At 59.1% G+C, this 111,215-nt stretch carries 110 protein-coding genes and 4 tRNA genes (2 of these 114 only partly in view); 54 read left to right on the top strand and 60 right to left on the bottom strand.

Translation table 11 applies throughout. The annotated features are described in order from the left end of the window. Both AB3Y40_RS10010 and AB3Y40_RS10005 read right to left on the bottom strand, forming a co-directional pair. Window positions 1-3: the 5' portion of an FAD-binding domain-containing protein gene (locus AB3Y40_RS10010; RefSeq protein WP_369438643.1), read on the bottom strand. It extends 1,107 nt beyond the left edge of the window; the window shows 3 of its 1,110 coding nt (coding positions 1-3); it begins with the start codon at window positions 1-3; its stop codon lies beyond the left edge, outside the window. Window positions 4-57: 54 nt separating this feature from the next. After that, window positions 58-786 carry a FadR/GntR family transcriptional regulator gene (locus AB3Y40_RS10005; RefSeq protein ID WP_369438642.1) on the bottom strand — a complete coding sequence of 243 codons (729 nt, stop codon included), beginning with the start codon at window positions 784-786 and terminating at the stop codon, window positions 58-60. A gap of 67 nt (window positions 787-853) precedes the next feature. Here AB3Y40_RS10005 and AB3Y40_RS10000 point away from each other — a divergent pair, with 67 nt between their 5' ends. The 5 genes from AB3Y40_RS10000 to acuI all read left to right on the top strand — a co-directional run bounded on the left by AB3Y40_RS10000 (window position 854) and on the right by acuI (window position 5,025). Continuing rightward, on the top strand, window positions 854-1,630 hold the full coding sequence (locus AB3Y40_RS10000; protein WP_369438641.1) for a DUF2182 domain-containing protein: 777 nt from the start codon (window positions 854-856) through the stop codon (window positions 1,628-1,630). Between the two features lie 13 nt (window positions 1,631-1,643). Beyond that, complete coding sequence (locus AB3Y40_RS09995; protein ID WP_369438640.1) at window positions 1,644-2,351, top strand: DUF1326 domain-containing protein; 708 nt, start codon at window positions 1,644-1,646, stop codon at window positions 2,349-2,351. Continuing rightward, a complete protein-coding gene (locus tag AB3Y40_RS09990) occupies window positions 2,348-2,851 on the top strand; it encodes a DinB family protein (RefSeq protein WP_369438639.1) in 504 nt (167 codons plus the stop codon). The genes AB3Y40_RS09995 and AB3Y40_RS09990 overlap by 4 nt, the downstream gene beginning before the upstream one ends. Before the next feature lie 3 nt (window positions 2,852-2,854). After that, window positions 2,855-3,955, top strand: coding sequence for a dimethylsulfoniopropionate demethylase (locus tag AB3Y40_RS09985; protein ID WP_369438638.1), 1,101 nt, complete (start codon window positions 2,855-2,857; stop codon window positions 3,953-3,955). 86 nt (window positions 3,956-4,041) lie between these two features. Then, the gene (gene acuI, locus AB3Y40_RS09980; RefSeq protein WP_369439635.1) at window positions 4,042-5,025 is read left to right on the top strand and encodes an acryloyl-CoA reductase; all 984 of its coding nucleotides are present in this window, start codon (window positions 4,042-4,044) and stop codon (window positions 5,023-5,025) included. Window positions 5,026-5,030: 5 nt separating this feature from the next. Here the strand turns inward: acuI and AB3Y40_RS09975 are convergent, their stop codons facing one another. After that, window positions 5,031-5,261: a hypothetical protein gene (locus tag AB3Y40_RS09975; RefSeq protein ID WP_369438637.1), complete on the bottom strand. Its 231-nt coding sequence runs from the start codon at window positions 5,259-5,261 to the stop codon at window positions 5,031-5,033. Between the two features lie 185 nt (window positions 5,262-5,446). On the opposite strand from AB3Y40_RS09975, the gene AB3Y40_RS09970 reads away from it, so the two are divergent. The 4 genes from AB3Y40_RS09970 to AB3Y40_RS09955 all read left to right on the top strand — a co-directional run bounded on the left by AB3Y40_RS09970 (window position 5,447) and on the right by AB3Y40_RS09955 (window position 10,381). Next, a complete protein-coding gene (locus AB3Y40_RS09970) occupies window positions 5,447-7,123 on the top strand; it encodes a BCCT family transporter (RefSeq protein WP_369438636.1) in 1,677 nt (558 codons plus the stop codon). Between the two features lie 67 nt (window positions 7,124-7,190). Beyond that, complete coding sequence (locus tag AB3Y40_RS09965) at window positions 7,191-8,408, top strand: aminotransferase class V-fold PLP-dependent enzyme (protein ID WP_369438635.1); 1,218 nt, start codon at window positions 7,191-7,193, stop codon at window positions 8,406-8,408. A 42-nt stretch (window positions 8,409-8,450) separates the two neighbouring features. Continuing rightward, window positions 8,451-8,888: an SRPBCC family protein gene (locus tag AB3Y40_RS09960; protein ID WP_369438634.1), complete on the top strand. Its 438-nt coding sequence runs from the start codon at window positions 8,451-8,453 to the stop codon at window positions 8,886-8,888. 71 nt (window positions 8,889-8,959) lie between these two features. Further along, the gene (locus AB3Y40_RS09955) at window positions 8,960-10,381 is read left to right on the top strand and encodes a cryptochrome/photolyase family protein (RefSeq protein WP_369438633.1); all 1,422 of its coding nucleotides are present in this window, start codon (window positions 8,960-8,962) and stop codon (window positions 10,379-10,381) included. Here the strand turns inward: AB3Y40_RS09955 and AB3Y40_RS09950 are convergent. Continuing rightward, complete coding sequence (locus AB3Y40_RS09950; RefSeq protein ID WP_369438632.1) at window positions 10,378-10,791, bottom strand: hypothetical protein; 414 nt, start codon at window positions 10,789-10,791, stop codon at window positions 10,378-10,380. The genes AB3Y40_RS09955 and AB3Y40_RS09950 overlap by 4 nt on opposite strands. A 217-nt stretch (window positions 10,792-11,008) precedes the next feature. Between AB3Y40_RS09950 and AB3Y40_RS09945 the strand changes: the two genes are divergently transcribed. The 7 genes from AB3Y40_RS09945 to AB3Y40_RS09915 are packed head-to-tail and all read left to right on the top strand — an operon-like array spanning window position 11,009 to window position 18,326. Continuing rightward, window positions 11,009-12,217 carry a class I SAM-dependent methyltransferase gene (locus tag AB3Y40_RS09945; protein ID WP_369438631.1) on the top strand — a complete coding sequence of 403 codons (1,209 nt, stop codon included), beginning with the start codon at window positions 11,009-11,011 and terminating at the stop codon, window positions 12,215-12,217. 38 nt (window positions 12,218-12,255) lie between these two features. Further along, window positions 12,256-12,696, top strand: a complete 441-nt coding sequence (locus tag AB3Y40_RS09940; protein WP_369438630.1) for a TrgA family protein — start codon at window positions 12,256-12,258, stop codon at window positions 12,694-12,696. Continuing rightward, the gene (locus AB3Y40_RS09935; protein ID WP_369438629.1) at window positions 12,693-13,817 is read left to right on the top strand and encodes a gamma-glutamylcyclotransferase; all 1,125 of its coding nucleotides are present in this window, start codon (window positions 12,693-12,695) and stop codon (window positions 13,815-13,817) included. The genes AB3Y40_RS09940 and AB3Y40_RS09935 overlap by 4 nt, the downstream gene beginning before the upstream one ends. A gap of 51 nt (window positions 13,818-13,868) precedes the next feature. Next, window positions 13,869-14,900 (top strand): cysteine synthase A, encoded by a 1,032-nt coding sequence (locus AB3Y40_RS09930; RefSeq protein ID WP_369439634.1) that lies wholly within the window; start codon window positions 13,869-13,871, stop codon window positions 14,898-14,900. 29 nt (window positions 14,901-14,929) lie between these two features. Next, window positions 14,930-17,245 carry a DUF3772 domain-containing protein gene (locus AB3Y40_RS09925; RefSeq protein ID WP_369438628.1) on the top strand — a complete coding sequence of 772 codons (2,316 nt, stop codon included), beginning with the start codon at window positions 14,930-14,932 and terminating at the stop codon, window positions 17,243-17,245. Beyond that, complete coding sequence (locus tag AB3Y40_RS09920) at window positions 17,242-17,964, top strand: alanyl-tRNA editing protein (RefSeq protein WP_369438627.1); 723 nt, start codon at window positions 17,242-17,244, stop codon at window positions 17,962-17,964. Before AB3Y40_RS09925 ends, AB3Y40_RS09920 begins: the two co-directional genes overlap by 4 nt. Further along, window positions 17,961-18,326, top strand: a complete 366-nt coding sequence (locus AB3Y40_RS09915) for a hypothetical protein (protein WP_369438626.1) — start codon at window positions 17,961-17,963, stop codon at window positions 18,324-18,326. The genes AB3Y40_RS09920 and AB3Y40_RS09915 overlap by 4 nt, the downstream gene beginning before the upstream one ends. Here AB3Y40_RS09915 and AB3Y40_RS09910 read toward each other — a convergent pair. Continuing rightward, window positions 18,323-19,462: an AI-2E family transporter gene (locus tag AB3Y40_RS09910; RefSeq protein WP_369438625.1), complete on the bottom strand. Its 1,140-nt coding sequence runs from the start codon at window positions 19,460-19,462 to the stop codon at window positions 18,323-18,325. The genes AB3Y40_RS09915 and AB3Y40_RS09910 overlap by 4 nt on opposite strands. A gap of 126 nt (window positions 19,463-19,588) precedes the next feature. On the opposite strand from AB3Y40_RS09910, the gene AB3Y40_RS09905 reads away from it, so the two are divergent. After that, window positions 19,589-19,678, top strand: a tRNA-Ser gene (locus AB3Y40_RS09905). A 27-nt stretch (window positions 19,679-19,705) separates the two neighbouring features. On the opposite strand, the gene AB3Y40_RS09900 is transcribed toward AB3Y40_RS09905, so the two are convergent. From AB3Y40_RS09900 to AB3Y40_RS09885, 4 genes are read right to left on the bottom strand one after another with little or no spacing between them, the layout of a single operon-like run. After that, a complete protein-coding gene (locus tag AB3Y40_RS09900; protein ID WP_369438624.1) occupies window positions 19,706-21,373 on the bottom strand; it encodes a dipeptide ABC transporter ATP-binding protein in 1,668 nt (555 codons plus the stop codon). After that, the gene (locus tag AB3Y40_RS09895) at window positions 21,373-22,278 is read right to left on the bottom strand and encodes an ABC transporter permease (protein WP_369438623.1); all 906 of its coding nucleotides are present in this window, start codon (window positions 22,276-22,278) and stop codon (window positions 21,373-21,375) included. Before AB3Y40_RS09895 ends, AB3Y40_RS09900 begins: the two co-directional genes overlap by 1 nt. Beyond that, entirely contained in the window at window positions 22,275-23,249 is a 975-nt protein-coding gene (locus AB3Y40_RS09890; RefSeq protein WP_369438622.1) for an ABC transporter permease, read from the bottom strand. The genes AB3Y40_RS09895 and AB3Y40_RS09890 overlap by 4 nt, the downstream gene beginning before the upstream one ends. A 20-nt stretch (window positions 23,250-23,269) precedes the next feature. Further along, window positions 23,270-24,844 (bottom strand): ABC transporter substrate-binding protein, encoded by a 1,575-nt coding sequence (locus AB3Y40_RS09885; protein WP_369438621.1) that lies wholly within the window; start codon window positions 24,842-24,844, stop codon window positions 23,270-23,272. A gap of 132 nt (window positions 24,845-24,976) precedes the next feature. Here AB3Y40_RS09885 and AB3Y40_RS09880 point away from each other — a divergent pair, with 132 nt between their 5' ends. Both AB3Y40_RS09880 and AB3Y40_RS09875 read left to right on the top strand, forming a co-directional pair. Next, window positions 24,977-25,531: a thioredoxin family protein gene (locus tag AB3Y40_RS09880; protein WP_369438620.1), complete on the top strand. Its 555-nt coding sequence runs from the start codon at window positions 24,977-24,979 to the stop codon at window positions 25,529-25,531. 90 nt (window positions 25,532-25,621) lie between these two features. Then, a tRNA-Asn gene (locus tag AB3Y40_RS09875) sits at window positions 25,622-25,696 on the top strand. Window positions 25,697-25,788: 92 nt separating this feature from the next. Here the strand turns inward: AB3Y40_RS09875 and AB3Y40_RS09870 are convergent. Together AB3Y40_RS09870 and AB3Y40_RS09865 are read right to left on the bottom strand one after the other, a co-directional pair. Next, window positions 25,789-26,205, bottom strand: a complete 417-nt coding sequence (locus AB3Y40_RS09870; RefSeq protein ID WP_369438619.1) for a VOC family protein — start codon at window positions 26,203-26,205, stop codon at window positions 25,789-25,791. Between the two features lie 142 nt (window positions 26,206-26,347). After that, window positions 26,348-27,232 carry an MBL fold metallo-hydrolase gene (locus tag AB3Y40_RS09865; RefSeq protein WP_369438618.1) on the bottom strand — a complete coding sequence of 295 codons (885 nt, stop codon included), beginning with the start codon at window positions 27,230-27,232 and terminating at the stop codon, window positions 26,348-26,350. 42 nt (window positions 27,233-27,274) lie between these two features. Between AB3Y40_RS09865 and AB3Y40_RS09860 the strand changes: the two genes are divergently transcribed. Beyond that, window positions 27,275-28,594, top strand: coding sequence for an ATP-binding protein (locus tag AB3Y40_RS09860; RefSeq protein ID WP_369438617.1), 1,320 nt, complete (start codon window positions 27,275-27,277; stop codon window positions 28,592-28,594). 236 nt (window positions 28,595-28,830) lie between these two features. Then, complete coding sequence (locus AB3Y40_RS09855; protein WP_369438616.1) at window positions 28,831-29,688, top strand: AraC family transcriptional regulator; 858 nt, start codon at window positions 28,831-28,833, stop codon at window positions 29,686-29,688. Window positions 29,689-29,693: 5 nt separating this feature from the next. Here the strand turns inward: AB3Y40_RS09855 and AB3Y40_RS09850 are convergent, their stop codons facing one another. The 7 genes from AB3Y40_RS09850 to AB3Y40_RS09820 all read right to left on the bottom strand — a co-directional run bounded on the left by AB3Y40_RS09850 (window position 29,694) and on the right by AB3Y40_RS09820 (window position 34,530). Then, window positions 29,694-30,443 carry a hypothetical protein gene (locus AB3Y40_RS09850; RefSeq protein ID WP_369438615.1) on the bottom strand — a complete coding sequence of 250 codons (750 nt, stop codon included), beginning with the start codon at window positions 30,441-30,443 and terminating at the stop codon, window positions 29,694-29,696. A gap of 39 nt (window positions 30,444-30,482) precedes the next feature. Beyond that, window positions 30,483-30,911, bottom strand: a complete 429-nt coding sequence (locus AB3Y40_RS09845) for a hypothetical protein (protein WP_369438614.1) — start codon at window positions 30,909-30,911, stop codon at window positions 30,483-30,485. A gap of 6 nt (window positions 30,912-30,917) precedes the next feature. After that, a complete protein-coding gene (locus AB3Y40_RS09840; RefSeq protein ID WP_369438613.1) occupies window positions 30,918-31,580 on the bottom strand; it encodes a hypothetical protein in 663 nt (220 codons plus the stop codon). Beyond that, complete coding sequence (locus AB3Y40_RS09835; protein WP_369438612.1) at window positions 31,574-31,924, bottom strand: hypothetical protein; 351 nt, start codon at window positions 31,922-31,924, stop codon at window positions 31,574-31,576. Before AB3Y40_RS09835 ends, AB3Y40_RS09840 begins: the two co-directional genes overlap by 7 nt. Window positions 31,925-32,139: 215 nt before the next feature. Continuing rightward, window positions 32,140-33,477 (bottom strand): TrkH family potassium uptake protein, encoded by a 1,338-nt coding sequence (locus AB3Y40_RS09830; RefSeq protein ID WP_369438611.1) that lies wholly within the window; start codon window positions 33,475-33,477, stop codon window positions 32,140-32,142. Between the two features lie 8 nt (window positions 33,478-33,485). Beyond that, window positions 33,486-34,148, bottom strand: a complete 663-nt coding sequence (locus AB3Y40_RS09825) for a potassium channel family protein (protein WP_369439633.1) — start codon at window positions 34,146-34,148, stop codon at window positions 33,486-33,488. A gap of 292 nt (window positions 34,149-34,440) precedes the next feature. Further along, window positions 34,441-34,530: transfer RNA gene (locus AB3Y40_RS09820), tRNA-Ser, on the bottom strand. A 148-nt stretch (window positions 34,531-34,678) separates the two neighbouring features. Here AB3Y40_RS09820 and AB3Y40_RS09815 point away from each other — a divergent pair. Continuing rightward, window positions 34,679-35,512: a hypothetical protein gene (locus tag AB3Y40_RS09815; RefSeq protein WP_369438610.1), complete on the top strand. Its 834-nt coding sequence runs from the start codon at window positions 34,679-34,681 to the stop codon at window positions 35,510-35,512. Between the two features lie 12 nt (window positions 35,513-35,524). Here the strand turns inward: AB3Y40_RS09815 and AB3Y40_RS09810 are convergent, their stop codons facing one another. Further along, on the bottom strand, window positions 35,525-35,968 hold the full coding sequence (locus AB3Y40_RS09810; RefSeq protein ID WP_369438609.1) for an SRPBCC domain-containing protein: 444 nt from the start codon (window positions 35,966-35,968) through the stop codon (window positions 35,525-35,527). Continuing rightward, entirely contained in the window at window positions 35,965-36,300 is a 336-nt protein-coding gene (locus AB3Y40_RS09805) for an ArsR/SmtB family transcription factor (protein WP_369438608.1), read from the bottom strand. Before AB3Y40_RS09805 ends, AB3Y40_RS09810 begins: the two co-directional genes overlap by 4 nt. 159 nt (window positions 36,301-36,459) lie before the next feature. Between AB3Y40_RS09805 and AB3Y40_RS09800 the strand changes: the two genes are divergently transcribed. The 7 genes from AB3Y40_RS09800 (at window position 36,460) to AB3Y40_RS09770 (ending at window position 40,906) form a co-directional block, all read left to right on the top strand. Next, window positions 36,460-37,080: an ATP-dependent Clp protease proteolytic subunit gene (locus tag AB3Y40_RS09800; RefSeq protein ID WP_369438607.1), complete on the top strand. Its 621-nt coding sequence runs from the start codon at window positions 36,460-36,462 to the stop codon at window positions 37,078-37,080. Window positions 37,081-37,206: 126 nt separating this feature from the next. Further along, a complete protein-coding gene (gene clpX / locus AB3Y40_RS09795; RefSeq protein WP_369438606.1) occupies window positions 37,207-38,469 on the top strand; it encodes an ATP-dependent Clp protease ATP-binding subunit ClpX in 1,263 nt (420 codons plus the stop codon). Between the two features lies 1 nt (window position 38,470). Then, window positions 38,471-38,854, top strand: coding sequence for a glyoxalase superfamily protein (locus AB3Y40_RS09790; RefSeq protein ID WP_369438605.1), 384 nt, complete (start codon window positions 38,471-38,473; stop codon window positions 38,852-38,854). After that, complete coding sequence (locus AB3Y40_RS09785) at window positions 38,854-39,231, top strand: RidA family protein (RefSeq protein WP_369438604.1); 378 nt, start codon at window positions 38,854-38,856, stop codon at window positions 39,229-39,231. The genes AB3Y40_RS09790 and AB3Y40_RS09785 overlap by 1 nt, the downstream gene beginning before the upstream one ends. Window positions 39,232-39,396: 165 nt before the next feature. Continuing rightward, entirely contained in the window at window positions 39,397-40,053 is a 657-nt protein-coding gene (locus AB3Y40_RS09780) for a VPLPA-CTERM sorting domain-containing protein (protein WP_369438603.1), read from the top strand. Window positions 40,054-40,166: 113 nt separating this feature from the next. Further along, the gene (locus AB3Y40_RS09775; RefSeq protein ID WP_369438602.1) at window positions 40,167-40,550 is read left to right on the top strand and encodes an NADH:ubiquinone oxidoreductase subunit NDUFA12; all 384 of its coding nucleotides are present in this window, start codon (window positions 40,167-40,169) and stop codon (window positions 40,548-40,550) included. Next, window positions 40,550-40,906, top strand: a complete 357-nt coding sequence (locus AB3Y40_RS09770; RefSeq protein WP_369438601.1) for a DUF2155 domain-containing protein — start codon at window positions 40,550-40,552, stop codon at window positions 40,904-40,906. The genes AB3Y40_RS09775 and AB3Y40_RS09770 overlap by 1 nt, the downstream gene beginning before the upstream one ends. On the opposite strand, the gene aat is transcribed toward AB3Y40_RS09770, so the two are convergent. The 9 genes from aat to AB3Y40_RS09725 all read right to left on the bottom strand — a co-directional run bounded on the left by aat (window position 40,903) and on the right by AB3Y40_RS09725 (window position 49,275). Continuing rightward, window positions 40,903-41,517, bottom strand: coding sequence for a leucyl/phenylalanyl-tRNA--protein transferase (gene aat, locus AB3Y40_RS09765; protein ID WP_369438600.1), 615 nt, complete (start codon window positions 41,515-41,517; stop codon window positions 40,903-40,905). The genes AB3Y40_RS09770 and aat overlap by 4 nt on opposite strands. Before the next feature lie 2 nt (window positions 41,518-41,519). Further along, window positions 41,520-42,863 (bottom strand): acetyl-CoA carboxylase biotin carboxylase subunit, encoded by a 1,344-nt coding sequence (accC, locus tag AB3Y40_RS09760; protein WP_369438599.1) that lies wholly within the window; start codon window positions 42,861-42,863, stop codon window positions 41,520-41,522. Window positions 42,864-42,874: 11 nt separating this feature from the next. Continuing rightward, window positions 42,875-43,372 (bottom strand): acetyl-CoA carboxylase biotin carboxyl carrier protein, encoded by a 498-nt coding sequence (accB, locus tag AB3Y40_RS09755; protein WP_369438598.1) that lies wholly within the window; start codon window positions 43,370-43,372, stop codon window positions 42,875-42,877. A gap of 102 nt (window positions 43,373-43,474) precedes the next feature. Continuing rightward, window positions 43,475-43,834 (bottom strand): hypothetical protein, encoded by a 360-nt coding sequence (locus AB3Y40_RS09750; protein WP_369438597.1) that lies wholly within the window; start codon window positions 43,832-43,834, stop codon window positions 43,475-43,477. A gap of 120 nt (window positions 43,835-43,954) precedes the next feature. Next, the gene (locus AB3Y40_RS09745; RefSeq protein ID WP_369438596.1) at window positions 43,955-44,704 is read right to left on the bottom strand and encodes an ABC transporter ATP-binding protein; all 750 of its coding nucleotides are present in this window, start codon (window positions 44,702-44,704) and stop codon (window positions 43,955-43,957) included. 91 nt (window positions 44,705-44,795) lie between these two features. Continuing rightward, on the bottom strand, window positions 44,796-45,554 hold the full coding sequence (locus tag AB3Y40_RS09740; RefSeq protein ID WP_369438595.1) for an ABC transporter ATP-binding protein: 759 nt from the start codon (window positions 45,552-45,554) through the stop codon (window positions 44,796-44,798). Window positions 45,555-45,565: 11 nt separating this feature from the next. Further along, on the bottom strand, window positions 45,566-46,777 hold the full coding sequence (locus AB3Y40_RS09735; protein ID WP_369438594.1) for a branched-chain amino acid ABC transporter permease: 1,212 nt from the start codon (window positions 46,775-46,777) through the stop codon (window positions 45,566-45,568). Between the two features lie 4 nt (window positions 46,778-46,781). Next, window positions 46,782-47,813: a branched-chain amino acid ABC transporter permease gene (locus AB3Y40_RS09730; RefSeq protein WP_369438593.1), complete on the bottom strand. Its 1,032-nt coding sequence runs from the start codon at window positions 47,811-47,813 to the stop codon at window positions 46,782-46,784. Window positions 47,814-47,925: 112 nt separating this feature from the next. Beyond that, entirely contained in the window at window positions 47,926-49,275 is a 1,350-nt protein-coding gene (locus tag AB3Y40_RS09725; protein WP_369438592.1) for a substrate-binding protein, read from the bottom strand. A 202-nt stretch (window positions 49,276-49,477) separates the two neighbouring features. Between AB3Y40_RS09725 and AB3Y40_RS09720 the strand changes: the two genes are divergently transcribed. From AB3Y40_RS09720 to AB3Y40_RS09700, 5 genes are all read left to right on the top strand, one after another. Continuing rightward, window positions 49,478-50,791 (top strand): helix-turn-helix domain-containing protein, encoded by a 1,314-nt coding sequence (locus tag AB3Y40_RS09720; protein WP_369438591.1) that lies wholly within the window; start codon window positions 49,478-49,480, stop codon window positions 50,789-50,791. A gap of 78 nt (window positions 50,792-50,869) precedes the next feature. After that, window positions 50,870-51,238: a response regulator transcription factor gene (locus tag AB3Y40_RS09715; RefSeq protein ID WP_369438590.1), complete on the top strand. Its 369-nt coding sequence runs from the start codon at window positions 50,870-50,872 to the stop codon at window positions 51,236-51,238. After that, entirely contained in the window at window positions 51,235-51,495 is a 261-nt protein-coding gene (locus tag AB3Y40_RS09710) for a DUF6611 family protein (RefSeq protein ID WP_369438589.1), read from the top strand. Before AB3Y40_RS09715 ends, AB3Y40_RS09710 begins: the two co-directional genes overlap by 4 nt. Beyond that, a complete protein-coding gene (locus AB3Y40_RS09705; RefSeq protein WP_369438588.1) occupies window positions 51,495-54,179 on the top strand; it encodes an ATP-binding protein in 2,685 nt (894 codons plus the stop codon). Before AB3Y40_RS09710 ends, AB3Y40_RS09705 begins: the two co-directional genes overlap by 1 nt. 72 nt (window positions 54,180-54,251) lie before the next feature. After that, the gene (locus AB3Y40_RS09700; protein ID WP_369438587.1) at window positions 54,252-55,214 is read left to right on the top strand and encodes a flagellar motor switch protein FliM; all 963 of its coding nucleotides are present in this window, start codon (window positions 54,252-54,254) and stop codon (window positions 55,212-55,214) included. Window positions 55,215-55,311: 97 nt separating this feature from the next. Here AB3Y40_RS09700 and AB3Y40_RS09695 read toward each other — a convergent pair whose 3' ends face one another. Genes AB3Y40_RS09695 through AB3Y40_RS09680 form a run of 4 tightly spaced genes read right to left on the bottom strand, consistent with a single transcriptional unit; the run spans window position 55,312 to window position 57,468 of the window. After that, a complete protein-coding gene (locus tag AB3Y40_RS09695; protein WP_369438586.1) occupies window positions 55,312-55,731 on the bottom strand; it encodes a protein tyrosine phosphatase family protein in 420 nt (139 codons plus the stop codon). A gap of 8 nt (window positions 55,732-55,739) precedes the next feature. Next, window positions 55,740-56,171, bottom strand: a complete 432-nt coding sequence (locus AB3Y40_RS09690) for a DUF6691 family protein (protein ID WP_369438585.1) — start codon at window positions 56,169-56,171, stop codon at window positions 55,740-55,742. Beyond that, window positions 56,171-56,596: a YeeE/YedE family protein gene (locus AB3Y40_RS09685; protein ID WP_369438584.1), complete on the bottom strand. Its 426-nt coding sequence runs from the start codon at window positions 56,594-56,596 to the stop codon at window positions 56,171-56,173. Before AB3Y40_RS09685 ends, AB3Y40_RS09690 begins: the two co-directional genes overlap by 1 nt. Window positions 56,597-56,604: 8 nt before the next feature. Next, window positions 56,605-57,468, bottom strand: coding sequence for an MBL fold metallo-hydrolase (locus tag AB3Y40_RS09680; RefSeq protein ID WP_369438583.1), 864 nt, complete (start codon window positions 57,466-57,468; stop codon window positions 56,605-56,607). 91 nt (window positions 57,469-57,559) lie between these two features. On the opposite strand from AB3Y40_RS09680, the gene AB3Y40_RS09675 reads away from it, so the two are divergent. Beyond that, window positions 57,560-57,877, top strand: coding sequence for an ArsR/SmtB family transcription factor (locus tag AB3Y40_RS09675; protein ID WP_369438582.1), 318 nt, complete (start codon window positions 57,560-57,562; stop codon window positions 57,875-57,877). On the opposite strand, the gene AB3Y40_RS09670 is transcribed toward AB3Y40_RS09675, so the two are convergent. After that, window positions 57,874-58,089 carry a hypothetical protein gene (locus AB3Y40_RS09670; protein WP_369438581.1) on the bottom strand — a complete coding sequence of 72 codons (216 nt, stop codon included), beginning with the start codon at window positions 58,087-58,089 and terminating at the stop codon, window positions 57,874-57,876. The genes AB3Y40_RS09675 and AB3Y40_RS09670 overlap by 4 nt on opposite strands. Window positions 58,090-58,198: 109 nt before the next feature. Here AB3Y40_RS09670 and AB3Y40_RS09665 point away from each other — a divergent pair, with 109 nt between their 5' ends. Next, on the top strand, window positions 58,199-58,468 hold the full coding sequence (locus AB3Y40_RS09665) for a DUF2312 domain-containing protein (protein ID WP_369438580.1): 270 nt from the start codon (window positions 58,199-58,201) through the stop codon (window positions 58,466-58,468). Window positions 58,469-58,496: 28 nt separating this feature from the next. Here the strand turns inward: AB3Y40_RS09665 and AB3Y40_RS09660 are convergent, their stop codons facing one another. Beyond that, window positions 58,497-59,372, bottom strand: coding sequence for a hypothetical protein (locus tag AB3Y40_RS09660; protein WP_369438579.1), 876 nt, complete (start codon window positions 59,370-59,372; stop codon window positions 58,497-58,499). A 215-nt stretch (window positions 59,373-59,587) separates the two neighbouring features. Between AB3Y40_RS09660 and AB3Y40_RS09655 the strand changes: the two genes are divergently transcribed. Further along, a tRNA-Thr gene (locus tag AB3Y40_RS09655) sits at window positions 59,588-59,663 on the top strand. A gap of 172 nt (window positions 59,664-59,835) precedes the next feature. On the opposite strand, the gene AB3Y40_RS09650 is transcribed toward AB3Y40_RS09655, so the two are convergent. From AB3Y40_RS09650 to AB3Y40_RS09635, 4 genes are all read right to left on the bottom strand, one after another. Then, window positions 59,836-64,080: an ExeM/NucH family extracellular endonuclease gene (locus AB3Y40_RS09650; protein WP_369438578.1), complete on the bottom strand. Its 4,245-nt coding sequence runs from the start codon at window positions 64,078-64,080 to the stop codon at window positions 59,836-59,838. 119 nt (window positions 64,081-64,199) lie between these two features. Further along, on the bottom strand, window positions 64,200-67,496 hold the full coding sequence (locus AB3Y40_RS09645) for an error-prone DNA polymerase (protein ID WP_369438577.1): 3,297 nt from the start codon (window positions 67,494-67,496) through the stop codon (window positions 64,200-64,202). 153 nt (window positions 67,497-67,649) lie between these two features. Next, the gene (locus AB3Y40_RS09640; RefSeq protein ID WP_369438576.1) at window positions 67,650-69,464 is read right to left on the bottom strand and encodes a Y-family DNA polymerase; all 1,815 of its coding nucleotides are present in this window, start codon (window positions 69,462-69,464) and stop codon (window positions 67,650-67,652) included. An 84-nt stretch (window positions 69,465-69,548) separates the two neighbouring features. Next, window positions 69,549-70,205, bottom strand: a complete 657-nt coding sequence (locus tag AB3Y40_RS09635) for an ImuA family protein (protein ID WP_369438575.1) — start codon at window positions 70,203-70,205, stop codon at window positions 69,549-69,551. A gap of 123 nt (window positions 70,206-70,328) precedes the next feature. Here AB3Y40_RS09635 and AB3Y40_RS09630 point away from each other — a divergent pair, with 123 nt between their 5' ends. Then, entirely contained in the window at window positions 70,329-71,645 is a 1,317-nt protein-coding gene (locus AB3Y40_RS09630) for a cytochrome-c peroxidase (RefSeq protein WP_369438574.1), read from the top strand. 10 nt (window positions 71,646-71,655) lie between these two features. On the opposite strand, the gene AB3Y40_RS09625 is transcribed toward AB3Y40_RS09630, so the two are convergent. Next, window positions 71,656-73,146 carry a CRTAC1 family protein gene (locus tag AB3Y40_RS09625; RefSeq protein ID WP_459553991.1) on the bottom strand — a complete coding sequence of 497 codons (1,491 nt, stop codon included), beginning with the start codon at window positions 73,144-73,146 and terminating at the stop codon, window positions 71,656-71,658. Between the two features lie 35 nt (window positions 73,147-73,181). Further along, window positions 73,182-74,441 carry an ROK family transcriptional regulator gene (locus tag AB3Y40_RS09620; RefSeq protein WP_369438573.1) on the bottom strand — a complete coding sequence of 420 codons (1,260 nt, stop codon included), beginning with the start codon at window positions 74,439-74,441 and terminating at the stop codon, window positions 73,182-73,184. Window positions 74,442-74,656: 215 nt separating this feature from the next. Here AB3Y40_RS09620 and AB3Y40_RS09615 point away from each other — a divergent pair, with 215 nt between their 5' ends. The 5 genes from AB3Y40_RS09615 (at window position 74,657) to AB3Y40_RS09595 (ending at window position 80,505) form a co-directional block, all read left to right on the top strand. Beyond that, a complete protein-coding gene (locus AB3Y40_RS09615; protein WP_369438572.1) occupies window positions 74,657-75,682 on the top strand; it encodes a substrate-binding domain-containing protein in 1,026 nt (341 codons plus the stop codon). A gap of 100 nt (window positions 75,683-75,782) precedes the next feature. Next, the gene (locus tag AB3Y40_RS09610) at window positions 75,783-77,093 is read left to right on the top strand and encodes a sugar ABC transporter permease (RefSeq protein WP_459553977.1); all 1,311 of its coding nucleotides are present in this window, start codon (window positions 75,783-75,785) and stop codon (window positions 77,091-77,093) included. Between the two features lie 11 nt (window positions 77,094-77,104). Next, window positions 77,105-77,866 (top strand): ATP-binding cassette domain-containing protein, encoded by a 762-nt coding sequence (locus AB3Y40_RS09605; protein ID WP_369438571.1) that lies wholly within the window; start codon window positions 77,105-77,107, stop codon window positions 77,864-77,866. Further along, complete coding sequence (gene xylB, locus AB3Y40_RS09600) at window positions 77,866-79,302, top strand: xylulokinase (protein WP_369438570.1); 1,437 nt, start codon at window positions 77,866-77,868, stop codon at window positions 79,300-79,302. Before AB3Y40_RS09605 ends, xylB begins: the two co-directional genes overlap by 1 nt. A 27-nt stretch (window positions 79,303-79,329) precedes the next feature. Next, window positions 79,330-80,505 carry a glycerate kinase type-2 family protein gene (locus tag AB3Y40_RS09595; RefSeq protein WP_369438569.1) on the top strand — a complete coding sequence of 392 codons (1,176 nt, stop codon included), beginning with the start codon at window positions 79,330-79,332 and terminating at the stop codon, window positions 80,503-80,505. A 76-nt stretch (window positions 80,506-80,581) separates the two neighbouring features. Here the strand turns inward: AB3Y40_RS09595 and AB3Y40_RS09590 are convergent, their stop codons facing one another. Next, complete coding sequence (locus AB3Y40_RS09590; protein WP_369439630.1) at window positions 80,582-81,805, bottom strand: cytochrome-c peroxidase; 1,224 nt, start codon at window positions 81,803-81,805, stop codon at window positions 80,582-80,584. 36 nt (window positions 81,806-81,841) lie between these two features. On the opposite strand from AB3Y40_RS09590, the gene AB3Y40_RS09585 reads away from it, so the two are divergent. Both AB3Y40_RS09585 and AB3Y40_RS09580 read left to right on the top strand, forming a co-directional pair. Continuing rightward, window positions 81,842-82,312 (top strand): tetratricopeptide repeat protein, encoded by a 471-nt coding sequence (locus AB3Y40_RS09585; protein WP_369438568.1) that lies wholly within the window; start codon window positions 81,842-81,844, stop codon window positions 82,310-82,312. Between the two features lie 195 nt (window positions 82,313-82,507). Beyond that, the gene (locus AB3Y40_RS09580) at window positions 82,508-83,473 is read left to right on the top strand and encodes a hypothetical protein (RefSeq protein WP_369438567.1); all 966 of its coding nucleotides are present in this window, start codon (window positions 82,508-82,510) and stop codon (window positions 83,471-83,473) included. Here the strand turns inward: AB3Y40_RS09580 and AB3Y40_RS09575 are convergent. Both AB3Y40_RS09575 and AB3Y40_RS09570 read right to left on the bottom strand, forming a co-directional pair. Beyond that, complete coding sequence (locus tag AB3Y40_RS09575; RefSeq protein WP_369438566.1) at window positions 83,470-84,111, bottom strand: response regulator transcription factor; 642 nt, start codon at window positions 84,109-84,111, stop codon at window positions 83,470-83,472. The genes AB3Y40_RS09580 and AB3Y40_RS09575 overlap by 4 nt on opposite strands. Then, window positions 84,108-85,529, bottom strand: coding sequence for a cache domain-containing protein (locus AB3Y40_RS09570; RefSeq protein WP_369438565.1), 1,422 nt, complete (start codon window positions 85,527-85,529; stop codon window positions 84,108-84,110). Before AB3Y40_RS09570 ends, AB3Y40_RS09575 begins: the two co-directional genes overlap by 4 nt. Before the next feature lie 235 nt (window positions 85,530-85,764). Between AB3Y40_RS09570 and AB3Y40_RS09565 the strand changes: the two genes are divergently transcribed. The 3 genes from AB3Y40_RS09565 to AB3Y40_RS09555 all read left to right on the top strand — a co-directional run bounded on the left by AB3Y40_RS09565 (window position 85,765) and on the right by AB3Y40_RS09555 (window position 90,318). Further along, a complete protein-coding gene (locus AB3Y40_RS09565) occupies window positions 85,765-86,847 on the top strand; it encodes a TRAP transporter substrate-binding protein (protein WP_369438564.1) in 1,083 nt (360 codons plus the stop codon). 141 nt (window positions 86,848-86,988) lie between these two features. Next, entirely contained in the window at window positions 86,989-87,951 is a 963-nt protein-coding gene (locus tag AB3Y40_RS09560) for a TRAP transporter small permease subunit (RefSeq protein WP_369439629.1), read from the top strand. Between the two features lie 12 nt (window positions 87,952-87,963). Beyond that, the gene (locus AB3Y40_RS09555) at window positions 87,964-90,318 is read left to right on the top strand and encodes a TRAP transporter large permease (protein WP_369438563.1); all 2,355 of its coding nucleotides are present in this window, start codon (window positions 87,964-87,966) and stop codon (window positions 90,316-90,318) included. Window positions 90,319-90,393: 75 nt separating this feature from the next. On the opposite strand, the gene AB3Y40_RS09550 is transcribed toward AB3Y40_RS09555, so the two are convergent. Then, complete coding sequence (locus tag AB3Y40_RS09550; RefSeq protein ID WP_369438562.1) at window positions 90,394-90,708, bottom strand: hypothetical protein; 315 nt, start codon at window positions 90,706-90,708, stop codon at window positions 90,394-90,396. Window positions 90,709-90,797: 89 nt separating this feature from the next. Next, window positions 90,798-93,221 (bottom strand): GcvT family protein, encoded by a 2,424-nt coding sequence (locus AB3Y40_RS09545; protein WP_369438561.1) that lies wholly within the window; start codon window positions 93,219-93,221, stop codon window positions 90,798-90,800. A 171-nt stretch (window positions 93,222-93,392) separates the two neighbouring features. Here AB3Y40_RS09545 and AB3Y40_RS09540 point away from each other — a divergent pair, with 171 nt between their 5' ends. Beyond that, window positions 93,393-94,919 carry a trimethylamine methyltransferase family protein gene (locus tag AB3Y40_RS09540; RefSeq protein WP_369438560.1) on the top strand — a complete coding sequence of 509 codons (1,527 nt, stop codon included), beginning with the start codon at window positions 93,393-93,395 and terminating at the stop codon, window positions 94,917-94,919. Here AB3Y40_RS09540 and AB3Y40_RS09535 read toward each other — a convergent pair. From AB3Y40_RS09535 to AB3Y40_RS09515, 5 genes are all read right to left on the bottom strand, one after another. Beyond that, window positions 94,916-95,878: a LysR family transcriptional regulator gene (locus AB3Y40_RS09535; protein ID WP_369438559.1), complete on the bottom strand. Its 963-nt coding sequence runs from the start codon at window positions 95,876-95,878 to the stop codon at window positions 94,916-94,918. The two genes, AB3Y40_RS09540 and AB3Y40_RS09535, sit on opposite strands and share 4 nt — an antisense overlap. Window positions 95,879-95,958: 80 nt before the next feature. Further along, complete coding sequence (locus tag AB3Y40_RS09530) at window positions 95,959-96,786, bottom strand: arginyltransferase (protein ID WP_369438558.1); 828 nt, start codon at window positions 96,784-96,786, stop codon at window positions 95,959-95,961. Window positions 96,787-96,862: 76 nt separating this feature from the next. Continuing rightward, window positions 96,863-97,294: an RDD family protein gene (locus tag AB3Y40_RS09525; RefSeq protein ID WP_369438557.1), complete on the bottom strand. Its 432-nt coding sequence runs from the start codon at window positions 97,292-97,294 to the stop codon at window positions 96,863-96,865. Window positions 97,295-97,371: 77 nt separating this feature from the next. Beyond that, the gene (locus AB3Y40_RS09520; protein ID WP_369438556.1) at window positions 97,372-97,833 is read right to left on the bottom strand and encodes a DUF2852 domain-containing protein; all 462 of its coding nucleotides are present in this window, start codon (window positions 97,831-97,833) and stop codon (window positions 97,372-97,374) included. Between the two features lie 184 nt (window positions 97,834-98,017). Beyond that, window positions 98,018-98,488 carry a YbaK/EbsC family protein gene (locus AB3Y40_RS09515; RefSeq protein WP_369438555.1) on the bottom strand — a complete coding sequence of 157 codons (471 nt, stop codon included), beginning with the start codon at window positions 98,486-98,488 and terminating at the stop codon, window positions 98,018-98,020. A 26-nt stretch (window positions 98,489-98,514) separates the two neighbouring features. On the opposite strand from AB3Y40_RS09515, the gene AB3Y40_RS09510 reads away from it, so the two are divergent. Genes AB3Y40_RS09510 through AB3Y40_RS09500 form a run of 3 tightly spaced genes read left to right on the top strand, consistent with a single transcriptional unit; the run spans window position 98,515 to window position 101,904 of the window. After that, the gene (locus AB3Y40_RS09510; protein ID WP_369438554.1) at window positions 98,515-98,898 is read left to right on the top strand and encodes a nuclear transport factor 2 family protein; all 384 of its coding nucleotides are present in this window, start codon (window positions 98,515-98,517) and stop codon (window positions 98,896-98,898) included. Beyond that, entirely contained in the window at window positions 98,885-101,641 is a 2,757-nt protein-coding gene (locus tag AB3Y40_RS09505) for a [protein-PII] uridylyltransferase family protein (RefSeq protein WP_369438553.1), read from the top strand. Before AB3Y40_RS09510 ends, AB3Y40_RS09505 begins: the two co-directional genes overlap by 14 nt. Then, window positions 101,638-101,904, top strand: coding sequence for a hypothetical protein (locus tag AB3Y40_RS09500; protein ID WP_369438552.1), 267 nt, complete (start codon window positions 101,638-101,640; stop codon window positions 101,902-101,904). The genes AB3Y40_RS09505 and AB3Y40_RS09500 overlap by 4 nt, the downstream gene beginning before the upstream one ends. Here AB3Y40_RS09500 and eda read toward each other — a convergent pair. Together eda and edd are read right to left on the bottom strand one after the other, a co-directional pair. Beyond that, complete coding sequence (gene eda, locus AB3Y40_RS09495) at window positions 101,901-102,542, bottom strand: bifunctional 4-hydroxy-2-oxoglutarate aldolase/2-dehydro-3-deoxy-phosphogluconate aldolase (protein WP_369438551.1); 642 nt, start codon at window positions 102,540-102,542, stop codon at window positions 101,901-101,903. The genes AB3Y40_RS09500 and eda overlap by 4 nt on opposite strands. 82 nt (window positions 102,543-102,624) lie before the next feature. Next, a complete protein-coding gene (gene edd, locus AB3Y40_RS09490) occupies window positions 102,625-104,430 on the bottom strand; it encodes a phosphogluconate dehydratase (protein WP_369438550.1) in 1,806 nt (601 codons plus the stop codon). Between the two features lie 131 nt (window positions 104,431-104,561). On the opposite strand from edd, the gene AB3Y40_RS09485 reads away from it, so the two are divergent. Together AB3Y40_RS09485 and AB3Y40_RS09480 are read left to right on the top strand one after the other, a co-directional pair. Beyond that, the gene (locus AB3Y40_RS09485) at window positions 104,562-105,758 is read left to right on the top strand and encodes an RSP_2647 family RNA methyltransferase (RefSeq protein WP_369438549.1); all 1,197 of its coding nucleotides are present in this window, start codon (window positions 104,562-104,564) and stop codon (window positions 105,756-105,758) included. Next, window positions 105,755-106,300, top strand: coding sequence for an RSP_2648 family PIN domain-containing protein (locus AB3Y40_RS09480; protein ID WP_369438548.1), 546 nt, complete (start codon window positions 105,755-105,757; stop codon window positions 106,298-106,300). Before AB3Y40_RS09485 ends, AB3Y40_RS09480 begins: the two co-directional genes overlap by 4 nt. 10 nt (window positions 106,301-106,310) lie before the next feature. Here the strand turns inward: AB3Y40_RS09480 and AB3Y40_RS09475 are convergent, their stop codons facing one another. The 7 genes in view from AB3Y40_RS09475 to AB3Y40_RS09445 are tightly spaced (at most 37 nt apart) and all read right to left on the bottom strand, a layout consistent with a single transcriptional unit that may run on beyond the window. Continuing rightward, window positions 106,311-106,787: a GNAT family N-acetyltransferase gene (locus AB3Y40_RS09475; RefSeq protein ID WP_369438547.1), complete on the bottom strand. Its 477-nt coding sequence runs from the start codon at window positions 106,785-106,787 to the stop codon at window positions 106,311-106,313. A 37-nt stretch (window positions 106,788-106,824) separates the two neighbouring features. After that, window positions 106,825-107,508, bottom strand: a complete 684-nt coding sequence (locus AB3Y40_RS09470; protein WP_369438546.1) for a M48 family metallopeptidase — start codon at window positions 107,506-107,508, stop codon at window positions 106,825-106,827. Between the two features lie 30 nt (window positions 107,509-107,538). After that, window positions 107,539-108,684, bottom strand: coding sequence for a M24 family metallopeptidase (locus AB3Y40_RS09465; protein WP_369438545.1), 1,146 nt, complete (start codon window positions 108,682-108,684; stop codon window positions 107,539-107,541). Between the two features lie 31 nt (window positions 108,685-108,715). Next, window positions 108,716-109,357: an MOSC domain-containing protein gene (locus tag AB3Y40_RS09460; RefSeq protein ID WP_369438544.1), complete on the bottom strand. Its 642-nt coding sequence runs from the start codon at window positions 109,355-109,357 to the stop codon at window positions 108,716-108,718. Further along, on the bottom strand, window positions 109,357-110,541 hold the full coding sequence (locus AB3Y40_RS09455; protein WP_369438543.1) for a vWA domain-containing protein: 1,185 nt from the start codon (window positions 110,539-110,541) through the stop codon (window positions 109,357-109,359). Before AB3Y40_RS09455 ends, AB3Y40_RS09460 begins: the two co-directional genes overlap by 1 nt. A 1-nt stretch (window position 110,542) precedes the next feature. Then, window positions 110,543-110,713 (bottom strand): hypothetical protein, encoded by a 171-nt coding sequence (locus AB3Y40_RS09450; RefSeq protein WP_369438542.1) that lies wholly within the window; start codon window positions 110,711-110,713, stop codon window positions 110,543-110,545. A gap of 12 nt (window positions 110,714-110,725) precedes the next feature. Next, window positions 110,726-111,215, bottom strand: partial view of a DUF2927 domain-containing protein gene (locus AB3Y40_RS09445; RefSeq protein WP_369438541.1) — the 3' end only. 857 nt of this gene lie beyond the right edge of the window; only the last 490 of its 1,347 coding nucleotides appear in the window; the start codon falls outside the window, past its right edge — the gene reads right to left on this strand; the stop codon is at window positions 110,726-110,728.

Below are 111,215 nucleotides of genomic sequence, written 5' to 3'. Positions count from 1 at the left end.
CATGACGCGACAGCTATGGCGTTTGGGGACCGGGTCAAGGCACAGGGACGGTGGCTGTCAGGTCTTTTGACGGGCGGCAAAAACGCTTTGCGCCAGATCGTTGGTATAGCTCGCCAGCTCCGCCAGTTTGACGTCGGTCAACGCAGCGTCCTGCGCCTCGATCGCATCGGCGATGGCGCTGTGCAAGGCGACGATGGTTTCGCGGGACCGGGCGCTGAAGGTGATCATGTTCATCAGGGGTTCAATCGCCTCGACCGCGCCAGCCAATTGGTAGGACAGCACGGGGTTTGCCGCGGCATCGACAAGGGCGCGGTGAAAGGCCACGTCGCTAGCGCAAAACGCCTCGTCCGTCAGGCCCGGTTGTGCCTGACGATGTGCTTCGGCCCGCATGGTGGCAAGATGATCTGCGGTGCGGCGCTGGGCTGAAAGGGGCGCGCAGGCGCGTTCAAGCGCATAACGCGCCTCGCAGGCTGTGGCAAAGCTGACCGCGTTCATCGACAGCAGTAACGTCGAGGTCGTGATTTGCTGGCCGTAAGCGTCGGGGTAGGTCAGCTTGTTGACAAAGGCCCCGCCGGTCGCGCCGCGTTGCGTGCGGATCAGGCTTTGCGCGCCTAAACGTTTGAGCGCCTCGCGCACGGTGGAACGGCTGACCGCGAATTGCTCGGACAATTCTGCCTCTGACGGCAGGCGGTCATCAACGCGCAAATCACCCGACACAATCGCGTCGCGGATTGATTTGGCGATCTGTGCGGACAGATCAGCGGGGTTGTCTGGATCAATTTTCATTTGTCAGACATTTAAAAGTCTGACATTTGATTTAGCAAGTCCTGAGTCGCTTTGGGAGGCGCGTCTTATGCATCATGTCATGCGGTCCACGTTGTGGCTTGCGTTTTTCAGCGCAATCCTTGTGGCGTGGTGGATGATGTATGTGATGGCGATTGATATGGATCTGGACCTGTTGGGGCGGCCGGGATCCGCAGGGCAGGCGATGGCCGCAATGGACCCCCGAATGCCGATGGACATGCCGATGGCGCGGTTTGGGCCGGTTTTCCTGATGTGGGCGATCATGATGGCAGCGATGATGCTGCCGACGATGGTGCCAACCCTGACCACCTATGAGCGATTGATGGTCAGTGCCGATGGCACGCGGGCCGGATGGCTGGGTGTGTTGCTGGGATATTTCGTGATGTGGGTGGTCGCCGCCGCAGTGATTTCCGGCGCTCAGATCGTGCTGTTGTTTGGCGGCGTGGTGGACATGCTGGGCCGTGCGCAATCGGTCTGGTTGCAGGCCGGTTTGCTGATTGCGGTCGGTGCGTTCCAGTTCACCCGCACCAAAGAGGTTTGCCATGGCGTATGCCATGCACCGATGAGCTATTTTCTTGGCCACTGGCGCACCGGATTTGCCGGTGGCCTGCGTATGGGGCTGGGGCTGGGCGCGTTTTGTGTCGTGTGCTGCTGGGGCTTCATGGCTCTGGGTTTTGTAGGCGGGGTGATGAACCTTGCTTGGATGGGGCTGGCGACACTGTTCATGGTTCTCGAAAAACTGCCGCAGATCGGGCACCGCGTGACGCGCCCGATGGGGTATCTCTTGATTGCATCTGGTGTGGCGCTGGCCGCAACATCACTTTAGGAAAGGCTGATAAATGGCTGATAAGAAACGCGCACCAAGTGATCGCATCGCGATTTCGCAACGCATCGACCAGCGCATGGACAACCCCAAGCGCCGCAAGCTGCAACCAACTGATTGGGCAATCAAGGGAGAGCTTTTCCTGAATTGTTCCTGCACGGTGTTCTGCCCCTGTGTGGTGTCGCTGGGCGCACATCCTCCGACCGAGGGGCATTGTCACGCCTGGATGGCGATTGCGATTGATGAAGGCCATTTCGAGGGCGAGGATCTTTCGGGTCTGAACGTCGGTCTGCTGGTCGACATTCCGGGCCGCATGGCCGAAGGCAATTGGAAGGTTGCGGCTTATGTCGATGAGCGGTCCAGCCAGAAAGCCTATAACGGTATCCTGAAAATCTTTTCCGGGCAGGCGGGCGGCACCACGGGGCTGTTCACCATGCTGGTGTCCGAGATCATCGGGGCAGAGCGTGAAAAGGTCGAAATCGTGCGCGAGGGCACGAAGCGCGGCATCTATATCGGACGCAAGATCCAAGGCGAGATCGAGATGATGAAGGGCGCGGACCCGGATCATCCGGTGATGGTCAGCAATTCCAAGTATTGGATGGGCCCCGACATCATTGCCGCCGCTGGTACGAAATCCAGAGTGCGCGACTACGGCCGGGTTTGGGATTTTGGCGGTAAATCGGCAGAGATCTGCCCGATTGACTGGAAAGGCCCCAAACCGTGATCACGCCGGAGTATTGCCGCGTGATGGCGCGATATAATGCGTGGCAAAACAATGCGATATGGAAGATTGTCGAGGCGATGAAGGCGACCGATCTAGATCAGGATCGGGGTGCTTTCTTTGGGTCGATCCGGGCCACGCTGAACCATCTGTTGTGGGCCGATCAACTGTGGATCGGCCGGTTTGATGGTGGCGAAAGCCCCGCAACGTCGATTAAGCAAAGTGTCGATCACACCGCCACAATTGGCGATTGGTGGGCGGCGCGTTTTCGCACGGATGGCAGGATCAAGCAGTGGGCCGCGGAGCTTTCGGCGCTTGATCTGGTTGGTGAGCTGTCTTGGTTTTCGGGGGCTATGAACCGCGAAGTTCACAAGCCAGTAGGCCATTGTGTAACACATTTTTTCAATCACCAGACCCATCATCGGGGGCAGGTCCACGCCATGTTGACGGCGGCGGGGGCCAAACCTGATGACACGGATCTGGTCTTCATGCCAGAGGACTGACGGATGGCAGGGCTATCAACTTCGCGGCGCGTGCGCGCCACACCCTTTACCCCCGGCGTCGAGGCGGCAGGGGTCAAGTCATTTACGGTCTATAACCGCATGCGGTTGGCGACAGTGTTTCGGTCGGTGGTCGAGGATTACCACCATTTGAAGAACGCGGTGCAGGTCTGGGATGTCGCGGTTGAGCGTCAGATCGAACTGCGTGGCCCGGATGCCGCAAAGTTGATGCAGATGCTGACGCCGCGTGACCTGCGCGGGATGTTGCCGGGGCAATGTTTCTATGTGCCTATCGTCGATGAGACAGGTGGCATGCTGAACGATCCGGTGGCGCTGAAACTGGCAGAGGACCGCTGGTGGATTTCCATTGCAGACAGCGATTTGCTGCTTTGGGTCAAAGGTTTGGCATACGGCTTTCGGTTGGATGTGCTGGTCGATGAGCCTGATGTCTCGCCCCTTGCGGTGCAAGGGCCGCTTGCCGACGAACTGATGGCGCGGGTCTTCGGCGAGGCGGTGCGCAGCACGAAGTTCTTCCGCTTTGGCTGGTTTGATTTCCAAGGCACATCGATGGCGGTGGCGCGTTCGGGGTACTCCAAACAGGGCGGGTTCGAGATTTATTGCGATGGCACTGCCAATGGGATGCCGTTGTGGAATGCGCTGTTTGAGGCGGGCAAGGATCTGGATGTGCATGCCGGATGCCCCAACCTGATTGAACGGATCGAGGGGGGGCTGTTGTCCTACGGCAATGATATGACGCGCCATAACACACCGCACGAGGCCGGGCTGGGGCGGTTCTGTTCGACACAGACGGCGATTGGGTGTGTGGGCCGCGATGCGCTGTTGCGGGTTGCCAAGGAAGGTCCGATTCAACAGGTGCGTCCGATCAGCATTGCCGGTGACATTCCACCGTGTGATGACGTCTGGCCGCTGTTGGCAGGTGGCAAGCGCGTGGGTCAGGTGACCTCTGCCGCGGCATCACCCGACTTTGAAACAGGTGTTGCAATTGGCATGGTGCGGATGACCCATTGGGACGCAGGCACCACGTTGCAGGTGGAGACACCGGACGGGCTGCGGGATGCAGTCGTGCAAGAGAAGTTTTGGATTTAGCGCTGTCGGCCTTGTCGGAGCCTCCGGCGGGGATATTTTTGGCCAGAAGAAGCAGGGGGCAGCGCCCCCGGATGAAGGGAAAAGACATGTTCAACGCATTGGTTGTGACCAAGAACGATGAAGGCAAGACCGCTGCGGCTGTGCAGCAGATCACCGAGGACCAACTGCCCGAGGGGGATGTGACGGTTGCGGTCGATTTTTCGACGGTGAACTACAAGGACGGTCTGTGCATTGGGCCGGGTGGCGGCTTGGTGCGGAATTATCCGCATGTGCCGGGCATTGATTTTGCGGGCACGGTCGAGGCGTCGGACGACGCGCGCTACAAGCCCGGCGACGCCGTTGTGCTGACAGGTTGGCGCGTGGGCGAGGCGCATTGGGGCGGATATGCCCAGAAAGCGCGGGTGAAAGGTGATTGGTTGGTGCCACTTCCCGACGGCATCACAGCGCGGCAGGCGATGGCCGTGGGGACGGCGGGTTTCACTGCGATGCTCGCGGTGATGGCGCTGGAAGATCACGGGATCAAGGATGGGCCGGTTCTGGTCACCGGTGCCGCGGGCGGTGTCGGGTCGGTTGCGACAGCGATCCTTGCCAATCTGGGGCATCAGGTGGCTGCTGTCACCGGGCGGCCCGAGACGGCGGATTATCTGACCGGGCTGGGTGCCACGCAGATCGTGCCCCGCACAGAATTGAATGAAACCACAAAGCGCCCGCTGGAAGCAGAGACATGGGGCGGCTGCGTCGACGCTGTTGGTGGTGAGATGCTGGCACGTGTGCTGGGGCAGATGAAATATGGGGCGAGCGTGTCTGCGGTTGGGCTTGCCGGTGGTGCAGGTTTGCCTGCGACGGTCATTCCGTTCCTGCTGCGTGGGGTCAACCTTTTGGGCATCGACAGTGTGATGCAGCCCTATGACAATCGGGTGCGGGCCTGGGCGCGGATCGCCAAGGACCTGCCGATGGACAAGCTGGAAGCGATGGTGCAACCGGCTGTGTTGTCTGATCTGCCAGCCCTTGGGCGTGACATTCTGAAAGGTCAGGTGAAGGGCCGGGTCGTGGTCGATGTGAACGGCTGATCCACTCAAATTCCGGGTGAAAAAGGGCGTCCCTGAGGGGGCGCCTTTTGTTTTTTTGGACGCGCGGCTACGCGCCGGTTTTTGTCGAGCCGTGCGATCCTGTTGTTCTTGAAAACCATCGCCGAGGTCTGGCCGTTGCCCTTGTGAAATCCCGGCGAAGCCTTCGCGTTTTCTAGATATTCAAATGTCATTTTGGGATTGCTTTCCAAGGCACCGCTTCGTGTCGATTTTTGCATTCAACGTTGATTTTTCCTTTTTTGCCTGTCTTGACCGGCCATGTGTCGAAAGAAGCACGAAATAAGGTCTCTGAAGCACCAAAAATTGCCAAAAAAGCGATAAAAAATTGGAGTTAACACTTCTTTTTGAAATGCGGTCGTCGTAGGCTTGTTGCACAAAAAAATAGCCAATAGGGAACACCACAATGTCAATCAAACCACCTCTATCGGATTTGCCGATCAAGACGGCGGAGGCCGGGTTTTACCGTGGCTTCAGCGTCAATGTGACGGTGATAAGTAAAATCATTATCAGTGTGCTTGTCGTCTGGTGTATCTTCTGGCCTGTGCAGGCTGGGAACGTGCTGGGCACCTGGAACTCGGCCATTCTGGCCAGTTTTGCGGCTTGGTACATCTGGGTCGTGGCCGCGTTTGTGATTGTGTGTATCGGGCTTGCGATCTGGCCCGCCGCGGGACGATTGAACCTTGGGGCGGACGGAGAAAAGCCTGAGTTTTCAAACTTTTCCTGGTTCTCGATGATGTTTGGTGCCGGTATCGGTGTCGGCATGTTGACTTGGGCGGTGGCGGAACCCGTCGCGCATTTCAAGAACAACCCATCGGTCATTCAGGGGATCACCACGGCGTTGGATGCGGATAACGTCCGCACGGCTTATGTCTGGTCCTACCTGCACTGGGGTTTGGGCGCCTGGGCCTGTTATGCGATTGCTGGTCTGTCTCTGGCATTCTTTAGCTATCGCCGCGGCTTGCCGCTGACCATCCGGTCATCGCTGACACCACTTTTTGGCAAATCCCTGTCCGGGATGCCGGGTCATATCATTGATATTGTCGCTGTGGTCGCCACCATTCTTGGTGTGGCGCAGACGCTTGGCTTTGGGGTGGAACAGTTTGTCGCCGGTCTGACACGGATTGGGATCGGCGGACTGGCGATGGAAGACGGTACCGCGACCACAACGGGGATCGTTGTTGCCCTGCTGGTCATCATGGGCGCGTCGACCTTGTCTGCGCTGTCTGGTGTCGGCAAGGGCATCAAGTGGCTGTCAAACATCAACATGGTGTTGTCGATCTTCTTGCTGAGCTTCTTCATCATCTTTGGCGCGACATTCTTTGGTGCATCGGCCTTCTTCATTGGCATCTACGACTATCTGGTCGCGTTGCCTGGGCTGAGCTTCAACGTCTATACCTCTGACGGTGTTGAAGGGTCTGAATCCTTCCTGCTGACGCAATGGCAGGGCTGGTGGCCGGTCTTCTACTGGGCCTGGTGGATCGCATTTGCACCATTCGTGGGATTGTTCCTGGCGCGTATTTCGCGCGGTCGGTCGATCCGCGAGTTTGTGCTGGGTGCGATGATCGTGCCGTCGCTGATGTGCTTTGTCTGGTTTGCGTGGGCCGGTGGTACAGCCATCGATCTGGAGCTGAACGGTGGTGCAAATGGCGTCATTCTGGACGCGGCAAACGGTGACAAGATCTTTGCGATGACAGAGTTCATGTTGTCCCCGATTGCCGACGCGTTGGCCTGGGGCATGGCGGTTGTGATCGTGGTCTTGCTGATGACGTTCCTTGTGACATCTGCCGACTCGGCCGTGTTGATCGTGAACACCATCAACGCCGCTGGCGACGAAGGTCCAAAAGCACGTCCGCACATCCTGTTCTGGGGTGCCGCACTTGCACTGGTGGTTGGCGGATTGCTGATCTCTGGCGGAACCGGGGCCATTCAGACCGCTATGGTGATCGGGGCGCTTCCGTTCTCGATCGTGATGGCGCTGATGTGTCTGGCGCTGATCAAGGCGATCTTTAACGACAGCCGCAGAGAAGCGGCAGGCGTCGACTCTGTGACCGTTGATCCGGTGACAACACCCGCTGAATAAAGCGTAAACCTGAAAATCAAGAGGCCCCGGTGCTTGCGCGCCGGGGCCTTTTTCGTAAGGTCGGCGCATGACACTTGATACCGCATGGGTGCGCGCCCAATTTCCCGCCTTCGCCGAGCCGTCCTTGCAAGGGCAGGCCTTTTTTGAAAACGCAGGCGGGTCCTATACCTGCGGGCAGGTCATTGACCGGCTGACGCGCTATTACACGCAGCGCAAGGTGCAGCCTTATGCGCCCTATCCGGCCTCAGAATTGGCGGGGGCCGAGATGGATGAGGCCCGCAGCCGCTTGGCCGCGATGCTGGGTGTGGACACCGACGAGCTGTCGTTTGGGCCGTCGACCACGCAGAACACTTACGTGCTGGCGCAGGCGGTGCGAGGTTGGTTGATGCCAGGTGATGCCATCGTGGTGACCAATCAGGATCACGAGGCCAATTCCGGGCCGTGGCGCAGGTTGGCGGACGCAGGGATCACGGTGCGCGAGTGGCAGGTGGACCCCGAAACCGGAGAGTTGGACCTCGCAGATTTGCCTGCGCTGCTGGATGGGGCCAAGCTGTTGTGTTTTCCGCATTGTTCCAACGTGGTGGGGGCGATCAATGATGTGGCTGCGATTTGCGCCGTGGCCCGCGACCACGGCGTGCGGACTTGCGTGGACGGGGTTTCATACGCACCACATGGGTTTGAAGATGTGGGCGCGCTGGGGTGTGATGTGTATCTGTTCAGCGCTTACAAGACCTATGGTCCACATCAGGGGCTGATGGTGATCCGCCGGGCGTTCGGAACTGCACTGCCCAATCAGGGGCATTTCTTTAATGGCGGGACCTTGTATCAGCGGTTCACGCCTGCGGGTCCGGACCACGCGCAGATCGCGGCAAGTGCGGGGATGGCGGATTATTTTGAGGCGCTGAGCGCACATCACGGCGGGCCCGCCAGCGGGGCCGGTGCAGCGCGGCATGCGCATAGGCTTATGCGGGATGCCGAGGTTGCCTTGCTGCAGCCCTTGCTGGATTACGTTGCCGCCAAGAACTCGGTGCGGGTGATCGGCCCTGTGGAGGCAGCCCGACGCGCGCCAACCGTGGCCTTGGCCGCGCAGGGCAATGCAGAGGCGCTGGCCCGCGAATTGGCACCACATGGGGTCATGGCGGGAGGCGGGGATTTCTATGCCATACGCCCGCTGACCGCGATGGGGGTGGACCCTGAAAACGGCGTGCTGCGGGTATCGTTTACGCATTACACCAGCCGTGCTGAGGTGGATCAGTTGATCACGGCGCTGGATCAGGTGCTTTGATCCGCCCCGTCTAATCAGGTAGGATCAGGCGGGGGAGATGCCATGCAATACCAATGCACGATCGACATCAATGGCCCGCGCGACCGGGTCACGGCGCTGTTTGATGATCCTGACAACCTGATGCAGTGGCAGGACGGCTTGCAGAGCTTTGAGCACTTTGAGGGTGAATTTGGCGCGGTCGGGTCGAGGTCCCGCATCCGCTACAAGATGGGCAAGCGCGAGATCGAGATGATCGAGACGCTGGAAGAACATGCCATGCCTGACCGGATGGTGGCGGTGTACGAGACCAAAGGCGTGTGGAACCGGAATGTGAACACATTCACGGATCTGGGCGAGGCAACCCGCTGGAACATGGATTGCGATTTTCGCTGTAGTGGGTTTCTGAAGGTCATGGCGTTTGTGGCCCCCGGCATGTTCCGCAAACAGACCGAGAAGATGATGCAGGACTTCAAGCGTTTTGCCGAGGCTGAGATGGGCTGAGAGCGCCAAAGGCATCCCTTGACGCGGTGGCCCGCGCGCTAGGTTGCGGGGTTCACATGCAAGGGGCGTTCATGTCTGACACAACACCAATTATTCTGTGGTTTCGGCGCGATCTGCGGCTGGCGGATCATCCGGCACTTTGTGCCGCCGCGGCGACGGGACGGCCGGTGATCCCGGTCTTCATTCATGATGAAGTCGTTGAGACGCACGGTGCCGCACCAAAGTTTCGTCTGGGTTTGTCGGTGGCCGATTTGGCGTCAAGACTGGCAGAGATTGGCAGCCGCCTGATCCTGCGGCGCGGGCCAGCGTTGGCGGTCTTGCAGGCCTTGATTGCCGAGACCGGGGCGGGGGCGGTCTATTGGTCGCGGCTTTATGATCCGGCGTCCAAGGCGCGCGATACCAGTGTGAAAGCAGCGTTGAAAGATGCGGGTGTCATCGCCGAGAGCTTTCCGGGCCATGTCTTGTTTGAGCCCTGGACAGTGCAGACCAAGACAGGTGGCTTCTACCGGGTGTTCACACCGATGTGGAAGGCTGTGCGCGGGGCTGAGATTGCCAGCGCCTTGCCCGCGCCAGCCGCCTTGCCTGCGCCGGGCAGTTGGCCCCAGAGCGATGCGTTGGACAGCTGGCATATGGGGGCCGCAATGCAGCGCGGGGCAGATGTGCTGCGGCCGCATTGCACGGTGGGCGAAGTCGCGGCAGAGGCCCGACTGGCGACTTTCATCGACGACAAGGTGGCCCACTATCAGGCCAACCGTGATTTGCCGGGGGTCGACGGCACCTCTCGCCTGTCGGAAAACCTGACCTATGGTGAAATCAGCCCGCGCACCTGCTGGCATGCAGGCTGGGCTGCGCTGCACGCGGGAAAGGCGGATGCAGAAGTGTTCCTGAAGGAGTTGGTTTGGCGCGAATTTGCATATCACCTGACCCACCACACGCCGCATATCACATCCGGCAATTGGAAGCCGGAGTGGGATGCCTTCCCTTGGAACCGCGATGAAACCGCAGAGGTGACGGCCTGGAAACGCGGGCGCACGGGTGTGCGGTTTGTCGATGCGGCGATGCGCGAGATGTATGTGACGGGCACAATGCACAACCGGGGTCGGATGATTGTGGCGTCCTATCTGACCAAGCATCTGATGAGCCATTGGAAGATCGGGCTAGATTGGTTTGCAGATTGCCTGATCGACTGGGACCCGTGTTCCAACGCGATGGGCTGGCAATGGTCGGCAGGCTCTGGTCCCGATGCCACGCCCTATTTCCGGGTGTTCAACCCGGTCACGCAGCTGGACAAATTCGACAAGGATCGCACCTATGTCGGCCGCTGGATCGCCGAAGAGTATCGTAATCCCGCTGACGAGGCGCTGGCCTATTTCGACGCAATCCCCAAAAGCTGGGCCATGTCACCCGGCGACAGCTACCCCAGCCCGATTGTCACGCCCGAAGCAGGGCGCGCGCGGGCGTTGGAGGCTTATAGCAATCGCGAAAAGGCTTAGCTGGCGGGTGCGGGGGCCATGTTATCCATGAAGACCCAGCCACGGCGCAGAGGCTCGCCAAAGGCGACAGAGCACATGTTGACCTCGACCGCGCAGGCATCAATGCCGCCGCCGTTGCCGGGGGACAGGCGGGCCACCACATCCTGACCGTCGGGGCCGGAATAAACCGGCAGGGCCAGAACGCCGGTGTTCACATAAGCGACGTTGGGTTGGAACCGGTTGGTCCAATTGAGGTCAAGGGCAGGGCCGGTGGCGATGGCTTGTGGCAGCATCTGCGGTGTCACACCGGTGATCGAAGTGGGCGCCTGCACCGTGGGAGTGTCAACGGCGATTTGATCGGCAGGCGCATTGGCCACCGCGATCCCGTCACATCCCGCCACTGTCAGCAGCGCCAGTCCAGCGCCGATCATCCGCATCATACCCATCTTTTGTATTCCCCAGTTCAAAGCCCCGCGCATCCGGGGTGTTGCGATGTCTACACCACGCGATGCGCCATAAATCCAGTCCCGACCCACATTTACGAAACTAAACGCATCCGGAACCGTGACTTTGACGTAACAAAGGTTAATGATAACGGGCAGGGGGAATAACCCCCGCGTCTGACCACTTAAGACGACAGGGAACACGATGATACTGACTTCGACCGAGGGGCAAAAGAGCCTCCCGCGTTACTTTTCAGCTGTATTCAACAGGCTGGGTGGGCTGAAACGCGGGCGGTTGGACATCAAGCTGCAAGACGGGCGCATCTTTCGGTTGGAAGGGCCCGCACCGGGCCATGTTGCCGAAATTGAAGTGCATAACCCGGATCTGTTCACCCGGACGATCCGCGAAGGCGATCTGGGGTTTTCCGATGCCTACCTGGACGGCTGGTGGAGCACACCGGATTTGCAGGCCTTTATGGATCTCGTTCATGACGAGGCCGAAGAGATGTATGACGGCTTTCCCGGGCAGGGATTGGTGCGTTTGTGGGAAAAGTTGCGGTTCTGGCTGCAGTCAAATTCCAAGCGGCAAGCCAAAAAGAACATCAGCTATCATTACGATTTGGGTAATGATTTCTATGGGTTGTGGCTTGATGATACGATGACCTATTCATCAGCCAAGTTCGAGACAGGGCAGGAAAGTCTGGAAAAGGCGCAGACCCAGAAATACGCCAGCATGGTGGATCAGATGGGCGCACAACCGGGCGATCACGTGCTGGAAATCGGCTGCGGGTGGGGTGGTTTTGCAGAATATGCCGCTAAAGAGCGTGGATTAAAGGTAACCTGCCTGACGATCAGCAGGGAGCAGTTTAACTACGCCGTGGAGCGTATTGAAAAGGCTGGTCTTTCCGATCAGGTGACGTTCAAGCTACAGGACTATCGTGATGAGACCGGCACCTATGATGGGATCGCGAGCATCGAGATGTTCGAGGCGGTGGGTGAAAAGTACTGGCCGGTCTATTTTGACACCGTGCGGGACCGTTTGAAGCCGGGCAAGAATGCAACGTTGCAGATTATCACCGTCGCGGACCACCGCTGGGATGTCTATCAACGCGGCCCGGATTTCATCCAAAAGTACATCTTTCCCGGTGGCATGCTGCCCAGCCCCACAAAGCTGCGTGAAGCGGTTGAGACGGCAGGGTTGAAGGTTGCAAAGTCGGTCGAATTCGGACCGTCCTACGATATCACCTTGCGGCGCTGGCACGAGGTTTTCAACGCCAAGTGGGACCAAATCGCCGGTATGGGATTTGATGACCGGTTCCGCAAAATGTGGAACTTTTACCTCACCTCTTGCGCGAGCACCTTTAAAAGCGGAAACTGCGATGTAACGCAGATTACCGTCACAAGGGCCCACTGAACGCGGCCCTCGGGCGGATTGCACGAGGGAGCAGACCCATGCCGACAGCCGGACGTTTGACCGCCGCCTTGGCCCTTGCCCTGTTGGGGGGCTATCTGGCTTATCTGACATCGCCACTTTTCGAAGAGGGGTCTTTGCCCGGTTTCTGGTGGCCTTTATGTATCCTGGCCGGTGTCTGGGCCGGTTGGGTGGTGATGGGCAAGCGCGCCGGTCGCGGCTATTCGGCGGCGGTGGGCAACGGATTTACCGGTGTGGCGGCGCAAGTGTTCTGGATCCTGTTTCTGACGGCGGGTGCAGATATGCTGCAGAAATCCATGCGCCGCAGCTATGACGGTCCGATCGAGGCGGTGATTGATGTGTTCCAACTGATGTGGGAATACGCGCAGGATCTGGGCACGCAAGAGGTGGGCGTGGCCCTGGTCGTTGGCGCGATTTGTGCGGCCTTCTTTTCGGAATTCTACGCGAAACGCTTTCCTTGAACCTGTTTGTTTACGGCACGTTACGCGCCTTTCCGCTGATGGAGGCCGTCGGCGGAGATAGATTTCGCCACGCGCCTGCGACACTCGATCATTACCAGGTCACAGGTGTTGTGGGCGACGTTGTGCCGACGATCTTTGCCGAGATTGACGGTCAGGCAGAGGGGCTGTTGTTGCGGAACGTGACGCCTGCCGCGATGGCGCGGTTTGATCTGTTTGAGATGGCTTGGGACTACACGCGCCATACCGTCACAGTGCAGACAGCGGACGGACCGAAAGAGGCAGAGGTTTATTTGCCGCCTGAGGGGCAGAGTTCGAACGGCTGGGCGTGGTCTTTTCAGGATTGGGAGGCGCAAAATTGCGCAGCCGTGACCGATGCCGCAAAAGAGATGTTTGCCCGCGATCCGCTGCCCGATGAGGCGGGGTTTGCGTCGCGCTGGCCGATGGCCTTGTCCCGCGCGTGGGCGCGGACCCGCGCGCGCACGCGGCGTGCCCCCACCTCCCTGCGCAGTGATCACAACCGATTTGAGGACGGAAGCGTTGCGGCGATACGGGCCATGTCGCCACCACAGGGCAGCTTTTTCGCGCTGCAGTCGTTTGAGGTCAGCCATCAGCGCTTTGACGGACAGGGCAGCGGGGTCTTACCGCGCGAAGTTTTTCTGGGTGTCGATGCCGCACTTGTGCTGCCTTATGACCCGGTCAGTGAAAGGGTGCTTTTGGTGGAACAAATCCGCATGGGGCCACTGCGGCTGGGAGAGCCGAACCCTTGGGTTCTGGAACCGGTGGCGGGCATCGTGGATGCAGGTGAGACGCCAGAGGCCGCCGCACTGCGTGAAGCCGCGGAAGAGGCGGGGCTGGAAGACATGGTGCTGGAACCCATCAACAGCTTTTATCCAAGCCCCGGTGCTTCCACAGACTTTTTCTATTGTTATCTGGGGCTGACAACGCTTGCTGATCGGGATGCCTATTCCGGCGGGCTGGCGGCCGAGCACGAAGACCTGCGGCTGCATACGATCCCCTTTGCGCGCGCGATGGATTTGGCCCGGACCGGAGAGATTGGCGCAGGTCCTTTGCTGGCGATGCTCTATTGGCTGGCATTGAACCGGGACCGCTTGCGCGCTTGAGTTCGGCGGTGTCGCCGCCTAGACATGAACCAACAGGACAAAGGCCCCAAGATGCACATCAAATCCGACCTAGCCGCCGCCGTTGGCAACACCCCATTGATCAAGCTGCGCGCCGCGTCAGAGGCGACGGGCTGCACCATTTTGGGCAAGGCAGAATTTCTGAACCCAGGCCAGTCAGTCAAGGACCGTGCGGCGCTTTTCATGATCCGCGACGCGGTGGCGCGCGGTGATTTGCGACCCGGTGGCACCATCGTGGAGGGCACAGCGGGCAACACCGGGATCGGTTTGTCGTTGGTGGGGGCCTCGATGGGGTTCAGATCCGTCATTGTGATGCCCGAAACCCAATCAGACGAAAAGAAAGAAATGATCCGTTTGACCGGGGCGGAATTGGTGCTGGTGCCTGCGGTGCCCTATGCCAATCCAAACAATTACGTGAAGTATTCACAGAGGTTGGCCGCCGCCTTGGCCAAGACAGAACCAAATGGCGCAGTTTGGGCCAACCAGTTTGACAACATTGCCAACCGGCAGGCCCACGTGGAAACCACCGGGCCAGAGCTGTGGGAACAGACGGGCGGCAAGCTGGATGGGTTTACCTGCGCCTGCGGGTCGGGCGGTACGTTGGCCGGTGTCGCCGAGGTCTTGCAGCCCAAGGGCGTGAAGATCGCGTTGTCGGACCCCGATGGATCAGGGCTTTACAAGCTATTCACCGGAGAGACGCCCGCGTCTGGCGATAGTATTTCTGAAGGGATCGGGCAGGGGCGGATTACGGCCAACCTGGAAGGGTTCAAGCCAGACTTTGCCTATAAGATCCCCGATGCCGAAGCGCTTCCGTTGATCTATGATTTGCTGGCTGACGAGGGGTTGTGCATGGGTGGGTCGACGGCAATCAATATCGCAGGGGCCATCCGGTTAGCACGCGACCTTGGGCCAGGGCACACGATTGCAACGATGCTGTGTGACTATGGCACGCGATATCAGTCCAAGGTTTGGAACCCTGCGTTTCTGAAATCAAAAGGGCTGCCAGTGCCGGCGTGGTTGGATCGTGCGCCTGCCGACATACCATCTGTGGCCGAGGACGTGTAACCTTGGGCGCGATCCTGCGCCTGTGTTGCTTGCTGCTGGTCGTTTCGATCGGCACCGCTGCTGTGGCGCAAACCGCAGAACCTGAACTTGCAGATGATCAGGACGCAATGACGCCGCTTGCTGCGATGTTTCAGGACATTGCGGAGTGGGAGAATGTTGCGCAGCGGGCCGAGGAAAGTCTTGGTACAGGCGTGACGACGACATTTGCCCTGAACCGATTGCGGGATGAGTTGTTCCTTTGGCGCGAGACGTTTGCAGACAAACTGGCCGATAATCAGGCGCGGATCACCACGGTGGACAGCCAGTTGGAGGCGTTAGGCGCGCCCCCTGAAAGCGGGGAAGAGGACCCGCAGATCGCCGCCCGCCGTGCAGAGTTAGACGCGCTGCGCCAAAGCCTTGCGACCCCCGATAGCTTGGTGGCAGAGGCGCACGCGCGTGCCAATGGGCTGTTGGCCGAAATTGATACGCAGGCGCGGGCGCAATTTGCCAGCCGGTTGCTGGTGCGCGATGCCTCGCCCCTTAATCCCACCCATTGGGGGGCGGCGATCGCGGCCTTTGGTGCGAGTTTGCAACTGATGTGGTCGGATATGGCGGCCGGGATCAGGACCAAGGTGGGCAACGGGACAATCTGGTCTGTCGCACCGCTTGCGCTGATAGGGATCGTTGCGGGTCTAGTCATGATGCTGCGCGCGCGGGGCTGGGTGCGGGGCATGCGCGACGGGCTGGGCAACAGATCACCACAGGCCCGGGCGCTGTGGTCGTTCATCCTGTCGCTGGGGCAGATGGTGCTGCCGCTGATCGGGCTGACGCTGTTTACCGAGTCTTTGCAAAGCCTAGATGTGCTGTCATCACGGGCAGACAAGATGTTCGGAGCCCTCTTTTCCGCGGTCTTCGTCATCATCGTTGCCCGCTGGTTGAACGACAAACTGTTCCCACCGGGCCCCGCCTTTGGCCCGCTAAGCTTTGCGCCCGAAAGCAATGACCGCATTCGGCGCGCGGGGATCACGCTAAGCTATGGTTTGGCGGCGATTGTGTTCGTTGCCGCGATGATGGAGCTGGTTGATGCGGCACGCATCTCTGTCGCGGTGATGCTGTTTCCGTTGCTGCTGTTTTTGGCGTTCACGCTGTATCAGCTGGGCAATGCGCTGCGCAGCCCGCCGGTGGATGATCCGAACTATAGCGGCACCGGGGGCCGGGTGCGGAGCGTGATCGGGCGGCTGACGATGGGGGTTGCCCTTGCAGCACCGGTTTTTGCAGCGCTTGGCTATGTCAACGCAGCTATTGGCCTGTTCCGCCCGGTGGTGCTGACGCTTGCGATCCTTGGCGTCGTGGTCGTGCTGCAACGGTTGGTGTCGGATATCTACGATTCAGGTGACGCGGACGAGGCTGATGCCGCAGGGCCGTTGATGCCGGTGCTGATCGGGCTGGGCGTGGGCATTCTTGCCTTGCCGTTCCTGGCCTTGGCCTGGGGCGCGCGGGTGACGGATTTGTTTGAAATCTGGGCCCGAATCTCTGCCGGGTTTGCGGTCGGAGATACCCGGATTTCGCCGTCCGATTTCATGACCTTCCTGCTGGTCTTTGCCATCGGCTATGTGCTGACGCGATTTGTGCAGGCGACGCTGCGCAATTCGGTTCTACCACGTACAAAGCTGGATCTGGGAGGGCAGAATGCGGTGCGATCCGGTGTTGGCTACGTCGGCATTTTTCTGGCGGGGCTGTTTGCGATCACCAGCGCAGGGATTGATCTGACTTCGCTTGCCTTTGTGGCGGGTGCGCTGTCGCTGGGTATCGGCTTTGGCTTGCAGAACATTGTGCAGAACTTTGTCTCTGGCATCATCCTGCTGATCGAACGCCCGATTGCCGAGGGCGACATGATCGAGGTCAACGGCCAGATGGGGTTTGTGCGCGATATTTCGGTCAGGTCGACGCGGATCGAGACCTTTGACCGGACCGATGTGATCATTCCCAATGCGGATCTGGTCAGCGGGCAGGTGATCAACTGGACCCAAGGCAACCCGGTGGGGCGTCTGATCGTGCCGGTTGGTGTGGCCTATGGGACGGATGTGGAAAAGGTGCGCGGCATACTGGCCGAGATCGCGGAAAAGCACCCGATGTCGCTGATGGACCCGCCGCCGCAGGTGTTTTTCATGGGGTTCGGTGCATCCTCGCTGGATTTTGAAATCCGCGTGCATTTGCGCGATGTGAACTGGAAGGTCGTGACCCTGTCCGAGATGAATTATGAGATTAACGCGCGATTTGCCGAAGCCGGGATTGAAGTTCCGTTCCCGCAACAGGACTTGTGGCTGCGCAATCCAGAGACCCTGAACCGTCCGGAGGAGACATGACCAAACCGCTATTTCGGGATGATGCCTATGCACGTGATGCGGTGGGCCGCGTGGTCGAGATAACAGCCGAGGGTGGAATCGTTTTGGATCAGACGAATTTCTATCCCACATCGGGCGGGCAGCCCGGCGATGCCGGGCGGCTGACATGGCAGGGCGGTGCGATTGAGGTTGCCACAACGGTCAAGGGGCCCGGAGATGCGATTGTTCTGGTTCCCGCAGAGCCTGCGGCCTTGCCAGAGCCGGGCACGCAGGTTCAGCAGACCTTGGCCTGGGACCGGCGGCACAAGTTGATGCGGATGCATACAGCACTTCATTTGCTGTCGGTTGTAATCCCTTTGCCGGTGACGGGCGGGTCCATTGGGACGGACAAGTCGCGGCTGGATTTTGACATGGAAGATGCGCCAGCCGACAAGGCTGCATTGGACGCCACACTCAACAAGCTGATCGATTGCCATTTCGCGGTGTCGGACGAATGGATCACAGAGGCCGAACTGGACGAGAACCCCAGCCTTGTCAAAACGCTGTCGGTGCAGCCGCCGCGCGGGGCAGGGCAGATCCGGTTGGTGCGTATTGGGGTTGGTGAAAACACAGCCGATCTGCAGCCCTGTGGTGGCACGCATGTGGCCAACACTGATGAGATTGGCCGTGTTCGGATCGGCAATATCGAGAAGAAAGGGCGCCAGAACCGGCGGGTCTATCTGCATCTGGAGGAAGGGTGATCTTTCGCTTTGCTGCCATCGCCACGGCCATTGTCTGTGCCGTTCTCTTTGTGACTTTCCTGCTGTTTCCGGGCAGCTACGCAGGCACTTACAGTGTGCCGACAAACGCCAGTGCGGAATTCATCACGCGCCGCTCGTCGGGGGTGTTTCTGGGTCTGGCAGTCATGTTGTGGATGGGGCGCAATGCGCCGGACAGCCCATTGCGCCGCGCGGTATGTTATGGGCTGTTTGCCATATTTGCGGGGATCGCGGCGACGGGGTGTTATGAATACGCGCGCGGCTTTGCCAGCGTATCCATTCTGGTCGCAGCCTTGGGTGAATTGGTGCTGGCGGGGCTGTTCTTGCGCGCGGCAAGACCCTAGTCGCGGCGCTGATCAAAAAGATCGCGTTCGGCGGTTTGCTGCAGGGTTTGTTCGCTTTCGGGCAGACCTTCGCGGGACAGCAGGATCGCCAAAGGGCGCAGGGCCGGGACGTGGCTGCAGACGACCAGCAGCATCACCATGATGGGCACTGACAGGAACATGCCCGGAATGCCCCAGACGGCCCCCCAGAACGCAAGGCTGATGATGATCCCAAATGATGACAACCGTAGCGCGCGGCCCATCAGCATCGGGTCGATGATGGATCCGGCAACAAACTGCACCATGCCTGCAAGGACAAAGACCGCCGTGGTCAGGGCCGCATCGCCAAACTGCACGTGCATCGCGAGCGCGATCAGGCCGGTCGCGACAATTGATCCGATGTTGGGGATGAAGTTCAGTACAAATGTGACCACGCCAATGGCCACCGCGACCTCTAGCCCGAAAATGCTGGCGATGCCAAAGACGACAAAGCCGGTGATCGCCGAGATGAAGGTTTTGACCAGCAGGTAATAGTTCACCCGGTGGATGATCGAGGCGATGATCTGGCCGACGCGCTGCGCCTGTGCCGCATCGCCCACGAAATTGTGCAGTTTGGTGGAAAACCAGATGCGTTCGGCAAAGAGAAAGCCCACGAACAGGATGACGAGGACTGTGCCTTGGGTCAGGTTGCTGGCAGACCCTGCCGCTTGTCGCAGGTAGCTGGAAAAATCGACGGATCGCACGGAGTTGAAAACAGCGGCCTCTGTATCCTCACCCAGCCACCCAAAGAGCGATGCGACAGCGGCGGGCACTCGTTCAGCATAAGACAATGTCGTCACCAACACTGTGTTGATCTGTGCCAGCAGAATGGACGTGAGCGTCAGCAGAGCGCCCGCGATCAGGAAAACGGCCGCCAGACTGGCGATCCAGTTGGGGATGCGGACCGGCCCAACCCGAAGGCGTGCGATAAAGTTGATCACGTCGCTGGTCAGTGAAAACAGGATGATCGCCGTTGCGAGGCTGATCAGCATAAAACGGGCCTGCACCAGCAGAAACAGCACCACCGCAAAGGCGATGATGATCAAAGCACCGGTTTGCACGCGCGCCAGTTCAAAACGCGCGTCCTTGGGCGGTGTGGCTGGGGGATCATGCTTCATCGCGGACCCGGGCAATCGTTCAACATGACGAGTATGTGCCGAAGCCTGCCGGGTTACAACGCGATTACAGTCACATGGTTGTTGGGACTTGCATGGGGTTTCAGGCCTTGCTAAATGCCCCTTCACGGACAGGTGGCCGAGTGGTCGAAGGCGCACGCCTGGAAAGTGTGTAGGCGGGAGACCGTCTCCAGGGTTCGAATCCCTGTCTGTCCGCCACTTCCCTTTTCTTGCAGAATGCGACGACTAAAGTGTTGGTGTCAGCGCCAGCAGTTCCTTGGTGTAGGCGGCCTGTGGGGCGGCGAAGAGGGTTTCGGATGCGCCGATTTCTTCGATCACGCCGTTGCGCAGGACGATGGCGTCGTTGGCCATTTGGCGCACGACGGCAAGGTTGTGGCTGATGAACAGGATTGAAAGATCAAAAGTAGATTGCAGGTCTTTGAGAAGGTTCAGGATTTCGGCCTGAATTGACACGTCAAGTGCCGAAGTTGGTTCATCACAGATCAGGAACCGCGGGCGGGCAAGTAGGGCGCGGGCCACAGCGATGCGTTGGCGCTGGCCGCCTGAAAACTGATGCGGGTATTTGTCAATGGCGCCGGGTGCCATGCCGACCAGATCAAGCATTGCTGCGGCGAGCGCATGGCGTTCGTCTGCATCCTCGACCAGACCATAAAGCCACAACGGCTCTGTCAGGATTTTGCCGATGCGGTGACGTGAATTGAGGCTGGAGTAGGGATCCTGAAACACCATCTGGATTAGCTGCCGGGACGGGTGGTCGCGCGGGCGGGCCTTGCCAGCGGGCAGGGGGGCATCACCCAACAGCATGGTGCCGCTTTGCACCGGGATCAGCCCGGTGATGGCCTTGGCGAGTGTCGATTTGCCAGAGCCGCTTTCGCCCACAAGCCCCATGATCCGGCCCGGTTGCACGGTAAAGCTGATGTCATGCAGGGCAACATACGGGTCGGGGCGCGAAAAGAGCGAGGTGCGTACACCGGGAAAAGTGACGCGTAGGTTTTGCACGGTCAGGCCTGTCGCCTCTTGCCGGAGCCCATCAAGCAGCCAGTCCTTGGCGCGGTTGCCAAGGTCACCGGGTGCCGTGTCTTCGCTTGCAATGACGGCGAAGCGTTCAAGCTTGCGATCAAGGGGCGGTACGGCGGCGATCAGACCTTTGGTATAGGTTTCCTGAGGGTCGCGTAGAATCTGCGCGGTTGAGCCGGTTTCGACCACGCGCCCGTTGCGCATGACGGTGACGTTATCGGTGATCTGGGCGATCACCCCGATGTCATGGGTGATCAGGATGACGGCGATCTGGCGGGTGTCGACAAGGCGGCGCAAGAGGTCGAGCACCTGGCTTTGCACCGCAACATCAAGGGCAGTGGTTGGCTCATCTGCGATGATCACGTCGGGGTTTGTGCAAAGTGCAAGAGCGATGACCACGCGCTGGCGCATCCCGCCCGAGAATTGGTGCGGGTATGATTTGATACGCTGTGCGGCGTTGGAGATCCCGATCTCTTCCAGCAGGTCCACGGCGCGGTCGTGTGCAGCCTGATGCGAGATATCCTCGTGCGCGAGGATGGTTTCGACCAGCTGATCCTCGATCGTCATCAGCGGGTTGAGGCTGGTTTGCGGGTCTTGAAAGATCATCGAGATGCGGCTGCCACGCAGGGCATGGGCTGCATCGCGGTCGAGTGTGCGTAGGTCGATGTCGTCAAGCGTCAGCTTGCCGTTTGCGATGTAGCCCGGCGACTGCAGAAGGCCGATGACGGCGGCACCAACGGTGGATTTGCCTGCGCCGCTTTCGCCCACGAGACCGTGGATTTCGCCGGGTTTTATGGTCATGTCCACGTCCGCAATGGCGGTGATGTCGCCAAAGCGAGAGGGGAAATTGACGGCGAGGTCCTGGATCGTCAGCATCAGCGCAGCCTTGTGTTGAAGACGTCCCGCAGGAAGTCTCCGAGGATGTTGATGGACACCACAAGGGCCACAAGAAAGAGCGTTGGTATCCAGAGGATCCACCACTCGCCCGAAAGTAGGAACTGCATACCGATCCGGATCAGGGTGCCCAGCGAGGGGCTGTCAGCGGGCAGGCCAATGCCAAGAAATGACAGCGTCGCCTCGAGCAGGATGGCGGAGGCCAGATCGACGGTCATGATCACCAGCAGAGGGCCAAGGATATTCGGCAGGATATGTACAAACATGACGCGGGCAGGGCGCTGACCCATCATGATGGCGGCTTGCACGTATTCTTTTTGCATTTGCACAAAGGTCGAGGCGCGGGCGGTGCGGGCGAAGTTGACCCAAAGTGACAGGGCAATGGCAAGGGTCAGCACGGCCACGCGCGGGTTTTGCTGCGCATCAGGTGGGAGAACGCCACGCGCGATGCCATCGATCAGCAGGGCGGTCAGGATTGCCGGAAGGGCGAGTTGCACGTCTGCGATCCGCATGACGATGGTATCAAGCCAGCCGCCGTAATATCCCGCAGCCAGTCCGAGGCCCACGCCAAGCACCGTGGCAATGGTCATTGCCGCAAGTCCGATCAGCAACGACAGGCGCGCGCCGTAAAGGATGGATGAGATCATGTCGCGCCCCTGATCATCCGTGCCAAGCAGGAACTTGGGATTGCCGCCCTCTTGCCAGACCGGCGGTAAGAGGCCGTCAAAAAGGCTGAAGGAGGCCAGATCATAGGGATTTATGAGCGAGAGCCAGGGCGCAAAGAGTGCGCCGAGAAAGATCAGCACCGCCACCAGGGCCGCAAGCATGGCGGCGGGCGAGTGGACAAAGAGCCAGAGCCCTTCGCGGCGTTTGAGAAAGTCGATCATGTGCTGTCCCGGACGCGTAATCGCGGGTCGATGGCGATGTAGAGCAGGTCAACGATCAGGTTCACCAGCACGAAGAAGAAGGCGATGACGACGAGGTAGACGCTCATCACCGGAATATCGACGAAGCGGATAGATTCGAGGAACAAGAGCCCCATGCCGGGCCATTCAAAGACGCTTTCGGTGACGATGGAAAAGGCGATGACGCCGCCGAATTGCAGACCGATGATGGTGATCACGGGCACCAGCGTGTTCGAGAGGGCATGGCGGTAGTAGATGGCGCGCATCGGCACGCCGCGGGCAAAGGCAAAGCGGATGTAGTCGGTGCGCATCACCTCCATCATCTCGGCGCGCACAAGCCGCATGGTGAGCGTGAGCTGGTAGATACCAAGAGTGATTGCGGGCAAGAGGATCGCGCGCCAGCCGTCGATGGTGAAGAACGAGCTTTCCCAGCCGCCGATCTGCACGGTGCCGCCACGCCCGAATGTTGGCAGCCAGCCCAGTTGCACACCAAAAAGGAAGATCAGCATGATCCCGATCACGAATGTCGGGATGGAGACACCGATCAGCGTCAGGATCAGGATGGATTGCGTGGCGATGCCGCGCGGTCTGAGCGCCGTATAGACACCGGTGGGGATGCCAACCACAAGCGATATCAAAAGGGCGACGACCCCAAGTTCGAGCGTGGCGGGGATGCGCACCGCAATCATTTCTGCGACCGGCTGGCGCGTGCGGAACGAGAATCCGAAATCACCACGCAGCATGTCGCTCGTAAAGCGCATGAATTGTGAGATGAAGGGATCGTTGAGGCCCAATTCTTCGCGCAGGCGTTCCTGATCCTGAACGGAGGTTTCGACACCGGTCATCTGGGTGATCGGGTCACCCACGAACCGAAATAGCGAAAAGGCGAGGAAGGCGACGGCAAGCATCACCAGAACGGACTGTACCAGCCGTTTGAAGATAAAATATGCCATCGCCTTGTTTGCCGCTCAGATCAGTTGACGGTGACCCACCGCAGCATGAAGAAGTTGTCGGCCCGTTGGGTCAGGTCAACGTTCTCTTTTGCCGCCCAGATCAGCGGCTGGGTATAGAGCGGAATATAGGCCACCTCGTCCTGGCTGATCTTGACGACCTCATCAATCATCGCTTGCCGCGCGGCTGGGTCGATTTCCTGCTGGATCATTGGCAGCAGTTCATCAATGCGCGCGTTAGAGAAATTGCCAAAGTTCCAGGACCCCAGCTTTTTCTCGTCATCCTGCGTGTGCTTGAGGAAGCGGATCGGGTGTTCCATGTCGAAGGTGCCGGGCGACCAGCCCAAGAGGTACATATCAAAGTCATCTTCGCGCAGTTGCGGCCAGTAGTCGCGCACAGGCCCGGTGCTAAGCTCTGCTTGCAGGCCCACAGCGGCAAACATTGATGCGGCAGCGCGGCACAGCGCCTCATCATTGATATAGCGGTCGTTGGGGCATTTCAGACCAAAGCTGAAGCCGTCCGGGTAGCCTGCCTCGGCCAGAAGTTCCTTGGCACGGTCAGGGTCATAGGCGGGGCGGTCGCTGTTGGCTTCGGAATAGCCGGAGATCCCGGCAGGGACCAGTTGCGAGGCCGGTTCGATCTTGCCGCGAAACAGCACCCGGTCAATCGAAGCAATGTCGAGCGCATGGGCCGCAGCAAGTCTGACGCGGACATCGGCAAAGGGGTTGGCGTCGGTGACGTCAGAGGAATACAGCAGCGTGTCGTGTTCATGGCCAAAGCCGAACATGATGACGCGGGTTTCTTCACCCTCGAGCACTTTGAAGCCGTCACGGGATTCGACTTGTTCGGCGTCCTGCAAGGGGATCGGCTGGATGAAGTCGATCTCGCCCGACAAAAGTGCTGCCAAACCGGTGGCCGCATTGCCGATGGGTGTGAAGGTCGCCTCTGTCACGTTGTGGCTGGTGTCATCCCACCATCCGCCGTTGGGCGACAGAACGGTCTTTACGCCGGGGTCGCGGCTGGTGAGCATGAAGGGTCCGGTGCCGTTGGCGTTCATCGTGGCGAAGTTTTCAGCGTCGCGGGCGGGCAATGCCGCGTCGTTGCCTTCGGCCCAATCCTTATCAAGGATCATGAAGTTGGCGATGCTGTCAGGGAACAGCGGGTTGGGCGAGGTGGTCACAAAGTCGATCGTGAAATCGTCGACCACGCGCACGTCAGACACGGGCGCAAACCAGGACCGGACATCGGCCGCTTCATCCGAAGCGCGCTGATAAGAGAACAGCACATCTTCCGCCGTGAAGGCCGCACCGTCCTGAAAGGTGACACCTTCGCGCAGGGTAAAGCGCCAGCCGTTTTCATCTGTCAGCGGCTCCCACGAGGTGGCAAGCGAGGGTTCGATGGACATGTCCTGCCCGCGACGGACCAGACCTTCGTAGATGTTGTTGAGGAACGACAGCACAGGCGCCGAGTTGACGGCGTGCGGGTCCATCGTTTGCGGGTCCGTATTGGAGGCCCATTTGAAGCTTTCGGCGGTAGCAGCGCTGGTGGAGGCAAGGAGCACCCCGCCTGCGAGCCCCAGAATGTGTGATCTGTTCATGTATCAGTCTCCCCAAGTTGCGTGATCGCAGCCTGAAGGTAATGCGCGAAAGGTCAAGGGCACAAACGTGAACGTCATCTGGTGAGGCAGGTTGGTTCTGTATAAGCTGGAAAGGTCAGAATGGAGAGACCGATGGCAGCCAGCACACCACCCGTTTGTGATTTCAACTGGCCCGCGCCTGCGTTTGCACTGCAGGCGACTGACGGCACAACCTATGGTCTGGACCAGATTGCGGGGCCCAAGGGGGCCTTGATCATGTTCATCTGCAACCTTTGCCCGTTTGTGTTGGCGATCCTTGATCGGATGATTGCGGACGCCAAGGCCTTGCAAGCGGCCGGGATTGGCGTTGCCGCGATATGTTCAAACGATCCGATTGCTTATCCGCAGGACAATTTCGAGAACATGACGCGCATGGCAAAGGAACAACAATTTCCGTTTCCCTACCTGCATGACGCGGATCAGTCGGTTGCCCGCGCCTATGCTGCGGTGTGCACACCAGATTTCTTTGGGTTCAATGCAGAATTGGGTTTGCAATATCGAGGCCGGTTGGATGCCGGTCGCACAGGGCCCGTGCCGGCCGATACACCGCGCGACCTGCGCGACGCGATGCTGGAGGTGGCCGTCACAGGGCGCGGACCTGCGGCGCAGGTGCCATCAATGGGCTGTTCGATCAAATGGGCCAGCTGAGCCATTTGTGGGAGGTCATCACGCGACCGAAAAAATCACAAAATCAGTCTGGACGGCCCTGAGTCGCGTTGCTATAGACCGCGCGAGTGTTCCGACGTAGCTCAGCGGTAGAGCAGTTGACTGTTAATCAATTGGTCGTAGGTTCGATCCCTACCGTCGGAGCCAATTTCCCCTACTATTTTGTCAAATCGGCCTTTGCCGGTTGCAATGCTGTTGGTTCGGGCGTTGGCGATAGAACGCTGCAAAAGTTGTCGTGCTTAGTCGTCGCGACCAGGCTCGTCTGGGTTGCTTGAGAACAAGGCAATTTTATTCCCCTGAGGGTCGCGCAGATAGCCGACATAAAACCGTGGTCCATATGCGGCACGAAATCCGGGCTGGCCTTCGTCGGAACCACCGGCGGCCAGTGCGGCTGCGTGCAGGTCGCGGACCTGTTCTTGGGTCTGCGCCTCAAAGGCCACCATCGCACCATTCCCAGCCGAAGCAGGGCGGCCATCAAAGGTTGGTTTGACGTAGTAATCAGGTAACAATGATGTTTGACCTGCCCGAATGGGCAGCGCGCAGCTGAGACCTTCGGCGCTTTCGGTGAGGTCGTAGCCAAGGGCTGGCAGGAAGGCCGCATAGAACCGCTTGGCCTTGGCCATATCGTCGGCGCCAACTGTGACATAGGCGATCATTGTATGGAGTCCTTTGGTCTATTGCGTGGTGCGATTGTATTGTTGGCAGGCGAAAGCGCAATTGGTCTGATCAATGGCATTGCCTGATGGGTGGGATCATGTCTTTCGCCCCGATGACGGCCAACGTGTTGAGAAAGTGTGGTCAGCAGAGCGCGAATGTGGAGTTTTGCGACAATGGCCCGTTCGGTTGCACACGGTCTTTGCCGGTCAGATCGACAAGATGGGCAAAGACGTTGCGCGCGGCGGCGGGATGCATTGCTTTGGGCACATCGGTATAGATCAAAGACGTCAGAGCTACAGGTGTCATCGGTCCCGTTTGCAGTGCCGCGACGATCTGCTCAGAGCGGGCATTACGATGATCAATGAGCCATTGCAGGCGTGCTTTGGGGTCCAGAACCGGATCGCCGTGGCCGGGGTGGTATGTCGTCTCTGGGCGTTGCAGCATAAGGTGGCAAGAGGCCATGAAATCGGTCAGATCGCCATCTGGCGGTGAGACAAGTGAGCTGGCCCAACCCATCACGAGATCGCCGGTAAAGGCCACGTCGCGCCACGCAATGGCAATGTGATTGCCCATGTGCCCCGGCGTATGCAGCACGCTAAAGCCACCAGGAAGCGTGTCACCGTTAGCGACGGTCTTGTCGGGGGCAAAGTCGGGGTCAACCCCTTCGCCGCCACCGGCCAGACCGCTGGCCGCAAGGGTCTGCATCACAGCACTGCGGCCTGCGTCACTGGGTCCAAAAGCCACAACTGGACACTGCAGCACATCGGCCAGGGGACGGGCAAGAGGGGCATGGTCGAGGTGACTGTGGGTGACGATGATCTGAGTAACGTTGCGTCCCGCGACGGCTGAGAGCAGCGCGTCCTGATGGTCGGGCAGCATCGGGCCGGGGTCGATGATGGTCAAGGCATCCCCGGTTGCGACGACATAGCTGTTGGTGCCGGTGTAAGTCATCGGAGACGGGTTGCCCGCCCTGATCCGCAGCACACCGGGCGACACCGTCACCGGTTGGCCAATCTCATCCGACATATCGCGCTTTCCGATCCTGAACTGCCCCGCTAGGTTTGGTCTATGTTCTTTAGCTGGCTCAAACAATACATGCCACGTGGGCTATATGGGCGGGCTTTGCTCATCCTGATCCTGCCTGTTGTCACGCTCCAGCTTTTGGTGTCGGTGGTTTTTATCCAGCGACATTTTGAAGGTGTCACCCGTCAGATGACGCGGGCTGTGGCGATTGATCTGAGCTTTGTCATTGAAACGGCTAACGCAGCCGCGACCTTTGCCGAAGCCCGGCAAGCCGTGGATGCAATTGCGGGGCCCTTGCAGATGGTGGCCGATTGGCCAGAAGCGATCCCGGAGGAGGGCTTGCAGAACCCTTGGACCGATTTCACCGGCCCTAGTGTGAACCGTTATCTGCGTGCGCAGGTTCCCGCGATCGAGATGGTTTCTTTGGCGGATCGGCGGCGGGTTGCGGTGGGGGTGCAATCCGCGCATGGGCCGCTGACGCTGGATTTTGCGCGTTCGCGTGTGTCTGCGTCAAACCCGCACCAGCTTTTGGTGATTATGGTGGTGCTTGGCGGGCTGATGACGGCGATTGCCTATCTGTTTTTGCGCAACCAGTTACGCCCGATCAAGCGGATGGCGGCGGCCGCTGCGGCCTATGGCAAGGGCCGGATCACCAATTACAGCCCCTCGGGCGCGGTCGAGGTGCGCGCGGCAGGCATGGCGTTTCTGGATATGCGCAACCGGCTGGAACGCCAGACCCAATCGCGTACCATGATGTTGTCGGGCGTGAGCCACGACCTGCGCACGCCGCTGACCCGGTTGCGGCTGGGGCTGTCGCTGCTTGAAGAGGACGATGCGGCCCCGCTGGTGCGCGACGTGGAAGACATGCAGCATCTGTTGGATGCGTTTCTTGATTTCGCGCGCGCAGATGCAGGCGATGATCTGGTGCCCACCGTGCCGCGTGCCTGCGTCGAAGAGGTGTTGGAAGATGCGGCACGGATGGGGCAGGCAGTGCGCCTCTCAGAGGCAACTGGGTCTGATGATCCCGTGCCGCTGCGCCCGCTGGCGATCCGTCGGGCGCTTGCCAATCTGGTCGGAAATGCGTTGCGCTATGGCAACCAAGCTGAGATTGGTGTGCATGTCACCGACCGCGCGGTGCGCTTTGTGGTTGAAGACGACGGCCCCGGCATCCCGCCCGCACGGCGCGAAGAGGCGCTGCAACCTTTTACCAGGCTGGATACCGCCCGCAATCAGGACAAGGGATCAGGTGTGGGCCTTGGCCTTGCCATCGTCGCCGACATCGCGCGAAGCCATGGCGGTGTGCTGCGCCTAGGCGACAGTGAAGCGCTGGGCGGCTTGAAGGCTGAAGTGGTCTTGGCGCGATAGTTGGGCGGTGAGACCAAGGGATCGGCTTGATTGTGCGTAGGAAGGATTGGTGGGTCAGCAGTCAGTTTGGATGGCTGCTTTTGCTGTGACACATCGAGACGCCCTTCATGTTTACACGCCAACAACGGTTGTTGTTTCCCTGCCTATAATATCTGTATTTTGTTGTCAGGTTGGGCAAACCGGCACCGTATTGAATAATTTCTAAGACGGGGTACTCATGATCTCTGAAGGTGAACATGAACCCAGACGTTTTCAAGCCAATTGAAATTCCAGCGGACTTGGCGCCGTATTTCAGGCGGGCAATGGTCGCGTTTTCGGACGTCCCGGTGGACCTGGAGTTTGTGGTGCGTGGTACGGGATATTGTTACCTGGGCTGGACACCAAACGGCCGATGGAGCGGCCGCGTCAACGGTATCCCTGTCATCGACACCGACATGGACGGATCGCTTCATTTATCTGGTCAGGTGTTCGATGGCGAGGTGATCTGTCGATCATCGGGTCTGTTGCAACAGATTTTTTGCGAGTTCACAGCTTTGGGGCAATTCGCGTTGCTCGGGATCCCTGGGCGTGAAACTTTTGAACGTGCAATAAATCCTGTCGGATTGGTTCCGCTACTTGGCGCGGTGCAAGAGGCACTTGATACCTCTTTGCCGTTAAAAAGTGCGGAATGCTTGTCAGAAGCCATGTTTGGAGCGCTATCCACGTTGCCCGCAGCGATGACGGTACCCCAATACCTTAAGGCGATGGTTGGTGACATCGAGAGAACGCACGGCAATATCAAGGTTACAGATCTCCTCGCAAATGTGCCGGTTTCGGAACGCAAAGCGAGGGATGAGTTTGGCCACCTTGTTGGTCTATCTCCGAAGCGTTTCGCCAAACTTCTCCAGATCAATCATGCCTTTGGGGCAATGCTTGAATTGGGCAGCCAGAGGCTGGCCGAACTTGCTATTGAATGCGGGTTTTCGGATCAAGCACATATGACGCGGGCATTTGCCGACTTCTTGGGCAATAGCCCGGTTAGGTTTTCGGAGGACATCGAGCCAACGCTCAAGCAGTTCGTTGGATATTCACGGCAACTGAAGTCAGATCGCTAGCCACGTCAGGTTTCGCGGTTGGTGTCCAATATTTCAACCCAGTCCATCAATGCGTTCAACCGATTTTCCAACGTATAGAGATTCAAATCCTGGATTTCGATGAAGGCAAACCGCTCTGTCAGCCCCAACATTGATCCGGTTCTCATGTGCCATTTCTCACTCTTTCGGTAAAAGAGGTGAGGAGCATCCAAGAGCGACGACTGGACTTTTTCTGAAATGGCGTCCTGAGCGCCGGTAAGGCCCCGAACAGTATAGGTGTCCGAAAACGGCTTTGGCATACCGACTTTGGGAAAGTGAGGTGCTGTCCGTTTCTTAACAGTGGCAAGGGCAGAGGCATCGATGTCCAAAAGTCCATCCAACATATTGGATTTCAGATGAATGAATAATGGTGGAAAAATAGGTGTCTTGGACAGTTTGGTGAAGATGTGAACAGAACCGCTGCCCGGGTCACGTGTTCTTGTCTTCTGTTTGCCGTGAGCGACAAGGAGAAAGTCGCGCCCTCTAATTTCCCCTTTGATCGTCAACCAAACTCTAAAAGAATAGTAATCCGACGGATTTCCGATGTTGTGCAAGGTTTCACCGGACAGTTGGGATGGCAGGACGTCACGTGGGGTGCGGTCGATTTCCCATCCGTTGTCCCTGGCGAGCTTGGTTATCAGGCGTGCATGGCGACGTTTGCGAAAAAGCAGCTTGGGCACGCCATAAAGAAACAGCACTAGAAGCAGGATTATGAAGAACGCGTGGAGGTATATCATTCTTGTTGCTTCCACATAGATTTCGCCGGGCCGAAGAGGTTAGCAGCAGTTCAGATTGATTACGAATGTCTGCGGATCTTCTCCGGTGGATTTAGGGCGTGTTTCAGCCCTGTAGCTTAAGGTCTGCCCATTGATCGGATCACCAAGAGTGTTTGCAAATTTCACAAATTCCAGTGCTTTGAAGTTGTCACTCACACCAGCTGCGCCCATTGCTGCTTCGTCTTCTGACAACCCTTGCGCTTGCAGATTTTTCATCTGCTGCTGAAATACATTTGCCTGCTTTATGCCTTTCGGAAACTGTTTGATTATCTCTTCGGGCGTACTCGATTGCCGCATCATGACGACGGCTTGGTCGATCTCATCTTGGGGCATCATTTGAGCGAATGCCGATGGGGAGAAGAGGCAGGTGAGAGAAATCGTTTCACTAACATGATGAAATAAATCGCTTTTGCTGAGTATTGTAGACACTTTGGCTTAGTCCGCTGATGGATACTCAATCGTGATCAAAGTGCCGGAGACCAGAAATTCATCACTGGTGGGCAATTGGTCGTATTTGAGCGACACGCGGACATCGCCACTCAATTTGTCGATGTAAGTACCGCGCAATTCTCCGACCTTTGATCCTGCAAAGTGACGATGCTCCAATCCCTCTACCGCCGAGCGGCTGAGCCCAAGTGAGCGCAAATAGTCTGCGTTCATGATCACTTCTGCGGTGTAGAATTCGGTAAATTCAGGTGATTCAAGTGGTCGCAAGGTGCACTGTTCGCCACCTTCAAGTGCTGCAATAAAATACCGCTCTTCTTTCTTCTCATAACCCTGGCCCGTGACATTGCACATGTCTTCGGTGCAATCGGCAGAGGGAAGGGCCTTTACGCCTTCTGCGCGCTCTAAGGCTTCGCGCGCAAACAGGTCGCAAGGTTCGAATTTTGGGACTTGAGCTTTCACGATATACCGCGTGATTGGACCTTCCACAGATATTTGTGGGTCTTCACGGCACGCGGCGAGAAGAAGCACTATGGCAGGCAATTTCAGCCACAAGAGCCGACAAGACGACATTTTCGACTGGAACCGCGCATCGCACGTTTGGCCTGCCTTTTCGGGTCGATCTTCGAGAGGGATATTTGCGTTGTTCAACATGAAACCGTCACATCGACTGTGTACGTTGTTCCATCACCTCTGCGAACCTCGTCAGCGGCTTCGAACCCCAATTCTGAAAATGAAACGGCGCTGAGGCCGAATTTGTATTCGTCGTCGGCGGCGTGAAAAACGACCGCAACTGTGTCTGCAAAGCCGGTGGCCTTGAAGAAGAAACCGTCACCATCCGTGTCTTTTTCAGAAAAACCCGGATCGGCGGTTCGAACGTTCAACATGCCATTGGACAGAAGCTCGCAAGAAACTTCCAACTCTGTCGCGTGACCTTCGACGTCCAAGGTTGCCGTTCCCGCATGACCAACCGACGTGAACAACACGCCCGACACCAAACTTCCGCAAAATAGCCGTCTCAATCATCTCTCCTTTTTCCCAAGACTATTCGGTGCCCCCGGTTGAGAGATTGAATATTTCGGCAAAGTTGAATGTGACGCTGGGCTTTCCAGATTTCCTGTGCAGCAGAGCATGTTCATGTGTCGGCCAATCGGCTCGTCACTTGCGACGCAAGACCTCCACCTGGCTGGGGGGTTTGCGTGCCACCTTTGTGTCAGCCGAGGAAGACCTTGCCTTCCGGATAACCGACTTTGGGTTTGCTTTGAGTGGCAAGAAGAAACGCGAGCGTGAGTGGTCCAAGACGACCGACAAACATTATCAAGATAATCATGGCGCGCCCGAATTCATCGAGCTCTCCGGTGGCACCTCTCGATAGGCCGACTGTGCCGAACGCAGAGCAGACCTCGAACAGCAGGTCAAGAAAATCGCCCTTGTAGGTTATTGACGCCAGGAAAAGACCGATTGCCACCAAAAAGATCGAAAGCGCGGTCAAGGCCAGCACTTTCATGGTTTCCGACATGCCAAGGCTGCGGCCAAAGATTTGAAGCCGTTCCTGTCTGCGGAAGAATGCCAGCGTCGCCAGACCCAGTACAATCAGTGTGGTCACTTTGATGCCGCCAGCTGTGGACGATGGCCCGCCGCCAACCAGCATCAGCGCAAGCGTCATCACGGTCGTGCTGTTTTCCATTTCGGCATAGTCAAGTGTGTTGAACCCTGCCGTGCGCGGTGTCACCGCCTGAAACCAGCTGGCCAGAACGCGCGCGCCGTCGCTGTCCAGCACGCCGAGTGTGGCAGGGTTATTCCATTCCAGGAGCGCGAACATGATCCAGGCAAATAAGATCAATGCCAGCGTGCCCGACAGCATCAGCTTGCTATGAAGCGTCAGTTTGCGCCAACTGCGCTGCTTGTTCAAATCTGCGAGAACGACAAAGCCTAGCCCGCTCAGGATGAAAAGCGCCGTGATTGTGATATTCACCACCGGGTCCGCCACATAGCCTGACAGACTATCCGAAAACAACGAGAAACCGGCATTGTTAAACGCAGATATGGCGTGGAAGAGCGCCTGCCAAAACCCGAGTGCCCAGCCAAACTCAGGCACAAATACAAACATCAGAATTGCTGTCGCGATGGCTTCGGCCGCGAAAGCCACCAAAATCACCGCCTTCACCAAAACGAACAGCTCGCTTACCCCAGCCTGGCCCAGTTCGTCACGCAGTACCAGCCGCTGAGGCATCCCAATGGTCAGCCCAAGCATCATCAACAGAAGGGCTGCGAATGTCATCAGACCCAACCCGCCGATCTGGATGAGCACCGCAATGATGATCTGACCAATCAGCGTGAAGCCGGAACCGGTGTCCACGACGACCAGACCCGTGACCGTGACGGCCGATGCGGCTGTAAAAAGGGCATCACTGAAGCTGACATCGCCTGAATTGCTGAAGGGCAATCGCAACGCAACCGCTCCGGCGAGGATGAAGGCGGCGTAGATGCTTGCAAGGATTGCAGGCGGACTAAGGCGCTTTTGACGGATTGTAAGCTGAAGGCGGGACATCCGGTGCCTCATAACCCGCGCGCAAATTCGCGAAGGTCCTGACGTCCGCCCAGCAGAAGCAAGAGATCGCCTTTTTCAAGAGTACAGCTATCGGCATCGCAACCAATGAAATCGGTCCCGCGCAAAACGCCGATGCAGCGGAGGCTGTGGTCCTGGCGGTAGCTGAGTTCAGACAGGGACTTGCCCTCCAAGCTTTCCGGGACCCGGAAATTGACAACATGTTGCCCGTTTCCGAGGCTCACGTAATCCCGCACCAAAGGGTTGTTCAGGACCTGTGCGATATGTTGGCCGACTTCACGCTCTGGGTGGATGACTCGGTCAACGCCCAGTTTTGAGAGAATGCGATGATGATTCTTCGATGTGGCCTTTGCCCAAATCGAGTCCACACCCAAGGTCTTGAGGTTCATCGTCGTCAGTACGCTTGCCTCGATTTTGGTCCCAATCGCGACAATGCCGACATCGACCGTATCGACCCCCGCCTCTCTGAGTGCCGCGTCGTCCCGAGCGTCGAGGATCAGGGCTTGCGACAAATGCTCAGCATGCGCGTTGACAAGGCGTTCGTTCTTGTCGATGCCGATGACGTCATTCCCAAAGCGTTGCAAATCGCGGGCGAGGGTCGCCCCGAAAGTTCCCAAACCAATGACTGCAAAGGACCTGCGCTTGACCGACATATGACACCTTATGAGTGCGTGCTTTGTGATGAATGTATTCCGGAACGACGCTTTGCCAAGCCGTTGAGCGCGTTGAGATAATTTTCTGCCGAGTCGACGCATGACCATTCAGCGGCAATTGGTGGGCGTGGTCAGACTCGTGCTAATCGCTACTTCAGCGCAAATTTTCTGGGGGAAACAGACCTTTTGAAGGCCTCGCTTTACGGCTCGAACCTCCGAAGAACGGCACAGGATGCCGCCGAAAACAGGACAAAGCGACGGAAAGCGCGATTTATTCAAAAGGGTGGCCATGTGGCGGAGAGACAGGGATTCGAACCCTGGGTAGGCTTGCACCCACAACGGTTTTCGAGACCGCCCCGTTCGACCACTCCGGCACCTCTCCGCGAAGGGTCAACGGAGTGCCGTTTAATCGGGCCGCGCGGCCTTCGCAAGCCCGATCTGACTGCAGTGCTGACAATCCCGTGGGGCGGCCTTGGAAAACGGGCGCGCGGGGCATATCACTGAGTGAGAGCAGCAAAGGACTGTCCGATATGATCCACTTTCGAATGATTGCACCGCTGGCGCTGGCGGTGTCGGTCACGACCGCGCAGGCGCAGACGGTTGAGCCAGCAAAGGTCGAGGCCCTGTTTGATGCGTTGGGCCTGCCCGAGATGATGCAGATCATGCGTGAGGAGGGGGTCAATTATGGTGCCGAGATTGGTGAGGACCTGTTTGACGGTCGCGCCTCGGTCGAGTGGACCAATATTGTGTCGGGTATTTATGACGCGGATGCCATGCAAACAGTTGTGCTAGAGGGGCTGACAACTGCGCTGGAAGGTGACGATGTCGACGCGATGATCGCGTTTTTCAGTGGCGAGCCGGGGCAGACCATCATCGGTCTGGAGCTGTCAGCACGGCGGGCGTTGCTGGATGAGACCGTGGAAGAAGCGGCCAAGGAGGTCGCGACAGAGGCGATGCTGGACAACACAGATCGCTACCAAAAGGTCAGATCCTTTATTGAAATCAATGACCTGGTCGAGACCAATGTTGTTGGTGCGATGAATTCGAATTATGCATTTTACACAGGTTTGATGGACGGTGGTGCCTTGCCGCAAGAGCTGACCGAGGATCAGGTTCTAAACGACGTCTGGAGCCAAGAGCCAGAAATTCGCGTGAACACGACTGAGTGGGTCTATTCGTTTTTGATGTTGGCCTATCAGCCGCTGTCAGACGCGGATCTGGATGCCTATATCGCGTTTTCCGAGACTGAAGCCGGTCAGGACCTGAATGCGGCGATGTTCGCGGCATTTGACGGGATGTTTGAAGATATCAGCCGTGCCTTGGGTCTGGGATCGGCGCAGTTCATGACCGGGCAGGACATCTAGGCTGGCCTGCGCCTATTGCACGACAACCACGTTCTGCGCATGGGTCTGGAAGGACCCCAGAACCAGATCAAAGCCACGCAAATAGCTGGTTGAAACGGCGTCTGCCAATGGGCCCAGTATTGCCTCGGCCCCGTGGATCAGCTCGACCCGGCAGCCTGTGTCAGTTGCGGTGAAAGCGACAGTCACGATGGTCGCGGCCTGAGGAAATTCCGCCGGGTGCCAGGAAAAGGCGAGGTAGCCGTGGGGATCGAAGGCTATGATTGTCCCGCGAGTGATGGGCTTCCCATCTTTGTCTACTTCGGTGATCTTGCCACCCTTACGTGGATCAAGCCGCAGCTGCGGGCCCGCTTTGGGCCACCATGTGGCAAGGCCGTTGGTAAATAGCGCAAACGCCTCTGCCACGGTCAGTGGGACATCAATGGTCTTGCGGGTCAGCACATCGGGCAGATCGGTCATTTGCGAGGCTCTTTCTGTTGGGCATTGCGGCGGGCGAGGGCTTCGGCCTCGCGCTGGAACGCGGCAAGCGCATCGTCCCAGAGGCTATCAAGATAGGTGCGCAGGCTGTCGATGCCAGTGGGGGCAAGGCTGTAAAGCCGACGGTTGCCTTGAGGCGTGACCGTCACCAAACCCGCATCAGATAACACGCGCAGGTGTTGGCTGACCGCCGGGCGGGATACCGGCAGGCCCTCTGCCACGGTTCCAACGTGGCAGGGTCCGGCACGCAGGCGTTCCACAATCGCGCGGCGGGTGGGATCGGCCAGTGCGGTTATTGCATCTTCGTAAGTCATGGCTTACGTAAAGCATCGGGCCATCGTTCTGTCAACGGTTTACCGTTTCGCAAGGCAACGCGCGGTGCTGCCCTTGAAGCCCCTGACGGGTGTGAATAAGACTCTGTCAGGAAAATGAGAGTATGGACAAAATTGTCCCCGAAATTGAGGCGAGCCCTGATGCACGATCCTGTTGAGACCTACATGAACCTTGTGCCGATGGTGGTCGAACAGACCGCACGCGGCGAACGCGCCTATGATATTTTCAGCCGCCTGCTGAAAGAGCGGATTATCTTCCTCAACGGTCCCGTGCATGACGGGATGAGCCAGCTGGTTGTCGCCCAGTTGCTGCACCTTGAAGCTGAGAATCCCAAGAAAGAAATCAGCATGTACATCAACAGCCCCGGCGGCGTGGTGACATCAGGCCTGAGCATTTACGATACGATGCAATATATCCGCCCCAAGGTTAGCACATTGGTGATCGGGCAGGCGGCGTCCATGGGATCGCTGCTGCTGACGGCAGGTGAGGCGGGCATGCGGTTTTCATTGCCAAACAGCCGCGTGATGGTTCACCAGCCCAGCGGCGGGTATCAAGGGCAGGCGACGGATATCATGATCCATGCCCAGGAAACCCAAAAGCTGAAAGACCGGTTGAACCAGATCTATGTCCAGCACACCGGCCAGACATTGAAAAAGGTTGAGGCGGCGCTGGAACGTGACAATTTCATGAGCCCCGAAGAGGCCAAGGACTGGGGTTTGATCGACGAAATCGTCGCCAACCGCGAGAAGTTGGAAGACTAGGTCACGATGACCTGACGTGCGCCATTTTGGCGTTGTGGACATGCGCGCGCTGGCCTAGTCTTTGGATAAAGGCCAGCGCGCAAAGATTTTTCCGGGTCCAATGGGCCCATGCCAAAGGACCGAATGATGGCGACGACATCCGGGAACGACAGCAAAAATACGCTCTATTGCAGCTTTTGCGGCAAGAGCCAGCACGAGGTTCGCAAGCTGATTGCGGGGCCAACGGTGTTCATCTGTGATGAATGTGTTGAGCTGTGCATGGACATCATTCGCGAAGAGACAAAAACAGCCGGGCTGAAAGCCGGTGAAGGTGTGCCGACACCAACAGAGATTTGTGGCGTTCTGGACGATTATGTGATTGGCCAGATGCATGCCAAGCGCGTGCTGTCTGTGGCGGTACACAATCACTACAAACGTCTGAACCACGCGGATAAATCCGACATCGAACTGGCGAAATCCAACATCATGCTGATTGGTCCAACGGGCTGCGGCAAGACTTTGCTGGCCCAGACATTGGCTCGCATTCTGGATGTGCCTTTCACCATGGCCGATGCGACCACGCTGACCGAAGCCGGTTATGTGGGCGAGGATGTTGAAAATATCATCCTGAAACTGCTGCAGGCCAGCGAATACAACGTCGAACGCGCACAGCGTGGCATCGTCTATATCGACGAGGTCGACAAGATCACGCGCAAGTCTGACAATCCTTCGATCACTCGTGATGTGTCGGGCGAGGGTGTGCAGCAAGCCTTGCTGAAGATCATGGAAGGCACGGTTGCCTCTGTTCCGCCCCAGGGCGGGCGCAAGCATCCGCAACAGGAATTCCTGCAAGTGGATACCACGAACATTCTGTTCATCTGTGGTGGTGCTTTTGCGGGACTCGACAAGATTATCGCGCAGCGTGGCAAAGGCTCTGCCATGGGTTTTGGTGCAGACGTCAAGGATGTGGATGACCGCGGTGTGGGCGAAGTCTTTATGGATCTCGAGCCGGAAGATTTGTTGAAATATGGCCTGATCCCAGAATTTGTCGGGCGTCTGCCGGTGATTGCGACCTTGCAGGACCTGGACGAGGACGCGTTGATCACCATTTTGACCGCGCCCAAGAATGCCTTGGTCAAGCAGTATCAGCGGTTGTTCGAGCTGGAAGACACCAAGCTGACATTCACTGAGGACGCACTGCAAGCGATTGCCAAGCGCGCGATTGAGCGTAAGACAGGCGCGCGAGGATTGCGGTCGATCATGGAAGACATCTTGTTGGACACAATGTTCGATCTGCCAGGTCAGGACACCGTGGCCGAGGTTGTGGTGAACGAAGAGGCGGTCAATTCAGATGCTGCCCCGCTGATGATCCACGACGACAAGAAGAAGAAAGAAACCGCGAGCGCCTGAGATGGGTAAAGGGGCGGCACATGTCGGACCCTTTACACCAATTCTGCGCATCTTTGATGAAGCCAAGGCGCGTGCTTTCTATGTCGAATGGCTTGGCTTTGAGGTTCTGTTCACCCATCGATTCGGGCCTGAAATGCCGCTTTACCTTGGGGTCATCCGCGATGGTGCAGAGCTTCACCTAAGCGAGCACCATGGCGACACCACACCGGGGACGCGGGTCAGGTGCAAAGTTAAGGATATTGACGCGCTTACGGCAGAGCTGGCCAACCGACCATATCCTTATCTGAACCCCGGCGCGCCGCAGACTCAGGATTGGGGCGAACGCGATTTGACACTGACAGATCCGTTCGGGAACAAGATCACATTTTATCAGGATGCAGGTTGATGGTCCGCCATATCTCTACCGGTTCACCCTTTGAAGAGCAGATTGGCTACAGCCGGGCAGTTGTAACCGATGGCTGGGTTTTTGTAGCGGGAACAACAGGTTACAACTATTCCTCGATGGCGATGCCGCCCGATGTTACGGACCAGTGCCGCAATGCCATCGCTACGATTGCCGCGGCATTGCAGGAGGCGGGCAGCGGTTTGGATCACGTTGTGCGCGTCAACTATATTCTGCCAAATGCGGCCGATTGGCCTGCATGCTGGCCGGTTGTTTCGACAGCCTTTGCCAAGGCACGCCCCGCAGCAACGATGATTTCGGCATCCTTGCAAAATCCCGAGATGAAAATTGAAATTGAAGTGACCGCCCGTGTCCCGTGAAGAGGGCTGATTGATGCAATTGCCGCAACAATGAATGCTGCATTGAAACATTAACTTCTTTTGGTTGCGAGGATGGCTGTATTTTCGCCAAATTCCCACCAATCGTTTGCCTTTATTGGGATTTTCAGGAATAACGGCGTTGGGACGAAGACGAGTGAATTGACAATGTACCTCAAGAATATTTTGGCGATGCTGACCGTGGCCTGCGCTGGTCAAATGGCGTCTGCCGCGACAGTGTCTGTTTTCAGTGGTTCGGCCACTGAATTGTCCGGCGTGACAGACGCAGCTGATGACGCGCTGAAGGCCGATGGCATCCAGTATTTCACTGAAGTCGAAAACTTCGTCTTGCCGGTGACGCAGGTCGTCAACTACGTCGTTGGCGTCCCGATCCCAAAAGGGACCGAAGTGAACGTTTACATGGTGTTCCTGAATTCCCTATCCAGCGGGTTCAACCGTGCGACAGCCGGGTTGGAGTTTGAGGGCGACATTCTGGGTCTCATCTATCACTCTGGTGGCCTCAACAAGTTTAATCCACGGTATGGCGGCGCAGGTTACGGTCAGCTAAGCGGGATTGAAACCGGTCGTGGTGATACTGTTGGTGTCGCGGGCAACCGTTTGGTTGTGGACCTCAACAACCGTGGCGGAACGGGGGACTGGGTACGCGTTCTGACATCGTCCACACCGAGCACCGGGCAAGACAATCCGCAGCCGGGCGGATTTGGGGATAATGTTGCGTCGATCCCTCTGCCGGCCAGCGGCTTTTTGTTTGGGTTTGGGGTCGCAGGATTTGCTGCGATGCGCCGGATCAAGCGCAAGCGTTAGGTTGCACACAACCGACGTCGGACAAGCCCGGGCGAATTCGCGCCGGGCTTTTTCTTGCTCTGGACCTTTCAGGCGTGATCGGGCATCAAAGCGGCAACGATCGGAGAGCTACCATGGGCCTTTTTTCTGGCATCAAACGCATCTTTACCTGGTGGGACGGGCAGACCTACGGCACGCAATTGTGGACGTGGCGCAAGGGCCAGCGCGTGGGTGAAGACGCACAGGGCAACGTGTTTTATCGCAATGCCGATGACAGCCGCCGTTGGGTGATTTTCAATGGTGAGGCAGAGGCGAGCAAGGTGTCCCCGGACTGGCATGGCTGGTTGCACCGTACATGGGATGAGCCGCCGACCGACAAACCGCTGGTTCGCAAGGATTGGGAACAGCCGCATCAGGAAAATCTGACCGGTACGGCACTGGCATATGCGCCCGAAGGGTCGATCCGGCGTGCAACACCGGCGCCGCGTCGGGACTACGAGGCATGGACACCTGAATAATGCGCGCGTGCGTTGCGATCTTGTTAGGGTTGGCGCTTGCAGGTCCAGTTGCGGCGCAGAACGCAGCCTCTGCCAGTGGCGGGGAAATCCGGGTTCTGGATAAGCTGAACGGTGTCACCACTGATGTAAGCCTGCAAAACGGAGTGCCGCAACAGGTTGGCCTGTTGCTGATCCGCATGAACGATTGTCGCTATCCAGCGCGCAATCCGTCGGGCGATGCTTATGCTGCGCTGACTGTGACTTACCGAAACGAGACCACGCCCGCATTTGACGGTTGGATGATTGCATCGTCACCAGCGTTGAATGCCATGGACCACCCACGCTATGACGTTTGGGTGCTGCGCTGTTCCACCTAAGGCACCGGCAAAGGGCCGGGTGGCCCGATCTCGACATTCAGATCCAGTGCAATATCCAGCAGCGCGTGATAGCGCGCGCGTGGAATTTCGAGCGCGCCGAGGCTGCGTAAGTGCGGTGTCATGAATTGTGTATCAAAAAGTGTAAAGCCACGCCCGTGCAAGTGGTGGGTCAACGCGGCCAGCGCGGTTTTTGAGGCATCGGTCGCTGTGGAGAACATGCTTTCGCCAAAGAATGCGCCGCCGATGGCAACACCATAGACCCCACCGACCAGCGTGCCATCCTGCCAGACCTCAGCCGCATGGGCGTTGCCGCGCATATGCAGCGACATATAAAGATCAAAGATGGTGTCATTGATCCACGTTTCAGGTCGGGCAGCGCATCCTTGCAAAACGCCACGGAAATCCGCGTTTAGCGTGACGGAAAAACGATGTGAGTTCAGTGTCTTACGCAGGCTGCGCGAGATGTGGAACCCCGGCAAAGGCAGGATGCCACGCTGGCGCGGGTCAACCCAGAAGACATCCGGGTTGTCGCGCGATTCCGACATTGGAAAGACGCCCACCCGGTACGCCTGCAACAATAGCTCTGGCGAGAGGGGGGGATCGTCACGCATAGCTAAAGGTTCTGGTCGAGCCAGTGTTCCAGCCAATGGATATTGTAGTCACCGGTCTGCACGGCCTCTTCCTGCAGGAGAGCGTGGAAAAGCGGGATTGTGGTATCGACGCCGTCGACGATCAATTCTCCCAATGCGCGGGCAAGGCGGGCCAAAGCCTCTGGCCGGTCCCGGCCTTTGACGATGAGCTTGCCAATCAGGCTGTCGTAGTAGGGCGGAATCGAATAACCGTCATACAGAGCGCTGTCCATGCGGACCCCGAGGCCGCCGGGTGCGTGGTACTGTGTGATCCGACCCGGGCAAGGGCGGAAGTCCGGCAGCTTTTCCGCGTTAATCCGCACCTCGATGCTGTGGCCGTCGATGTGCAGATCGTCTTGGCTGAAGGACATCGGGAGGCCCGATGCGACGCGGATCTGTTCGCGCACGAGGTCAACGTTAAAGATGTTTTCGGTGACAGGGTGTTCGACCTGAAGACGGGTGTTCATTTCGATGAAATAGAATTCATCATTCTCGAACAGGAATTCAATGGTGCCAGCGCCGATGTAATTGATCTTGGCCACTGCGTCCGCGCAAACCTTGCCAATGCGGGCGCGCAATTCGGGGGTGATCGCGGGGCCGGGCGCCTCTTCAAACACCTTCTGGTGGCGGCGCTGGAGCGAGCAATCACGTTCACCCAGATGCACAGCGTTGCCCTTACCATCGCCAAAGACCTGAATTTCGATATGGCGCGGCGTGGTCAGGTATTTTTCGATGTAGACTTCGTCATTGCCAAAGGCGGCTTTGCCTTCTTGGCGGGCGCCAAGGTAAGCCTTTTCCATATCGGCGGGTGTTTCTGCAACTTTCATACCGCGACCGCCGCCTCCGGCTGTCGCCTTGATGATAACGGGGTAGCCGATCTCGGCGCCGATTTTCTTAGCGTCCTCAAGTGATGCCACACCACCATCAGAACCGGGCACGCATGGGACACCAAGTGCCTTCATCGTGTCCTTGGCGGTGATCTTGTCACCCATGATGCGGATGTGTTCGGCCGTTGGGCCAATGAACGTCAGGTCATGGTCTTCAACCACCTGAACAAAAGCAGCGTTCTCGGACAGGAAGCCATAGCCAGGGTGGATGGCTTGCGCGCCCGTGATCTCACATGCCGAGATGATGGCCGGGAAAGACAGGTAGCTTTGCGCCGATGAAGGTGGGCCGATGCAAATCGCCTCGTCCGCCATGCGCACATGCATCGCGTCACTGTCGGCAGTGGAATGCACGGCCACGGATTTAATGCCCATTTCGCGTGCTGCGCGCACGACGCGGAGCGCGATTTCACCACGGTTTGCGATCAGAATTTTGTCGAACATTGGCCGCGCCCCTATTCGATGATCATCAAGGGTGCGCCAAATTCAACTGGCCCGCCGTCTTCAACCAGGATGCGCTTGACGGTGCCAGCGCGGGGGGCGGGGATGTGGTTCATCGTTTTCATGGCTTCGATGATCAGCAGCGTTTCGCCTTCCTTAACTGTCTTTCCAACGGACGAGAAAGGGGCGGCGCCGGGTTCTGCGGCCATGTAGACAGTGCCGACCATCGGCGATGTCACCGCGCCGGGATGCGATGCCGGGTCTGCCACGGGTTCAGCGGCAGGTGCGGCTTCCGTCACGGCGGCTGCAGGAGCTGGCGCCGCTGGGGCCGCCGCAGGAACAGCCATCGCCACAGGGGCCTGCGCCGTTTGCCGGCTGACCCTTACATTGAGGCTGTCGTTTTCACCGTAGTCGCGTTTGACCTGCAATTCGGTCAGATCGTTCTGCCGCAGCAGTTCGGCCAACGCCTGAATGAAACTGACGTCGCTGTCATGAGAAGTCTTGTTGCTCATCTGTCTTTGCCCATTGCCCGTTTGCTGCGTTAGAGCAGCCATTCCTGCCGCTTATAGTTGAAGCAAAGCAAGGTGGAAAGGCACGACAGAGCCAAATCGCGATCAGGCTTCTTCGGTGTTATCAACCTCTGACGTTGCGGCATTGGCGGCATCCACTGAGGATGCGTCGTCTGCCTCTGGTGCGCTGGTGTCGGTTGGACCCTCTGGCAGCATAGCGACCCCGTATGGTTTCAGCACACGTTCTGGCGCGCGGGAGGCTGTAGGGCCAGCCTGTCCGTCACTGTCTGACAAGCTGGATTTCGTCACGGCACCTTGTTGCGCAAGGCTGGACGGTGTTGGGGCAGGCGTGTCGGGGCGCACGGCAAGCACGCCGCCCGTTTCAACCACCCGAGATTGATCGGGGCGCAAAACGGCAGCCGGTGTCGGTTGGCTGGGTGAATTGATTGATGGCACAGCATCCATGTTTAGCCTCCTTTCATGCATTCATGGCTGGTCGATTGAAAGGAGTGTCTCTTGGTGTGCTTACCATTTCGTAAACACACATAGTTTTCTGAAGTTGTGGTTAATGCCTGGTTCGCCGCGTCAGATCGCCAGATATTTGGCGCGAAGCGCCTCGTCTTCCAGGACTTCCTTGGCGGAACCATCATAGACGACTGTGCCGGTATCCAGGATCACAGCGCGGTCAGCGAGTTTGAGTGCCGCAACCGCATTCTGTTCCACGATGACGGTCGTAATCCCTTGATCGCGAATGATATTCAGTGTTTTTGCGATTTCCTGCACGATCACAGGTGCAAGACCTTCGTAGGGTTCATCAAGCAGCAGGACTTTGATGTCGCGGGCAAGCGCGCGGGCAATGGCGAGCATTTGTTGTTCGCCACCCGACAGGGTTACGCCCTCTTGCTTGCGACGTTCGCCCAGTCGCGGGAAAAGTTCATAGATACGTTCGAGCGACCAGCCTTTGGGCGGCGCAATCTGAGCGAGTTGCAGGTTCTCTTCGACTGTCAGCCCCGCAATGATACGGCGGTCTTCGGGGACAAGAGCGATGCCTTCGCCTGCGGCTTGGTGGCTTTTCATTTCGTGAAGGGGCTTATGGTCGAGCCAGATTTCACCGTGCTTCAAGGCCGGGTCGTCAAGCCGGGCAATGGTGCGCAAGGTCGAGGTTTTACCCGCACCATTGCGGCCCAGCAGGGCCAGAATTTCGCCTTCGTGGATGTTAAAGCTGACATTCTGGACGATGTAGCTTTCGCCGTAGTAGGCCTCAATCTCCCATACGGACAGAAAGGCGGGGGTGGTGGCGGCGTTGTTGACGCGTTTGTCAAAGGGTGCGTTCATTTCTTCTCTCCGAGGCAAACTTTTTCAAAAAAGTTTGGGGCAAATCCTCGTAGAGGATTTGGAGCCAATTTATTTGCAATAAATTGCACGATTAAACCTGCGCTTCGCCAAGGTAGGCTTCGCGGACTTTCGGATGGCCTTTGATCTTCTCGGGCACATCTTCGACCAGTGGCGTTCCTTGGGCCAGTACGGTGATCCGTTCGGCCAAGCTGAACACCACATTCATGTCGTGTTCAATGATCGCCATTGTGATGCCGCGTTTGGTGCGGATGTCCTTTAACAGCTGGATGGTGTTTTCGGTGTCGGCCCGCGCCATGCCTGCGGTGGGTTCGTCCAGCAGCAGCAGGCGCGGGTCCTGCACGAGGCACATCGCCATTTCAAGCCGGCGCTTGTCGCCGCGCGACATGGACGAGGCGATCATATCGCGTTTGTCGGCCATGTTGACGTCTTCGAGAATGGCCATGGCCTGTTCGGCGATGTCCTTTTCGTGGTGGGTGCTTTCGATGGCGTGCATCCGAAAGGCCCCGTCACGCTTGGCAAAGCAGGGGATCATGACATTTTCAAACACGCTGAGGTCGGCAAAGATCTCTGGTGTCTGGAACACCCGAGAAATACCCATCTGGTTGATCTCATGCGGTTTCCGGCCCAGTACGGATTGCCCGTCAAACATCACGGATCCGCTGTCTGGGATTAGCTTGCCGACCAACACATTCAGCAGCGTCGATTTGCCAGCCCCATTGGGCCCGATAATCGCGTGCACTGTGTTTTCCGTCACTGACAGATTGACGTCGCCCAGTGCCTGCAAACCGCCGAAGCGCTTGTTGATGCCTTTGACTTCAAGGATACCCATTGGTCGCTCTCCTATTCGGCAGGTTTGGTGGCGCCGGACTTGGCGTCGTCGGATTTCTTTTTGCGGCCGAAGAGGGCGGCAATTTTCTCTCCCAATTGCATCAAGCCACCGGGCAGGAAGATGACAACCGCCATGAAGAGCACCCCAAGCGTCAAATGCCAGCCTTTGCCGATGAAGGGATGGATGATGGTGACCAGCAGGTTATCAAGCCAGTCGGGCATAAAAGCGAACCAGTTGTGCAGGATCGTGTCGTTGATCTTAGAAACGATGTTTTCCAGATACTTGATCACACCCGCACCCAGCACTGGCCCCACAAGTGTGCCGACGCCACCGAGGATGGCCATGACCACAATCTCGCCCGATGCGGTCCAGAACATCCGCTCTGCCCCCGTAAGCGGGTCCATCGCTGCCAAGAGGCCACCGGCCAGACCAGCGTACATGCCAGAGATCACGAAGGCTGCCAGCATATAGGGTTTCGTGTCGAGGCCAGTATAGCTCATCCGGGTCTGGTTTGATTTGATCGCACGCAACATCATGCCAAAGGGCGAACGGAAGATGCGGATCGACAAGTAAAAGCCCAGGATCATGAAGATCGCAGAAAGGTAATAGCCGTTCTGGAACACAAACTCCCAGCCGCCGACCTCCCATGTAAATGCCGCGTTCATCTCAAGACCGAAAAGATGCGGCACCGTCGGTGATCCCTCGCTCATCAGGATTTGCGGGTCATCGTTATAGACCTGAAGGCCGGTTTCGCCGTTCGTGATGATGGTGCCGAAGAGTTTGCCGACCAGATCGGAAAACGCGATCGAATACATCATCTGCGCAAATGCCAGCGTCAGGATCGAAAAGTAGATGCCAGAGCGGCGCAGAGCCACATAGCCGATCACCACCGAGAAGAGCCCGGCGACGATCACAGAGAGGATGATCGCAGGCACCACGTTGTAGCTGAGCAGCTTGAACATCCAGACGGCGGCAAACGAACCGACACCCAGAAAGGCTGCGTGGCCAAAGGACAGGTAGCCTGTCAGGCCAAAGAGGATGTTGAAGCCAATCACCAGCAGCCCAAAGATCACGAAGCGCTGCATCAGGGCCGGATAGCCTGCATTAAAGCTTTCGCCCAGCGAACTGGCGACGGGGAAGGGGTTCAGCAGGATCGGTGCGAAGAGGCATAATGCGCAAACGATCAGGAAGAGGCGGAAATCGCGGGAGTTGAGGCCAAGCATGTTCTTATTCCTCCATCACACCCTTGCGACCCATCAGCCCGCGCGGCCTGGTCAGCAAGATGATGATTGCAACGAGATAGATGATGATTTGGTCGATGCCGGGGATGATCGCCTTGACCTCATTCATGGACGACAGGCTTTGCACGATGCCCAACACGAACCCGGCCAGAACGGCGCCAGGCAAAGAGCCCATGCCGCCGACAACGACCACAACGAAGCTGAGCACAAGGAAGTCCATGCCAAGGTTGTAGTGGGGTGAGAGGATCGGCGCGTACATCATACCAGCGAGGCCGGCGACGCAGGCAGCAATGCCAAACATCACGGTAAAGCGTTTGTCGATGTCGATCCCCAGCATGCCCACCGTTTCACGGTCAGCCATGCCTGCACGCACGACCATCCCGAATGTGGTGAATTGCAGGAAGGCGAAGACACCCGCGATAATCAGGGCTGCAAAGAAGAAATAGACGATCCGCCAGACCGAATAGATGATCGTGTTGGGTTCAAATCCAATTGCGACACCCAGATCGACAGAGCCGGTCAGCGCCGCGGGCGAGGGGGTCTGGATCGGGTTTGCGCCATAGAAAGCCTTGATAATTTCACCAATCACAATGGCCAGACCGAATGTCACAAGGATCTGGTCGGCATGGGGGCGCTTGTAGAAGTGCTTGATCAACCCGCGCTCCATCACCCAGGCCACCAGCAACATCACAGGAATGACAAGCAGGATCGAGATTGGCACGGCCCAGTCTTGGATCGCTGCACCTGTCGCCTCTCCGAACCAGCTTTGGACATATGGGACCTCAACCTTGAGCGGGTTGCCCAGAAAATCCTTCTGCGTTTCATCTACGATAGTCGAAGACAGGCTGAGGATGCGTTGCATGGTAACGGCGCAGAACGCGCCGATCATGAAAAGCGCGCCGTGGGCGAAGTTCACCACACCCAGCGTTCCGAAGATAAGTGTCAGGCCCAAGGCGATCAGCGCATAGGCCGCCCCTTTGTCCATGCCATTGAGTAGTTGAAGGATGAGTGCGTCCATTTGACCGCTCCTGCCCCCTGGGGCGCGATTGGGTTCTTGTCAGGTCCCGGATCAACGCCGGGGTGGGGTTGGACAGGCGCGAGGCGCCTGTCCGGATTTCAAACCGCTGCGCTTAAGCGCCGGGGTTGCACTCTCCCAGGTCGCCACCGGCGAACATGGGGTGGTCGGGGTCGTACTCGACCTGTGCACGTGGTGTGACCTCGACGATCTCCAGTGTGTCGTACTGGTTGGTCGGGTTTTCGGTGCCCTTCATAACCAGCACGTCTTTGAAGCACTGGTGATCCGCGCCACGGTATGTGGTTGGACCGTTGCCCATGCCGTCGAAGTCGAAGTCTTCGAGCGCTTCGACAACGCCACATGGGTTGAAGGTACCTGCACGTGTCACGGCATCTGCATAAAGCAGCGTCTGTACATAGCAGGTGTGCGCCGAACCGGATGGCGGGAAGCCATACTTTTCGCCGAACGACTTCACGAATGCGGCGGTGCCTGCATCCTGCAGCTGCCAGTTCCAGTTCATCGAGCCGAAGACGCCTTCGATGTTGGAGCCCGCACCAGCGGCCATCAGTTCCGAGTAGAGTGGAACGATGATCTTGAAGTCTTTGCCGTTGACCTGCTTGTCCTTGAGGCCGAACTGCGTGACGGCCTGCGTCAGCGAGTTCACCATGTCCCCACCGTAGTGGTTCAGGACGAGTGTATCGGCACCAGAGTTGATGACGGGTGTCAGGTAGGACGCAAAGTCGCCCGCACCAACAGGTGTCAGCACGTTCTGGACAGTTTCCCAGCCGATCGCCTCGGTCGACGCCTGCATGGATTCCTGCTGTGTCCAGCCCCATGTGTAGTCAGCGGTCAGGTGATAAGCGCGACGCTCGTTGCCGTACTCGTTTTCGAGCACCGGACCCAGAGCCGCCCCCGACATGTAGCCGTTAAAGAAGTGACGGAAGCCATTGGCTTTCTTATCTTTACCGGTCGTGTCATTGGAGTGGGTCAGACCGGCCATGAAGATGATGCCAGCCTCTTGGCAGAGGCCCTGCACAGCAATCGCCACACCGGACGAAGAGCCACCGTTGACCATGATGACGCCGTCTTTCTGGATCATCGACTGTGCGGATGCACGGGCCACGTCGGATTTTGTCTGCGTGTCGCCTGTGACGAACTCGACCTTTTTGCCAAGGATGCCTGTGCCGTCGAGGTTCTTTTCAGAGAACGTGTTCAGCATGCCGCCGTCACCCATACCGTTGAGGTGCTCAACAGCGAGTTCCTGCGCGCGCAATTCGTCAAGGCCCTCTTCGGCGTAGGGGCCGGTTTGCGGTACGTTGAAACCGATTTTCACGGTGTCGCCGGTTGGCGCATTGGTAAAGCCCGAATGGGCATCAGCGCGCAGATAGGTGGGCAGCATCAGACCGCCGGCGGTGACCGCCCCGGTCTTCAGTACGCCACGGCGCGAGAAGTTGGATTTGGACATTGATATCCTCCCTGTGGATTTTTATCGCCCTGCGCGGCCTCCATTCCCCGCACGGCAGACGCTTTACAGCGCTGACCAGAGGATCGTCGGGAGGAGGCTCATAAGATAGCAGGGTGTTCTGAATGCTGGACTTTTTTGTAAATATCTGAACAGAGTGCGGTCAAGTTCTGTAAATGTGTTTTCGCGCAAGTGCAGAAAGGTGATGAAAAGGCTCAAAGAATTGGCAAAGCAAAGCAGCACGCGAACGGGGGCGCGCATCCGGGCTAGACGGCTTGATTTGGGGCTGCGGCAGTCTGATCTGGCGGAGCGGGCCGGGATTTCGGCGTCTTATCTGAACCTGATCGAACACGATAAACGCAGAATCGCCGGCAAGCTGCTGACCGAGATTGCGGCCGCACTCGACATCGCGCCGGGGCTATTGACCGATGGCGCAGAGCGCGGGGTTCTCGACGCGATGCGGGAAGCAGCCAGCGCATGGGATGGTGGTTCGGTCGAGGCGGCGCGCGCAGATGAATTGGCGGCGCGCTACCCCGGCTGGGCAGGTTTGATCGTTGCACAGGCCGCAAGGATCACAGCGGTCGAGGCACGCGCACAGATGTTGGCCGACAGGATCACCTATGACCCCGACTTGGCGACAGCGCTGCATGGGGTCATTTCAGCGGCAACAGCGATCCGGTCAACGGCGGCGATCCTGACAAGTGATGAGGCGATCGATGCCGAATGGCAAAGCCGCTTTCACCGCAATATCCATGACGATGCCGTGCGCCTTGCTGCGGAAAGCGATGCGCTTGTGACCTATTTTGATCCGCCTGATCATGGTGAGGCCGTGCCAAACTCACCATTACAAGAGGTCGAGGCATTCCTAGACACCCTGAATTGGCAATTTGACCCGTCAGAAGGCGGTGGGACGCCAGACACAGCTCAACTTCGCAAGCCTGCGCGTGAGATTTTCGACAATTGGGCTGCGGTCTGTCTCGAAGACCAAAAGGCGTTGCCGCGAAGCGCATTGGATCAGGCGATTGCCGCACATAGGGGCGATGTCTGGTCGATTGTTGAAGCCAGCGGACAACCCGTTTCGCGTGTTTTGCGCCAGCTTGCCTTTGGAGGACCTCTATCTGGGTTACCCCCGCTAGGTTTGGTGATCTGTGATGCGGGTGGTTTTCCGACCTTGCTGAAAGAGGTTGCGGGCTTTGCCTTTCCGCGCGGGACTGCCTGTCCGCTTTGGCCGGTCTACACTGCGTTGGGTCAGGTTGGACGTCCGTTAGAAGCCGATGTTGTTCTGCCCGGTCAGCCAGAAACGCGGTTGCGATGTTGGTCCATTGCCGAACAGGTTGGACCGATGCTGCCGGATCGCCCGCCGCAAGTGCAGGCCACCATGTTGGTGATGCCTGACCCGACACCGGGCCCGTCGACACCGATCCCGGTGGGCGTGTCCTGCCGCATTTGCCCGCGTGACGGCTGCAAGGCGCGGCGCGAACCCTCGGCCCTGGGGGCGTCACAAAGCGATCGACTTTGACAGTGCCCGCCTGACGAAGGATAGTTGCCAGGCAGTGCGACGGGAGACGCCTGCACGGGAGGACAGGGGGGACAGCACATGGGCAAACGTGTCTTGCTGATTGAGGATGAGCCGAACATCATCGAGGCGATCAGTTTTATTTTGTCGCGCGACGGGTTCACTGTGCATACGCATGAAGACGGCACCACAGCGATGGAGAAGCTGGTACGGCAAACGCCTGACATGATCATACTTGACGTTATGCTACCGGGTCGGTCTGGTTATGACATTCTGCGCGACGTGCGCGCCACCGCGGAAACCAAAGACCTTCCAGTGATGATGCTGACCGCACGCGGCCAGACCAAGGATCGTGAGTTGGCAGAGCGGTTGGGTGCGACGTTGTTCCTGACCAAGCCCTTTTCGAATGCCGAAGTTCTGTCCCATGTGCGTCATCTGATCGGGTCATGAGCGGGAAATCTGAAAGATCGGTCTTTCTCGCGCGCGAGACTTATCGCCAGCGCCGTTTGCGTGACGTACTGCGCATGGTTCCGGTTTTGGGTGTTGTCTTGTGGCTGCTTCCGCTGCTTTGGCCGGGGCAGGATGCCACAGGCGACGCATTGCAGTACGTATTCGGGGTCTGGATCGTGCTGATCGTTTTGGCAGCCCTGCTGTCGCGGCGGTTGCGGCCTGATGCCGTCAGCGAAAGCCCCGAGGACCGCGACTGATGGTGTCCTTTAACCTTCTGATCTTTGTGGCACTTGGGTATGTGGCGTTGTTGTTTATCGTGGCCTTTGCCGCAGAACGGCGCGCGAAGGCTGGGCGCGGCGGCTGGCTTCGGTCACCGCTCATCTACACGCTGTCCCTGTCCATCTATTGTACCGCCTGGACGTTCTATGGCGCAGTTGGGTATGCCGCGCGGTCGGGGTTGGAGTTCGTTACGATTTATCTTGGACCAACGTTGGTCATGGTCGGTTGGTGGCTCATACTCAGGCGGTTGGTGCGGATTGGACGGGCGCAACGGATCACGTCCATCGCTGACCTGATCTCCTCCAGGTTCGGCAAATCGACCCAATTGGGAATGATCGCCACGTTGATCGCCGTGGTCGCCGCAACGCCATACATTGCACTGCAATTGCAGTCGGTCACACTGTCGTTTGCCGTTTTTGCCGAAGCTGGCGGACAGGGCTGGGGCGGCGCAGAATTGAACCGGGCCGCAGTGTGGGTGGCAGTGGGGCTGGCGATCTTTACCGTTCTCTTCGGCACGCGGAACCTTGATGCCAACGAACGCCACCACGGTATTGTCATGGCCATCGCAGTTGAGGCTGTAGTCAAGTTGGTGGCTTTGCTGGCGGTTGGGATTTTTGTGGTCTGGGGCATTGGTGGCGGCCCGGCTGCGGTTCTGAACCAGATTGACGCGTCGCCTATCGCGACGTGGGATCAGAACAGCGGCCGCTGGGCTGGCCTGATTTTTCTGTCGGCGGCGGCCTTCATCTGTTTGCCGCGGATGTTTCAGGTGCTTGTGGTCGAGAATGCGGATGAGGCGCATCTGCAGACCGCAAGCTGGGCCTTTCCGCTTTATCTGATGTTGATGAGCCTCTTCGTGATCCCTATCGCGGTTGTCGGGCTGAACATCATGCCCGAAGGCGCCAACCCGGACCTGTTTGTACTGACTGTGCCGCTTGCGACGGGGCAGGATGGCCTGGCCATGCTGTCATTCCTAGGAGGGTTTTCTTCGGCCACATCTATGGTGATCGTTTCGACGATTGCGCTGGCGACAATGGTCAGCAATCATATTGTGCTGCCATTATGGTTGAACGCCGGACGCGGTGATGGGGCGAGCATTTCAGGTGATGTGCGGCGGTTGATCGTGACGTCGCGGCGGTTGTCGATCGCCGGTGTTCTGGCGCTGGGGTATCTCTACTACCGCGTGTCAGGCGGTGGCACGGCATTGGCGGCAATTGGCTTGGTTTCGTTTTCGGGGGCTGTCCAGGTTTTGCCGGTTCTTTTGGGGGGCATTTTCTGGCGGGGGGCCACGCGCGTTGGTGCCGTTCTCGGATTGGTGACAGGGCTGACGGTCTGGATGTGGACGCAGTTTCTGCCAAGCTTTGGCGATGCAGTGCTAAGCGCGCAGGTGCTTGCCAACGGGCCGTTTGGTTTGTCTTGGTTTCGGCCAGAAGCATTGTTCGGGATCACCGGTCTTGATCCGCTGGTGCACGGCATTTTGTGGTCCATGTTGCTGAACACGGCGATGTTTTTCCTGGGTTCGGTCCTAAGTTTTCCGACCCCGCTGGAACGATTGCAGGGGGCGCAGTTTGTCAATGTCTTTGCAAATACCGCCGGCGCGCGCGCGTGGTCACGCAGTGGTGCAGGGGCTGAGGATTTGTTGATTATGGCGCAGCGCATTATCGGCGGAAGCGAGGCACAGGCGCTGTTTCAACGCGCGGCAGAGCGGCAGGGCAAGGATGGTTATCTGCCTGATGTGACCCCCGATTTTATTGAGCGTTTGGAGCGTGAACTTGCCGGTTCGGTAGGCGCAGCAACGGCGCACGCGATGATCGGGCAGCTCACCGAAGGGGCAAGCGTGTCGGTCGAGGACTTGATTGCAGTGGCCGATGAAGCCGCCCAGATCATGGAGTATTCCAATCAGCTCGAGGCGAAATCAGCCGAGCAGGATCGCACTGCACGCGCCTTGCGGGCGGCGAATGAAAAGTTGACGGCATTGTCGGTGCAGAAAGACGCATTTCTTAGCCAGATCAGTCACGAGTTACGGACGCCGATGACTTCGATCCGGTCATTTTCCGAAATCGTGCGAGATATGGAGATGAATCCGGACGAAAAGACCCGGTACGCAGGCATCATCCATGACGAGGCGGTGCGGTTGACCCGCTTGCTGGATGATCTTTTGGACCTTTCGGTATTGGAGAACGGTCAGGTGACCTTGAATCGGGAGATTGGTGATTTGTCCGCGCTGATTACACGCGCGGTGGATGCGGCAGGGGCCAAGGGGCAGCGCATTCGGATTTTGCGAAAACCTGCGCGTGAGAACGTTACGCTGGAAACTGATCTGGACAGATTGGTGCAAGTGTTCATCAACCTGATCGCCAATGCGGCCAAGTATTGCGATGCCGAAGAGCCGGAACTGAAAATCATCGTGCGTACCAATGATGGGCGGACAACGGTTGACTTTGTGGACAACGGCAGCGGGATTGCCGACAAAGATCAGACAATGATCTTTGAAAAATTCGCGCGGCTCGCGGATGAGCAACGCGCGGGCGGGGCGGGCCTTGGCCTTGCGATCTGCCGCGAGATCATGGAGCGGCTGGACGGCCGCATTGCCTATATGCCGGGGCAGGGAGGCGCGGCTTTTCGTGTGACCCTGCCCAAGACCCAAGCGATGGCTGCTGCCTGAGTTCTGTTCACCGGCTGTAAACCAATTTGCGGTTAACAGAGAACACGACGAACCGTGGGCCAGGCAGGTGACATGAACGACAACGCCCCGCAAACAGTGCTGGAAAAGATGACACATCGGGTCGCGACAGCGGTGCCGGATGTGCCTTTGACGGCCACACGTGCGGTCACATTGGCCGTGACGCGTGCAGCGCAGAATAGTGTTGCACTGACGTTGAACGTGGCGCGCGTCAGTGAAGACCTGGTCGAACTGGACGACCTACTTTCAGAACTCTCACTGGATGTGCTGATCCGTGGCTTGGGCACAGGCAATGCGGTTCGCGGGGTGATCGCATGTGATGCGGCGATGTGCAGTGCTGCAGTAGAGGTTCAGACAACGGGGCGGGTTGCGTCCCGCGACAATGAACAGCGACCCGTGACCCGCACCGACGCCGCCTTGATTGAACCCTTTTTGAAGAATTTGGTTCAGGAACTGGACAACACGACAGCGCAGACGGCGTTGGACGGTTGGGTGGCTGGGGCTGGGCTGATGTCGCGGTTGGGTGGACCACGGGCCACGGGGTTTGTCCTTCCCGATCAGGTCTATCGCTTGATCCGGATCTCAGTTGAAATGCTGGACGGTGCCCGCAAGGCAGAGGTGCTGCTGGCCCTGCCACCGCAAACCGCGATCCCGCTGCCTAAGAAAACCGAACACCGACCACAAAACGACTGGGCGACCGCATTTCCCGAGGCCGTGCTGGCGGCACCGGCGCGTCTGGACGCAGTGCTGCATCAATTCAAGGTGCCATTGTTGACCGCTACGCAACTGGAAGTCGGGCAATTGCTCCCCTTAAGCGGGTGTACCGTTGATACCGTGCGATTGCTTGCCCCTGACGGGCGATTAGTCGCAAAAGCGCGGCTGGGTCAGGTTGCCGGGCAAATCGCGGTGCGCGTGGAAGACGGACCAAAACTTGATCTGCGTGCGCTGCCGCCACAATCTGCTGCCGTGCCGGATGTTGCTGAGGTTGCGCCGGCGATGGCTGGAAATGCCGTATAGCCAGCTTTATCGGCGCAGGTCTAGAGGACTTGAAAGGATGGGATGCTGGTGCCTTTGGTAGCTTGCTGAGCGTGTCGAACTTGCCGGAATTCGGCCATTACCGAAGTGCGTCAAGCTGACGGCGCATCCCGCCAATATCATAGCCTTGTTCTGCCGCGGCGGCCAGAATATCGTCGGTCGACATTCGCTCTGCCTGACCCAAAGCCCAGACGATGGTGCAACGTGTGCCCGAGGCGCAATAGGCAAAGACCGGACCATCGGCGGCGTCCATGACATCACGTTGGGCTGTCACCATTTCCATATTGAGCCCTTGATGGGTTACGGGGTTGTCGACAAATCCCAACCCTGCCTCTTCGGCAAGCGCGCGCATCGCAGCACTTTGGTGACTGGGCGGGATTTCTGCATCGGGCCGGTTATTGATGATGGTGACATAGCCCGCAGCTTTGATCGCTGGAATGTCAGCGGGGTCAATTTGCGGAGAGACTGTGTAGGTCGGTGTGATCGGGCGAATTTCCATGTCGTTACCTAGCCCGCCGCAGCCACAGCGTCCAGACGGTTCCGCAGTGCAGGGGCCGCTAACATACCAAGGATCATCGCCACAAAGAACACAGCGCCGCCAAAACCGCCAAAGCCGAGTGAGGCAGCAGCGGGTCCCGGACAAAGACCGGACAGACCCCAACCGACACCAAACAGCACCGAGCCGACAATCAAGTTGCGGCCGAGCGCGGGGGAAGGGGGTGCGGGGAAGCTACCGCCCATGATCGGCGCGCGTCCGGGCACAAACCGCCAGGCCAGTGCCATCGGTACGATCGCGCCACCCATCACAAAAGCCAGCGTCGGATCCCAGTCGCCAAAGAGATCAAGCCAGCCACGCACCTTGCGCGTGTCGGTCATACCTGAGAGCAGCAGCCCCGTGCCAAAAAGGCCGCCCACAAGAAATGCAAAGATATTGCGCATCAGACGACCCCAAGTAGGTTCTTGAGGAGCGCCACGGTGACGGCGCCGGCACCAATATAGAACAGCGTAGCGACGATGCCGCGTCGCGAGAGGCGACTGATACCACAGACCCCGTGGCCTGAGGTGCAGCCGTTTGCAATCCGCGTGCCGACACCGACGAGCAGGCCGCTGGAGATCACCAAAAGCAGGTTAGGCGTCAGGTGCGTCTCCGCACCTCCGATCAAGAGCGCCAGGACGAAAGGCACACCGATCAGACCCGCCAGCAAAGACAGCCGTTCACGCGCAGTATCACGACCGGATCCATCGACCAGTCCGCCAAGAATGCCGGATGCGCCCATGATCCGGCCGTTCACTAAAAGAAAGATGGCCGCAGCCGTTCCAATCAGGCCCCCGCCGAGGAGCCCCCAAATCCAGTCTGTTGGCATGTTAATTCCTAGAGCGTGTTGATCGGAACTTTGAAGTACCGTGTGCCGTTGTCATCCGGTTCCGGCATATGTCCCGCGCGCATGTTGGTTTGCAGGCTTGGCAGGATAAGCCGAGGCATGCCCAACTTGGCGTCGCGTTCAGTGCGCATGGCGACAAAATCCGCGAGCGGTTTGCCTGCGCCCACGTGAACGTTCATCGCCTTTTGTTCGCCAACTGTGGTTTCCCAAGCGAACTCTTCACGGCCCGGTGCTTTGTAGTCGTGGCCGACAAAGATGCGAGTCTCATCCGGCAGGGAAAGTATGCGCTGGATCGAGTGATAGAGGTCATCAGCAGAGCCGCCGGGAAAGTCGCAGCGCGCCGTGCCGAAATCGGGCATGAAAAGCGTATCACCGACAAAGGCCGCGTCGCCGATAACATAGGTCAGGCATGCGGGCGTGTGTCCGGGCGTGTGCATCACATCACAGCGCATTTGCCCGATATGGATACTGTCACCGTCGGCGAACAATCCGTCAAACTGTGACCCGTCACGCTGAAACTGCGTGCCTTCGTTGAAGATTTTGCCAAAGGTGTCCTGCACGACGGTGATCTGGTTGCCGATCCCAATTTTGCCGCCCAAAGCGTCTTGCAGGTAAGGCGCTGCCGAAAGATGGTCGGCATGCACGTGGCTTTCCAGGATCCAAGCCACTGTTAGATCATTGTCTTTAATATGAGCGATCATTTTGTCAGCTGAACTGGTGTCCGTGCGCCCGGCAGCCTGATCGTAGTCAAGAACTGAGTCGACGATCGCACATTGTGTGCCATTGGGTTCTTTGACGACGTAAGATACTGTATTTGTGGCAGAATCAAAGAAGGCGGTTACATCGGGTGTCATGGCGATCTCCGGTTTTCAATGGGTTCAGGATAGGGCAAATCAGAAACATTGCAATATTGAAATGTATCGCTTCAGTCGTTAGCTTCGTGACATGACCATGGACATTAAAGTTAGCGTTGATCCAATGACCGCTGCTGCTGATGAAGCCGCAGAGCTGATGAAATCTCTTTCCAATCCCGCGCGGTTGCGATTGCTGTGCGCGCTTGTCCCGCAGGACAGAGGGGTGAGTGAATTGGTCGCGCTGCTTGGCGCCAGCCAGTCCTATGTTTCGGGGCAATTGCTGCGATTGCGTGCCGAAGGACTGGTCACCTGCCATAAGAATGGGCGCAGCGTGCGCTATCAGCTTTCTGATCCGCGGGTCCGCCCCGTGCTTGAGCGCTTGTACGAGGTGTTTTGCCCGGCCGATTAGGTCAGAAGCACACCCAGCACCACCATCATCAATCCGATGACGGACAAGAACAGGGCGCCCAAGTTCAGCGGCAAGACGCGGTTCAGCTTTGCCCGCAGCGCGTCATCATCCAACTCTGCCCGCCGCGCGCGGATGACCAGCACAACGCTCAGGACGATCCCGACAAGACCAAGAACCGAAACCATTGCGCCTATCCAGACCAGCCATTCCATCCGCGCGCTCCTTTTTTGCGACGCGCAGTCGCTACTACCTGCGTGAACGGCTTGCAAGGCCCTGACCACCAAGCTAGTCAGGGGGCCGGCCAATACAGGAGAGCGCATCATGACCGATACCACCGCGACCACAGAGAGTGATACAGTCACATCTGTTGCAGGCCAGGAGTTGCGCCAGTTCATCGAACGGTTTGAGCGACTGGAGGCCGAAAAGAAGGACATCGCAGATGCCCAGAAGGAAGTTATGGCAGAGGCGAAGGGCCGGGGCTATGACACCAAGGTCATGCGCAAGGTCATCGCGATCCGAAAGCGTGACGCCAATGATCTGGCAGAAGAAGAGGCCGTGCTGGATATGTATAAATCCGCGTTGGGCATGTAGCTTTGGCCTGACCGCTGTGGCTTGGGACCTAGGGCGCGATGAAGGTGACGTCAGTCATATCAGCGATCAGGTTCACATCGGCGTCGTATGCGGCTGACAAGGCATCTACGATTTCAGCGTCGAGGCCCGGAAGGTCGATGACCTCTTCCAGCGCGTCGGGTAGCGCGTATTTGTCGAGGAACGCCATGACGATTTTGCGTTCCTGGGCTGGTGACTTGGGCGGATGTTTCTGCAGATAGGCGGTTAGCCGCGACATCCCGTCGGGTGTCATGATCGTTGCCAAAAGGTCAAGCGCCCCGTCAACCGGGTCGTCGGCGGCCAGCCCACAAATCCGGCGCATCACCTCGCCCCAAATCAGCGGCGTATCTTCATTGCACCAAACTGTCAGCTTTGCGGACGGGGCCGTATCGCGGATGCGGCGGATCACATCTGACCACCGAATATCCCCAAGCGGTGTGTCTTGAAGGAAATCGGCCAGCGTGTCGGACTTCGCTTCTGCAAAGGTTGCGGGCAGAAAGGTGGCGGGATCACGCAGGCCAAGGAAAAGCTCAATCTCATCATCTGGAAACAGGCTGATAAGCCCGCGCAATTTGAAAGCGATTTGCTCGTAAAAGACGCCGTGATCAAAGATGCGGTTGGGAACGCAGATGAAATTTGCATTGCTCATCACAAGGCGTTTCGCATCCTCGGCGTCGACAATTGCATCCAAAAGGACTTGTCGTGCGTCCGGATCGGGTGTGGCGCCATCGAGCTGTTGGATCGTTTCACGGATCAAGGCACGATATCTACCGGGGCCGGGAGCTTTGATTCCCCGTTCTGACAATTGCGCGTTGTTCTTGAGGATCGATTTGAGCAGCCGGTCTTCGTCCGTGCAATTTGCACCCATGTGATATGCGATCTGCATGCCTGCCACTTTCGTTCTTGTTGCCGGCACTCTAGCGGTAAATGTGGCCGGATGGAACGCTGTTGCGGGGTAGGGGTGATGCGTGTTTTGTCGTCATCAAGCACCGAGCATCGCATGGACGACTGGCGTTCTAAGGGGCACCGGTTTCATTGTTGCGATCATTGCAAAGCAAAGGCTTGTCACCGGCAAAAAGGGACGCTAAAGACCGACGCAGTGCCCCTATAGCTCAGCTGGTAGAGCAACTGATTTGTAATCAGTAGGTCCGCGGTTCGAGTCCGTGTGGGGGCACCACAAGAACACCGATCTTCTTTTCAGACCAAAATGACAATCGGCGATTGCCAATGCGATACGCGTCGCAAATCTTGAGCCATTCGCCGGTCAAACAGGCGGTCTTGATCCTGGCGCAATGCGGGGAATAAGGGGCCCCACGCCTCGCGGCGGGGGGCCAAAAAGATCATGCGGGTCAGGCAACCGCCAAGGGATCTGGCGTAAACAATGTCAGTCCGACCAAAAGCGGATCGTGGTCAGATGCTGCAAACACATCGTCACCATTGTAGAATGACGGATCATTGAACTGGCTGTTGTAGTTCAAAAGATCAGGTTCCTGTGCATTGATGTGCCATTCGGCGACGCCGGTGATCTGATTGGTAAGTGAGTCAGACGACAAGGCATGATCCAGCGCGCCTTGCTGCCCATCAAAGATAAAGCTGAAGGCATCTTCGGCGCCGACGAAGTCTTCCAGCAGGTTGTCGTAGCCTGCGGCTTCGATCGCTTGAACCGGGTCCTCCTGCAGATAGGCATTCAGGTCACCGATGATCAGAACGTCAGGGTCCGTTGTGCCAGTCGGCCCGGTTTCAAGCCATGCTGTCAGTTGCTCTGCCGCTGCCGTGCGCACCGCATTGAAGTTGCCCTGACCATCGCCCTGATCGGCGTCATCGCCGCTGCCGCTCCCACCTTTGGACTTGAAGTGATTGACGGCGACGGTGACCTCTTCTCCGTTTTCGTCGACGAAGGTAGCGGCCACAGCCGGGCGGTTGCGTTGTTGGCCGCCATCGTCAAATACCAAGAAATCAGAACCCGTCACGTCAACACTGTCGAGCTTGTAGATGAACCCTGTCGTGATCGCGTCAGTGCCGAGCATCCCGCCAACACCGCCGGTGGGATCCACGTAGCCATAGACCTCGCTTCCCAATTCGCTATTCAGCGCCGCGACCAGGGTGGCAATGGCGCTGTCATCGTCAAAGCCGTTGTTTTCGATTTCTTGCAGGCCAACGATATCGCCGTCCAATGCAATCAATGCGTTCACCAGCTTTTCGGTCTGGCGGGCAAGATCTTCGGGTGTGGCTGCGCCGCGTGGATCATAGCCGTAGAGGGCTACTTTCTCTGCGGTCGAAAGGGCCGGGTCATCCAGCGAGGTGAAGTAGTTGAGCGCGTTGAAGCTGACCACTTTCAAGTCACCACCGACATCGGGCGGTGTTTCTTCGCGCGCACCTTCATTGGTGGTGGGGTCAATTGACAGCGTCTCTGTCGGGATGATCTTGTATTCCCCAAAGTTGAAGGACAGCACACCGTTGACCGGTGCATCCAGTTCGGCCCCAAGCCGCAGGGTGGGGCCGTCAGCTGTAAAGACATCACCCGCGCTCAGAATTCCATCACCATTGTCGCCTGCCGACGTGTTCGCGATATAGGCAAATGAATCAGGATTTTGTCCGCCTGCGCCATCGTCAATGGTTATCCGGTTCGCCGCATTTTGTTCCTGCAATGCGGTGATTTCGGTCAATTGGGTCTGGGCATCATAAATCTGGGTTGGCTGGATCTGTGCGCCTTCGCTTACGACAATTTCGCCAAAGCGATCAAAGTTGAACGTTTCTATGATTGTCAACGGCGCGCCGTCCGAAGCAAGGCTGACTTGCATACCCTCAGAACTTTCAAGGCTGCTGATGCTGTCCGGCAGGGTCAATGTCGCGGCGGTCGGCAAAGTGGCGGTGCCGATGTTGGACACGGTGGCATTGGTCAATTGCGTGAAGTCAAAGAATTCATCAACCGTGCCCGTGACATAGACAACATCGGTCATAGTCACACCCGGTGTGTCGCCGGTGAAGACAAAGATCCCTTCGGACGTCGCAGCGTCAGCATCGGCGTCTGCGTCTTCCTCTTGCAAATAGAACCCATTGGACATCACAGCGGTCACAACCGCCTCGACGTTCACAACTTGCCCATCAAGTGTAGAGGCATTGCCGCTGCCCTGCACGGTCGAAATCAACGTTGTGCCGGTTGGCGGCGGCGGTGGGGGCGGTGGGCCGTCGTCGTTTGCCGCATCACGCGTGCTGGCGGCAGGTCCTTGCCAGTTGCCATCGCTGTCCTTTTGCAGACTGTCGCCTATGGCGGTGCTGCTGGTCTCTGATACGCCGATGTCGAGCGCTGTCATCCCAGCCGCAGGGCCGTCAGTTGCGGTCAGGTCGCCTTCGTAGGCAATGAATTCCGCAATGGTTCCATCTGGCGCGACAAGTGCGATGCCATCAGGTGCACCGTTCTGGATGCCGGGGACATCGACAGAGGCATAGCCGTCAGCGTTCAACGTGCCGGTCAGGGCCACCGTATTGTAGACCGCCCCGCCATTGCCGTTGTAAAGCGCGATGGTCCAGCCAGTCAGATCACCACCCGGAGTGCCAGACACCTCGACGAATTCGCCAACGTCGCCGCCAGCGTTGTCATAGTGGAATTCTGACAGGATGACGTCATTTGCCGGGGGTGTTACCGGCTCGGTATTGGCGCCCCCCTTGGTGTTGGCTTTTGGGCCGTCCCATGTGCCGTCTTCGAGACGCTGCAAGCTGTCACCGATGGCGGTGCTGCCGGATTCAGAAACGCCAATGTCGGTTGAGGTCATGCCATCGGCAGGGCCGCCAACGGCATCAAACGTGCCTTCGTAGGACAGAAATTCGACAACCTCGCCTTGGTCATTCACCAGTGCGATCCCGTCCGGGCCGCCGTTCTGCAGCCCGTTGCTGGGCAGGTCGGTGACGTCAAAACCGATGCCGTTCGCGGTGTCCGCCAAGACACCATCCAGTGCGATGGTATTGTAAGGCGTGCCGTTGGAGCCATTGTAGAGCACCAGCGACCAACCGCTTAGGTCTGTGCCCGCGTCACCGGCGACTTCGATAAATTCACCGACATCGCCACCGGCGTTGTCATAGTGGAATTCGTTGATGAAGACGTTGGGCGGCACATCACCCAACGTCTGGCCGTCATTGGTTGCACCAGTTGTGTTGGTATCCGTGACCGTCCAGGTGAATTCATCCTCGATGCCGCTGCGCTGGATCGACCCACCAATTGGCTGGCCGCTGGTTTCAGCCACGCCCACATCCTGAGAGGTCAGGCCAGTGGCTGGCCCGTCAGCGGCCGTCATGGCCCCTTCGTAAGAGATGAATTCGACCACTGCACCTGTATCATCAACCAGTGCGATGCCATCGGGCGCGCCGTTTTGCAGGCCGTTGCTGGGTAGGTTGGTGACATTGAACCCAAAACCGCCAGCGGTGTCGTCTAGTGCATCAGCAAGCGCAATGGTGTTATAGGCCGTGCCGTTTGACCCGTTATAAAGCACAAGGCTCCACCCATTGAGGTTGACGCCTGCGGTTCCTGCCACTTCGATAAATTCACCGACATCGCCCCCGGCGTTGTCATAATGGAATTCGTTGATCCAGACCTTTGGGGCAGGGCCCTCGTCCACGTCAGTGACGGTGACGGCGATATCGGCGCTGTCGGACAATGTGCCATCGGACGCGATCACTGTGACATCATAGACGTTGTCACCATCCGCGTCTGCCGGGGCTTCAAAATCCGGGGCGTCCTTGAAGGTCAGCACACCGTTTGCGTCGATATCAAATAGCACCGCATCATTCCCTGACAGGGAGTAGGTGATCGTATCTCCATCGACATCAAAGGCACTGGCTGCTGCCACAGCGGTCGTATTTTCTGCGACTTCGGCAGTGTCGGCCAGCGTTAGTTCGGGCGCGTCATTCTCGCCAGTGATTGTGATAGTAACAGTTGCGGTGTCAGTGGCGCCGTTGCCGTCACTTACAGTGTAGGTCAGCGTGGTCTGCGCCGTCTCACCTTCTTTGAGCGCGTCAAATGCCCCGTCGGTCGTATAGCTGATCGTGCCGTCATCGTTCAGCGTTGCCGATCCGGTCAGCCCGGTCGTATCAATGTCGATGATGGTCAGCGCGTCCCCGTCAAAGTCAAAGTCATTGCCGGTCAGGCCGGAAATCGTGGCACCAGTGGCGTCTGCATCTGCTGCGTCATCGCGGGCGAGAACGGCGTTGTTCCGGCCATCCAGAAAGGCGGTGTAATCATCACTTGCAAAATAGAGTGCCTCGACACTGTTCAGGCGGTCCGTGTCACCACTTGCGTCTGTGACCTTTGCCTTGATCGGCCCGCGTCCATTGGCGCGGACACTGTGAACGGTGTAGTCGTCCACGCCACCTTCGAAGACGGCGGTGTCAAAACCGAAGCCACCAAAAAGCTTGTCAGCCCCGGCACCCCCGATCAGTGTGTCATCGCCAAAGCCGCCAAACAAATGGTCGCGACCCGCGCCGCCGTCCAACGTGTCGTTGCCCCATAGCCCGAACAACAAATCCTTACGGGCATCGCCCACAAGCGTATCAGGCCCAAATCCACCAAACTGAATACCAATCTTGAAGCGTCCAAACATCCGATAGTCCCCCATAAATAATGACACTGATGGTGGCGATTTGACGTCATTTTGCAAAGGTTAGATGACAACCACAGCGTGTTCCGTGGCGGAACCTTGCCGATCTGCCTGACTTTTGTTCAGTGAAAGTCCCGGCTTTTGGGAATGATGCGCACGTCGCGTGGATGGCGGCTGCTGGGGGCGGGCAGGGGCTTACGCACCTCATCAGCATGCGCCAGTGGCGGTGCAAGATCATCCGGTGCTAACCTTTGCAGCGCTTCGGATTTGTCGGTCAGCGACTGGGCGATCACATGGATGATCTCCACGTCGCGCTGTACGTAGCCTTCGATCTGCAACAACCGGGATTGCATCACGGTCTTGCGGAACTGTTCCATCACCTTGGGCCAGACCACGATGTTGGCAACGCCAACCTCATCCTCAATCGTGATAAAGCAGACCCCCTTGGCGGTGCCGGGTTTTTGCCGGATCAGCACCAGACCGGCCATCTTGACTTTTTGCCAGGGGCGGCTGTCTTTCAACTGAGCTGTGTCTATAAATCCTTGTTTGCGCATGGATTTCCGCATGAACACCATCGGGTGCGCTTTCAGTGACAGACGCATCGTCTGGTAATCCGACACCACTTGTTCGCAGACCGGCATCACCGGCAAAGGCACTGTGCGCTCGACACCTTCGTCCGTGCCACCTTGAAACAATGGCAGATCAGGGGCATCGCGCAGGCCCTTAGCCTCCCACAGGGCCTGCCTGCGATCAACAAACATGGACCGCATGGCATCCGCTTCTGCCAGCCTGCGGATATGAGCCGCCCCGATGCCAGTACGTGCCTTGAGGTCTGCAATATCCTGATATGGCGCGTCACGCGCGTCCATGATCCGGGCCGCGATATCCTCGCGCAGGCCAGTGATCTGGCGCATCCCCAGCCGCACCGCAAAACCGCCCTGACCCAAAGGTTCCAGCGTGCTGTCCCAGTCCGAGTAATTCACATCCGCAGGCAGTACCGTTTCCCCATGTTCCTGCGCATCGCGCACCAGTTGTGCGGGGGCATAAAACCCCATCGGCTGCGAATTCAGCAGGGCAGCACAAAAGGCACCGGGGAAGTGGCACTTCAACCAACTTGAGACATAGACAAGCTGGGCAAAGCTGGCGGCATGACTTTCAGGAAAGCCATATTCGCCAAAGCCCTTGATCTGGTCAAAGCACCGGGTGGCAAAATCAGGATCATAACCGCGTTCGACCATGCGCCCGACCATCTTTTCCTCAAGCAGCTCGATATTGCCCTTGCTGCGGAACGTCGCCATCGCCTTGCGCAGCTGGTTCGCCTCTTTGGACGAAAACTTGGCCGCATCAATCGCGATCTTCATCGCCTGTTCCTGAAAGATCGGCACGCCCAATGTGCGGCCCAGAATGTTCTTGAGCTCGGAAGGGTCATGCGGTGCTGCAGGGGCAGGGTATTCCACCGGTTCCTGCCCAGAGCGGCGGCGCAGATAGGGATGCACCATGTCGCCCTGAATGGGCCCGGGCCGCACAATTGCCACCTCGATCACCAGATCATAAAAGGTGCGCGGCCGCAGCCGTGGCAGCATGTTGATCTGTGCGCGGCTTTCGACCTGAAAAACACCGATACTGTCCCCCTTGCACAGCATGTCATAGACACGCGTGTCCTCTTTGGGCACGGTCGCGAGCGTCCAAGTCTCGCCGTGGTGGGCTGCGATCAGGTCAAAGCACTTGCGGATGCAGGTCAGCATCCCCAAGGCCAGAATGTCGACCTTGAAGATGCCAAGCGCTTCGATGTCGTCCTTGTCCCATTCGATGAATGTCCGGTCCGGCATCGCGCCATTACCGATGGGCACGGTATGGGTCAGCGCGTCTTCAGTGAGGATAAACCCGCCCACGTGCTGTCCCAGATGGCGCGGCATGCCGATCATCTGTTGCGCCACGATCAAGGTGCGCCGCATCAGCGGGTCGGTTAAGTCAACACCCGCCTCATCGGCATGGCCTTCAGCGATATCCTTGCCCCAACTGCCCCAGACCGTCTTGGCCAGCGCACCGGTCACATCCTCGGATAGCCCCATGACCTTGCCGACCTCGCGGATGGCTGAGCGGGGACGGTAATGGATCACCGTCGCACACAGTCCTGCGCGGTGGCGGCCATAGGTATCATAGATGTGCTGGATCACCTCTTCGCGCCGCTCATGTTCAAAATCCACGTCGATATCGGGCGGTTCAACCCGATCTTCGCTGATGAAGCGTTCAAACAGCAAATCATGCTGCGCGGGGTCCACGGCGGTGATGCCAAGGCAATAGCATACGGCAGAATTCGCCGCCGACCCGCGCCCCTGACACAGGATGTCTTTGGAACGTGCGAATTTCACGATGCTTTCAATCGTCAGAATGTAATTGGCGATCTCCTTGTCTGCGATCATCGCCAATTCCTTGTCGAGGGCCGCTTGCACCGGTAACGGCACACCGCCGGGGTAACGTGTGGCGGCCCCCGCGGCGGTATTGATACGCAGTTGGGCGATCGCGCTGCGCCCCTTTGGTAAAATCTCATGTGGGTATGCGTATTTCAGCTCTGACAGGCTGAACTGGCAGCGTTTGGCGATGGCAAGGCTGGCCTGAATGGCATGGGGCCATTGGGCAAACAGGCGCTGCATCTCAGAGGCGGATTTCAGATGCCGTTCGGCATTGGGTTCCAGCAGGTGCCCGGCTTTTTGGATCGTGGTCTTTTCGCGGATGCAGGTCATCACATCCTGCAAGGCCCGCCGCGCCGGCGCGTGATAAAGTACATCGTTTGTGGCCAGCAGCCCCAGCCTGTGCTGGCCGGCGAGCCGGTCCAGCTGATTGATCCGCGCCACGTCGTCAGAGCGATAGCGATAGCTGGCCGCGATGTGGGTCAGGCCGGGCAATCGGCGGGCCAGTTGCGGCAAGCGGCGAGCAAAGCCACGCAGATCATCCGGGGGCAGGGCAATCAGAATAACCTCGGGACCCAGCGGGTCCAGATCATCCAGTGCAATCTCGCAGATACCCTTGTCCTGCCACGCCCCGTCAGGGCGGCGGTTCTTGCCCTTGGACAGCAGCGCACAAAGCCGCCCATAGGCCGCGCGATCTGTAGGATAGGCCAAGAATGCCTCTCCGGTTGTCAGGATGATCCGCGCGCCGATGATCGGGTGCAGACCGGTCTTTTGGGCCTCTGTATGAATACGCACCACCCCAGCCATCGAGTTCCAGTCGGCCACACCGATCTGATCATAGCCCAGTGACCAGGCGGTGGTGACCAGATCGACAGCATCCGAGGCGCCGCGCAGAAACGAAAAGCAGGTGGCAAGCCCCAGTTCCACAAACGGCGCAGGCGGATTTGGCGGGAACGCTCCGTCCTCGGGGATCGTCCGGCGGGGATGGGCATGATCGTTTTCAGGCATTGCCGCCCCCAGAGGCGGTGATGCCAAAATCGTGGGTGGGTCTTCTTCTGGCTAAAAATATCCCGGGGGGGCAGGCCTTTGGCCTGCGGGGGCAGCGCCCCCAAACCCAATAAAAAGGCGTGCGCCGCAGGCGCGCATTTGGGTCACAGCGGGTCACGCGAATACCCCGTGGATAAACCAGCGCGGCGTCTCTCCCCGGCCATCATCCAGAACACCATCACGGTAAAGCCAGATGCGGCGGCCGCGATCATCCTCAATCCGGTAATAGTCGCGCAGTCGGGTGCCGGGCATATCGCGCCACCATTCGGGCGCGATCCGTTCCGGTCCGGCGAAACGGACCGCGCGGTGGGTCTGTTTGCGCCAGACGAATTGTGCCGGTGGCCCTTCAGGCACGGCATAAAGTACACGCACCTCTTCGGGGTGATCGAACAGGCGCAAGGGGCGATCAGGCAGCGGCTGTGGCGGGCGTGGCGGGCCGGCCAGGGCCGGGCGCCAGTCTTCGGCCCGTTCGGGCACGTGGCTTGCCACCGGACTGGGGCAGCGCACAGTACCCGGGCCCAGCCGGGCGGAGAGGCGGTCCACCAGGCGGGCCAGTTCTGCCCCGTTGTCGGCCTGGCCATCCAGCCGGGTTTGCTGCGCGCTCAATGCCTCGATCTGGGCCGCACCCAGTGTGATCAGATCAAAACCAAAGCCGGGATCGATCCGGTCCAGCTTGTCATCAAACAGCCTTTGGATGTGGTCGGCATCACGTGTGGCATGGGCGGTGGTAACGGTGATGTCGCGCACCTCACCATCGGTGCGAAAGACCGTGACCGTGACCCGCCGCGCGCCAAAACCTGCCGCATCAAGCCCGTCACAAAGCTCGGCGCAAAGCGCGGGCAGATGTGGGGTGGGATCCTGCACCGGTTCCGCCAGCCGCGCCTGCACGGCGAACCGGGGGGGATCTTCGGGCGCGTTCACCGGCTCGGCCAGTCGCCCCATCATCTGGTCCAGCCGTAACAACGGGTTTTGCGGTAACGCAGCCCGGTTGAAACGGCGCGCGAGGCTCAGCCGGGGGACAGCGGCCAGATCGCCCACGCTTTTCAGGCCCAGTCGCTTCAGCAGTAATTGTGTATCAGCATCCAGCCGCAGGGCGCGGGCGGGCAATTGTGCGATGTCTTGCGCCAGCCGGTCTGCTGTCACAACCTGCCTGACCCGGCCCAGCCGTGCCAGCGCCCAGGCGGCACCATGGGTGGGCGCGCAGGCAAGGTTGGCGGAAAAACCGATCAGGCTCAGCTTTTCCTCGATCTCGCGCAGCATCGCGGCCTCACCCCCCCAGAGGTGATCCGACCCGGTGGTGTCCAGCACCAGACCATCGGCACCATCGGTGGCGGTCCAGGGGCACCAGCGCCGCGCCCAGAGCGCCAGCCGCGCGAGAGCGGCCGCATCGCCGCCGGTATCGGCATAGGCCACCTGCGCCTCGGGGCAGAGCGCGCGCATGTCCACGACCCGCGCGCCGACATGGATGCCTGCCAGGCAGGCGGCACGGGTGCAGGCATGCACGATCGGGCCATGCGGCCCTTCGGTTGCAAGGATCACGGGCAGATCATCGGGCGGTGCCTCATTTCGGGCCGCGGCCCACCGCAGCCAGCGTTCCATTGCAAAATCAGGCAAGTGGATGCTGGTGATACGGCGTGTGAGCGGGTCACGGTCGGTGTCCAGTCCGGTCGGGGCGACTGCGTCTGCGACGACACCCGCCCGCCCGGCCCCCTGATCTGTCGCACGGGGGCCTGCGCGCCAGCATGGTGCACCGACGGTGCCAAAGCTGTCGGTCTGTGGTGGCGCAGGATCGGGTGCTGGGGTGTGCGGTTGCCAGGTCTCGGCCTCGCGCAGCGCCTTGAGCGCGTGCGCCAGATCGTCAGGCGGGGCCTGCACGGGGTCCTTGGCAGCAGGGGGGGTGGGAAACGCAAGGACGGGCAGCTGGTCCATGCGTTTCATCGCGGCAGGCGTCCGGGGGGTGGCTGCGGCGGGAGCCTCCGGCGGGGATATTTTTGGCCAGAAGAAGACATCAGGTCATGCCATGGCTTGCAACGCGGGCGTTGTTGCAGGCCGGGCATGGTCAAGCGTCAGCCCATCGTCACCATGATGCGCGACCCATGCACCGGGTGTGCGCCAGCGGGCGCGAAACAGCTCTGCCCGCCACAGGGGCCGTCCGGGCGCACGGATATCATCCGGGGCAGGTGCAGAGGGCAGGCTGCTGACGCGCCAGCGCAGGCGCGCGGCAGACAGGTTCGGGCTGGCTGCCCTGCGCAGCAGAATCGCGGGACGCGCCTGCGCCTCGGCGCGCAGGGCCAGCCGTTTGGTGGCGGTGAAATCCAGCACCGCGGGATCGCCCCAGACCTCGCCCAGTACCGCGGACAGGCCATTGCATTGCAGGCCCTGTTCCATCGCCCAAAGCACATCAACAGGTTTTGAGACATCCACATGGATGATCCGCAAAGGCACCGGCAGACCGGCCAGGCAGGGCCTGCCGGTTTCGCGCCGCGAGATGCGGTCCTGAACCCACAACACGGGCCGGTCCACATCCGTCAGCTGCGCACAGACAAAGCCGGTGACGGCCCCGTCGATCACGGTGTCGGCAAACACCTCTGACAGGGTGGGCAGGTCACTGCGGTCAGGCGCGTTGCGGTCGCGCAAAAGGGCGGCGGGACGGCGAAGATCGTGTGTCATGAAGTAACCAGCTAAATGTTCCTATTTTGTTCTATTCGCTTTCATGCCGCAGGTCAAACCCAGGATCGCCGTTGCAGCCCCAGTCACAATAGGTCACCTTGGCCCGGCAAAGGGGGGACACACATGCGCAAGACGGCAATCGGGATCATGGTATTCTTGGCACAGCCTGCACTGGCAAACCCCGTGCCGGAGCCCGTCACGGATGCCGCCTATGCCCCGATCAACATGGATGAAGCGCTGCTGGGGCAACTGCTGTTCTACGATCCTATTTTGTCTGGAAATCAAGAGGTTGCTTGCGCAACCTGCCATCACCCCAAACATGGCACGGCAGACGGGCTATCGCTAGGTCTCGGTGATGGTGGCATCGGTCTGGGACCTGACCGGATCGCAGACCCTGACAATATGCCCGAACAACGGATCCCCCGAAACGCACCGGGGCTGTTCAATCTTGGCGCGCATGAATTCACCGTGCTTTTTCATGATGGGCGGATTGCGGTCGACCCAACGAAACCCGGCGGGCTGAGAACGCCGTTGGATGCGGATATGGCAGAGGGATTTGCCAGCTTGCTGTCCGCCCAAACGATGTTCCCGGTGTTGAGCCCGGACGAAATGGCGGGGCACTATACCGAAAATGACGTCTCAACCGCCGTGCGGCAGGGGGTGATCACCGGACCGGGTGGTGCATGGGATATCATTGCGCGCCGGGTCGCCGGAATTCCTGAATATGCTGCTGATTTCATTGAGGTCTATCCTGACGTCACAACGCCTGATGACATCGCGTTCACACATATCTCTGACGCGATTGCAATGTTCATGACAGTCGAGTGGCGCTCAGATACGTCCCCCTTTGATGCCGCCCTGCGTGGGGAACGCGCGCTACCAGAAGCGGCGCAACGGGGGCAGGATTTGTTTTACGGATCAGCGGGTTGCGCGGATTGTCATAGCGGGCCGTTCCAGACCGATCATCAGTTCCACGCGATGGCAGTGCCTCAGATTGGGCCGGGAAAGGCTGCGCGTTTTGAAACCCACGCACGGGATGAGGGGCGGTTTCGGGTGACGGGTAATCCGGCCGACCTCTATGCCTTTCGCACACCATCGCTGAGAAATGTAAGCGTGACAGGGCCTTACGGGCATGCAGGGGCGCATGCGACCCTACAGGGGTTTCTGCGAGACCATGTTGATCCTGTTGCGGCGCTGCAAAACTATGATCCCGCGCAGGCAATCTTGCCAGAGTTGAGCGTTGAAGACACCCAGATCATGGATCAACCGCTTGAAATAGAAGCGATTTCTGACGCGGCTGAAAGCTACGCCGTGGCCTTGTCAGAAGAAGAGATCATGGCGCTAGTGGCCTTTCTCGATGCACTGACCGATCCGGCGGCGATCACCGGGCGATTGGGTATCCCAGAGTCGGTGCCAAGTGGCCTCAAGATCGACCGATAAGTCATTGTTTTTAAGGCTTTTTGACCGTTATGAATTGGTTGACATCCACCTGCCTAATTGTCGTTTGTCCGTCAGGCCAGGTGATTGAAATGGTGGCGCTTTTTGCCTGCCCGAGACCGAAGTGCAGTGGGGTCGCCTGACCGCTTGCATGGCCGCCGCCAATCCGGGCGTATTGGATTTGTCCATTGACTGTAATCTGGCTGCCAACCGCCGCGGGATTGCCGCCATCCTGCTGTAATTGCAATGAAATCCAGTTTCCGGACGTGGTTTCATTTCGATAGAGGCGCATGGGGGCGCGGCGGTTGACGACGATCAAGTCGAGGCGGCCATCAAGGTCAAAATCCGCGAGAGCAGCGCCGCGAGAGCGGGCGCTGTCGGCAACGCCTGCGGTGGCGGCAAATTCGTCGAAGGAATTTTTATCGTTTTGAATCAAGAGGTTATTGGGATCATTCATCGCGTTTCCGGGCATCTGATCGACGTTTCCTTTGGCGATGAAGAGATCAGGGCGGGTGTCGTTGTTGATATCGCCGAACTGCGCGTGCCAGCCTGTTGAGGGACGGCCATCGTCGCCGATGTGGGGGCGGTGCGCGTAGGTTCCGATCTCGTAAGGTGCTGAAATATAGGCACCTTCTGGGGTGGGGAGTTGCAATAGCTGATCGCCCATCGAGGTAAGCATCACTTCATCAACGCCGTCGCCAGTCAGATCGGTGCTGGCGATGCCCATGCCCCAAAGCGAAACGCGGGGCCAGCCTTCTTCTTCAGTCATAAAACGCTTTTGTTCAATGTTCCAAAGCTGTTCTGCGCCGTTCCTGACGTAGTAGTGCCGGTCGTTCGAAAGTCTTAACGCCAGATCGCCGCGGGCGTCAGGGCCTGCCAGAATTGACAAGGCGCAATATCCGGGTGCGAGCGCCTCGGCAACGTAACCTGTTGATGTGGGACGCAAAATCGTGTTGGTGTCACAGGCCTCAAACGGGCCGTCAGGATTGCTGCGGTCAACATAATTGCCCACGGCCATAACCGGGCGATCATCGTCTTCCCACCATGCGGAGAAAGCAGTGGACCACTGATCGGTTTGTGGGATGCCCCAGTCTGCTGTGGCATCGATAAAGCTGCAATCAGGGCCGCCACGCAGCGCGATATTGGGGCCGACGCGCAGCACAAAAAGGTCCATCCATGCGTCGCCGTCAATATTGATGGGATAGGCGCCCGTGACGCCAAGAATGGCATCTAAATCCATGTTACTGAATGAAAAGTTACCATCGTTGCGCAACAGGATCGCCGGGTTTTCACCACCCGCGGCAAAGATATCTGGCAAGTTGTCAGCGTTACAATCAAAGACCGCCACACCACCGCCGACAAAATGTTCCCAACCACCGTCATAGACGTGTTCAGGCAGGCGATCAGTCATGTCAGCGAACCGGATTTCGGCAGCGAGCGGTGAGGCACCGAACGCCATCAAGGTTAACGGCAACATGCCATGCACAAAGTATGCACATTGCATACGCATCACTTTCCTAATTTTCGGTAACACATTGATCATGGGGCCGCGGCCCCAATCATGTCGGCGGTAATGGCAGAGAGGGCAAGCGCGGTCGCGCCACGTGCCCAGACCAGATCGCCCCAAGCGTGCTGGGCCACCTCGCATCGCGGGCGGCCGGTGTCGAGGGTGAGGCGGTGCATCTCTTTGAGGACGTCATCAGCATAAAGGTAATCATATCGCATCCGTTCGCCCGCCAAGATGATCAAGGCCGGGTCAAATAGCTGGATCACATTGGCAAGGCCGAGCGAAAGATATTTTCCCGCACGGTGAAAGATCGTGCGCGCGGCCTGATTGCCGGCCTTTGCTTCGGCGAACAGTGATTCGAGTGCGGCAGCAGCCGTTTGGGTGCCGACCTGATCAAGCGCGGTCGCGGCCTCGCGGGCGAGGGCGTAGTCGGCCAGATAAGCCTCGAGGCATCCGCGCTGGCCGCAACGACACAGCGCGCCATCCAATTGCACCTTAATGTGGCCCAGTTCGAGTCCCATGCCGCGCGCGCCGCGAAACAATCGGTTCCCGAGCACAAGCCCCATGCCAACACCATGTTCGACGGTGACCACTGCAAAGTCAGTCATCGTGCGGCCACGGCCAAACCAAAGCTCTGCCAGTGTCAGGATGTTGGCGTCATTGTCGACGAAGACCCGGCAGCCAAGACGTTCGGCAAAAAGACGCCCCAGATCGGCATCGGGTTCGGTCAGCAAGGGCGACCACGGCACGGCCCCGGTTTGATGATCAACGATGCCCGAGATGCCGACGCCAATGGCGCTGACGGCGGTGATGTCCATGTCCGTCTGAGACATGAGCGTGTCGATGAGCGGGCTGACCTCTTCCAGCAGGGCCGCAACGGATTTGCGGGGCAGGGTGGTTGAAAGAGTGGCGTCTGCCACGGTGTTCCCGGCGAAATCGGTCAACACGGCTGAATGGCGTTCATCGCTGAGCTTGATGCCAATCACGTGACCCGCGCCGGAAACCACGCTAAGGGCAACTGGCGGGCGGCCGCGTCCGGTTTCGCGCGGCTTTTCCACGACCTCTTGCAGGAAACCGGCGGTGATCAGTTCCGCAGTCAGCGCGGTCACAGAGCCTGCGCTGATCCCCAGTGCGCGCGCGATATCGGTGCGGGCCACCTGGCCCATTGCACGAATGTGTTCAAAGACCTGTTGACGCAAGGGGCTTGTGTCGTGATCCTGTGTTGGCAGCACGGGTCCACACCCCGGCAACAGCGGATCATCGGCATTCGACTGGCGCAAGACGTCATACATAATTCAATTGCTGAAATATAAGGGCCCAACCGCACGGGTCATTCCGGTTATTTCATCCTCCCATCCCAATAGAAGGGGCAATTTCTAAATTATTGCAAGTAATTTAGTTCAGGGGCTAAATTTAATTTGACACCTAAACATTGATCGGCTTGTTTAGATGCATCGGGTCAAAGCCCGAATCCCCCTTGTCGGGGGTTCATATCTGGGAGGATACAATGAAGAAGATGATTACAGCCGCCGTTATTGCGACGGTGGGTTTTAGCTCTGCTGCGCTGGCAGAGGGCAAGCTGATCGGTGTCTCTTGGGGCAGCTTTCAGGAAGAGCGTTGGAAGATTGACGAAGCCGCTGTGGTGGCCGCGATCGAGGCCGACGGCAACAGCTATACTTCGGCCGACGCGGAATCGTCTTCGGCAAAGCAGCTGACCGACATTGAAGCGCTGATTTCGCAGGGTGTTGATGTCCTGATCATCAACGCTTGGGACAAAGATGCGATTGGCCCGGCGATTGAATCGGCTGCCAACGAAGGCATTCCAGTGATCGGCTATGACCGCCTGATCGAAGATGACCGCACGTTCTATCTGACGTTTGACAACGTTGGCGTGGGCCGGATCATCGCCGAAAACGTCAAGGCCGCGCAGCCCGAAGGCAACTATGCCATCATCAAGGGTGACCCCGGTGATCCCAATGCAGGGTTCCTGTTGCAAGGCATGATGGAAGTAATCGGTGACGATGTTGAGGCCGGCACGATCAAGATCGTGGGCGAGGCATCATCGGACGGCTGGAAGCCTGAGAATGCACAGAAAAACATGGAGCAGATCCTGACCGCCAACAACAACGAAGTTGACGCGGTTCTGTCCCAGAACGATGGCATGGCATCGGGCGTTGTCGCCGCACTTGGCGCGCAGGGTCTTGTGATCCCTGTTGGTGGCCAAGACGGCGATCTGGCTGCGATCAACCGCGTGGCACGTGGCACACAGACTGTGTCTGTCTGGAAGGACGCACGTCAGCTGGGCAAGGCCGCAGGCGAGATTGCGGGTCAGTTGGCCGAAGGTGCGTCGCTTGACAGCATCGAAGGTGCGACGATCTTTGACGGCGGCGAGAAGGGCATCGCGATGAACGCGATCCTGCTCGATCCGACACCGATCACACGCGACAACATCGGCGTTGCCATTGACGCGGGCCACATCAGCCAGGAAATGGCCTGTGCTGGCGCCATCGACGGCGTTGACGGCTGCGAATAAGCTGTAACAACGGTCCGGCGCAGGGTTCCCTGATCCTGCGCCGGGTCACATGATGCACATCGCGGATGCGCGATGATCTCCAATAAATTTGGATTGACCCATGACTGATACGTCACAAGACACCGCGTCGGCCGCCGGATCGACGCCGGACACGCGTAGCGGCTTGTCCCGCTTTCTGGCCGAGACCGAGATCGACACACGCCTGCTGGGCATGTTGGGGGCCCTACTGCTGATCTGGGGCGGGTTTCATGTTTACGGCATGGTGTTCAATGGGTTTGGCGCGTTTCTGACGCCCCGGAACTTGTGGAACCTGAGTGTGCAAACCTCGAGCATCGGGATCATGGCCACGGGCATGGTGCTGGTGATCGTGACGCGCAACATCGATTTGTCCGTCGGCTCGATGATCGGGGTGACAGGTATGGCGATGGGCCTGATCCAGGTGAATGTGCTGCCGCCCATGCTGGGGCTGGGTCATCCTTTGATCTGGGTGATCACGGTCATTTGCGGCATTTGTCTGGGCGCGGCGATTGGTGCGCTGCACGGCTGGCTGATTTCTTACCGGGGCATTCCATCGTTCATCGTCACACTCGGCGGGCTGATGGTCTGGCGCGGCATGGCGTTTTTGGCTGCAGGCGGGCGGACGATCTCGCCCGTGGACCCCACATTCGCGCTGCTGGGCGGTGGCCCGCGCGGTGCGGTGGGCGCGATGGGCAGTTGGATCGTGGGCGGGCTGGCCTGCATCGGGGTCCTTTGGCTGATCCGGTCAGGCCGCAAGTCGCGGGTTCAACATGGGTTCAAACTGCGCCCCGTTTGGGCCGAGACGTTTCTGGCTGTGGTGGGTTGTGCCGCGATTGTGGGCGCTGTGCTGTTGGTCAACGCCTATCCAATCCCGAAGGGGATTATCCGTCAGATGGAATTGCCCGAAGGCACAATCATCAGCCACGGCTTTGCTATCCCGGTGCTGATCCTGATCGCGGTCGGAATCGCCATGACCGTCTTGATGACGCGCACACGCTTTGGCCGTTATGTTTTTGCCATTGGTGGCAACCCGGAGGCGGCATCGCTGGCGGGGATCAACACAAAGTGGGTCACGCTTCAGGTCTTTGCACTGATGGGCGCGCTGACGGGGATCGCAGCGGTGATCGCCAGCGCCCGTTTGAACAGTGCGACAAACGCGCTTGGCACGCTTGACGAGCTTTACGTGATCGCCGCCGCTGTGATCGGAGGCACGTCGCTGGCCGGCGGTGTCGGCAAGATTTATGGCGCGATCCTTGGCGCGCTGGTGATGCAGTCACTGCAATCGGGCATGGTGTTGATCGGATTTGATGCGGCCGTCCAACGGATCGTGGTTGGTCTGGTGCTGGTGCTCGCTGTCTATCTCGACAACCTTTACAACAAAACAGTGAAATAGGGGGCGTGGACATGGCAGACCGTGGAACACCCTTAGTCGAACTCAAAGACATTTCCATCGCGTTTGGCGGGATCAAGGCGGTGGACAAGGTGTCCATCGACTTGCATCCGGGCGAAGTCGTGGGCCTGTTGGGGCACAACGGGGCAGGCAAGTCGACGCTGATCAAATGTGTATCGGGCGCCTATAAGGCGGATTCGGGCGAGGTTTACGTGAACGGCCAGAAGGTCGAGATCAACAACCCACGTGATGCGCGCGATCTGAATATCGAGACGATTTATCAGACGCTGGCCCTGGCCGACAATCTGGACGCCGCAAGTAACCTGTTTTTGGGGCGCGAGATCATCGGCCCCGGCGGGATGCTGGACGACAGCAAGATGGAGGCCGAGACCCGCAAGATCATGGCGCGCCTGAACCCGAATTTCAAAAAGTTCAACGTGCCGGTTTCGGCTTTGTCAGGTGGTCAACGGCAATCCGTGGCGATTGCCAGGGCGGTCTATTTCGACGCGAAAATCCTGATCATGGACGAGCCCACCGCGGCGCTTGGCCCACATGAAACGCAGATGGTGGCAGAGCTGATCGAAGAGTTGAAAGCGCAGGGTCTGGGCATCTTCCTGATCGAACATGACGTGCACAACGTCATGAAGCTGTGCGACCGGGCATCGGTGATGAAGAACGGCGAACTTGTCGGCACGGTCAATGTGGACGAGGTCACCGACGATGACATCCTTTCGATGATCATTCTGGGCAAGAACCCAAAGGATGCGGCAGCCTGATGTTCATCGGGCTTGATCTGGGGACATCGTCGCTGAAAGGGATTGTGCTGGATGAGGCGCAAACCGTTGTTGCGGAAGCTGCACTGCCTTTGCAGGTGCAGCGGCCGCATGATGGCTGGTCAGAGCAAAACCCGCGTGACTGGATTGATGCCTGCACCGGCGTGATGCGCGCCCTTGGTGCGCAGGTTGATCTGGGGGCTGTCAAAGGGATTGGACTGTCGGGACATATGCATGGGGCGACCCTGCTGGATGGGTCCGATCAGGTGCTGCGGCCTTGCATCCTTTGGAATGATACGCGGTCAGCTGAAGAGGCGGCGGTGTTGGATGACAACCCGGATTTTCGCAGGCTGACAGGAAATATTGTGTTTCCGGGCTTTACCGCGCCCAAAGTTGCCTGGGTGCGCAACCATGAGCCTGACAACTTTGCAAAGATTGCCAAGGTGCTGTTGCCCAAGGACTATTTGCGGCTTTGGCTGACCGGGGAGCATGTGGCAGAGATGTCGGATGCGGCGGGGACGTCTTGGCTGGATGTGGGCGCGCGCGATTGGTCAAATGACCTGTTGGCCGCGACAGGGCTGGACCGGGATGCCATGCCACGACTGGTCGAAGGGTCAGAGGTTTCGGGTGTGTTGCGGTACGCGCTGGCGCAGGACTGGGGCCTGCCGAAAGATGTCGTTGTGGCGGGTGGCGGCGGCGATAATGCGGCCAGCGCCGTAGGCGTTGGGGTGACGCAACCCGGCGAGGCTTTTGTATCGCTGGGCACCTCAGGGGTGCTGTTTGCAGCCTCTGGCGCGTATCAGCCGGACGCGGCATCAGCTGTCCACACGTTTTGCCACGCTTTGCCGGACACGTGGCACCAGATGGGGGTCATTCTGGCGGCAGCAGATGCGTTGAACTGGTGGGCGGGCATTGCGGGTGAGGATGCCGCGGCGCTGACCGGGCGTTTAGGGGTCTTGCAGGCACCAGGAAAGCCGCTGTTTCTGCCCTATCTGGGGGGCGAGCGGACGCCGCATAATGACGCGCAGGTGCGTGGCCAATTCCTGCATCTGGGGCATGAGAGCAATCGCGAAGCGCTGACGCGTGCGGTGTTGGAGGGGGTGACCCATGCGTTTCGCGACAGCTTTGACGCGCTGACTGGGACCGGTACCAAGATTGAGCGGTTGATTGGTGTGGGTGGTGGCACAAAGTCCGATTATTGGGTGCAGGCGATTGCCACAGCACTGGATATGCCGGTGGAATTGCCCGTCGCCGGGGACTTTGGCGGCGCGTTTGGTGCCGCAAGGTTGGGCATGATGGCGGCCGGTGCGGGGGCTGACGTCGCTGGGACGCCGCAGATCGCCCGCGTGGTCATGCCTGACCCCGCATTGGTCGATGCCTTTGGCGCAGCACACGCGCGCTACAAGGAAGGCTACGCGGCAATCAAGGGCTTGTCGTAACCGGTTTCGGCGGGCTTGATGCGCGGCATGGATAAACGACAACTGGCATTGAAGATATTTGAGGCTGGGGTGGCCGCGGCGGACCCTGCCGTGGCAGTCGCACGACATCTGGACAAAGTTGATCCGCCTACGCTGATCTTGGCCGTGGGCAAGGCTGCTTGCGCGATGGCCGGGCCAGCGGTGACGCGGTTTGCAGGCGTGCCAGCACTGGCAGTGACCAACTATGAAAACGCAAGGCCATTGGACGGGGCCGAGGTGCTGGCGGCGGGACATCCGGTGCCGGACGAAAATGGTTTGGCGGCTGGCGCGCGGGTGCTGGCGGCGTTGCGTGCGGCGACCGGGCCGGTGTTGGTGTTGATGTCGGGTGGCGGCTCGGCGCTGTTGCCCGCGCCGGTGGACGGTGTGTCGCTGGCTGACAAACAGGCGGTGAACGCGGCGCTTTTGGGCGCAGGCCTCGACATTCGGGCGATGAACCTTGTGCGGCAGCAATTGTCGCAGCTGAAGGGTGGCGGGATGCTGCGCGCGTCAGGCGGGCCGGTGACGGCGCTGATCCTGTCGGATGTGGTAGGGGATGACCTTTCCGTCATTGCCAGCGGGCCGACGGTAGGGCCGATCGGCACGGCAGCGGAGGCTGTGACCGTCTTGCGGGGCGCGGGCATTTGGAATGGTTTGCCGGCTTCGGTTCGGGCGCATTCGGAGGCGGGACATGCGGCAACTGCCTTGCCCGAGGCGCGCAATGTTCTGGTGGGGTCAAACGCACTGAGCGTGGCGGCGATGGCCCGTGCCGCAGGGGAATGCCGGGTGCTGGAACCGGTTGAGGGCGATGTAGCGGATGCGGCCCGGGCGATTTGTGATCAGGCGGAACCGGGGGTCACGGTCTGGGGGGGTGAGACAACTGTGGTGCTGAAAGGCACAGGCAAGGGGGGCCGCAATCAGGAGCTGGCCCTGCGGATCGCGCAGGAGGCGCGTGCGCGGGGCTGGGCCGACTGGGTCTGTTTGCAAGGCGGTTCGGATGGGCGCGATGGGCCGACGGATGCGGCAGGCGGCCTTGTCGATCAAGGGACCTTGGGGCGGATTGCGGACGCGGCGGGGCTTTTGGCGAACAATGACAGCTATGCCGCATTGCAAGAGGCGGGTGATCTTTTGATGACGGGTGCGACCGGGACCAATGTTGCTGATTTGGGTGTCTTGATCCGGGGGTGAGGGGCGGTGCCCGCCCACCCACCCTTTTTCGGGGCTTTGCCCCGGACCCCAGGATTATTTTAGCCAGAAGAAGGGCTTAGTCGACTGGCAGACCCGAGGGGACGCTGTCCGGGCGACCAAGAGGGCGGGTTTCCGCAGTTGCGCCGGTGAGCGCGTGCAGGAACGCCTTGAGATCCGAGATCTCGGCATCGGTGACGGTGAAAGGGCGCAGGTCACGCGCGGCGGCGACGCGCGCCATCTCTCTGGTGTCGGAACGGATCGCGAAGTCAGCGGCGGCGAGCCATGGGACGACGGGCAGTTGCGCCATGTCAGGGGTCCAGATGTCCTGGCCTGCGTGGTGGCGGATCATGGCATCCAGCGTCGGGAACGCGCCGTTGTGGCCATAGGGTGCCGTCAGGGCCACGTTGCGCAGGCTGGGGGTGCGGAACCGGTAAGCGTCGTCCAGCAGGTCGGTTTCGCCCATGCGGCCGACGTCGCGGGGCATTGGGTCAAACCGGCGGGTGCGGCCGGGGCCAAAGGCAGGGACGGCGAGGGCGTGAAAGCTCTGATCGGTGAAAAGCGGGCCTGCGTGGCAGGCAGCACAGCGCAATTGGGTAAAGAGCTGCCGCCCGCGTTCAGCGTCGTCGGGCAAGGGCATGCCTGCGAGCCATGCGTCATAAGCGCTGTCTGCACTGCGCCATTCGGTGGTGATGAACGCACCCAGCGCATTGCCGATTTCGACGATCGTTGCCTCGGACGGGTGGTTGATGTGGTCAAAGGCGTCGACAAACATTGCGCCATATTCCGGGATTGTACGGACCCTTTTTGCGATGATTGGCCAGCCGCGATCAATGCGGGTGCGCAGGGCGCCGATCACCTCATTTTCGCCGGGGTTGCCTGCCATCTCGAATTGCGCGGTCAGCGGGAACAGGGCCTGGGCTGCGACGATGTTGTCAAGGCCGGGGGGCAGCCATTCCTCTGCCGGTGAATCAAAGCCGTTGCCGTAGATGTCCGAGACCGAGAGCCGGCCGTCATGAAACAGCACCTTGACCGAGTTATGGCCCAGGTTCCACAGCGCGGGGGCGTTCCGTGGGATACGTTTGCGGATGCGGTCAGCGCCGATCCCCGGCGTGCGGTCGGGACCAACCCCTTCGCCACCTTCGCCGATGCCCAAGGACAGCCCGTCGCCACCGGCGTGGTCATGGTGGTGGCAGGTGCCACAAGCAATATTCCGGTTCCCCGACAGCACCTTGTCGTAGAACAAAAGTTGACCGAGGCGGGCTTGTGCCGGATCAGCCGGGATGTAATCGTCAGGGCTGATTTGGGCCGCGGCAGGGGCCGCAAGGAGACAAAAGAGATGCGCAAGATAGCGGTGGTTTTGTGCCTTTGGGCGAGCGCGGCGCAGGCCAACATGGAAGAAGCGCGCGATTTGATGGAGGCGGGAGCCTTTGAAGAAGCGCGCGAGATGTTCGAGCTTTATGCGCGGTCGGGGAATGCGGACGCCGAGGAGCTGATTGGCGTGATGTACGCCATGGGTCTGGGTGTCCAGCGCGATGACGAGCGGGCGTTTGACTGGTATCTCAGGGCGTCGTTGAAAGGGCATCCGGGAGCGCAATCGGGCTTAGGTTGGTACTATGAAGTGGGACGCGGCTTGCCCGCGCCAGACATGGTCAGAGCCTATCTGTGGTATGCGCTGTCAGCAATAGGCGGCGACCCTGATGCGCTTGATTCACTGGAAGAAATCACCCCGCGACTGACCGCTGAAGAGCGCGCCCGGGCCGAAGTGTTGGTCGATGATTATCGGGTCTGGATGTACCCGTTCAAGTAAGGTGCGCCGGTCGGTCACGCGGCAGTAACGCGCAGCGCCATGTGCTGATTGGAACACAGAGGCGGTTCGGGCTTGTGACCTGAAGATCATGCAAATCCTGAAATGTGGATTGCCGGGTGGGCATCGCGGCGATTAGGCTGGCGGCGTATTTGTTCGGTTTCCTTTTTTCAAATCTCATTTCACAGGAGCGCATGAATGACCGTTTATTTGTGGTGGCCCTATCCCACACCTTTTGGATTTGACGCGCTTAGCGCGCTGACACCTGCCTTTGGCCGACAGGCGAGCGTGCCGACCGCCGGGCAAACGCCGCATGAAAAATTCGGGATCGTCTATGCCGTGACGGTGAATGCGGCGGGGGCCGCAGGTGAGGCGGACACTGTTATCCATGTTGATGACGGGCAGATTGCGCTGAACGATGCGGATAGCGTTTTTATCGTGGGGCATTGTTCTGCGGGTGTGACCAGCCTTGTGGGGGAATATGCCTCACTTCCCGTAGCGCTGCGATTTCAAGGCGGGGGTCCGGCGGCGACTCATTACACGGATTTTGCCGTGCCCGAGGAGATGGACTTTGACGTGTTCCTGCAAAAGCTTGAGGCATTTGCAAAACGAAAGCTGCCGGTTGTCGCGGGGCAGCGTGTTTTCAATACTGACCTGCTGCAAAAGGACCTGAGCCCCGGACCGCCGAACGAAGTTGTGCGGGTCTATGCGCCGAACGAAATTCAACAGACCCATACGTCGATTGCGGCCGGCATCGTAACCATGCCAAACGCCGAACGTCAGCATGTCGCAAAGCAGCACCGCGATAAATTCACCGGCGAGGAGAAGTCACGCAGTGACTTTGAAAAATCAGCACGGGCGCTGGCCTATCTGTTTCGCGAAAAATTTCAGGCAGGCGACACTGCAGCCAAGGTGGTTTTGTGGGCCTGTTACAGCGCGGACAAGGGCGACAACGGCAACAGTCTGGCACATTCCTTTAACGCAGAAGTGTCCAAGGATGGCGGCCCCACGGGGTTGGAGGTCTATGGGTGTTTGGGCAAAGCGTCCTCTTCGGCCAAGCCCTTGCCGGGCAAGACCCAGCCGCGGCTGCGGATCAAGAACGCATTGGATCAATGGGAACAAGCCGTGCGCTACGGCAATCTGGCGAAGATCTATAACGCCTAAAGGCGCCCGGTGCCCTGCAAAACGCCGTGTTCCATCGCATAGCGGGTCAGGCCCGCTGTGGAAGAAATGCCCAACTTGCGCTTGATATTCTGGCGGTGGGTCTCGACGGTGCGGACCGAGATATCAAGCGCGCTTGCGACATCTTTGTTGGATTTGCCTTGTGCGAGTTCCAGCAGGATCGTCTGTTCACGTCCGGTCAAGGGCTCACGACCATCGGCGATGTTGGGGGTCAGGGACTCGCTGGCACCGGTGCACAGATATTGTTTGCCCGACATCACGGTGCGGATGGCGGTGTGAATCTCTTCGGTCGGGACATCTTTCAGAACATAACCCATCGCGCCATGGCGCAGAGCGGTCGAGATATATTCAGGGCTGTCATGCATCGACAGGATCAGCACCCGTGTCTGGGGGCGTTTTTCAAGGATCATTTCGGTTGCGGTAAGACCTGACAGGCCCGGCATGTTGAGATCGAGCAGCATGACATCGGGGGCAAGTGTTTCTACTTGCGCCACCGCGTCCTGACCATTGGTCAGCACACCCACCACGTCGATGTCGTCATAGCTTTCAAGGATGGACTGGATACCTTCGGCGACCATCGGGTGATCATCCACGATCACGATGCGGGTAGGCTCGTTCATGCGGCTTCTTTCCTTGCGTCGTTGGGTGTCAGCATATGGGTCAGTGGCACCTGGGCTGCAATGGTTGTGCCTTCGGTGCTGGACGTGATCTTGAGCGACCCGCCCAATTGTTCGATCCGTTCGGCCATGTTGCGCAGGCCAAGGCCGCGCGCGCCTTTGGGTGGCGGCCACTGCATGCCAGCGCCGTTGTCACGCACGGTCAGCAGCCCGCCCTTGCGATTGCCCTTGAGCGAGACAAAGACCGATGTCGCGCCGGCGTGACGCTCGATATTGGTCAACGCCTCTTGCGCGATCCGGTAAAGGGCGATGCGGGCTTCTTGGTCCAGACGGTTGCGGAACACCACGGTTTCAAAGGTGCAAACGATGCCAGTGCGGCTAGAGAAATCATCCGTTAGCGCCTGTAGGGCAGGGCCAAGGCCCAGATCATCCAACACGCCGGGGCGCAGATCGCGGCTGATGCGGCGCACCTCTTGAATGGCGCCGCCCAGACCGTCGATGCCCTTTTGCAGGGTCTCGCCCGCGGGGTTCTTGGCGAGGTTCAGTTTGCGGCGGGTGAGTTCCAGCGCATAGCGCACCCCCACCAGCATCTGGCTGATCCCATCGTGCAGTTCGCGCGCCACGCGGCTGCGTTCTTCTTCTTGCGTGTCAATGATCCGCTGGGTCAGGTCCTTGAGCTTGGCATCGGCAAGGCGACGTTCGCGGATGTTCAGAACCAGCCCGGACAGGAACACGCCCAAAACGGCGGCCACAGCGATGGCAACGATATAAAGTGAGGTGCGTTCGATCCGCGCTTGCACATCCGCGCGCGACGCGGCAACAGTGGTCAGCACATCGTCAATGAAAATGCCGGTGCCGATGGCCCAACGCCAATCCTGCAATCCGTTCACATAGACAACCATGCGCCCAAGTTCCCCGGTTGAGGGTTTGGGCCAGTCAAAGCTGTGGTAACCGCCACCGGTGCGGGCGATGCGGATCAGCTCGTCTGTGATGGCCACACCGTTACGGTCGGTCAGGCCCGACCAGTCACGCCCGATGAGATAGGTCTGGCGGGGAGCCACAAGATTTGTGCCGTCATAATCAAACACAAAGAAATAGCCGTCTTGCCCATAAAGCATGGCCGACAGTTCCTGTGTCACGAGCAACTTTGCGGCTTCGTCATCCGGGGCTGCACGGCCGTACGTGTTCACGAATGCGGTTCGGGCGATAGAGAGGTAGTTTTTAAGCTCTTCACGTTTGGCCCCGATCAACTGCGCCTCGAGTGCTGCAATCTCGCGCTCTGCCAGCTGTCGCGATTGCGATGTGACAACGACAGCAATCAAAGAGACGGCGAGGATCAAAGGAACCGTCGCCAGAAGGAACACCTTCTGCCCATAAGTCAGATCGAACGCATCGCGCAGGCGGGACCAGAGTTGGTGCATGCATCCGGTTTTGCGGCGAATCGCCAAAGAATCAAAGACCCTCTCTGCGAATCGTGAGCGCTAACGGTGGAAAAAGGGTTGGTGTTTTCGGGCGGATTGGTCCGGAACACATGCCAAATTTGCTGTTTCTACGCAGTTCTGCGTATTCAAGTTGTGACGTCACGTCGCTAGGCTCTGCTCACGAACCGAGCCCGGATTCCGGGCGCCGGCTGACGAAACCTATGGGAGGAATACAATGGATCGTCGTTCATTTCTGAAAAATACAGCACTTGGCGGGACCGCAGCAGCGGCGACGACGCTGGCTGCACCGGCCTATGCGCAGGGCAACCGCACGCTGACGCTGGTCACGACTTGGGGCCGCGGGTTGGCCGGTGTGCATGATGCTGCACAGCGCGCTGCTGACACGATCACCGCGATGTCCGATGGCAGCCTGACGATTGATCTGAAGGCCGCTGGCGAACTGGTTGGCGCATTCGAAGTCTTCGACGCTGTGACCTCTGGTCAGGCGGACATGTACCACGGTGCTGACTACTACTTCATCAACCAGCACCCCGGCTATGCCTTTTACACCTCTGTTCCGTTTGGCATGACGCCGCAGGAATTGGTGAACTGGTACTACCACGGCGACGGCCATGCGCTGCATGACGAACTGGGCCAGATCTTTGGCCTCAAGTCGTTCCTGGCTGGTAACACAGGCCCGCAGGCTGGTGGTTGGTTTGCCAAGGAAATCGCAGGCCCCGAAGACTTCCAGGGTCTGAAATTCCGTATGCCGGGTCTGGGCGGTGAAGCGCTGGGCAAAATGGGCGCATCGGTACAGAACTTGCCAGGTGCAGAAGTGTATCAGGCGCTGGCATCCGGCGCGATTGACGGCACTGAGTGGATCGGTCCATGGGCCGACGAAAAGGCCGGTTTCCAGGAAATCACCAAGTTCTACTACACCGCTGGCATGCACGAGCCGGGTGCGGGTCTGTCGCTTGCGACGAACCGCGACGTGTTCGACAGCCTGTCACCTGCGCACCAGAAGATCATCGAGATCGCAGCCGGTGAAGCGCACCAGTGGAACTTGGGCCAGTTTATGGGCAACAACGGTGCGGCGCTGCAGCGTCTGCAGGCCGGTGGCGTCAAGGTTCTGGAATTCCCTGACAGCGTCTGGGATGCCATGGGTACAGCCGCAACCGAAACGCTTGACCAGTACAACGGTGACGACATCTATGACCGCATCCGCGCGTCCTACAACACGTCGATGGCCGCGTCTTCTGGTTGGATCCAGCGTTCCGAAGGTGCCTATCGCGCACAACGCGACCGCGTGATGGGCTAAGCCATATAAATCAATCGCTTGGGCGGCGTTCTTGCGGTTGATTTGTATCAAAGTTTGGGCCGGTTGTAGGTGCTATGACCGGCCCAGATCATCGCCGCATTTGAACAGGTGCGGTGACCTGACGACATAGGGGGGATGACCATGGGATTGGTCGAAAGCTGGGGCGGAAATGCCTTGGGATGGTTCTTCGCACATTTGATCGAGGCACCTTACAACCTGATCTACGCCATCTTTAACCCGCAGCTTTGGCTGGCGTGGTTGCCGCATATGTCGTTCAATTCAAAGATATCGGACCTTGAGGCTGCGGAATCGCTGCTTCGGTTCATCTACTACGGCGCCAGTTGGGAGCTGTTTTTCGTCTTTCTTTTCATCTTTCTGGTCGTCACAGCTGTGGGACTGGTGCGCAACGCCTTCATGTGGTCCTGCGTGAAAGGCCTTGAAGGGTTTGCCAATGTTGTAGGTCGCACGGCGGCCTTTGCGGGCCTGCTGATGGTTCTGCAGCAGATTATCATCATCTTCATGCAGCGGGTCTTTGCGGTCTCGGAGATTTCGCTGGGCTTTGGTGTGGCGTTCAGCAAGGACGTCAGCTGGTGGTCAGAAGAGTTGAAGTTCTACAACGCCATTATCGTGTGCATGTGCGTGAGCTATACCTTTGTGCAAGGCGGGCATGTGCGGGTCGATCTGGTCTATTCCGCGATCAGCCACCGCGCAAAGCGGATGATCGACATGATCGGGTCGATGGTCTTTATGGTGCCTGCTGCTGTGTTGACCTATTTCTACGGCTGGTTCTTCCTGTGGCGGCATCTGGTGACGCCAAAGATGTCGGCATCCGACGCAGCTAAGGATCTGGACAAGCTGCTGCCCAAGGCGCGTGCGCTCAAGTTCAATGTCGAAACCATCGGGTTCAGCCCAAATGGGTTCAACGGCTATTTCCTGTTCAAAGTGCTGTTGGTTGCTTTCACGCTGCTGGTGGTCTTGCAGGCCGTCGCATTCTTCTTCCGCTCTTACCTTGAGTGGAAAGAAGGCCCCGAGAGCGCGGGCAAGAACCTAGACAAAGACCAGTTGGGCGATCCGGTCGCCGAAACTGTCGCAGAAATTCACTAGGGGGCCGGGATCATGCTTTTTGGATTAGATGGCGTCGAAGTCGGCCTGATCATCGTGTTCCTGACCTTGTTCGGGGCCATTCTGTCGGGGTTCCCGGTCGCCTTTGCGATCTCGGGTGCGGCGGTGATATCTTTTATCATTATTGCGTTGCTGGATGGTGGTGGATTGCTGATCCACATGGCTGTCGACAAGAGCAGTGAAGAGTTCAGGGCTCTGGTCGATACCGGGCTCAGGCCTGACAATATATCGGTGTTCAGTAATCCCGAGTTGCCAAGAATTGCCGAACCATTGTTCCCCGGTGGTTGGGAAATGGCACTGGACCGCAATGTGTCCTTTGTCGTGAACCGGATGAACGAGCGGGTTTTGGCGGGCCAGTCGATTGAAACGCTGTTGGCGGTGCTGATGTTCGTGATGATGGGCATCGTGCTGGAGCGCAGCCGGATCGCTGATGAGCTTTTGACCACAATGGCGCGGGTCTTTGGACCATTGCCCGGTGGTCTGGCTGTGTCGATCGTGATCGTGGGGGCCTTTCTGGCCGCTTCGACCGGGATTGTGGGTGCGACGGTGGTGACGATGGGATTGTTGGCGCTGCCGACAATGTTGAAGAACGGCTATTCGCCAGAGCTGTCGACCGGTGTCATCGCGGCTTCGGGCACCTTGGGTCAGATCATTCCGCCGTCGATCGTCATCGTGCTGTTGGGCACGTTGGCCGGTGACCTCTATTCTGCGGCGCAAGAAGAGCGCGCACGCGACGCGGGCTGTTCGGATGCACTGACCTTTCTGGGCGAGCCTGCAGTGGTTTCCGTCGGGACGCTGTTTCAGGCGGCTTTGCTGCCGGGGATCATGCTGGCGCTGCTTTATGCGCTTTACGCCTTTGGCTTTGCGCTGGTGAACCCAAAGAAAGCACCACCTGTTCAGATGGACGGTGCGGGCAACGGAGAGATCATCACCCGCAATGAGGCGCTGACTTGGTTCCTTGGTGTGCCGGTTGCTTTGCTAGTGCTGGTCATTGGTGCAGGGCAGGTGGGTGTCATGGGCAGCCAGTCGGTCATCGTTGATAGCTTTACTGACGCAGGCCAAACCGCAAGTCTGCGGACCAATGTGGGTGAAGAATGTGCCGCCTCGATGCTTGAACTGCATGGGCAAGAGGCGTGGAATACCGCACTTGCCGAACAGGCCGCCATTGACGAAGCCGGCGGTGTTGAACAGGCCCGCGAATTGACACCTGAAGAGCGTGAATCGCTGGTGATCGAACGTGTAGCCGATGCGCCGACACTGGGCACCGGCCTGACCGTTGCCGCCCTGCTGATGGGTTTGGTGCTGGTGATTGCGCGGGGTGTGGCACCCTCTGCTGATACACGTCCGCTTATCATCGGTGCGGTTGGTATCTTGCTGATGTTGCTCGCGGATGTGGCGCTGATTGGGCCGCTGACATCGCCCGGGGCCACAACGCTGATCATTGCGATCCCGCTGATCATTGCCTTCTACGGATTGCGGTATGCTGCTTTGTTGGCGTTCAGCAATGACATTCTGCGCGTGGTCTTCCCGCCGCTGGTGCTGATCGTTGCGGTTTTGGGGTCGATCCTTGGCGGGATCACCAACCCGACGCCCGCTGCGGCACTGGGTGCCGGTGGTGCGATCATGCTAGCCGCATTCCGCAAGTTGCAGGACGATGGCCGGTCAGGCCGGATGGTCTTGCTGACAGCGGGTGCTATCGTGGTCATGCTGCTGATCGGGGTCAACTTTGACATGCGGCTGGGGCAAGAGGTGGTGATGTTCGAGAACTACCTGGCTTATGCCGTCGCCTTTGGCTGCTTCCTCTTTGCGATGTTCGGCATTTGCTGGTCATGCTGGGTGCTCTTTGCAGGCGGTGTGCTGTCGCCGGTGGCCCGAGAGACCGCCAAGGTGACTTCGATGGTCTTTACGATCTTGATCGGGTCGCAGCTGTTGAACCTTGTGCTGATCTCATTCGGGGGAGAGCATTATATTCAGGAGTTCCTGAAGTCGTTCGAGAACGAATGGACGGTGTTCCTGATCGTGATGCTGGTACTCTTTGTGCTAGGCTTCGTGCTCGACTTCTTGGAGATCATCTACATCGTGATCCCGATTGTGGGGCCGGTCATCTACGGCGGCACGTTTGACCCCAAGTGGGTGACGATCATGATCGCTGTGAACTTACAGACTTCATTCCTGACGCCGCCCTTTGGCTTTGCGCTGTTCTATCTGCGGGGCGTGGCCCCGAAAGAGATCACGACAGGCCAGATCTATCGCGGTGTGATGCCATTCATCGGCATTCAGGTTGTGGGGCTGGCGCTATTGGCGTTCTTCCCGTGGGTCGTGACGATTGTGCCGAACCTGATCAACTAGGTCGTGTGCGGGCAGGTGGCTCAACTGACAGATGGAAAAGGGCGGTCCGCATGGGCCGCCCTTTCAGCTTTCGCACTACATCTCCATCATCTCAGCCACTTCGACCGAACCAGAGCCATCGACAACCATTGGGTTTTGGGCCGCATGGGCGCAAGCCGCCGCGTAGTTGTCAGCGGTGATAATTGTGTAGCCAGAAACCGGATTGGCGCCGCCGTTCTCGACGTGACCGGATGCAGAGACAGTGTGTGATTGACCGACCGGAGCCCCCGGATCCACCGTCGCCGCGCCCATGGTTTCGTACCACGCGCCCCAGGCAGCCATGGCCTTTTCGCCTTCTTCGGGGGTCTCGGGAATGCCGCCGCCGTGATAGACAAACAGATACTTTGGCATGAAATCCTCCATTGCGTTAAAACCAGATCAGTTTGCGACTGTTTTGGATTTCGATCAAGCGATGGAGGCTTTGGCCGGCGCGGCGGCGATCAGCCCCGTACCCGCGCGAGGCTGGGATCATAAGGGGACGCAGGGATCACCGTGGCGGGGATCATGTGGCCCAACACGTCAATCGCGCAGGTTTCGCCAGGGGCGGCGTGTGCTGCATCCACAAATGCATAAGCAAGGTTCAGACCGGTGCGGTGGCCCCAGTCGCCTGATGTGACAGTCCCGATGACCTGTCCGCCGTGCATCAGGGACGCGCCGCCGTGTGCCGGGGCATCTTTGCTGGCAAGGCTGAGCGTGACCAAGCGTTTGGCCGGCGCGGGACGGGCGGCGAGGGCGGCTTTGCCGATGAAATCAGGTTTGTCCATCTGGACGAACCGATTGAGGCCGGTTTCAAACGGATCAAATTCGGTCAGGATGTCGGCCTTCCAATGCAGATAACCTTTTTCCAAGCGCATGCTGTCGACGGCAAGCGCGCCAAAGAGCTTGAGGCCATGCGCCTCTCCCGCTTGGGTCAGTGCCAGATAGGCGGCGTAGAGTGATGCATTGGGGAGATGGATTTCATAAGCCAATTCACCGGAGAAGCTGACCGCCATGACGGTGGCGGGGGCGTGGCCGATGAAGCATTCGCGCACCGAGAGCCAGGGGAATGCGGCGGCGGACCAATCGGCGCGGCTGACTGTCTGCATGACCGCGCGGGCCTTGGGGCCAGCAAGGACAAGGATCGTTTGGTCATTGGTCAGGCTGCGGATTGTGACGTCTTCGTCTGGACCAATGTGCTGGGCCAACCAATCCATATCGTGAAATTCCGACGCGGCCGCAGACCCAAACCAGATGCGGTTCGAGCCACGGTCAGAGGCGGGCAGGTTGGCGATGGTCGCCTCACCCTTGAGCATCCCATGGTGGTTGAGCAGATAGGCTAGCCCGACGCGACCCGGTGTGCGCGGCAGGCGGCCGCAGATCATGCGGTCTAGGAACGTCTGCGCATCCATGCCTGTGATCTCGAACCGATTGAAGCCGTTGACTTCTGACAGGCCAACGGCGTTTTGCACCGCGGCAACTTCTGCTGAGACGACGTCAAAGCTTTCGTCGAAGCGGAAAGAGGGTGTGACGGTCAGGTCAGGGGCATAAAATTCTGCCCTTTCCCAGCCGTTCACCGTCGTGAAATGTGCGCCTGCCGCCGCAAGCACGGGCGTGAGTGGTGTGGTCTTGGCCATGCGCCCGGCGGGGCGATGTTCGTTTGGAAAGTGAAAGCGGAATTCGTTCTGATAATCCTCAATCGCTTTGAGGGCTGTCAGTTCGACATTGGCGTGGCCGGTAAAGCGGCGTGGATCAAGGCACCACGTGTCATAGCACGCCTCGCCATGCACGATTTGCTGGGCCAGCAGCCAGCCGTGACCGCCGCCTTCGCCAAGGCCCGCGCGCAGGCCGATGATGCAGAATGCGTTGCGCTTGCCGGGGATCGGGCCGACGAGCGGTGCGCCGTCGATGGTATAGGTGATGGGGCCGTTGACGACGTTCTTGATACCGACGTCCATCAGGGCGGGCATCCGGGTGAATGCGCCCTCAAGCACGTCCGTGATCCGGTCGAGGTCGTCAGGGCAGAGGTCATTTGAAAACTTGGGGTCGATCCCATCCATGCCCCACGTGCGGCAGTCCTGTTCGTAGAACCCCAGCAGCAACCCCTGCTTTTCCTGACGGCAGTAATAGTCGCTGATCGGGCAGCGGAGCAGGGGCATCCGGTGGCCGGCGTCGATGATGCCCTGGATGTCTTCGGTCACGAAATATTGGTGTTCCATCGACATAACAGGGTGATGAACGCCCATCATCGCGCCCACCTCGTTCACGCGGTAGCCGCAGGCGTTGACGACGATCTCGGCGCGGATATCGCCCTTGGTCGTGTGGACAGTCCAGCTGTGGTCCTTGTGTTGCGTCAGCGCGGTGACGGGGGTGTTGCGGTAGACCTCGGCCCCGGCTTTACGGGCGCGGCGGGCAAGCGCTTGGCACAGGCTGGCGGGGTCAATGTCACCGTCGTTGCCATCCCATAGACCGCCCACAAGGTTGTCGGTCGAGATCAACGGATGGCGGCGGGCGCATTCAGCAGCGTCGATGACTTCGAATTCCACGTCCATCCCGCGCGCCATGGATGAAAAGTGGCGGTAGCCGTCCATCTGGGCCTGCGTATTGGCCAGCCGGATGCCACCATCGCCGTGATTGTATTGTACGGGGTAATCAGGGTCGTCGCGTAATTCTTTGTAAAGGTTGATGGAATGCGACTTGAGGCCGACCATCGTCTGGTTCATGCCAAAGTTGGTGACCTGGGCGGCGGAATGCCATGTGGTGCCGGATGTCAGCTCATCCCGTTCAACAAGCACGACATCTGACCAACCTTCCTGCGTCAGATGATAAAGGGTCGAGCAACCAGCGATCCCACCACCGATGACGACGACGCGTGCTTGCGATTTCATGATGGCCCCTTGGTTGTTTGCAGGATTTTGCCGGGACGGCGCAGGCGGCGGCAACGGTATTTTCGCGTATTCGAAATAATAGAAACTGCATTTTGACTTTATGAAGGTGTGCCGGAAGTTCTTGCGCCAGGGTCAGACTGCATTTCCAATTGCGCAACGGGTGGACTGCAGATGGCACATGACAAACAAAAACGGGTGCGCAGTGGCCGCAAGGCGCGGGTAGCGCAACGGGCTGCTCCGCCAAAGATCAACCCGGCCCCGCCCGGACAGCCGGGCGGGCGCTATCAGCCGCTGACCGAGGCCGAGATGCGCGCGATTTATGGCACCGCGCTGCAGCTGCTTGAAGAGCTTGGCATGGGCGAGGTGCCGCAACGGTTGTGGGATGATTTGATCGCCGCAGGTGCCGTTGATCTGGGCCAAGGGCGGATCGGGGTGCCTAAAGCGCTGGTTGAACGTAGCATCCAGACTGCGGCCAAAACCTTTCACCTGCATGGGCGCGATCCGGCGAGGTCGATAGAGGTGGGTGGTGACAAGGTGTTCTTTGGCACCGGTGGGGCCGCGGTCAACACGCTTGATATGGACAGTGGGCTTTATCGCCCCTCGACGTTGCGCGATCTACATGACTTTACCCGGTTGCAAGACACGTTGGACAACGTGGCATGGTTCACCCGCTGCTGCATCGCGACGGATGTGCCCGACCCCTATGATCTGGACGTGAACACCGCCTATGCGCTGATCCGCAACACCACAAAGCCCGTGGCGACCGCGTTCACGCTGGCCGAACATGTGGCGCCGATTGTCCGGATGCTGGACATCGCGGCAGGCGGTGAGGGCGCGTTTGCCGCGCGTCCGTTCCTGAAGGCGCATATCAGCCCGGTCATTTCGCCCATGCGGTTTGGTGAAGATGCGGTGGATGTGGTCTATGAATGCATCGCCCACAACATTCCGATGTCCTGCATCACAGCAGCGCAAGCCGGGGCCACTGCGCCTGCGACACTGGCGGGGTTTCTGGCGCAATCCCTCGCTGAGACGATGGCAAGCCTCGTGATGGTCAATGTGATCTCTCCTGGCTTTCCAATGGTATTTTCCAACTGGCCCTTGGTGATTGATTTGCGCAGCGGGGCCTTTGCGGGCGGCGGGGGTGAAACGGTACTGATGAACGCGGCCTCGGCCCAATTGTCGAACTGGCTGGGCCTGCCATCAGGGGTGGCCGCGTCGATGACGGATGCCAAGCCCGTTGATGCACAGTACGGCGTCGAAAAAGGCATGACATCGCTTGCGGCGGCCCTCGCCGGCGGCAATTTGATCTACGAAAGCAGCGGCATGATGGCTGCGCTTTTGGGGGTGAGTTTTGAGGCGTTCATATTGGATGACGAAATGCACACCGCCACCTATCGCGCCCTGCGCGGGGTCGAAGTCACGACGGACAATCTGGGCTTTCAGGCGATATGTGACGCGATCCTTGGTGACGGTCATTTTCTGGGGGCTGATCAGACCTATGCCGCGATGGAGCGAGACTATCACTATCCGCAACTGGCTGACCGCGAACAGCCACGGACATGGCAAGAAGCGGGTGCAACCGATGCATGGGACAGGGCCCGGGTGAAGGCGCGAGAGGTTCTGGAGGGCCATCACCCGCAATATCTGACCGCGGAACAGGACCGCGCAATCCGCGATCAGTTCGACATTCTGGATTAATCGATCAGGCGGTAGCTGTCGCGCAGCCAAGGGTAGGCGGCGACGGCAGGGCAAACCGCATGGGTTGCCAACAGGCTGCGCATGGCCGTGGCGATCCGCAGCGCCACGTCTTGAGTTCGGCTGTTGGCCACGAAAATCGAAACGGTGCGGGCAAAGCCTTTGTTGGGGAAGGGTAGCAGCGCGATCTGCGGCTGAAACCGTTTGGCGCGCATGTAATTGCCCGGTGTTGTGATGGCCCAGCCATCGCCTTGTGCAATCAGCGCCATCAGCGACGCGGTGCTGTCGAGTTCAAAGCTGTGCGGGAGTTTCAGGCGTAGGCGGCGCAACTGTGCTTCCACCATATGGCCGATGATCTGACTGCGATTGTAGCGCAGGAACGGCAGGTCGGTGCGTCCGGCCACCAGATCCTCGGCCAAGGCATTGGACCGGGCGGGGACGGCCAACACAAAGGGATCGCGCAAGAGTGGCAGTTCGGTCAGATCGGCGGGCGGCGTTGTTGGGCATGTTGCCAGCCCCAGATCAAGATCGCCCGCGCGCAAAAGATCGAGGATTTCATGGCTGACGCGTGTCATATGGGTAAAGCGGCAGCCCGGCAGACTGCTTGCCAGCAGACGAGTGATGTCCGGGCCGATGTCATTTTCAAAGTCATCGATCATTGCAAAGCGCAGTTGTTGCAGCCCACCCGGTTGGGCGGTTGTCAGATCAGCGGTGGCGCGGTCGAGTGTTCCAAGCGCCTCTTCCACGGCTGCCAGAAATTGCAAGCCCGCGGTCGTCGGCACCATCGGGCGGCGGTCATGATCGATCAGCGACGTCGCAAGGTGGTCTTCGAGCCGGGCGAGGTGATGCGATACGGTGCTGATGGAAAGTCCCGTTTGGGCAGCGGCGGCCTGCAACGATCCGACACGGGCCACGGCGCAGAACACGCGCAGCCATTTGAGCGAGAGATCGGGGTGTTTCATCAACTGTCCTTGTGGCGGTCGCACAAGGGTAGCACCGGTTTCGAGCAATGCGAAACTGCGATTTCAGGTTGTCGAAACTGCTATTCGCCCGCAGGCTGGCTGCCGGGCAGGTTGATCTTGGCCACTTGTTCGGCGATCGGGTCGGTCGACAGCGGATGCAGGGCGCTGTCATAGTCCTCTGGGTCGCCAAGGTCCTGCCATTGGCCGCCACGAAAGACCTCGATCCCCTTAAAACGCGCCTTGTAGCCCATCTTGCGTGAACCCGGCACCCAGTAGCCAAGGTAGACATATGGCAGGTTCAACTCGCGCGCGATGGCGATGTGATCGAGGATTAAAAAGGTTCCGGGTGAGGCGCGGTCAAGGCTGGGGTCAAAGAAGGAATAGACCATCGACAGCCCGTCATCGAGGATATCGGTCAGGCAGGCGGCCAGCGGGTCGGTGCCTACGGTGTTGAGGTCGGTGTATTCGATCACACGGCTGCGGACCGGTGTTTCCTCGATCATCGCGGCAAATTCGAACATGTCCATGTCAGCCATGCCGCCCTGTGCATGGCGATGGTCAAGGTAATCGCGGAACAAGGCATATTGTTCTTCGGTCGCCCACGGGGATGTCGCGCGGCGCTTGAGGTTGCTGTTGCGCTTGAGGACACGGCGCTGGCTGCGTGACGGGCTAAAATCCGCAACGCGAATCCGCGCGGACATGCAGGCCGAGCATTCGGCGCAAGAGGGGCGGTACAGCACGTTCTGGCTGCGGCGAAAGCCCTGTTTGGACAGCGTGTCGTTCAAAGGGCCAGCGGCGTCCCCTTGCAGGGCCGTGAACAACTTACGCTCCATCCTGCCGTCCAGATAGGGGCAGGGTTGCGGGGCCGTCACGTAGAATTGCGGCGCGATGGGAAGCGTGTGGCGCATACCCATAGAGTGGTGGCAATTGCGGCGCGTGACAACCCCGCCAATCTGGGGAGGTTTGCAAAAGTTGACGGATTGCTTAACGGGCTGGTTTATTGATCGCCGTGGTGCCCAGAACAAGGTCACTGAGGCCTTGGCCGCGTGGGGTCAGAACCATCGCGCCCATCGAGATTAATTGTAGCGGGGCCGTCACAACCGAGATGGTGTAGCCAACCGTGTGAAGGAATGCAGTGCCGGATGTCAGGCGCATCCCTTCGATGTCCCGCAACTCGATCGCCATCAAGCGCATCCCCCAGGTGGCAGAACCGCCTGCGATGGTGAACCAGCGATAGAAAAAGCCCACAAAGAGCATCAGGAACGGGAAAAAGAAGATGCCCGTAAACGCGGTGAACGGCAGGACCAGCAGACACAAAAGTGCAATCAGGACCACATCAACGACCCAGGCCAAGAGGCGCTTGAAAGGGACGCCTTGATAGAATGCGGGGGCCGTTTCGGGGTTGGGTAAGGTCATGGCGGTCGTCATCATCTTTGTCCGTTGCAAAAAAAGGGTGGGGCGGTCCGACCTGCGGACCACCCCGGGGGGGAGATTTAGGCGGCGTCGCGTGTGTCGTCGCCGTTGTCGTCGTCGTTGTGGCCATTGTCGTTAGACTTGGCGCGTTCATCCATGAACTGGTCGAACTCTGCCTTGTCCTTGGCTTCGCGCAGACGCTCCAGGAAGGCCTCAAAGTTGTCTTGCTCTTCTTCCAGGCGGCGCAGGGTTTCTGTCTTGTAGGCGTCAAAGGCCATGTTGCCCGAGCTGCCAGCCATCCGGCGCATGCCGTGGCGCATCCGCTTGGCGCGGCGACCGGTCATCCCGCCATGCTTTTTGAAGAACAGCATGTAGAACAACAGGGCGAGGCCGACGGGCCAGAAGAAGATAAAACCAAGCACGGTGGCACCGATCCATGCGGGCTTACCGCGTTCATCCAGCCAGCCCTCGGTCCGGGCAAACCAGTTCGGGCGATGATACTCGCTATGGTTCGTGGCAGTGTTGATATCAGCGGCGGTCATGTGCGTGTCTCTCCTATGTGGTGGCCGGTGAAGCGGCCGGGGTATGTAAATGCTTTTCACATTACCAAGATGGGCGCGTGACCGGCGCCTCGCAAGGGTCAATGTGAATGTTTTTTACATTTTTCACATAACAGGCTGATTTTGCGCCTTTTTGCTGGCGCTGGAGAAGGGGAAATGGCCGGCTTTATGAGGTGAAATCGGTCACTTGCGCGCCGGACAGGCGGATCAGATCGGTTGGTGCGATGGGAAAAACATGGCGCGGGGTGCCTGCGGCAGCATAGACCATGTCGAAATCCGAAAGGCGTGGGTCGTAAAAGGCGCGGATCGGGTTGAGGTGCCCCACGGGTGCTACCCCGCCAATGGCGAACCCGGTTTGGGCACGGATCAGCGCGGCGTCGGCCTTGCCCAATGGTTCTCCTGCGCAGAGTGCCGCCTTGGACGGGTCAACCTGTTGACCTCCAGCAGTGATGAAAAGGATCGCTTCGCCCGAAGTTTCGCCGCCAAAGATGATCGATTTGGCGATTTGATCCAATGCGCAGCCTACCGCATCAGCGGCCTGCTGCGCCGTCCGGGTCAGGTCCGACATCTCTAGCGGGGTCACGTCCAGCCCTGCCTCTGACAGGGCGCGGGTGACACGTCTGAGGCTCTTGCTCATGCGGGACCTTCTGCCTAGCTTGAGGCATGACGACACACACCCCCGATCCGCTGAAAGACGCCATATTGGCGGCCGAAATGCAAGTCTGGCAGGCGTTGGTTGCGGGGGACGCCGGGGCGGATGCTGCCTTGCTGTGTGACAGCTTTCTAGGCGTTTATGCGGATGGATTTGCAGACAAGGCCGCGCATACCGGGCAATTGGCGGACGGCCCGTCAATCAAGACGTTCGCGTTGCACGACGTTCAGGTGCGCGCGCTGGGGGTGAATCATGCGTTGATCGCTTATCAAGCCGACTTCACGCGGATCAACAGCAAGAGCGCCGAACGCATGTACGTGTCGTCCGTTTGGGAACGCCGGGGCGAGACTTGGATCAATCTATTCAGTCAGGACACAAGTTATGTCGCTGCTTGATCGCTTGACGCGTGTGCCGCGCGCCTTTGATCCCGAACGTGCCGCCGAAGCGCCTGATCTTGGCGCGGATGCCCGCGCGCTGTTGCAAGGCACCGCAGGCTGCAGCCCTTATCTGAGCGGTTTGATGCAGCGCGAGGCGGCTTGGCTGGAGCTTGCTTTGCCTGATCCAGAAGGTGCGGTTGCCGCACTTCTGAACGAGATTGCGGATATTTCACTGCCAGAATTGGCAGTGCATCTGCGGGTCGCCAAGCGTCGGATCGCATTGATTGTGGCGTTGGCTGATCTGGGCGGCGTCTGGCCGCTAGAGGTGGTCACGCAAACCCTGACCGACTTCGCCAATGCCGCGGTTGATCGCTGCCTCAAAGCGCTTGTCGCCGCCGAGATCGCGCGCGGCAAACTGCCGGGGCTGGATGAGGCTGATGCGATCACCGCAGGCGGGCTGTGTGCGCTGGCGATGGGCAAAATGGGCGCGGGCGAGCTGAATTATTCCAGTGACATCGACCTTATCGTGCTGTTCGACGAAACCCGGTTTGCGCCGGACGACTACCATAATGCACGGGCCAGCTTCATTCGAGCGACGCGGCGGATGACAGCCATTCTGTCGGAAGTAACGGGCGAGGGATATGTATTCCGCACCGATCTGCGGCTGCGGCCTGATGCAAGCGTGACACCTGTTTGCTTGTCGATGGAAGCCGCTGAGCGGTATTATGAAAGTGTCGGGCGCACATGGGAAAGGGCGGCCTATATCAAGGCCGCGCCATCCGCTGGCGACATCGCAGCAGGTCAGCGGTTTCTGGACATGCTGCGCCCCTTTGTCTGGCGCAAACATCTGGATTTCGCGGCGATTCAGGACGCCCATGACATGCGGCTGCGTATTCGGGACCACAAAGGACTGGGTGGGGCCTTGGTGCTTGAGGGGCACAATATGAAGCTGGGACGCGGCGGTATCCGCGAGATTGAGTTCTTTACCCAGACGCGGCAGTTAATTGCAGGCGGGCGCGACGCCTCCCTGCGTTTGCGCGGTACGGGCGAGGGGCTGCGCGCGCTTGCGACTGCGGGTTGGGTCAAAGATGACGTGGCAGAGGGCCTTTTGGGCCATTACAGGTCGCATCGTGACATTGAACATCGTATCCAGATGATTGGTGATCAGCAGACCCATGCGCTGCCTACGGACAAAGAGGGATTTGCCCGATTGGCCGCAATGATGGACAGCGATGTGGCTGATTTGCGCAATGATTTGCGCGCGCGGCTGGAAGAGGTGCACGCGTTGACCGAAGGGTTCTTTGCCCCTGATGCGGCACCAGCACCTGATGCCGCCTGGGGGCAAGAGGTGACAGCGCGTTGGCCGACATATCCGGCGCTGCGATCCGACCGGGCGGGCGAGATTTTCAAGCGTTTGTGGCCAGATGTGCAAGCCCGATTGAAGGACGCGGCGCGCCCCGACGAGGCGCTGGCACAGTTTGACAGATTTCTTGCGGGGCTGCCTGCAGGCGTGCAGCTGTTTTCGCTGTTCGAGGCCAACCCGCAACTGAGCCAGTTGATCGTGGATATCTGTGCCACAGCGCCTGCGCTGGCCAGCTATTTGTCGCGGAATGCGGGCGTCTTTGATGCGGTTATTGGCGGCAGCTTCTTTGATCCATGGCCCGGTGTGGCTCAACTGACCAGTCGCTTGGGCAAGGTGCTAGAACAGGCCAGCGATTATGAGGCGCAGTTGAATGCGGCCCGGCTGTGGGCCAAGGAATGGCACTTTGGCGTGGGAGTGCATCATCTGCGTGGGCTGATTGATGCCGACGAAAGCGGTCAGCGATATGCCGATCTGGCCGAGGCGGTTGTGGCCGCGTTGTGGCCGGTTGTCGTGGCCGAATTTGCGCGCAAGCACGGCGATATGCCTGGAAAAGGTGCCGTTGTGCTGGGCATGGGGTCGCTGGGGGCAGGGCAATTGCATGCGCTGTCGGATCTTGATCTGATCATGATCTATGACCCTGACGGTGTTGATGCCTCAGAAGGTAAGCGGCCACTGGCGACGCGGCCCTATTATGCGCGGCTGACACAGGCGCTGGTGACGGCATTGACCGCGCCAATGGGCGAGGGACGGCTTTATGAAGTCGATATGCGCTTACGTCCTTCCGGACGGCAAGGGCCGGTTGCGACTTCGATTGAAGCGTTTGAAGCCTATCAGCGCGATGAGGCCTGGACCTGGGAACATCTGGCGCTGACCCGTGCGCGCGCAGTAGCCGGATCAAAGGTCTTGGGCAGCCGTGTCGAGGCGTTTCGAAAGACATTGCTGAAGGACAAAGGTCAGGCGGCGCGGGTGCTGCCCGATGTGGCCGAAATGCGCGCGCGGCTTGCAGGTGCCAAGCCGGCCGGGTCGGTCTGGGACGCCAAAGATGGTGCGGGGCGTTTGCAAGATATCGCGCTTTTTGCGCAGACGGCTGCCTTGCAGGCCGGTGCATCCGCGCGTGCGACGGTGGCGCAACTGGGGGCAGGTGTCGCGAACGGCTGGCTGAACGCCGCGGAGGGCGCGGCATTGCGCGAGGCCGCGGGCCATTTTTGGCGCGTGCAGGCCGCTGGACGCCTGTTGGCGGGTGGGGTGTTTGACCCTGACGCCGTGGGTGAAGGCGGACGCAGGTTCGTGTTGCGAGAAACGGGGTTCAGTTCCATGAGAGCATTGCAAAAAGCGCTGGCCGCCCAGTCCGAGCAGGTTGCCGCGATCATTGCAAATCGGTTGGAGCAGGACAGATGAAAGGCGATGCACGAGATCCCAAGGCACTGATCCGCGAGGCCTATCGCATCGACGGGATTACGGCATCGGAATGTCGCACGATTTTCCTCGACTGGGCGCTGGGGCTGCCGACGGAGCATGACACCAAGGCCGAGGTGCAGGCCTTGCTGGTGCAATACGCGGAGCAGCCCAGCGACCACCCGATGACATTGACCCTTTTGGCGGCATTGCAGGATGTGGGCCCCGCGCGTCGGCGCGGGGGGCGTGCAGGGCGCGGGCTTTAGCGTGGAAGTGCGGCGGCCTCTGCCGCGAGGGCTGTGATCTTGTCCCAGTCACCGGCTGCAACGGCATCTTTGGGCGCGACCCAAGAACCACCCACGCAAAGCGTGTTGGAGAGCGACAGGTAATCATTGGCATACTTAAGGCTGACGCCGCCTGTCGGGCAAAAGCTGACCTGCGGGATCGGTGCGCCAATGGCCTTGAGTGCGGGCGCGCCGCCGTTCGCCTCTGCCGGGAAAAACTTTTGTACGGTGTATCCGCGCTCTAGCAGGCGCATCGCTTCAGAGGCGGTGGCTGCACCGGGCAAAAGCGGCAGGTCGTTGGCCTCGCAAGCGTCAAGCAGGATGTCCGTGGCCCCCGGAGAGACGCCAAATTGCGCGCCTGCAGCTTTGGCGGCTTCGACGTCTTTGGGGGTCAGCAATGTGCCCGCCCCGACCACGCCACCGGGCACGGCAGCCATTTCGCGGATCGCATCAAGTGCGGCGGGTGTGCGCAGCGTGACCTCAAGCGCGGGCAACCCGCCTGCGACCAGGGCCTGTGCAAGACCTGCGGCCTGACCTGCGTCGTCAATAACCAGAACGGGCACAACAGGGGCCATCAAACAGAGAGCGCGGTTTTTGTCAGATGCGGTTTGCGGGGTCATGGTCTTGTCCTTTTTGAGCGAGTGCCGATTATTCGACGAATAATCGTGCCTCCGGCGGGCATATTTGATTTCAAAAGAAATGTCAGACGCAAACACCCGCGCCATCAGCCGCGAGGCCGACATTCTTGCGAAACACCTCGAAAAGTTCGCGACCCACGCCGGTGCCATTGCCGGTCAGGTCGACGGTGGCCACAGGACGGCTGTCCAGATCAACACCGATCACGTCGATGGTCCCTTTGGTGGCATCAAGGCGAACAATGTCGCCATCTGTGATCCTTCCTATCGGGCCGCCGTCCGCGGCCTCTGGGCAGAGGTGAATGGCCGAAGGTACCTTGCCCGACGCGCCAGACATGCGACCGTCAGTGACAAGCGCCACACGTTGACCACGGCCTTGCATCACCGACAGTATCGGTGTCAGCCCGTGCAATTCCGGCATGCCGTTGGATTTGGGCCCTTGAAAGCGCACCACGACAACGACATCGTCCGTCAACTCGCCTGCCTTGAAGGCCTCTTTGACGGCATCCTGAGTATGAAAGACGCGGGCGGGGGCCTCGATGATATGGCGGTCTTCGGACACGGCAGAGGATTTCATCACGCCGCGTCCAAGATTTCCGGCCAGTTGAGTCAGGCCACCGTGATGGCTGAAGGGGTCAGAGACAGGGCGAAGGATCTTGTCATTCAGTGTATCCTTGGTGCCGGGGGCATAGGCAACGCGGTCGCCGTCGAGCTTGGGTTCCTGCGTGTAGCGTTCCAGCCCGTCGCCTGCGACGGTTTTGGTGTCGTCATGCAAGAGACCTGCATTGAGCAACTCGCCAATCATATAGCCGAGGCCACCTGCGGCATGGAAGTGGTTCACGTCGGCAAGCCCGTTGGGGTAGACCTTGGCCATCAACGGCACCACATCGGAAATATCCGAGAAGTCCTGAAGATCCAGAATGACGCCTGCGGCCCGGGCCATAGCGGGCAGGTGGATCACAAGATTGGTCGACCCTCCCGTTGCCATCAACCCCACAAGACCATTCACAAAGGCGCGTTCGTCAAGGATGTCAGACGCAGGTGTATACTGATTGCCAAGTGCCGTGATCTGGGCGGCGCGTTCAACGCCCGCCACGGTCAGCGCTTCGCGCAACGGCGTGCCGGGGTTCACGAAAGACGCGCCAGGCATATGCAGCCCCATGAATTCCATCAGCATCTGGTTGGTATTGGCGGTGCCATAGAAGGTGCAGGTGCCGGGGCCATGGTAGCTGGCCATTTCAGCCTTCATAAGCTCTTCACGGCCGATATTGCCTTTGGCGAATTCCTGCCGCACGGCCTGTTTTTCGTCATTGGGCAGACCAGAGACCATCGGACCGGCGGGCAGGAAGATCGACGGGATATAGCCGAAGGTGGCTGCTGCGATAATTAAGCCCGGAACGATCTTGTCACAGACACCAAGGTAAAGGGCTGCGTCAAATGTGTTGTGGGACAGGCCGACACCTGCGGCCAATGCGATCACGTCGCGCGAAAAAAGCGACAGTTCCATGCCTGTCTGGCCCTGGGTCACGCCATCACACATGGCGGGCACGCCGCCAGCGACCTGCGCTGTCGCGCCTGCCGCCTGTGCGGCCTTGCGAATAAGGTTCGGGTAGGTTTCAAACGGCTGATGGGCCGACAGCATATCGTTATAGGCGGTAATGATCCCCAGATTGGGGGCGGATTCGGCGACCAGCGCGTCCTTTTGTTCGCCCATCGCGGCATAGGCATGGGCCTGATTGCCGCAGGTCAGATGCGCGCGACGCGGGCCAGCGGCGGCTGCCGCGGCCATGCTATCAAGGTATTTCCGGCGCGGCTCCTCGGATCGGGCGCGGATGCGGTCGGTGACTTCGGCAATCTTGGGATGCAGTGCCATAATATCCTCGCAAGGGCTGGTTTCGGGTTCCCATAACACGTCCGGTTAGCGCTAACAATCGTAGAAAAGAACGCATGGAAGAAGCTGCGCTTGGCCCTTCCAAGGCGCGGGCGGGCGGGGTATGGGGCAGTATGACAGAGCCAACTTACCCCATTGTCCGCCTGACACCAAAAGCCGATGCGCGTGCCGTGCGCCACGGGTTCCCTTGGGTCTATGCCAATGAACTTGTGACGGACCGGCGCACCCGCAAATTGCCGGGCGGGTCCCTCGCGGTGCTTGAAGACAGCAACCGCGTGACGATGGGGGTGGTTGCGGTCAATCCGGCCAGCAAGATTATCTGCCGGATGCTTGACCGTGACCCAGCCGCCATCATTGATGAGGCGTGGTTTGCTTCCCGGTTGTCTTCGGCGCTGGCGCATCGCGATAAGCTTTATACTGAACCGTTCTACCGCTTGGTCCATGCAGAAAGCGACGGCCTGCCGGGGGTGATTATTGACCGCTTTGGCGATGTCGCGGTGGTGCAGCCCAACGCGGCATGGGCGGATGCGTTGATTGAACCGCTTGTGGCCGCGCTGCAAAGCGTGACCGGGGTCGGCACGGTTGTGTTGAACGGGACGGGACGGGCGCGCAATCTGGAAGGGCTGGATGATGTCACACGCGTGGCTGCCGGGGCCGCGCCAGAGGCACCGGTCCCGGTGCCGATGAACGGTGCCATCTATATGGCCGACGTGATGGGGGGGCAGAAGACCGGGCTTTTCTATGATCAACGTCCGAACCATGCCTTTGCCGCATCTCTTGCCCACGGTGCGCGGGTGTTGGATGTCTTTTCGCATGTGGGCGGCTTTGGGCTGGCCTGTCTGGCGGGCGGGGCGTCCAAAGTGTTGGCCGTTGACGGGTCTGCCGCCGCACTGGAACTTGCCGATGCGGGGGCCAAGGCCAGCGGCGTGGCGGAGCGCTTTGCCACCCGCAAGGGCGATGCCTTTGACGTGTTGGCCGCGCTGGCCGAAGAAGGTGAAACCTTTGATATGGTGATCTGTGATCCACCCGCCTTTGCGCCTAACCGGCAGGCCTTGGACGCGGGCTTGCGCGCTTATGAACGCGTCGCGCGTCTTGCGGCCGCGCTGGTGGCCGAGGGTGGTTATCTGGGGCTGTGTTCCTGCAGCCATGCCGCTGACCTGACCAAATTTCGCAACGCCAGCGCCCGCGGGATCGGGCGTGGCGGCAGGCGCGGGCAGATTGTGCATACCGGATTTGCCGGGCCGGACCATCCGCTGATGCCGCATCTGGCCGAAAGCGGATACCTCAAGGCGGTGTTCTTCCGCCTATGAGGATGCTGCTGGATGCCTGCGTGCTGTATCCAACTGTCATGCGCGAGGTGTTGATCGGCTGCGCGCGCGCTGGCCTATATGAACCGCGCTGGTCGCCACGCATTCTGGAGGAATGGGCGCGGGCGGCGATGAAGTTGGGACCAGAGGGTGAGGTGATTGCACGGGGCGAGGTCGCAGCCTTGCGCGCTGACTTTCCGCAGGCAGAGATAACGGTGCCAGCGGGCAAGCTGGCGCAGTTCTGGCTTCCGGACCCTGATGACATCCACGTGCTGGCGGCAGCAGTCGTTGGGTCCTGCGACGGGATCGTGACGGCGAATGCCAAAGATTTTCCGGGGAACTTGCTGGCGGAAGAAGGGCTTTTTCGTGCGGACCCTGATGGCTTCTTGATCCGGCTCTATGACGAGGCCCCAGATCAGGTCCGGGGCGTCGGAGGCAGCGTGCTGGCAGAGGCACGGCGGCTATCTGGCGAGGATTGGACCATGCGTGCGCTGATGAAAAAGGCGCGGTTACCGCGACTGGGAAAGCGGCTAGCGGCAGCATAGCGCCAAAGACTTATCTGCTGGCGCGCATCGGCAAGATCAAACCCCATTTCGTCTTTTGAGGCGGCCCGTCTGGCCGAAACCCAAGTTTGGAGTAGGCGGATATGGCGCGTTTATTTTCGGGATGCGGGTCTGTGGCAATGACCGGCGCGCCAGCATCAAAGAGCGCCTGCATGCGCGCACCAATGAATGCGGTTCCGTGCCCGCAGCCGATCAGATCGGGTTCACCGATATACTGATCAATCCCGCGCGCACCGGCGGGCAGATAGGCGAAATGGTGCTCGTCCCAACCGTGGACGGTGTAGTCCTGCATATAGGCAAATGAGCGGTCAGCGATCGAGACGATCCAGCGGGCAACGCGCGGGTCGGCGAGGTCGTCGGCGTCATAAGGCGCATCGGTATCCCACCATGCGGCAACGTGAGGATTGGCTTGCCATCCCATCAGCAGGTCCAGATCATCCAGCGTAGCATTGCGGAAACTGTAAGTCATCGGGCAGGGCCAGTCGGCGCGCTATCGCGGAGCGCGTTCATCCGACCCATTTTGCTTCATTCGCCTCAATCGCGGCGATGCGTTCGGGCGTCTTGGGATGGCTGAGCATCCATGCAGGTGTCGCAGCCCCACGCGCGCCGGTGATGGTTTCCAACTTGCCAAAGAGCGACTTTTGCGGAGCGGTGCCGATCCCTGCCTTGACCAGTAGGGCAGAGGCATAGGCGTCCGCTTCAAATTCATCGACGCGGGACAGACGGGCAGCCAGCAGCGTCATCAATCCGCTCGCAATCAACGCGCCGACGCCGGGCAAGAAACGATTCAACACCATTGCCAGCGCTGTGCGCGCAGCATTCTGGCCGGAGAAGTCGATCATGCGACGGCGGGCGTGGCCAAGTGCCACATGGCCCAATTCGTGCGCGATGACGCTGGCCAGCTCTTCTGCCGAAACGGCGCCGGCACGGTATTTGTTCAAGAACCCACGGGTAATGAAGATCCGCCCATCAGGTGCGGCCAGCCCGTTGATCGGTTCAATCTCGTAGATGTGGACCTTGATGCGCGGCAGCTCCAGCGCCTCGGCCATTTGGTTACACAGCACGCGGAGGACCGGATCGGTTAGCTCTGTTGATTTCTCGTCAAGTTCGCGCCCCAGCCGCCACACGGACAAGCGGTACATCGCAAAGCCATAAAGCACGGCCAGCAAGATAGGGGTCAGCTTTAACATGATGCATATATAGGATGCTTGTTCCCGATTTCACCGGGTCAGCAGTGCGGTATCGTGCCGCGACAGGCGTTCGCAACCATCTGAAGTCACCAAAACCGAATGGCCCAGGGTCATGGCAAGTCCCGCGTGGCTATCCATCAAGATCATATGCAAAAAGAACACCTGATTTTCGCGCATCAGTGTTGGGTTGCCAGCGGTGAACATCGGAAAATCTACCCAGATCGGGTTATAGATTGCGCCCATGCCATATCCGCAGGCCTGTAGCCGGGCGTGGCCGAACCCGGCCCTGTCGAACACGTCGCAATGGGCAGCGTGGACATCGCCCATTGGTGCGCCGGGTTTGATTGCGGCCTCACAGGCCAGAAGCGCCTGTTCCGCCGCGGCATGCATCCGGCGTTGCGCATCGGTCGGAGTGCCGATGATCACCGTGCGCATCATCGCGGCGTGATAACGCGCATAAGTGCCCGACCATTCGAGCGTCAGTTGATCAGAGGCATCCAGATGACGGCGGCCTGAATAGTAGCGACACAGAAGCGCCCCAGGACCAGAGCCGATCACGAACTCATTGCCTGCATAGTCGCCGCCGCCTTTGAACACCGCACCTTGCATGGCGGCCAGAATGTCGCCCTCGAACGCGTCTGCGCGGGTGATGGCAAGAGCTGCATCAAGGGCGTCGTCAGACAAGGCCGCTGCGCGGCGGTGCATCGCGACCTCTGCGGAGGATTTGTCGCGGCGCAGGTCGCGGATCAGGTCTGGCGCTTGCACTAGACCGGGCAGGGCATGCCGCAAAAGCTGGCCGTTGTGGTCCGTCAGCCCGGCGGTCGCGTTTTCAAACCCGATACGGCCAGTGACGCCAAGATCGGCCAACAGACGAGCGAGATCATCAGCCGGATTGCTATCGTGGCTTTCAGACCAGATATGAATGTGACTGTTGGGCAGGGTGCTTGTCAGCTGCGCTTGCCGCAGATCGGGCGTCCGTGTCAGCAAGTGCAGATCGCCCGAGGCCGTCAGCACAAGGCATTGGAACATGGCAAAGCCAAAGGTGTCGTAGCCGCAAATCCAGAAATGGCTTTCAGGCGCGAACATCAAAAGCGCGTCAAAGCCTGCGTCCTGCATGGCAGAAAGGGCGCGCGATTGTCGCGCGGCATATTCGGCGGGATCAAAGTGCAAGGTCATGGCGTGACGCTGCGGTGCAAAAGCACTTGCGTCAATCGCGTTCTGCGTCTTCGCCAAGGTGGTGACGCGCCAGTTCGTGCATCCCGTAATGTGCTGGGATCGTCAGCAAACGCCTAAGATATGCGGCATCCATGTCTTTTTGCGCATATCGCCGCAGGTGATCCACTACGCTGATCCGGTCGCTGTCAATCGGCATGTGCCGCACTGGATCAAATGCACTCACCGCGCCAGATCGTAGCACCCGCGCATAGGCGCCAGGGTGGCCCGACGCCAAAAAACGTTTCACCCCGCCAGGGTCGCCAATGCGGGCGGCAAACGTCACACAGGGCACGCGCGGCGCGGTAATTTGCAAAGTGACCGTGCCCACCTCTAGCCGATCGCCAAGGGCAAGATCGGCGCTATCCAGCGCGTCGATCAGCATGTTTTCCCCCATGAAACCGGCAGGAAGCGGCGTGTTCAATGTAGATTGCCACCAAAGCCGGTCAGCCTCACCCAGCAGATAGATCGCTTGATCCGGGCCGCCGTGGTGGGCGGTGTCGACGATCACATCGCCTTCCGCACCTTTGGGTGTCACATTGACTGCACCGGCTTGTGGCACCTTGAAGTGTCCGGTGCGGCCCGACTTGGCTTTGATCGGCTGGGCGCGCCCGGTGCAGATGGCGGCGAGGCGCATCAGGTCAGGACCTTCATGCCACGCTCAATCCCCGACAGTGTCATTGGCACCATGCGGTCCGCGCCAAAAATATCCTGGATCATCGCGATCGACTGCGTATAGGGCCAATAATGTTCAGGCAACGGATTGATCCACAGATGGTTCGGCCATTGGTCGCGGGCACGGGCCAGCCATGTGCTGCCCGCTTCGGCGTTCATATGTTCATTGGCGCCGCCGGGATAGGCGATTTCATAAGGCGACATCGACGCATCGCCCACAAAGATGCATTTGTAGTCGGCACCATAGGTGCGCAATAGGTCCCAAGTCGGCGTTTGCGCGTTCCAGCGACGGCGATTGTCGCGCCAAACGCCTTCATACAGACAGTTGTGGAAATAGAAGTGCTCAAGGTGCTTGAACTCCACCTTGGCGGCGCTGAACAGCTCTTCCACCACTTTGATGTGCGGATCCATTGACCCGCCAACGTCAAGAAACAAAAGCACTTTTACGGCATTGCGCCGCTCTGGCCGGGTTTGCACATCAAGATAGCCGTGTTCAGCCGTCTTGCGGATCGTGCCCTGCAGATCAAGCTCGTCCGCGGCCCCGTCGCGGGCCCAACGGCGCAGGCGCTTCAGGGCCACCTTGATGTTGCGGGTGCCCAGTTCAACGCTGTCATCCAGGTTGCGAAATTCGCGTTTGTCCCAGACCTTGACCGCCCGCTGGTGGCGGCTGTCATTCTGGCCGATGCGCACACCTTCGGGATTATAGCCATAAGCGCCAAAGGGAGAGGTGCCAGCGGTGCCAACCCATTTTGAGCCGCCCTGATGTCGCCCCTTTTGTTCTTCAAGCCGTTTCTTGAGCGTTTCCATTAGCTTATCGAACCCGCCTAAAGCTTCAATCTCGGCTTTTTCTTCGGCGCTCAGATGTTTTTCGGCCATCTTGGTCAGCCAGTCGGCAGGGACGTCGACGGCGTCCATCACGGCGCTGTCTGGGATGGTTTCCAACCCCTCGAAGGTCGCCGCAAAGGCCTGATCAAAGCGGTCAAGGTGGCGTTCGTCCTTGACCATAATGGTGCGGGCCAGAAAGTAGAAAGCCTCGATGTCGTAGGTGGCAAGGCCGGCCTTCATGCCTTCGAGAAAGGCCAGAAATTCGCGCAAGCTGACTGGGACATTGGCCCGGCGCAGGTTGTCGAAGAAGGGCAGGAACATGTCAGGTGTAGCTGCGTTCGACAAAGACCAGCACAAAAAGCCCGATCAACCCAAAGATCATGGCAAATACAGCCGCCCATTGCAGCAGGTCACGGGTGTTGCCTCCGCGGGCCTTGGCGCGAAATGCGCCAAAAGCTGCACCAAACAGAAGGCCTGCAAGCGGAAAGATCATCGGCGAAGTCCCTTAAAAGGGGCGCAGCGCCGCAATCTCTGCCAGACGGGCCTGCACGTTCAAATCAGAGCCAAAGCCGTAGCGCGCCCAACCCAGACTGTCCAGACGCACGGCTTCCGCCTCGACCGTGTTGCCGGTCATTGCCAATGCCTCTGCCTTGAACATCATCAGCGTGGCCATCAGGGCCGCGTTTTGATGCCTGCGGGCCACAGGGATTGCTTCTTCGGCAAGTGTCAGCGTGGTTTGGGCATCGCCTGCTGCCAGTGCAAAAGCCGCCTTTTGCACTGCGATATGGGCTGTGTGCACGGATGTCACCGGGTCCGCGCGATAGACAGCTTCTGCGGCGTTAAAGGAGGCAAGGGCTGCCGCTGAATCGTGACCCACTTGCAAGCGCCCGTTGGCATAGAGCGCAAATCCCGCGCGCGTGTCGCGCCAGCCAAACGCCTCGCCCAGTTGGATCGCGCGAGCGGCGGCCTGACGGCGGCGGCCCGGTGTGCTGCCA

It is taken from the genome of Yoonia sp. R2331, assembly GCF_041103235.1.
Lineage (GTDB): Bacteria > Pseudomonadota > Alphaproteobacteria > Rhodobacterales > Rhodobacteraceae > CANMYO01.
The sequence above is the reverse complement of the archived record's forward strand: the minus strand, read 5'-3'. Positions and strand labels throughout refer to the sequence as shown.

Excerpts from the sequence above, each read along its gene's own strand:
- AB3Y40_RS09970 (WP_369438636.1), top strand. The coding sequence starts at position 5,447 with ATGTCAATCAAACCACCTCTATCGGATTTGCCGATCAAGACGGCGGAG.
- AB3Y40_RS09550 (WP_369438562.1), bottom strand. The coding sequence starts at position 90,708 with ATGCCAAAGTATCTGTTTGTCTATCACGGCGGCGGCATTCCCGAGACC.
- AB3Y40_RS09685 (WP_369438584.1), bottom strand. The coding sequence starts at position 56,596 with ATGCCAACAGACTGGATTTGGGGGCTCCTCGGCGGGGGCCTGATTGGA.
- AB3Y40_RS09625 (WP_459553991.1), bottom strand. The coding sequence starts at position 73,146 with ATGCAATGTGCATACTTTGTGCATGGCATGTTGCCGTTAACCTTGATG.
- AB3Y40_RS09480 (WP_369438548.1), top strand. The coding sequence starts at position 105,755 with ATGAGGATGCTGCTGGATGCCTGCGTGCTGTATCCAACTGTCATGCGC.
- AB3Y40_RS09665 (WP_369438580.1), top strand. The coding sequence starts at position 58,199 with ATGACCGATACCACCGCGACCACAGAGAGTGATACAGTCACATCTGTT.
- AB3Y40_RS09710 (WP_369438589.1), top strand. The coding sequence starts at position 51,235 with ATGAGCGGGAAATCTGAAAGATCGGTCTTTCTCGCGCGCGAGACTTAT.
- AB3Y40_RS09950 (WP_369438632.1), bottom strand. The coding sequence starts at position 10,791 with ATGATCGGCGCTGGACTGGCGCTGCTGACAGTGGCGGGATGTGACGGG.
- AB3Y40_RS09610 (WP_459553977.1), top strand. The coding sequence starts at position 75,783 with ATGACTGATACGTCACAAGACACCGCGTCGGCCGCCGGATCGACGCCG.
- AB3Y40_RS09870 (WP_369438619.1), bottom strand. The coding sequence starts at position 26,205 with ATGATCGCCTATGTCACAGTTGGCGCCGACGATATGGCCAAGGCCAAG.
- AB3Y40_RS09475 (WP_369438547.1), bottom strand. The coding sequence starts at position 106,787 with ATGACTTACAGTTTCCGCAATGCTACGCTGGATGATCTGGACCTGCTG.
- AB3Y40_RS09720 (WP_369438591.1), top strand. The coding sequence starts at position 49,478 with ATGAAAAGGCTCAAAGAATTGGCAAAGCAAAGCAGCACGCGAACGGGG.
- AB3Y40_RS09565 (WP_369438564.1), top strand. The coding sequence starts at position 85,765 with ATGGATCGTCGTTCATTTCTGAAAAATACAGCACTTGGCGGGACCGCA.
- AB3Y40_RS09895 (WP_369438623.1), bottom strand. The coding sequence starts at position 22,278 with ATGATCGACTTTCTCAAACGCCGCGAAGGGCTCTGGCTCTTTGTCCAC.
- AB3Y40_RS09850 (WP_369438615.1), bottom strand. The coding sequence starts at position 30,443 with ATGATATACCTCCACGCGTTCTTCATAATCCTGCTTCTAGTGCTGTTT.
- AB3Y40_RS09465 (WP_369438545.1), bottom strand. The coding sequence starts at position 108,684 with ATGACCTTGCACTTTGATCCCGCCGAATATGCCGCGCGACAATCGCGC.
- AB3Y40_RS09585 (WP_369438568.1), top strand. The coding sequence starts at position 81,842 with ATGCGCAAGATAGCGGTGGTTTTGTGCCTTTGGGCGAGCGCGGCGCAG.
- AB3Y40_RS09770 (WP_369438601.1), top strand. The coding sequence starts at position 40,550 with ATGCGCGCGTGCGTTGCGATCTTGTTAGGGTTGGCGCTTGCAGGTCCA.
- eda (WP_369438551.1), bottom strand. The coding sequence starts at position 102,542 with ATGACCCCGCAAACCGCATCTGACAAAAACCGCGCTCTCTGTTTGATG.
- AB3Y40_RS09560 (WP_369439629.1), top strand. The coding sequence starts at position 86,989 with ATGGGATTGGTCGAAAGCTGGGGCGGAAATGCCTTGGGATGGTTCTTC.
- AB3Y40_RS09930 (WP_369439634.1), top strand. The coding sequence starts at position 13,869 with ATGCACATCAAATCCGACCTAGCCGCCGCCGTTGGCAACACCCCATTG.
- AB3Y40_RS09740 (WP_369438595.1), bottom strand. The coding sequence starts at position 45,554 with ATGGGTATCCTTGAAGTCAAAGGCATCAACAAGCGCTTCGGCGGTTTG.
- AB3Y40_RS09650 (WP_369438578.1), bottom strand. The coding sequence starts at position 64,080 with ATGTTTGGACGCTTCAAGATTGGTATTCAGTTTGGTGGATTTGGGCCT.
- AB3Y40_RS09645 (WP_369438577.1), bottom strand. The coding sequence starts at position 67,496 with ATGCCTGAAAACGATCATGCCCATCCCCGCCGGACGATCCCCGAGGAC.
- AB3Y40_RS09580 (WP_369438567.1), top strand. The coding sequence starts at position 82,508 with ATGACCGTTTATTTGTGGTGGCCCTATCCCACACCTTTTGGATTTGAC.
- AB3Y40_RS09920 (WP_369438627.1), top strand. The coding sequence starts at position 17,242 with ATGACCAAACCGCTATTTCGGGATGATGCCTATGCACGTGATGCGGTG.
- AB3Y40_RS09545 (WP_369438561.1), bottom strand. The coding sequence starts at position 93,221 with ATGAAATCGCAAGCACGCGTCGTCGTCATCGGTGGTGGGATCGCTGGT.
- AB3Y40_RS09865 (WP_369438618.1), bottom strand. The coding sequence starts at position 27,232 with ATGTCGGATGAGATTGGCCAACCGGTGACGGTGTCGCCCGGTGTGCTG.
- AB3Y40_RS09995 (WP_369438640.1), top strand. The coding sequence starts at position 1,644 with ATGGCTGATAAGAAACGCGCACCAAGTGATCGCATCGCGATTTCGCAA.
- AB3Y40_RS09510 (WP_369438554.1), top strand. The coding sequence starts at position 98,515 with ATGACGACACACACCCCCGATCCGCTGAAAGACGCCATATTGGCGGCC.
- AB3Y40_RS09630 (WP_369438574.1), top strand. The coding sequence starts at position 70,329 with ATGCGCAAGACGGCAATCGGGATCATGGTATTCTTGGCACAGCCTGCA.
- AB3Y40_RS09815 (WP_369438610.1), top strand. The coding sequence starts at position 34,679 with ATGATCCACTTTCGAATGATTGCACCGCTGGCGCTGGCGGTGTCGGTC.
- AB3Y40_RS09690 (WP_369438585.1), bottom strand. The coding sequence starts at position 56,171 with ATGCGCAATATCTTTGCATTTCTTGTGGGCGGCCTTTTTGGCACGGGG.
- AB3Y40_RS09605 (WP_369438571.1), top strand. The coding sequence starts at position 77,105 with ATGGCAGACCGTGGAACACCCTTAGTCGAACTCAAAGACATTTCCATC.
- AB3Y40_RS09500 (WP_369438552.1), top strand. The coding sequence starts at position 101,638 with ATGAAAGGCGATGCACGAGATCCCAAGGCACTGATCCGCGAGGCCTAT.
- AB3Y40_RS10000 (WP_369438641.1), top strand. The coding sequence starts at position 854 with ATGCATCATGTCATGCGGTCCACGTTGTGGCTTGCGTTTTTCAGCGCA.
- AB3Y40_RS09725 (WP_369438592.1), bottom strand. The coding sequence starts at position 49,275 with ATGTCCAAATCCAACTTCTCGCGCCGTGGCGTACTGAAGACCGGGGCG.
- AB3Y40_RS09570 (WP_369438565.1), bottom strand. The coding sequence starts at position 85,529 with ATGCACCAACTCTGGTCCCGCCTGCGCGATGCGTTCGATCTGACTTAT.
- AB3Y40_RS09750 (WP_369438597.1), bottom strand. The coding sequence starts at position 43,834 with ATGGATGCTGTGCCATCAATCAATTCACCCAGCCAACCGACACCGGCT.
- AB3Y40_RS09620 (WP_369438573.1), bottom strand. The coding sequence starts at position 74,441 with ATGTATGACGTCTTGCGCCAGTCGAATGCCGATGATCCGCTGTTGCCG.
- AB3Y40_RS09470 (WP_369438546.1), bottom strand. The coding sequence starts at position 107,508 with ATGTTAAAGCTGACCCCTATCTTGCTGGCCGTGCTTTATGGCTTTGCG.
- xylB (WP_369438570.1), top strand. The coding sequence starts at position 77,866 with ATGTTCATCGGGCTTGATCTGGGGACATCGTCGCTGAAAGGGATTGTG.
- AB3Y40_RS09805 (WP_369438608.1), bottom strand. The coding sequence starts at position 36,300 with ATGACTTACGAAGATGCAATAACCGCACTGGCCGATCCCACCCGCCGC.
- acuI (WP_369439635.1), top strand. The coding sequence starts at position 4,042 with ATGTTCAACGCATTGGTTGTGACCAAGAACGATGAAGGCAAGACCGCT.
- AB3Y40_RS09555 (WP_369438563.1), top strand. The coding sequence starts at position 87,964 with ATGCTTTTTGGATTAGATGGCGTCGAAGTCGGCCTGATCATCGTGTTC.
- AB3Y40_RS09615 (WP_369438572.1), top strand. The coding sequence starts at position 74,657 with ATGAAGAAGATGATTACAGCCGCCGTTATTGCGACGGTGGGTTTTAGC.
- AB3Y40_RS09975 (WP_369438637.1), bottom strand. The coding sequence starts at position 5,261 with ATGCAAAAATCGACACGAAGCGGTGCCTTGGAAAGCAATCCCAAAATG.
- aat (WP_369438600.1), bottom strand. The coding sequence starts at position 41,517 with ATGCGTGACGATCCCCCCCTCTCGCCAGAGCTATTGTTGCAGGCGTAC.
- accC (WP_369438599.1), bottom strand. The coding sequence starts at position 42,863 with ATGTTCGACAAAATTCTGATCGCAAACCGTGGTGAAATCGCGCTCCGC.
- AB3Y40_RS09515 (WP_369438555.1), bottom strand. The coding sequence starts at position 98,488 with ATGAGCAAGAGCCTCAGACGTGTCACCCGCGCCCTGTCAGAGGCAGGG.
- AB3Y40_RS09910 (WP_369438625.1), bottom strand. The coding sequence starts at position 19,462 with ATGAAGCATGATCCCCCAGCCACACCGCCCAAGGACGCGCGTTTTGAA.
- AB3Y40_RS09965 (WP_369438635.1), top strand. The coding sequence starts at position 7,191 with ATGACACTTGATACCGCATGGGTGCGCGCCCAATTTCCCGCCTTCGCC.
- AB3Y40_RS09830 (WP_369438611.1), bottom strand. The coding sequence starts at position 33,477 with ATGTCCCGCCTTCAGCTTACAATCCGTCAAAAGCGCCTTAGTCCGCCT.
- AB3Y40_RS09505 (WP_369438553.1), top strand. The coding sequence starts at position 98,885 with ATGTCGCTGCTTGATCGCTTGACGCGTGTGCCGCGCGCCTTTGATCCC.
- AB3Y40_RS09785 (WP_369438604.1), top strand. The coding sequence starts at position 38,854 with ATGGTCCGCCATATCTCTACCGGTTCACCCTTTGAAGAGCAGATTGGC.
- AB3Y40_RS09840 (WP_369438613.1), bottom strand. The coding sequence starts at position 31,580 with ATGTTGAACAACGCAAATATCCCTCTCGAAGATCGACCCGAAAAGGCA.
- AB3Y40_RS09955 (WP_369438633.1), top strand. The coding sequence starts at position 8,960 with ATGTCTGACACAACACCAATTATTCTGTGGTTTCGGCGCGATCTGCGG.
- AB3Y40_RS09860 (WP_369438617.1), top strand. The coding sequence starts at position 27,275 with ATGTTCTTTAGCTGGCTCAAACAATACATGCCACGTGGGCTATATGGG.
- AB3Y40_RS09790 (WP_369438605.1), top strand. The coding sequence starts at position 38,471 with ATGGGTAAAGGGGCGGCACATGTCGGACCCTTTACACCAATTCTGCGC.
- AB3Y40_RS09460 (WP_369438544.1), bottom strand. The coding sequence starts at position 109,357 with ATGCGCCTCGCCGCCATCTGCACCGGGCGCGCCCAGCCGATCAAAGCC.
- AB3Y40_RS09525 (WP_369438557.1), bottom strand. The coding sequence starts at position 97,294 with ATGACCTTACCCAACCCCGAAACGGCCCCCGCATTCTATCAAGGCGTC.
- AB3Y40_RS09715 (WP_369438590.1), top strand. The coding sequence starts at position 50,870 with ATGGGCAAACGTGTCTTGCTGATTGAGGATGAGCCGAACATCATCGAG.
- AB3Y40_RS09885 (WP_369438621.1), bottom strand. The coding sequence starts at position 24,844 with ATGAACAGATCACACATTCTGGGGCTCGCAGGCGGGGTGCTCCTTGCC.
- AB3Y40_RS09780 (WP_369438603.1), top strand. The coding sequence starts at position 39,397 with ATGTACCTCAAGAATATTTTGGCGATGCTGACCGTGGCCTGCGCTGGT.
- edd (WP_369438550.1), bottom strand. The coding sequence starts at position 104,430 with ATGGCACTGCATCCCAAGATTGCCGAAGTCACCGACCGCATCCGCGCC.
- AB3Y40_RS09810 (WP_369438609.1), bottom strand. The coding sequence starts at position 35,968 with ATGACCGATCTGCCCGATGTGCTGACCCGCAAGACCATTGATGTCCCA.
- AB3Y40_RS09940 (WP_369438630.1), top strand. The coding sequence starts at position 12,256 with ATGCCGACAGCCGGACGTTTGACCGCCGCCTTGGCCCTTGCCCTGTTG.
- clpX (WP_369438606.1), top strand. The coding sequence starts at position 37,207 with ATGGCGACGACATCCGGGAACGACAGCAAAAATACGCTCTATTGCAGC.
- AB3Y40_RS09455 (WP_369438543.1), bottom strand. The coding sequence starts at position 110,541 with ATGTTCCTGCCCTTCTTCGACAACCTGCGCCGGGCCAATGTCCCAGTC.
- AB3Y40_RS09485 (WP_369438549.1), top strand. The coding sequence starts at position 104,562 with ATGACAGAGCCAACTTACCCCATTGTCCGCCTGACACCAAAAGCCGAT.
- AB3Y40_RS09945 (WP_369438631.1), top strand. The coding sequence starts at position 11,009 with ATGATACTGACTTCGACCGAGGGGCAAAAGAGCCTCCCGCGTTACTTT.
- AB3Y40_RS09450 (WP_369438542.1), bottom strand. The coding sequence starts at position 110,713 with ATGATCTTTCCGCTTGCAGGCCTTCTGTTTGGTGCAGCTTTTGGCGCA.
- AB3Y40_RS09730 (WP_369438593.1), bottom strand. The coding sequence starts at position 47,813 with ATGGACGCACTCATCCTTCAACTACTCAATGGCATGGACAAAGGGGCG.
- AB3Y40_RS09595 (WP_369438569.1), top strand. The coding sequence starts at position 79,330 with ATGGATAAACGACAACTGGCATTGAAGATATTTGAGGCTGGGGTGGCC.
- AB3Y40_RS09635 (WP_369438575.1), bottom strand. The coding sequence starts at position 70,205 with ATGACACACGATCTTCGCCGTCCCGCCGCCCTTTTGCGCGACCGCAAC.
- AB3Y40_RS09800 (WP_369438607.1), top strand. The coding sequence starts at position 36,460 with ATGCACGATCCTGTTGAGACCTACATGAACCTTGTGCCGATGGTGGTC.
- AB3Y40_RS09680 (WP_369438583.1), bottom strand. The coding sequence starts at position 57,468 with ATGACACCCGATGTAACCGCCTTCTTTGATTCTGCCACAAATACAGTA.
- AB3Y40_RS09660 (WP_369438579.1), bottom strand. The coding sequence starts at position 59,372 with ATGCAGATCGCATATCACATGGGTGCAAATTGCACGGACGAAGACCGG.
- AB3Y40_RS09640 (WP_369438576.1), bottom strand. The coding sequence starts at position 69,464 with ATGGACCAGCTGCCCGTCCTTGCGTTTCCCACCCCCCCTGCTGCCAAG.
- AB3Y40_RS09530 (WP_369438558.1), bottom strand. The coding sequence starts at position 96,786 with ATGCGCCACACGCTTCCCATCGCGCCGCAATTCTACGTGACGGCCCCG.
- AB3Y40_RS09825 (WP_369439633.1), bottom strand. The coding sequence starts at position 34,148 with ATGTCGGTCAAGCGCAGGTCCTTTGCAGTCATTGGTTTGGGAACTTTC.
- AB3Y40_RS09855 (WP_369438616.1), top strand. The coding sequence starts at position 28,831 with ATGAACCCAGACGTTTTCAAGCCAATTGAAATTCCAGCGGACTTGGCG.
- AB3Y40_RS09700 (WP_369438587.1), top strand. The coding sequence starts at position 54,252 with ATGAACGACAACGCCCCGCAAACAGTGCTGGAAAAGATGACACATCGG.
- AB3Y40_RS09775 (WP_369438602.1), top strand. The coding sequence starts at position 40,167 with ATGGGCCTTTTTTCTGGCATCAAACGCATCTTTACCTGGTGGGACGGG.
- AB3Y40_RS09900 (WP_369438624.1), bottom strand. The coding sequence starts at position 21,373 with ATGCTGACGATCCAGGACCTCGCCGTCAATTTCCCCTCTCGCTTTGGC.
- AB3Y40_RS10005 (WP_369438642.1), bottom strand. The coding sequence starts at position 786 with ATGAAAATTGATCCAGACAACCCCGCTGATCTGTCCGCACAGATCGCC.
- AB3Y40_RS09735 (WP_369438594.1), bottom strand. The coding sequence starts at position 46,777 with ATGCTTGGCCTCAACTCCCGCGATTTCCGCCTCTTCCTGATCGTTTGC.
- AB3Y40_RS09535 (WP_369438559.1), bottom strand. The coding sequence starts at position 95,878 with ATGAAACACCCCGATCTCTCGCTCAAATGGCTGCGCGTGTTCTGCGCC.
- AB3Y40_RS09520 (WP_369438556.1), bottom strand. The coding sequence starts at position 97,833 with ATGACCGCCGCTGATATCAACACTGCCACGAACCATAGCGAGTATCAT.
- AB3Y40_RS09890 (WP_369438622.1), bottom strand. The coding sequence starts at position 23,249 with ATGGCATATTTTATCTTCAAACGGCTGGTACAGTCCGTTCTGGTGATG.
- AB3Y40_RS09540 (WP_369438560.1), top strand. The coding sequence starts at position 93,393 with ATGGCACATGACAAACAAAAACGGGTGCGCAGTGGCCGCAAGGCGCGG.
- AB3Y40_RS09670 (WP_369438581.1), bottom strand. The coding sequence starts at position 58,089 with ATGGAATGGCTGGTCTGGATAGGCGCAATGGTTTCGGTTCTTGGTCTT.
- AB3Y40_RS09745 (WP_369438596.1), bottom strand. The coding sequence starts at position 44,704 with ATGAACGCACCCTTTGACAAACGCGTCAACAACGCCGCCACCACCCCC.
- accB (WP_369438598.1), bottom strand. The coding sequence starts at position 43,372 with ATGAGCAACAAGACTTCTCATGACAGCGACGTCAGTTTCATTCAGGCG.
- AB3Y40_RS09675 (WP_369438582.1), top strand. The coding sequence starts at position 57,560 with ATGACCATGGACATTAAAGTTAGCGTTGATCCAATGACCGCTGCTGCT.
- AB3Y40_RS09985 (WP_369438638.1), top strand. The coding sequence starts at position 2,855 with ATGGCAGGGCTATCAACTTCGCGGCGCGTGCGCGCCACACCCTTTACC.
- AB3Y40_RS09880 (WP_369438620.1), top strand. The coding sequence starts at position 24,977 with ATGGCAGCCAGCACACCACCCGTTTGTGATTTCAACTGGCCCGCGCCT.
- AB3Y40_RS09705 (WP_369438588.1), top strand. The coding sequence starts at position 51,495 with ATGGTGTCCTTTAACCTTCTGATCTTTGTGGCACTTGGGTATGTGGCG.
- AB3Y40_RS09960 (WP_369438634.1), top strand. The coding sequence starts at position 8,451 with ATGCAATACCAATGCACGATCGACATCAATGGCCCGCGCGACCGGGTC.
- AB3Y40_RS09695 (WP_369438586.1), bottom strand. The coding sequence starts at position 55,731 with ATGGAAATTCGCCCGATCACACCGACCTACACAGTCTCTCCGCAAATT.
- AB3Y40_RS09575 (WP_369438566.1), bottom strand. The coding sequence starts at position 84,111 with ATGAACGAGCCTACCCGCATCGTGATCGTGGATGATCACCCGATGGTC.